This is a genomic window from Hymenobacter glaciei, from assembly GCF_039539585.1.
Lineage (GTDB): Bacteria > Bacteroidota > Bacteroidia > Cytophagales > Hymenobacteraceae > Hymenobacter > Hymenobacter glaciei.
Genome location: NZ_BAABDK010000016.1, coordinates 170,527 through 284,781, shown reverse-complemented (window position 1 = coordinate 284,781; position 114,255 = coordinate 170,527). Strand labels below are relative to the sequence as shown.

Genomic DNA, 114,255 nt, shown 5'->3' with positions numbered 1-114,255 from the left:
CGAGCCTTCCTTCCTGGCCGAAACCTTCCCGACGCTGCTGCCCCTGCGCGGGGCCCTCAACTTCGTGGCGCTGGCCGCCATGCTGCTGATAGGCTGGGGGCTGGGCTACCGGGGCCCCGAACTGCTGCTGCTCGGGGCCGTGGGCGCGGCCCTGCTGCTGGCCCAGTACGGGCAGTTTCTGCGCGGCACCCTGCAAGCCCATCAGAAGTTTAATACCGATGCCGTGCTTTCGGTGGTCGAGAAGTTTCTGCTGCTCGGGGCCGTGCTGGTGCTGCTGCCGCTGGGCATCACGCTGCCGCGCTACGTGGGCGCCAGGCTGGGGGCAGCGGCCTTCACCACGGTGCTCACCTACGGGCTGATGACACGGTTTTTTGGCCGCATCCGCTACCACTGGCAAGGGCCGGTGGCCCGCACCGCCCTGCGCGCCAGCCTCCCGTTTGCCTTCATGACGCTGCTGTACGGTGTCAATGAACGCATCGACATGGTGATGCTCGAGCGCCTGGCCTCGCCCACCGAGGCGGGCTATTACGCCGGGGCCTACCGCTGGGTCGATGCCGTAATGATGTACGCCTGGACGGTGCTGCCGCTGTTTTTTGCCCGGTTTGCCAGCGTGCCGCGCGATGCCGGCGCCCAGCGCGAGCTGCTGCGCTTCGGGCAGCGCATCGTCAGCCTGCCGCTGCTGTTTGTGGTGGCCTTCATCCTGTTCTGCGGCGAGGTGGTGTTCTGGCAGTTCAAGCACAGCAGCCCGGCCGAAGTGGCCCGTATGACGCTCTGCCTGAAAATTCTGTTCGTGAACGTGCTGGTGCACGCCTTCTTTGCCATCTACAGCACCCTGCTCACCAGCACCACCCACGAGCGCGCCGTGAGCTGGCTGGTAGCACTCAGCATCGCCCTCAACATTGGCCTGAACCTGATTTTTCTGCCCAAATTCGGAGCCATAGCGGCTTCGATTGATACGCTGGTTTGTGCGGCGGCTGTATCGGTGGGCTACCTGGTGCTGGTGGCGCGGCGCACTGCCGTGGGCATCCCGACGGGGCTGCTGGCCCGGCTGCTGCTGGCGTTTGGGCTGCTGTGCGGTGCGTGGTTCGGCCTGCAATACGCCCTGCACCTGAGCTGGTGGCTGGAAGCCGGCATCATGGCCGTGGTTTTTGGGCTGATTGTGCTGGGCACGGGCCTGATACAGCGCAGCGAAATTGCGCAGTTGAAGCCGGGAGCGGGAATTAAAGGTTGAGAATGCCTTAAAACTGCAGCTGCCTCTTTGCCTGCCATCGTGCGCTGTGCAGTAGTAATTATGGGTGGTCAGGTCTGCGGCGTTGCAGCCATGAGGCGTTCGGCCATGGCCTTTAAGTCAACGTCTTCAACAAACCCGTTGGCAACCGTGAGTACGCCGAACAGGTAGCGCTTTAGCTCGGCCTCGTCCGGCTGAGGGACACGCAGGGCTGCCTGCACCAGGTGCAGCGATAAGTCGGCCAGAATGAATTGCTTGCGTTGTTGCGCGTCAGATGCCGCAAGGGCTGAAGCTTCGGCTATGGCGTGGGCTTCTTTAACCAGGCGAAGGATGGAGTCTTCCATGTGCAGAGAATGATTTGGGTAACCGCTGGGGCGCCGCGAAGTTCGGTAAGGCCCGGCGGAGTCAGCCCCGTAGTGGCGCGGCGCTACTTTTGCCGCTGCCGCAAGTGCCGATACGGCCCAAACAGTTAAGGTGGCGTGCAGGATGCCTGATGAGCCGCTGTTTTCGCTTTTAACTTCGCGAAGAGTACAACTAAACCCATGCACGTCGCCGTCAACACCCGTTTCCTGCTGCCCGGCGGGCACCTCGAAGGCATTGGGCGTTTCACCTTCGAAACGCTGCGGCACCTGGTGGCCCAGCACCCGGAAGTTACGTTTCACTTCCTCTTCGACCGGGGCTATGACGCGCGCTACATATTCGGGCCCAATGTGGTGCCGCACGTGCTGGGGCCCCCGGCGCGCCACCCGTTTCTTTACGTGGCCTGGTTTGAGGGCGCAGTGGCTTTGTGGCTGGCCCGGCACCGGCCGGCCGCCTTCCTCAGCCCCGACGGTTTCACTACGCTCAGCACCAGCGTGCCCCGCGTAACGGTGCTACACGACCTGGCCTTCGAGCACTTTCCGCTTGATGTGGACTTGCTTACCCGCAAGTATTACCACTTTTTTACGCCCCGCTTTGCCCGCGCCTCGGCGCAGCTCGTGGCCGTGTCGGAGGCTACCAAAGCCGACATTGTGCAGACTTACGGCATCGCGCCCGCCAAAATCAGCGTGGCCTACAACGCGCCGGCCGACTGGTTTCGCCCGCTGCCCGAGGCCGCGCAGGCCGAGGTTCGCCAGCGGTTCAGCCAGGGCCAGCCGTATTTTCTGTTCGTGGGAGCCCTGCAGCCGCGCAAGAACCTGGCAAACCTGCTGCGGGCCTTCGACCGGTTCAAAGCTGCCGCCGGCCCCGGCGCGGCCCCGGCGCAATTGCTCATTGTAGGCCGCAAGGCCTGGAAAGCCGGCCCTATCCTGGATGCCTACCAGCAAATGCACCACCAAACCGCCGTGCATTTCACCGGCCGTGTGGCTGATGAGGAGCTGGCTGGCCTCTATGCGGCGGCCCTGGCCACGGTGTACGTGCCGTATTTCGAAGGCTTTGGCATTCCCATTGTCGAGGCGCAGGCCAGCGGTTGCCCGGTGCTCACAAGCAGCGTCAGCTCGATGCCTGAGGTGGCCGGGTCCGGTGGCGCGCTGCTCGCCGACCCACTCGACGTGGCCAGCATTACCGCCGGCCTTGCGCGCCTCTGGCAGGAGCCCGCGCTGCGGCCGCAGCTAGTGGCCCGGGGCTATGAGAACCTAAGCCGCTTTTCGTGGGCCTGTAGCGCCGAGGTACTCTGGCAGGCGCTGCGCAAGGCAACGGGGGAGTAGGCAGGGGCGAGGCTGGCGGGAAAAGGCCGGCGATTCACTCGCCTTTTCCCGCCAACGTGCAATTCTTCGCTATCGGCTTACTCTAGGCCGAGTCCGAACAAAGTATACATCTACTATACACGCTCCCCCGCGTCAGGTAGTAGCCGGGGGCCAGGTAAAATGCAATCAGGCCCCAGATGCGCCAGCACCGCCTTGGCGTCTGGCTGCCCCGCGAATAGAATGCCGGCATGCACCCGCCGTGCTCCGGCCCGCGAATGCCTGCTGGGGCACGGCGAACTGTTTCTACTTACTCGATTCCTGATTTCCCGCCCCGGCCGTACTTTTGCGGCATGGCCCGTCAGCATCCCTACAACTTCGCCCACGTGCTGCTCCCGCAGTTGGCCTGGCGCCGGCCGGTGGCGGTGCGCCGCGAGCTGACCGACCCTTTCCTGGCCCGCGAGCTGTTGCTCTACGTCTGGGACAAAGCTGCTGAAAACGTAGCTGCCGTCGACCGCGTGCCAGCTAAAGGCCTGCGCCTCAGCTGGCACGAAGTAGCTGGTCGCGCCACGGCCTTGTTGCACCTGCCTGCCCCGCAGGCCACCATGGAGGCCCATTTTTCGGCCCTGGTGTATGAGGAAGACGAGGAACCAGCCGAAAATGAAGTCGAGGAAACGCGCCCCCGTTACTTCACCCTAGAGGCCGCACTAGGGCTTAGCGGCCCTGCTGGCACGCCCACCGTGGTAAGCGAGTGGGCCGGCGACGTGCGCCGCCAGCTCGGCCGCGGCCCCGCCGGTGGCCGCCCCGCTACCGCCGAGGCTTTCCTCGAAGCCCTGGCGGCTGTGCTGGGCCCGCGCCCCACTACCCCCCACGTGCCCGTTATGCGCATTGTGCGCTCCTGATGCCCATGCGTGCCCGGCTCGACGCGGCCCTGCTCACCCGGCCGCCCCGCCTGCTGCACACCCTGCTGCGCGGCTGCGAGTGGACGGCCCCCGCCGCCACACCCAGCGGCCAGCCGGTTGTGTATCTCACGTTTGATGATGGCCCTGTGCCGGATGAAACGCCCTGGGTACTGGCGCAACTGGCCGAATTTCAGGCCAAGGCTACCTTCTTCTGCGTGGGTGAAAACCTGGCCCGCTACCCCGAAATCGCCCGTGCTGCCCTGGCTGCCGGCCATCGCCTCGGCAACCATACGCACCAGCATCGCAGTGCCTGGGCCACGCCCCGCGCGGCTTACCTGGAAGACATCGCCGTATGCCAGTCGCACATCAGCGAGCTATTGAATATGGGAACTGAAATGCCTGCTGCTATCTCGCTTCCCCTGTTCCGCCCGCCCTATGGCCGCCTCACGTGGCCGCTGCTGCCGCTGCTGCAAGCCGATTTTCGCGTCATCATGTGGTCGGTGCTCACGCGCGACTACGACCCCGCCCTGCACCCCGAAGACTGCCTGCGCTTTGCCCTGCAAGCCGTGCGGGCCGGCGACGTGGTGGTGTTTCACGACAGCCGTAAGGCCGGGCCCCGGCTGCGCTACGTGCTGCCACGCCTGCTGGCCCACCTGGCCGCGCAGGGTTTCGCCTTTGCCACCCTATGAGTTCGCTGCTGAACGTATTGCTGGGGTACCTGGTGCTGTGGCTGCTGGGCATGGCCTACACGGCGTGGCGCTTTGCCAGCCGGCGCGGGGCCGCTACGCCCGGCCCGCTGCCCACGCCACTGCCGCGCGTGAGCATCCTCATCGCCGCCCGCGACGAAGCCGCCGCCCTGCCGCGCTGCTTGGCCAGCCTGCGCGCCCTCGATTACCCGGCCGAATTGCTGGAAATTCTGGTGGGGGACGACGGCAGCACCGACGGCACAGCCGCCGTGGCCGAAGCGGCTATGCGCGGCTTTGCGGGGCATTTTCAGGTCATTCCCATCGTCGATACGCTGGGGCAGGCGCGGGGCAAGGCTAACGTGTTAGCGCACCTCACGCGGCGGGCCACCACCGATTATTTCTTCATTACCGATGCCGACATTAGCCTGCCCACCTCCTGGCTGACCGGGCTGTTGGCCCACGCCGGCCCGGGCGTGGGCACGGTCACGGGCATCACGGCGGTGCGCGGGCCGCAGTTGTTTCATCAGCTGCAGGGCCTCGACTGGCTGCTCTCGCTGAGCATGGTGCAGGTGGTGAGCGACCTAGGCCGGCCCGTAACGGCCATGGGCAACAACATGCTCGTGACCCGCGCCGCCTACGAGGCCACCGGCGGCTACGAGGCGCTGCCCTTTTCCGTAACCGAGGATTTTGCCCTGTTCCAGGCCGTGCTGGCGTCAGGCTTTGGCTTTCGACAGGTTTTCCAGGCTGATATCTGTGCCGACTCGTTGCCCATGCCTACCTGGGCGGCCCTGCTGCGGCAACGGCAGCGCTGGCTGCGCGGCGTGGCCGGCTTGCCCCTACGGCTACGGCTCGAGTTGCTGTTTTTCAGCGGCTTCTGGCCGGCTCTAACGGGCTTGGCCTGGGCGGGCGGCATTGGGCTGGCGCTCGGTGTGTGGGCCGCAAAAATGCTGGCGCAGGGCTTGCTGGCGCATTTTGCGCATCGCCGGGCCGGGCTGCGACTGCGTTGGGCACTGCTCCCCCTGTTCGAAGGCTACACCCTGGCCCTGACGGCTGCCATTGCCTTCTTCCAGCTATTCGGCGGGGCCGTGGTGTGGAAGGGGCGGCGCTACGATTAGGCTGCGCGAATGGCCATAAGCCTGTCCTTCCGACGCAGAAGGAATCTGAGTGAAGCTGGCGAAGCGATATGGGCAGAGTCCTTCTGCGTCGGAATGACAGCCCTTTAACAATAGCTGCGACGGCGACCAATTTGGCACGCGCGCCCGACCTTTGCCTACGCTATTCTCTCTTTGCTATGCACATTACCGACTCACACGCTCACCTCTACTCCGAACAGTTTCGGCCCGACCGCCTCGATGCCCTGCAGCGCGCTCAGGAGGCCGGCGTGCGCACCATCGTGATGCCCAACATCGACCACAGCAGCATCGATGCGATGCTGGAGCTCGAAGCCGCAGCCCCCGAAACCTGCTTTGCCATGATGGGCCTGCACCCGTGTTCGGTCGCGCGCGGTTTCGAGCAGCAGCTGTACGAGGTTGAAACTTGGCTCGACCGTCGTCCTTTCGCCGCCATAGGCGAAGCCGGGCTCGACTTACATTGGGATAAAACCCTGCTGGCCGAACAACAGGAGGCCTTGAAAATCCAGTTGGAGTTGGCTAAAAAGCACCAGTTGCCCATCGTGCTGCACACCCGCGAGGCCTTCGCCGAAACCGTGGCGCTGGTCGAAGCTGCCCAGGATGGCACCCTGCGCGGCGTGTTTCACTGCTTCTCCGGCACGCCCGAGGAGGCCGCTCAGGTTGTCGGGCTGGGGTTTATGCTGGGCATTGGTGGGGTGGCGACCTTCAAGAACGGCGGCGCCGACAAGGTGCTGCCCGGCATTGGGCTGGAGCATTTGCTGCTCGAAACCGATTGCCCTTATCTCGCGCCGGTACCCCACCGGGGCAAGCGCAACGAGCCCGCCTACCTGCCGCTGGTGCTGCGCCGGGTGGCGTCGTTGCTGGGCCGGCCCGAGGCCGAAGTAGCCGAAGCCACCACCCGCAACGCGGCCGCTTTGTTCAACCTGTAGCCTGCCTGCACAACAAAAGCCCCGCCCGGGCTGCCGTCGTTGAATGACGGTGGCCCGGGCGGGGCTTTTTAATGGACAATAGAATCAGGCCAAAGGGGGGGGCGTTACCCCAACCAGCTTAGTATATGGCGTTAATTCAGCCACACATCGGCTACGCTCTCAAAGCGGTGGACGGCGAAAGCGCCGTAGGGCCGCTCGGCGTAGAAGCCGAGTACGTGCACCTGCGGCAGGCCGGTGCGCACGTGCGGCAATACGCGCACAGCGTACACCTGGCCCGCCTCGGGCCAGTCGCCAACGTAGTCGGCTGGACGTTGCGCGTTGTTCACGCAACGGGCAAATTGCTGCACAGGCAGCGGCGTAGGGAGCTTCACGTTTGACATACCCAAAGATAATTTATGAGGAGTAAAACTAAAAATTTTGGTAGAAATATTTTTTAGTCATTTGCAAAGAATAGTGCCCCATTTTGCGCAGAATGACGTGAGTATTCCATGAACGTAGTCGATGTACGACTGCGGTAGTAATATGGATTGCCAAGACCGGCAGGAAACAATAAGCTAAATTAATTAGTAAATAGCATCCCGCTTTCTTTTTATAGACGCGCGGCTTGCCCAATGCTTGCATCACTCCACGATTTTATTTCGGCTTCCTGCCTCCCTACTCGCGAGATGCCCTTGTTCGGTTGCCCCATCCCGGCGGGCTTCCCCTCGCCGGCCGACGACCACGTCGACCCGTCGTTTGACCTCACCCGCTTCCTGTTTCGCAACCCGGCCTCCACATTTCTGGCGCGCGTTAGCGGCGACTCGATGACCGGAGCGGGCATTCACCCCGGCGATTTGGTGGCCGTGGACCGGGCCCTGCGGGCGGTGCACGGCAGCATTGTGGTGGCCGTAGTCGAAGGCGAGCACACCATCAAGCGCCTGCAGCTGCGGGCTGGCGAGCCCTGGCTGGTGGCCGAAAACAGCCGCTACCCGCCGCTGCCGGTGAGCCCCGAAGCGGGGCTGGTGGTGTGGGGAGTCGTTACGCACGTAATTCATTCGCTGAGCGCTGGGCCGGTTTTCGGGGTGAAATAACCTACTGGTCGAACTCGGTCTTCGTCCTGGCTGCCCGCACAGGCCAAGCCGGCTTCTGCTGCTAAAGATGCCTGCCCGCTGGTGATGGGTACTGCTCCAATCGGTGAATCCCCGGCGAACCTCGCTGAACGAGTCTTTTTAACCTGCTATATTCAGATGTACGCTCTGGTCGACTGCAATAATTTTTACGTTTCCTGCGAGCGGGTTTTCGCCCCACGCCTCGAAGGCCGGCCCGTGGTGGTGCTCAGTAACAACGACGGCTGCCTGATTTCGCGCTCCGACGAAGCCAAAGCCCTGGGCTTTGCCATGGGCGAGCCCTTCCACCTGGCCCGGCCGCTACTAGCCCAGCACGGCGTGCAGGTGTTCTCGTCGAACTATGGCCTGTACGGCGACATGAGCCGGCGCGTAGTGCAGGTACTGAGCGGCTTTGCGGCTGGGGTGGAGGTGTATTCCATCGACGAGGCTTTTCTGGATTTTGGCGGCATGCACCTGCTCGCGCCCGACCTGCTGGCTTACGGGGCCAAGGTGAAAGCACGGGTGCGGCGGCAAACCGGTATTCCGACCTGCGTAGGCATCGCGCCCACCAAAACGCTGGCCAAGCTGGCCAACCGGCTGGCTCGCAGGCAATGTGGCAGCGGCGTGGTGTTGCTCGATACCGCTGCCCGCTGGCAAGCCGCCCTGGCCCAAGCCCCGGTGGAAAGCATCTGGGGCGTGGGCCGGCGCTACGCCCGCAAGCTGCAGGAAATGAACATTACCACCGGCGCAGCCCTGGCCGCCCTACCCGAGGCCTGGTTGCGCCGCCACCTGGGTGGTGTGGTGGGCCAGCGCCTGTGGCGCGAGCTGCACGGCCAGCCCTGCCTCGACTGGAACCCGGCTGAATGGGACGATGACGGGGAGCCTCTGCCGGCCAGTGGGGCCGCCCGCCACAGCGCAACCTGTACCCGCTCCTTTGGCCGGCCCCAGCACGAGCCCGCCGCGCTGGCCGAAGCCGTGGCTACCTTCGCCGCCAAAGCCGCCGAAAAGCTGCGTCGCCACGGCCTGGGTGCCCATTTGGTCACGGTCATCCTCGGCACTGACAAATACGCGGCCACCGGCGGGCCCAGCACCCACACGGCCGTGGTGAGCTTGCCGGCTGCTACCGCCGACACCGCCTGCCTCACGCAGGCGGCCTTGCAGGGGCTGGCCCGGCTACGGCAGCCGGGCATGGCTTACCACCGCGCCGGTGTGCTGCTGAGCGGCTTGGAGCGGCCCGGCGCGGTTCAGCTTGGCTTGTTCGAGACTGTCGCCGCGCCCGCACCGCAACGCGAGCAGCTTATGGCTACGCTCGACCAGCTCAACCGCCGGTTTGGCAAGACCGTAGTGCGGCTGGCAGCCGCTGGTGCGAGCCGGCAGTCACCCACTTGGGCCGGCCGCGCGGCGCACCGGTCGCCGCTCTACACCACCAGTTGGGAAGGGCTGTGGCAGTTACGCTAATAGTTGCTGCTACCGCACTTCCACGGGCCGGCTCGATACTGAATCAGTACCCTGCATTTTCAACAGATACAGCCCCGGCGCCAGCCCCGTTAGGCTAATGGTCGCTGTCGTGCCGCTAGCCACCTGCCGCCGCACCAGCTGCCCCAGCGTGTTGCGCACCTGAATTTCCCGCAGGCCAAAATCAGCCGGTACTTCCACCCGCAGCAGACCGGTGGTTGGGTTGGGGTAAGCACTGAACCCCGCCAGCTGCGCCGATGCCCGCGTGGGCAACACCGTAGCGTAGAGCTGCGCCGCCGCATCAGAAGATGCCTGTAGTTGGGCCAGGGTAGGGGCCGCCAGCACCGCGAAGGCCACGGTGGCCGAGTCGCCGGGGGCCAGGCGGGCCAGCCGGGTGCCCAGCACCTGCATCACGTCGGAGCCGTTGGGGAGGCCGGCGGTGCGCTGGGCGCGGGCGGTGCCGCTGCTCAGGGTCCGGAATTTTTCGGCCGGCGAGAACCCATCAGCCAAGCGCACGGGGCTGCCAGCGGGCGCGGCCCCATCGATGGAATACACGGCTGGCGCACCGCCACGCAGCAGCCGCAGGCCCGCGTAGGTGCCCGGCGCGGGCGTGGCCGGCAATTGGCCCAGTGCATAAGAATACGCCAGGGTACGGGCGCTGTCATAAGCTGCTGCGTTGTGGGCGGCACCGTCGGGCGTGGGCAGGTCCCAGTCGGTGAAAATGCCGGCGTACAGGGGTTTGAGGGTGTCGGCAGTGAGGTTTTTGAGCGAGTATTCGAGCACCACAAAGTCGCGGCGGCCGGGCGTGGCCCAGGCGTAGGCCCGCTGGCGCACGGCTACGCCCACACTGCGCGCCGCAGCCCCGGCCGCCGGAATCGAGTCTTGGAACGCAATGCGGGCTTCTTGGTCGGCGCGGGGGCCGGGCTGCTGGCGGGTGGCCTGGCGCAGGCTGAAAAACGACTGCCGCATCTGGCCGCGGGTGCTGCGCAGGCGGTCGGATACGCGGGTGGGCGTGGTGGCCAGCATCAGGCCGCCTTCGCTGAGCAGGTTGCCGCTGCCCCGGTAGCTCAGGCCCGCGCCCACGGTACCGAAGATGTTGTCGTAGCCCAGGTTGCCGCGGCTGGTCAGGGTCAGGCGCAGGTCGTTGGCGTCGAGCACCACATAATCGGGGTTCAAAATAACATCCACGTACTGGTCGAGCTGGAAGCCGCCCGCCGCGGTGAGGCGGTAGCGCAGAGTAGCCTTTGCATTCAGCGGAATGCCGCTGGCCGCTACAGTCAGTCGGAAGGGCGCAGTCGCGTTGTCGGCCCGCCCCAGCGTGGCCAGGCTGCCCACCGCAAAGCTGCCCGCCGTCACCGCGAGGTAGGGCGAGAGCGAGGTGAGCGTGACGGTGAGGCCCGTCACCGGGGCCAGTAGATTCTGGACGCTGGCCGTCAGGTTAATGGTTTCGCCCGGGGCGTAGGCGGCGCGGGCTGGGGCGAAGGTGCTGCTCACCACCCGGGCCTCGGTGAGGTTGGCGCGGGTAAGGGCAGCCAGCACGTCGAGGCGGCCGGTGCCAAGGCGCCCGACCCAGGCAGCGTTGGCGGGCAACTGGTCGGTTGGTGAAGTGGTCTGACGCAGGCGGGCTGCTACCTGGTCGGAGGTATAGGTGGGAAACTGCCGGCGCACCAGGGCCGCGGCGCCCGCCACCAGTGGCGCGGCAAAGGAGGTGCCGCCCACGGCCGTGTAGTCGTTGTCGGCCGGGCCGCCGCCGTTGGCCAGGTGGTAGCCGTAGCAGGTGAGAATGCTGACGCCGGGCGCCGTGAGGTCGACGCGGTGGCTGAAGGTGGCACTGCCCACTTTGGTGTCGGTGTTGTCGACGCCCGACACGGAAACGACGTGCTGGTAGCTGGCGGGGTAGAAATCGAGGTCGGCGTTGGTGTTGCCGGCGGCGCCTATCAGTACGGCGTCGCGGTTCACGGCGGCGTAGGTCATGGCGTCCTGCTCGAACTGCGAGTAACCGCCCGGCCCGCCCCAGCTCATGTTGATGACCTGGCAGCCGTGGTCGGCCGCATACACCACCGCCTCAACGCCGGCGAAAGTGCCGGTGGGCGTGTTGGGGTAAATGTTCAGCGGCAGAAACCGGCACTTGTTGCCCAGCCCGGCAATGCCCTGGCCGTTGTCGACGCGGGCCGACGACACCCCCGCTACCAGCGTGCCGTGCACAATGGCAACATCGTAGCCCGGGTCGTTGTCGTTATTCGCTACATCCCAGCCCGTGAAGTTGTCGATGTAGCCGTCGCGGTCGTCGTCAAGGCCATTGATGGGGTCGGCGTAGTTGTGCTTAATCTGGGGGGCCAACTCGACGTGGGTAAGCCGGAATCCGCCGTCGGTGATGCCGATAACGATGCTGCTATCGCCGCGTGTGATGTCCCAGGCGCGGTAGGCCTTAATCTGCTTCAGGTAGTATTGGCTGACCGTGAGGCTGGTAAGCGTAGAGTCGGCGAACGGGTCGTTGGGCTGGTACTGGGGCTGGCGGATGTAGAGCGGCTCGACGTACTCGACCGCGCCGGTAGCCAGCAGCACCGCGCGCGCCTTACTCAGGGCCGCGGTCGTCCGAAACTGAAAGATGCCGCGCAAATCCACGCTGCCGGGCCGCTCGGCGCTCGGCGCTGCTGCGTGCGGGAATTTTTGGTTGAGCGCGCCGGCTGCCAGCGTGTGCAGGGCTGTTTCAAGCACCGCCGGCGACTGGCCGGGGCGCAGCTTCAGCACCAGCTGGCCGGGGATGGTCGGCGGCGTGGACTGGGCATGCAGCTGGGCCGTCAGTCCAATTAAAAACAGGTATAGGAATGCGCGTAACGTGTTTTTCATCAGGCAGAATAACCGGTGAAAGGGGATAAGTAAAGCTACTACATTACATAGGGCAGCAGGGTTCGAACTGCGGGTAGGGAAGGCTTCGTCAGAACGTCGTGCAGAGCGCAGCGAAGCATCTCGCGTGTAGTGGTAAACCAATCGTGACCACAGCATCGATTAGCTTCCCGAGGCAAGATGCTTCGCTGCGCTCTGCATGACGTTCTTAAATGACCGTTCTGACTTACCCCCCTAACTCCAACTTCCCCGCCCGCATCTGGCGGGCTGCCGTAACTTGCGGGGCGGCCCGGCGGCCGCACCAAAGTCTTCCCTAAATCAACCCGACCCACCCCCGATGATTAACAAGCACCAGGCTACCCTCGACGCCGCCGTGCAGGCCCTGCACGGGCGCACGTTCTACGCCGCTTTCCCCGAAAACCCCTCGCCCGAAATCTACGGGGCCGATGCCGACGCGCAGGGCCGCGAGAAGTTTGCCGCCATGCGCGGCCAGCACTTCACCGAGCTGCAGCAGGGCGAACCCCAGGGCTGGGCCGGCCAGGAAGAGTCGCCCTACGAGCAAAAGTCGCTCGATATCAAATACCCGTACTTTGCGCCTGACACGCTGGTTGCCAACGCCCAGGGCGCTTTTGGCGAGTGGCGCAAGCTGAAGCCGGCCCTGCGCGCGGCCCTGCTCACGGAGGCACTCGAGGGCATGAAAAACCGCTTCTTCGAGATTGCCTACGCCACCATGCACACCACGGGGCAGGCCTACATGATGTCGTTTCAGGCCAGCGGCCCGCACGCCGCCGACCGCGCCCTGGAGGCCATCGCCGCCGGCTACGAGGAGCAAACCCGCTTTCCCGAAGAAACCCGTTGGGAGAAGCCCATGGGCAAGTACAGCATCACCCTCAACAAAACCTGGCGCGCCGTGCCCAAAGGCTTGGCCTTGGTCATCGGCTGCTCCACGTTCCCAACCTGGAACACGGTGCCCGGCATGTTTGCCTCGCTCGTAACCGGCAACCCCACCATCATCAAGCCCCACCCCAAAGCGGTGCTGCCCATTGCTATTGTGGTGGCCGAAGTACAGAAGGTGCTGGCTGATAATGGCTTCAACCCGTGCATCTGCCAGTTGGCCGTGGATGCCGACGACCGCCTCATCACCAAGGAGCTGGCCGAAAACCCCGCCATCAAGCTCATCGACTACACCGGCGGCTCGGCTTTCGGCGAATACATCGAGGGGCTGAAGGGCAAAACCGTTTTCACCGAGAAAACCGGCGTCAACAGCATCATCCTCGACAGCTGCGAGGACCTCGACAAAGTGGCCCAGAACCTGGCCTTTTCCGTGAGCCTGTACTCGGGCCAGATGTGCACGGCCCCGCAAAACTTTTTCATCCCGGCTGCCGGCGTGCAAGTAGCCGGCGCGCTGGTGCCCTACGAAGACGTGGTGCAGAAGCTCTCGGCCGCCGTAACGGGCCTGGCCACCAACCCCAAAGCTGGCCCCCACGTGTTCGGCGCCATCCAGAGTGAAATCACGCACGACCGCGTGAAGCAGTTGGCCTTCGACGGCGGCCGCAGCATTCTGGCCCACGGCACCGTCGACAACCCGGTGTTCCAGAACGCGCGCACCTGCTCGCCGAGCATTCACGAAATTGGCTCCGAGAAAGTAGAGCAGTTTAGCCAGGAGCTGTTCGGCCCGATTATGCTGGTTATCAAGACCAAAGATACCCAAGAAAGCATCCACCTGGCGGCGCAGCTGGCCCGCGAGCACGGCGCTATTTCGTGCGGCGCCTACACCACCGACTCCGCCATTAAGGAGCAGATTATGGACGAGATGAGCCTGGCCGGCACGCCCGTTAGCTTCAACCTCACCGGCGGCATCTACGTGAACCAGAACGCCGGCTTCTCCGACTTCCACGTGACGGGCGGCAACCCGGCCGGCAACGCCAGCTTCACCAACCCCGAGTTTGTTATCAAACGCTTCACCTGGGTTGGCTTCCGCGAGCCGGTGGCTTAATCAGAGAACAATAGATCATTGTTTATTAAAACAAAACCGCCGCTTCGAGAGAAGCGGCGGTTTTGTTTTAATGCCCTTTGCCGAACCGGTAGTGCTTGTTAGCCTTAGCGGTTTTAAATTTCTCCAGACTGTGGGGGTTCAGGTCGATAACCGGGCGAATGTTCTCGCGGCGGAACTGGGCTTTGTTGTTTTTGCCCGCGCCGGCTCCCGATTCATGTTTGAAGGCGCGTTTGAGGTTGCCTTTGGGACGGTTCTGTGCCGTGGCTACGCCCGCGGTGCTCAGGCTGAAAGCAAAAAGGAGGAGAAGAGAAAGCTTATTCATGATAATAGGAGTCTAAAAAGCGGAAGAGGGATAATACCAAGCCACTAGCTGGCTGTTAGCTCCTTGTACTGCAGTTTTGCCGGAAAGGATGCTGGCCGAAGCTTGAAAACCACCCTGTTTCAAAACTGTGCCAGAATGTTACTGCTTAGCAAAAGACTGGGGCAAGCCCAACTCGCGCGCCAGCGGAGCAGCCCCCGATTGCCAGAGAGCGGCCAGCACGGCGTTGGCGGTGTCGGCCAATTCGAGGTGGTAGTCTTCGTGCAGCCTGGCGGTTTGTTTCAAGGCTTCGTGGGTGCGCTTGGCCAGGTGTTGGAGCAGGGGCTGGGTGGGGCCGTGCAGCCGGGCCGTGGTAGCGGGCTGGTGCTGGAACACGTTGTGCAGCAGGCGCCAGCTCAGCTCGATTTCGCCAAATACGTCGCCCGTGATTTTGGTGTGGTAGGCCAGCCGGGCCTGCAGCTGCCGCAGAATCACGAGCAGGTCGTTGGGGGTGGGGTGGAACCCCCGCACCGGGTCGTCGACCTGGGTGCGCAGGGTGGCGCGCCGGGTTTCGAGGGCTTCAGGGCCTTCGAGCAGCCGAAATGCGAGCTGCTCGGTGAGGACGGCATCCTGGGCCACGAGGCGGGTGAGGAGCTGGTCTTTTTCTTTCGGGGGCAGGTCGAGCAGGGCGCGGCGCAGGTCGGGCGAGAGGGCTGGCATAATGGGGAACGGGCGCGGCCGAATGGTTGGCGTCGGGTGGCGCGGTTCGTTTTCGAAGGTAGCAGCCGGTCCGATTACGCCCTACCAATTAATTGTGAAGCATAGAAGAGTTTAATTTCTTATATTTAAGACGAGCAGTCATCATTATTCCGAATTCGTCATGCTTTCCCTCGGCCGATACCTGCGCAGCAGCTGCTTCGGCCTGGCTTTAGTGGCGAGTAGCTGCCGCACGGCGGGCGGGCCGACGGTTCAGGCGGCGCAGTCGGTCGTTGGGTTGCCTGCGGTTTCGACCATGCACCCCGGGCCGCCCACCGTGGCCCAGCTGCTACGGGCCAGGTTCGACTCTGTAACCCCGGGTCAGTCGGCCCGCAGTGGACAAAACCACCGGGCGGCAGCGGTGCAGGCATTTTACAAACCGGTTGCAATTCCGGCCTGGCTGGTGGGCGATAGCCTGAGCCACCCGGCCCAGGAAGTGCTGGCGCTACTGGCCCGGGCCTGGGTTTATGGCCTGCAACCGGCCGACTACGGCGTTGCCAGCCTGTTGAGCCTCCGCGATTCGCTGGCCATGCCCGCGCCGGCCACGGCCCGCCAGCTGCAGCTGGTCCGCTACGAAGTGTCCCTGACCGATGCCGTGCTGGCCTTCGCGCACGACCTGAAGCACGGCCGCCGGCACCGCGTGCGGCAGCCGGCCGAGGCCGCGGCCCAACTCCGCGCCGCTTTGGCCGGTGGTGCACTGTCGGCGACGCTGCTGGCTAGCCAGCCGGCTAACCCCGAGTATCGCCAGCTGCAGCTGGCGCTGGCGCAGTGGCTGGCCCAGGCGCCCGGCCCGCCCGATTCGGTGGTGGCCCACCACCGCCTGCGCTTCGAGCGCATTGCCCTGAACCTGGAACGCTGGCGCGCCGAACCCATCGCCGAGTCTGAATACCTGCTGGTAAACATCCCCGCTTTCGAGCTGCTAGTAATGGGACACGACACCGTGAAACGCCGCGCCCGGGTGATTGTGGGCAAGCCCGCCACGCCCACGCCCACGCTGCGTAGCCGCATCAAGTACTTCACCCTGGCCCCGGTCTGGAACGTGCCGTACTCCATTGCCAGCCAGGAAATGCTGCCCCGCCTGCAGGACGACCCCAGCTTCCTGGCCGCCAGCGACCTGGCCGTGTATGACGGCCGCCACCAGCGCCGCAATCCCCGGACCATAGCCTGGAGTGAGGTGACGGAGCAGACGTTCAAGTATACCATTCAGCAGGACGCGGGGCCGCGCAACGTGCTGGGCAACGTTGTCTTTCACTTTCCCAACCCCTACCTCGTGTACCTGCACGACACGCCCGAGCGCTACCTGTTCGCCCAGGCCAACCGCGCCCTCAGCCACGGCTGCATTCGGGTGGAACGCCCGCGCGAGCTGGCGGCCTGGCTGCTGCGCCGCGAGGGTAACCCCACGCCGCTGCCCACGGCCGCCCAGGCCCGCCAAAGCCCGCCGCAGGAAGTGCTGCTGCGCCGGCCGCTGCCCATTTTTATTCGGTACGCTACCGTCACAGCAGAAAATGGGCACCTGCGCTTCTTCCGGGATATTTACGGGCAGGACCAGGTGCTACGCGAGGCGTTGTATTGCCCGAAGTAGCGCGACTACAAAGTCCGCATTACCGGCTTATGTGCCAGTGGACGACGAGTGTTTAGCAGAAACATGAGTGTCAGTGGGGCTAGCGGCATCTGTCTCGCGCCAAGCTTATCTATTCTGCTTTACGAAAAACTAGGTGTCTATCGGAAGGTTAGTGGCTTGCAAACTAGGCGATTGGTGTCGGAAGCGAAATAGCTGGTGTATGCATAAAATGTAATCGGCGGATGGTTGATATCAATAAAATATTGCTGAAGCCTATATCGATTTGCTAAGTCCAAGACATTAATCAAGGATGAGTAACGGGCGTTTGGGGTAAAGTAAATCCGAAGTCCGCCACTTCCCCAATTGGGGTGTTTTCCAACGCTATGAAGTAGGGTTCGGAACTGGCGAATGGCTAAAGAATCGGCTTGCTGACTTTGACCAATTGTCAGAGTAGACCACTGGCGGAAATGAGGAAGCAGGGAATAGCGAAACTCTTTTTTTAGTATTCGAATTGTTTTATAATCCAAGCAATGCTCTTCACGGTCTATTGTTGGCCAAATCAAATCTGAAACCGGCCGTGGTGGCAGTCGTAAATCAATCCAACTGCGCTGCTTCAACCGCTCCTGCCACGGGCGTAGCGCCAAACACCCCAGCAGCAGCAGCCCCGCCAGCGCCAGCAGGCCCGGTGGAAGCAACAGGCGGCGACGGTGGCGGCGGGGCAGGTGGAAGTGCATGGCAGCGGCGCAGTATGAAATATGGTGCTCAACGGTTGGAACTGGCCAGAAAGTACGCGGCCAGGCAACAATTCACGTATGGCACTGGTCTGTCTCGTTCCGAGCTTGTTTTTTACATGATACCAATTCGTTCCCGGCCACAATGGTGGTACTGGCTGCCCGCGCTGCTGACTCTAACTATTGTTGCCCGCGCCCAAACGCCCACCGATACCACCCGCACCGTGGCCCTGCCCGCCGCTACCGTCACCGGCTACGGGCAGCAGCTGCCGCTGCGCCGCACGGCGGCGGCCGTGGGCGTGCTCGATGCCCGCGTGATTGAGCAGTTCAGCCCCGCTGCTCTCACCCAGGCCGTGAACACGCTGCCCGGCGTGCGGCTGGAGGAGCGCGCCACGGCCAGTTACCGCCTCAGCATTCGGGGCAGCACGCTGCGCTCGCCGTTTGGGGTGCGCAACGTGAAGGTGTACTACAACGGCCTGCCGTTCACCGACGCGGGCGGCAGTACACCCCTCAATTTGCTCGACCCCGCCATTATTGGTCGGCTCGAAGTGCTGAAAGGCCCCGCCGGCAGCGTGTACGGGGCGGGCACCGGCGGCGTGGCCCGGTTCGAAACGCCAACCGTGGCTGCTGGCACCAGCCGGGTGGCCGTGGGGGCCACGGTGGGCAGCTATGGCCTGCGCCGCAGCACCATCGCGGCCGAAACGGGCAGCGCTACCACCAGCGTGCGCGCCCAATACGCCCACCAAAGCCTCGACGGCTACCGCCAGCAAAGCGCCCTGCAGCGCAACGTGCTGGCCCTCGACGTGCGCACCACGGCCTCGCCCAACACCACGCTGGCCGCGCACCTGCTCTACGCCGACATCAGCTACCAGCTGCCTGGCGGGCTCACCCGGGCACAGTTCGCCGCCGACCCGCGGCAGGCGCGGCCCGGCACGGCCGCCGCGCCCGGCACTGTGGCCCAGCAAGCCTACTACGCCTCGCGCACCGGGCTGCTGGGCCTCACCCACGAGTACCGTTTCAGCGACCGGCTCGACCTGCAAACCACGCTCTACGGCAGCGGCTCGGCCCTGCGTACCCCGTTTCTGGTCGATTACCAGTTGGGCACGGCCGTGGGCGGGGGCGGGCGCACGGCGCTGCGCTGGCGCACAGCCCTGGCCGGCCGCCCGCTGCGGCTGCAGGGCGGCGGCGAGTTTCAGGGCAGCCTGGCTAATGGCCGCAGCTACCTGAATGTGGGCGGCAAACCCGGCGCGCTGCGCTACGACGACGACATCACCACCAGCACCGGCTTCGTGTTTGCGCAGGCCGACTATGAGCTGCCGGCCGGCCTGCTCTTAACCGCTGCTGCCAGCTACAACCGCCTGCGCTACGGCATCGTGCGCAGCAGCGCGGCCGCCACCAACCCCACCGGCTACCAGTTCGCCCGCAACTTTCGGCCGGTGGTGTCGCCCCGCGTGGCGCTGCTGAAGGAATTTGCCCCGGCCCTGGCCGCTTACGCCAGCATAAGCACCGGTTTTTCGCCGCCCACGGTAGAAGAAATCCGCCCCTCCGACGGCAGCCTGAACGCCGACCTGCAGGCCGAGCGCGGCACCAGTTACGAGGTGGGCGCCCGCGGGCAGCTGTTTGGCGACCGGCTGAACTACGACGTGAGCGTGTTCGATTTGGAGCTGCGCGAAACCATCGTCAGCAGCAGCACGGCGCAGGGCATTGTGGTGTTTCGCAACACCGGCCGCACCCACCAGCGCGGCCTCGAAGCGGCTCTGAGCGGGTGGCTGTGGCACGAGATGGCAGTGGTGCCCAATGCGCCCGACAACGTGCAGATGACCGGGCGGGGCCTGCGCGCCTGGGCCAGTTACGCCTACAACGACTTCCGGTTCGGCAGCTACGCGAGCAGCGGGGTCGACTTCAGCGGCAACCGTCTCACGGGCACCACGCCCCACACGCTCAGCGCGGGGCTCGATTTCAGCGAGCGGCTCGGCTTTTACCTCAGCCCCAGCTTGAGCCACCAGGCCCGGGTTGTGCTCAACGATGCCAATACCGAGGAAGCGGCCGGTTACTGGGTGTTGGGGGCGCGGGGCGGCTGGCGGCGCACGCTGGCCGGGCATCTCGAAGCCAACATCTACGCTGGCATCGACAATGCCCTTGACCGCCGCTACAGCCTCGGCAACGACCTCAACGCCTTTGGCGGGCGTTACTTTCAGCCCGCCCCGGGGCGGGCCTGGTACGGCGGCGCGCAGCTGGGCTGGCGCTTCTAGCTTGCTGCTGATTGCACAAAAAAAGAGCCGGCTGCTTACGCGACCGGCTCTTTCACACTGCCCGAAAGCAGGACTGCAACCTTAGTGTAGCAGGTTCAGGCGAATGGTTTGCGTGCCGGTGGCGGTTACCAACCGGGCCACGTACACGCCTTCCTGTAGGCCCTCGCCCACAGCAAAGCGGTAGCGCACGCCACCCTGGGCCTCGCCGCTGCTCACGCGGGCTACTTCACTGCCTTTCAGGTCGTACACCGTCAGGGAGTACTTCGCCGTTTCGGGCAAGGCAAACGACAGCGACGTGGCCGATGTGAAGGGGTTCGGGAAGGCGGCCAACGCGCCGGCTTCGGCCATGCTGCTTTCCTCAGCCAGCGACTGGCCAATGCCCGAAGCCAGGCTGGTGCTGCTCGTGCGGGCCGGGCAAACCGGCGTGCGCGAAGGGTCGAAAATGCGGCAGTTGTCGAACAGCTCGTTGATGCCGGCTACCGCGCAGTTGATGTCGCTGAGGCTGGGGTTGCCGCCGCCATTGGCGTAGGGAACGCAGCCCAAGGCCTTATTGGCGAGGGCCAGCAGGCTGCCCACCGTGGCCGTGCCACTGCCGTAGTCGAGGTTGCCGAGCACGGAGGCCGGAATGGAACGGGAAATGCCGGTGTAATCGCGCGAGTCGGGCGACGAGCAGTTGATTGTGGCGTAGGAGGTCATCGTCGCGCTCAGAGGTACGCCGGTCAGGGTGTTGTCGAGGCGCAGGTTCAGGGCCAGGGCCAGCGTCTGGCCCACGAGCACGTTGTTGAAGCGGCCGTTGCGCAAGAAACCGGAAGGGAACGAGGCAGCGCAGCCACTGGCATTGCCCAGCGTGCTGGGGAAAGCGGCTGCCGAGCCGCCGGCCGGCATCTTAGCAATGATGCATTGGGCCGTGGCCGTGCGGGCCTGGCTGGCGGCGGCGCTGGTGCCGCCGGTGTAGCTGTAAGTGAGGCTGCGGCCGGGGGCTCCCAGCACCAGGTTGGTGGCCGTGAACATGTCCGCAATCAATTCCAGGCGGCGCTTCGTGGGCTCTTTGCAGATAACGCCGTTGCTGTTGCCGTAGCCTCCCTGCGTGAGGGTGCAATGCTGGGCGCCGCAGTTGGCAGCCAGCAAGGTGGTCGAACTCGTAGCCGTGCAGCCACGCGCATCAGTTACCGTCACCGTGTAGGAGCCGGCCCCCAGCCCGGTAGCCGTGGCCGTGGTTTGTCCGCCGGGGCTCCAGGAGTAGGAGTAGGGGGCGGTGCCGCCACTAACCGAGGTGGTTGCCGTGCCATCGGCGCCGGCGCAGGTAGGGTTGGTGTTGCTGGTGCCGGCGCGCAGGGCGTTGGGCTGCGTCAGGGTGGTCGAGGTGCTGGCCGTGCAGCCGCGGGCGTCGGTCACGGTAACCGAATAGGTGCCGGCCGGAATACCACTCAAATCCTGGGTAGTGGCCCCGTTGGACCAGTAGTACGTGTACGGCGACGTGCCGCCGCTCACCGTTAGGTCGATGCCCCCGGTGCTGGCATTGCAGCACGACGGGCTGGTGAGCATGGTGCGCAGTGCCAGCGTAGCCGGCTGCGTTACCGTACCCGAAGCCGTGGCCGTGCAACCCGACGCATCGGTGATTGTGACGGTATAGGTACCGGCGGGCACATTGCTCAAATCCTGCGTAGTCGCTCCATTCGACCACGAGTAGGTATAGGGAGCTGTGCCGCCGCTTACCGTGAGGTCGACGCGGCCACTGCTGGTTGCGCAGCACGTAGCGGCTGTGGTGCTGATGCTGGGCCGCATGGCCGTAGCACCACCCACCGTGGCCGAGCAGCTGGCCGAACAGCCGTTGACATCGGTCACAGTTACCGAGTAAGTGCCCGGAGCCACACCCGTCAGGTTTTGCGTTGTTGCGCCGTTCGACCAGAGGAAGAAGAACGGAGCCGTGCCACCGCTCACGGCCAGCGTTACGCTGCCCGTAGCGCCGCCCACGCACGAGGCGGCGGTCGGGGTTGCCGTGGCCCGAAGCTGGGTGGGCGCGCCCACCGTGGCAGAGGCCGTAGCCGTGCAGCCATTGGCATCGGTTACCGTTACAGAGTAGCTGCCGGCAGCCACACCATTCAGGTCCTGGGTGGTAGCGCCGTTCGACCACAGATACGAAAGCGGAGCCGTACCGCCACTCGCCGTCAGGTCTACGCTGCCCGTGCCGCCGGCGCAGCGCGCGCCTATGGCCAGGGCGCTGGCCACTACTTGCGTGGGGCGGCCCACAGCGGCCCCGCTGGTTGCGGTGCAGCCGTGGGCATCCGTCACAGTCACCGAGTAGGTGCCGGGAGCTAGGCCGCTTAGGTCTTGCGTCGTGGCACCATTCGACCACAGGTAGCTATAGGGCGATGTACCCCCGGCCACGGTCAGGTTAACGGAGCCATTGGTGGCGTCGTAGCAGGTTGTGTTGGTTGCCAGCGCGGAAGCCTGCAACTGGGTAGGCGCGCCCACGGTAGCTGAAGCCGAAGCAGAACAGCCGTTGGCATCGGTCACGGTCACTGAATAAGTGCCGGCGCCGACAGCGCTCAGGTTCTGTGTGGTAGCGCCGTTCGACCAGGCAAACGTGAAGGGCGAAGTACCGCCGCTAACCGTGAGAGCTACGCTGCCGGTGCCACTGGCACAGCGCGCGCCAGTTGCTTGGGCACTGGCCAGCAACTGGGTGGGCCGGCCCACGGTGCCACCGCAGGTGGTGGTGCAGCCGTTGGCATCAGTCACCGTCACGGTATAGGTGCCAGCGAGCAGGGCAACCAGGTCCTGTGTGGTAGCGCCGTTCGACCAGAGGTATGTATAGGGAGCCGTGCCGCCGCTCACTGTCAGGTCGACGGAGCCGTTGGTGGCATCGTAGCAGGTCGCGTCCATCACCCGCGAAGTAGCCCGGAGTTGAGCAGGCTCGCCCACCGTGGCGCTGGCCGTGGCCGAGCAGCCGTTCGCATCGGTGACCGTAACGGAGTAGGTGCCGGCAACCACGCCGCTCAAATCCTGGGTGGTCGCTCCATTTGACCATAGGTAAGTGAGCGGGGCCGTGCCACCACTGGCAGCAAGGTCAATACTGCCCATGCCGCCGGCGCACCGCGCGCCAGTTGCTTGGGCGCTGGCCAGCAACTGCACGGGCCGGCCCACGGTGGCGCCGCAGGTAGCCGTGCAGCCGTTGGCATCCGTCACGGTTACCGTGTAGGTACCGGGGGCCAGGCCGCTTAGGTTTTGCGTCGTGGCCCCGTTCGACCAGCGGAAAGAGAGCGGAGCAGTGCCGCCACTCACGGCCAGCGTCACGGTACCGTTGTTGGCATCGTAGCAGGTCGCGTCGGTTTTGCTGGCCAGAGCGGTAATCTGGGTCGATTCGGTTACGGTAGCTGAGCCATTGGCCGTGCAGCCGTTGGCATCGGTTACGGTCACGGTGTAGGTGCCGCCAGCCACGCCATTCAGCGTGGGGGTAGTGGCGCCATTCGACCACAAATAAGTGTACGGAGCGGTACCGCCGCTCACGGCCGCGCCTGCGCCTCCCGTGCTGCCACCAAAACAGCTGGGGCGCGGGCTGGTGACGTTCAGGCGCAGCGCCGCGGGCTCCAGAATGGTCGCGCCGGCGGTGCTGGTGCAGCCACTGGCATCCGTCACGGTTACCGTGTAGGGTCCAGCTATCAGGCCGCTCAGGTTTTGCGTGGTGGCCCCGTTCGACCAGCGGAACGAGTAGGGGCTGGCCCCGCCGCTCACGCTTAAGGTAATGGCCCCGGTGGCGCTGCCGCCGCAGGTCACGTCGGTGCGGGCAGCGGTGGCCAGCATGCTCACGGCCGCCGGCACAGTGGCCGAAGCAGTGCCCGTGCAGCCGTTCACGTCGGTGATGGTGAGGGTGTAGGTGCCAGCAGGCACCCCGCTTAGGTTTTGGGTAGTAGCCCCGTTCGACCACAAGAACGTGTAGGGTGCCGTGCCGCCCCCAAATTTCTGCAAGGTTACACTCCCCGTTGCATCGCCGCTGCACCGCACCCCCGTCACCAGGATGTAAGGGACCTCAATGCGCAGGTATTCGGAAACTGTGGCGAAGCATCGCGCCGTCGCGCCCGTGGCATCGGTTACGACCACGCTATAGTAGCCCGGGCCTAGGCCGCTGAGGTTGGCCGTAGTGGCTCCATTCGACCACTGGTAGGTAAATGGAGCGGTGCCCCCCATAACCGTCGTGGTAATCGTCCCGTCGTTGCCCCGGCACGTGGGGTTGGTGTGCGTGCTGCTAACCTGAAGCGTCGCCGCCGGTGCCCAGCGAGCCCCCGTGAGGTAGCCAAACAGCGGAGCCGGCTCCATGCCAGTTGCCCAGGAGGGCACCGGAGCGGCAAAAGCGGTGCCAGCCGCCAGTAGCCCAGCCAGCAGCAGACCCAGGGCGCGCACCAGCAGGGTGCGGGTGCGCAGGGCAAGCGGCCCCCAACAGGGCCGTGTCGGAAATGATGTAGTTGTTGTCATTGCAGAAAAGGTGTAGGAGGTGAAACAGGTGAAGGCACTAGCAGCGCAAGCCCAAATGCTAAGGCCCTTCGGGCGGGTGAATGCGGTTTTTAAGCTTCATTAAAGTAAGTATTTAATTGGATTATTTATAAAGTTAATAAATAAATTTATTATTGCAATATTTATTATGTTTTTTCCAATGAATGTAAATGGTGGTAATTATGTGCTGCTTTAATCAAATGGGGGCGCGCTTTGCCAACGAAGCGCCAGAAAAGGGCACAAAAAAAGACTTCCACCCCGCGGGATGGAAGTCTAAAAATCGGTTTGCCGAGCCGGTGCGCTTAGCTGTGCTCTTCGGGCAAGGTGAAGGCGCGGTCGCTGGGGTTAGTTAGCTCGCGGGGCAGGTTCTCGTCGGAAGCTGGGGCGGGGCCCGGGTTGGTCATCGACTGCGTGTCGGACCGGAGGGAATCGTCCATCTCGTCGGATTTCTCCTGGCCTGAGGCGTTGTTGTCGTCGAGCTGCTGGCCGTAGGTAGCGGCGTTGAGCATAGGGGTCGAAGCGCCGTCTTCGGTGTTGGCTTGCTCGTCGAAGGTATTGGGGTTGTCGGGGGACATTGGGAGGGGTGCTGGGTGAAAGATATGTGACCGGAGGCCGTTACCTACTCGTCTTTAGCAGGGTAGTTAGCGTCGGCAGATTCGTCGCGGGTGTTGTGGGTGCCGCCACCGGCATAACGGGGGTCGTCGGCAGCCCAGGCGGCCTGCTGCGTTTCGTCGTCCTTACCCTGGGCGTTGCGCACCGCGGCCGGGTTCTGGTTCTGCTCGACGTGGCCGGGCTGGTCCTCCGGGTTATCGGGAGAGTTCTGGGCTTCGGCCTCGCGGTCGTTAAACTCCGAAAACTCGTCGGGATTGTCGTTGGCACCGCTGCGGCCGGGGCCTGCGTTGGTGGGGGCGTTGCCAGCGGCGTGCCCGAACTCGCCGTAGTTGGGGCTGGAAGCCGATACAGCGGGGTCGTTGGGATTGGGACGGGTGGTAGCGGCGCGCTCCTGCTGGTCGCTGGAAAGGGGGGCGTTAGCAGGCGAAAGGGGGGATGTGGGCGTATCCATGCGGGGAAGAATGAAGTAAAAACTAAAAAACCAGGCGGGCCGTGCCCGGCTGGGTATATCCCTGTACGCAAATTGGCGGCGGCCGTTCATTTTTGCGTATAGCCCACAGTTGTTACCCTTCAGCACCCTTGCTCATGTCTATTCAGCACGACAGTACTAACCAGGAATTTACTACCACTCAGGACGGCCACCCCGCCGAGCTGGCCTACACCAGGCCCAGCGACGACGTTGTCGACTTCACCCACACCTTTGTTGATGAAGCCCTGCGCGGCCGGGGCCTGGCCGACGAGCTGGCCCGCGCCGGCCTGGACTTCGCCCGCAAGCACCAGCTCAAGGTGAAGACCAGCTGCACCTTCATGGCGAGCTTCGTGAAGAAGCACCAAGCCGAGTACGCCGATATTCTGGCCTAACCTCCGGCTCTCTCATCGAGAAGGCCGGTATGTCGCGCGGCCAACGGTAGTCGTCTTTCCGAAAAGCGACCATCGGGGCAATGGGACAAGCCGGTTTTTTTACATAAAAAGCCCCGACACTGTGCAGTGTCGGGGCTTTTTATGTCGCAGCGGTTCTGCATAAAGAGCAAGGATGGCCGTATTGTGCTCCCCTTGCTAACGCCAAAGCCAGTGGGCTACTACTACCGCACTACCACGCGGCCGGTGTACTCGGCCTCGGCGGTCTGCACGCGCACGGCGTAGATGCCGGCCGAAAGGCCGCGCAGGTCTACCGCTACGGTTTCGGCGCCGCCAAGCTGGGCGGTGCGCTGGCGCACGGGCCGGCCCAGCATATCGAGCACCTGCACGGTGGTCGTGCGGGCAGTGGCCACGCCGGGCAGGCGTACCTGCACGGTTTCGGAAGCCGGGTTGGGGTAAATTTCGAGGGTGTTGCGCAGAACTGTAGCGGCGCGGCTGGCCAGCGCCACGAAGCAACCGGCACTGGTGTAGCTGCCCACGCCGGCGTAGTTATCTACGCCGTTGCCGGTCCAGGTAGCGGAGCCGTACGGTCCGTTCCAGCGGCCACCCTGGGTGGTGTTGGGCAGGCGCACCATGGTGTTGTTCAGGGTCGAGCCGCCTCCGGCTACCGTCCACGAGGTGGGCTGCTGGCCAATCACGCCAATCACATCAAGCGTATCGGTGCCATCAAAAAGCGCGATGGCGTCGTCACCGTTAAAGAAGGCCACGCTGTTCTGCACATCGGTCTGGGCCGCTACGCCGGGGTCGGTCACGCCGGTGTTCGCCACTACGTACACGTCGCCGGGGGCAATGATGCCCGCCAGCGCCAGGGTGGCAGTAGCAGTAGTAGCGCCGTTGGAATACAGCACCACGCGCTTGCCGGCCAGCGGCATGGGGGCCGACGTGGGGTTGTAGATTTCAACCACTTTGGTGTTGCCCGTAGCCGACTCGGCGTACTGCGTGAAATAGGGCTTGGTGCAGGGGGAGCCGGCCGGAGCCGCATCGTCGTTCACGATGGTGAGAACGTGCGTGCTGGGCGGGCCGAAGACAACAGGTACGGGCGCGACTGGGCCGAATACCAAGCGTACTGTTTCGCTGGGTTCGTAGGTTGCATCGCCGTTCACGGTCACAGTCACCGGCTGCGTCATAGGGCCGCCGCTGAAGAAGGAGACGCTAGTTGTATTAAGTGTGTAGTCGCTGGGGCTGTTCGCCGTGCTGTTCGCCGCATCCACGTTGATTTGCGCTACCATAGTCGGTGGTACCGGCCCGCCCGAGAGCGTGACGTTTACGGTGTAGGTGCGGGTGCCGGTATTACCCTCCTGGATGGTCCCACTAGCCGAGGCAAAGCTTAGGGTTAACGGTTGCCCGTCCTCGTTGGTAATGGTGAGGGTGTGCGTGCTGGCGCTGCCCACGCTGTTGCCGGTGCTGGGGTTGGTCAGGGTCAGTACCACGGTTTCGTCGGCTTCGGGCTGGGTATCGCCGGTCACGGTCAGGGTCACGGTTTGCGAGGTGCTGCCGGCCGGGAAGGTTACGGTAGTGGGCGACACGAAGGTGAAGTCGGTGCCGCTGGTGGCCGTCGAACTGGCCGCGTCCAAGCTTACCTGCACGGTAGTGGCCGTAGTAGCAGCTGGCGACAGGTTCACTGTGAAGGTGTAGGTGGTAGTGCCGCTGTTGCCTTCGATAATGCTGCCGGTGCCAGCCGCGAAGCTGAACGTAGGGCCGGCCGGAGCCAAGCCGTACGCCTGAGCTACCAGCTCGGGGTACTCGATGTAGGGGTTGTAGTTGCCCTGGCTGGCGGCCGCGCGGCGGTTGCGCTCCCGCTCGCGGGCATCGACCGGGTCGGCCAGGTGCCAGGCGTAGAGGGTAGCCAGCGGGGCGAGGGAAGTGATGCTTTGGTGGCCGGTGGCAATGAGTTCCGGCTGGGTGTCGTGCATGGTGTAGAAGTAGAACGCCGTGCGGGCCACGTTGCCCTTGTGGTCTTCGCGGGGTTCAAACACCGAAGAAGTGGCCTCGCTGTACTCGTCGATGTTGGCGGCCGGTATGGTGCTCTGGGAGGTGGTGTTCCGCATCCAGATGGTGGTAGACGCGTCGGGAATGTCGATGAAGGGGTTGTTGCCCCGGTTCGAGTTCCACTGAATGTAGGTGGGGTAGAGGTGGTGCATGTCGGACACCATGCGCGCCGCTTGGGTGAACCACGACTGCGGAATGGTGTGCTCGCAGTTGATGTTGGCCGCCGACGAGGTGCTCGAGCTGTTGAAGTCGAGCGGAACCGGCGTGTTATAGCCCGAGTACACGCACGTCACCGAGTTGTTGTAGTTGTCGGCGTAGTTATACATTTTGGCCCGGGCTGCGGAGTAGGAGAGCACCGTGCGCTTGCCGTCGTACCAATTGGTGCGCAGCCAGTCGCGCAGGCCCTGGCCTTGCAGGTTGGCAGGTGGGGCGGCCGGCACTGCCGGGAACACCTGGGCGCGCAGCGCGACCGGCGACAAGGCCAGCACTAGCAGCAGCTTCGAGAAAACGTGCTTCATAAAAATGGAAAAATTTAGAATAAGGAACTTGAAAACGTAGGAGGTTGAATGAGCAGGCCAGAACGCCGCCGGCTATTAAGCCAGGCCGTAGGGGAAGCAACAAATATAAGCAGATAGCCGCATGCTGCAGGCTGCCGGCCCCTTACGAAATCAAACAGGCTTCGGGTGTACTTTCGTGCGCTTCAAGTCCCCCATCATCACCGCCCCATCCATGGCTGATATCACCACCACCGAACTGCGCCAGCGCCTGCAAGCCGGCGAAACCCCTCACCTCATCGATGTGCGCGAGCCCTGGGAGCACGAGGAAGGCTGCATTCCCACCGCTCAGAACATACCCCTCAGCTCCGTACCCGACAAGCTCGACGACCTCGACAGCTGGAAGGAGCAGGAAATCATCGTGCATTGTAAAAGCGGCAGCCGCTCGGGCCAGGCCAAAGCCTTCCTCACCCAGCAGGGTTTCACCAACGTGCGCAACCTGCTCGGCGGCTTCACCGAGTATTCGGCCGGCGGTAACTAGCCGCGCCACTTCGGTATGTCAGTTTACAAGAACGTCCTGTTGCGCGCAACAGGACGTTCTTCTTTTGCTGCTGTTCCAGTATTAAGCTGCCGGGCCGGGGCTATGGCGGGAAACGGCCAACATCGTTGGGTACAGCAGGAGCAGCCAGGCCTGGCGCCCCGCTGGGGTGTAGTCATAATCTGAGAAATTTTCCCTGAGGCTTGGAGGAAGTTTGAAAAACAGGCCAGAAGCAAAGTAGCGCCATCACGAAGGGTTGCGCCCTGGCGCCGGGCAGCCGCGGCCGGCCATTCTGCGTACGCCTGCTACTCCCTCGCCTTGTTTATGCCCGTTGCCATGCCCCAGCCCGAACCTCTCGCCGAACTGCGCGCCGCCCTGGCTGCCGATGCCACTCCCGAAGCCCGCCTGCAAACCGCCCTCGACCTGGTGGGCCCGCACCTGCGCGCCGACCGCTGCTTCCTCTACGTGCGCAACCCGACCCAAGCCCGCGGCCGCATTGCCCTGGTGTGGCGCCTCGATGAGGCCGTGCCCGACCCGCGCCACCCCTGGCAGGACGACGCCGGCGACCTGCCGAAGGAAGACCCACTCTTCCGGGCTGCGCTCGCCTGCCGCCCTTCTGTTTTTGTCGATGACGTGACCGAGGCCGGCCCCGAGGTGCTCAACCAGGAGTTCGAGCGCCGCACCTTCGGTCACCGGGCGCTGGTACACGCGCACATCACCGAAAACGGCCAGCTCTGGGGCATTCTGCAGCCCTGTGTGTTTGGCCACCCGCGCCACTGGACGGCTGCCGAACGTGCGTACCTGGATGGTGCCGTGAACCTGCTGCTGCCCGTAGTGCAGGCGTACATGGATGGCCGGGATGTTACCTAGCCGCTGTTATTGCGCAGCCAGCACCAGCCGCCCATCGGCGGCGTAGGCCAGCTCGCCGCGGTCTACCAGCTCGCGCACCGCGGCCGTCACGGCTGCCGCCTGCGCGGGCGGAAACGCGGCCAGCAGCTCGCGCGGCGTGGGCGTGGTTTGGTGCACCTGTTGCAGCAGGGGCTCGCGCAGCGAAACCGCTTGTGCAGCTGCTTGGGCGGCTTTTTTATCGGTCAGGCAAACATCGCACACTCCGCAGCGGGCCAGGTCGGCCTCATCAAAATACGTGAGCAGCAATATCTGGCGGCAGCGGGAGCCGCCCAGGTACTGGCCCACGGCGTGGGTTTTGGCGCGGGCCAGGTCGCGGGCGGCCGTCATCTTCACCTGGTCGAGGGGCAGCTTGGGCGCATCGAAGCGCGGCGTGGTAAACATGGCCTGCGGGGCTTCCTGCTTGGGCTGGTAGTGCAGAATGCCCGCCGTGTGCAGGTAGCGCAGCTGCTGGCGCACTTCCACCACGCTGCGGCGCAGGTGAGTGGCCAGCGAGTTCTCCGAAATCGTCTGGAAATCAACAAACAGTTCACCGCCGTGCAGCCGCAGCAGGGCTTTTATCAGTTGGTCGTGCTGGGCATTGGCCACCTGGAAGGCGTATAAATCCTGATGGCTCATGATGAGGTGCACCCGCGCCGGCTGGTTCACCGCTTCGTTCAGCTGCACGAAGCCTTCGCGCTGCAGAATTTTTAACGAATTATGGGCATCTACGGCCTTGATGCGGTAGGTTTCGGCAAACTGCTGCAGGTCGAAATCGAACGCCGCCAGCTCGCCGCCTCCTACTGCCGTGCTCGAGTAGTTGGCCAGCGCCTGGTACACGCGCTTCACCGTATCCAGGGGCGGAAACGACTGGCTGCTGCGGCGGCGCAGCTCGTCGGCATCGGCTGGGCCGGCCAGCAGCACAGCAAAAGCATACTGCCCGTCGCGGCCGGCGCGGCCTGCCTCTTGGTAGTAGGCCTCCAGGGTGTCGGGCGCATCGAGGTGGGCCACGAGGCGCACGTCGGGCTTGTCGATGCCCATGCCGAAGGCGTTGGTGGCCACAATCAGGCGCACTTTGTCGGCAATCCAGTCCTGCTGCACTTTGGTGCGTTTGTCGGCTGGCAGGCCCGCGTGGTAGGCCGCCGCGGCAAACCGGTGCTGCTGCAAAAAGGCGGCCGTGTCCTCCGTTTGGCGGCGGGTGCGGGCGTACACGATGCCCGTTTTATTGGGCCCCACGCCGCGCACCACCTCCAGCAGCCGGCGCAGCTTGTCCTCGGTGTGCAGCACCGAGTACGAGAGCTTGGGCCGGGCAAAGCTCTGCCGAAACACGCCCGCGCCCGGCCCAAATTTCAGCTTCTCCACGATGTCGGCCTGCACCTGCGCCGTAGCCGTGGCCGTGAGGGCAATAACCGGCGTGCCGGGCGGCAGCTTGTCGCGCAGCTCAGCAATGCGCAGGTAAGGCGGCCGGAAATCGTAGCCCCACTGCGAGAGGCAGTGCGCCTCATCTACGGCCAGCAGGCCCACGTTCATCTTGGCTGCCCGCACCTGGAACAGCTCCGTGAGCAGCCGCTCGGGACTCACGTATAAAAACTTCACGCTGCGGCCGTACACGCAGTTATCCAGCGCGTGGTCGATTTCCTGGTGGCTCATGCCCGCGTAAATGGCCTCGGCTTTCAGCCCGCGCTTGCGCAGGTTGTCCACTTGGTCCTTCATCAAGGCAATGAGCGGCGACACCACAATGCAGATGCCTGGCCGCGCCAGCGCCGGCACCTGGAAGCAGATGCTCTTGCCGCCGCCGGTGGGCAGCAGCGCCAGGGTATCGTGCCCGCGCAGGACTGAATCGATGATTTCCGCCTGCCCCGGCCGAAAAGCCGTGTGCCCCCAATGCTCCTTCAGCAGGGCCAGGGGGGAGGCTTCGGTATGGGAGGAGGACATGGGGCGAAGTTACGGCCAGCCGTCAGTAGCTGATGGATGCTTGCCGAACTGCCTTTATGTTGCTGTAGAAAATGGTTCTGGAGCTGGGAGTAGCTTTCGGCACGAGTTTGCGAAACTCATCTCATTGCAGCATTTCGTAAACTTAGAATGGTAAACGAGTTTCTTAAACGCGATATGGGCAGTAGGGCGGCTTCGCTAAGCTGATAGGCCCTATGGGCAGCGGTTCAGAGAAAGGAGGATAGCTGCAGACCTTAGTGGCCCGCGTCGAAGCCCAGAACCCCCCTAAGCTGCTGGGCCTAGAAAAATCCAGGATTTCGGTTGATTACTTTTCTCAACGTGATGTGGTAGAGCTTGGCACGAGTTGAATCGAATCGCACTCTTGCCCCTAGATGGTTTCTTCCATAGCTCTCCTTCCAATAAGTCACGGTCAGGTGGTGCGCCAAGCCAAACTCGCGTTTGGGTAGCAAAAACCGAAAATGGCCCCTGGCATCCGTACTATCCCGAACGCCCCTCATCTTCACCCACGCCCCGGCTTTGGGGATACCCAGCCAGTTCCTTACCACCCCCTGAATCAGAAACAAGCTGTCGGGAATGGTGGCGTGTGTGGGCTTGGTAGCCGTAGCCCCTGGCTTCGCACCTTGGGCCCGCGCCTTCATCCCCAACACCGACCACAGCAGCAACCCCATCGTCACCGCCCACCGCCGCCACCCGGTTAGGGGCTGCGCCGCCGCTAGTAGGGGCCGGCCCACTTGGTCTTCCCGAAACAGGCCGCATCTGCGTTCCGGGCTATACTGGCTCAGGAAGGCGACTACTTCCCCATCACTCATGCAGGTAAAGTCGACGACCTGCGTTTGGCAGCTGGCGCAGTGCCGGCCCACGTCAGTGGGGGCCATTGCATCCCAACTTTCGGCGCAGGTAACAGGCTGGGGGATGGTGGTAGAGAGCATAGCGTAAAGGTATCGGGCGGTGCCTTGGCGTTTGCTTTACAGGATTCTTGTTGCAAAAGAGATTTTCCCGGCACTACTTCCCGTTCACGCAAAACGGTGGCAAGGTAAACGCGCGCTGTTCAGAATTGGAGGGTAAAATGGTAGACCCTGCGTCGTTCCCGAACGTCGAAAGCGCTGCCAACCAACTAGAAATCGGATGTGCGGTGCTTGGCGCCTTCCTGCGGCGGGAAGATGGTCAGCGCTAAGCGGAAGATTAACTGGTCATCCCAAGCTTAGGCGCTTTACTCACCCCCTGCAGGGTGGTACGTACCAACCGAGCAAGCACGGCCAAACGCTTACGGCTGCAGGAAGAAGGCTCAAACCTTTCCAAGCCCGTTCGGCTTTTGCTCAGGCGCCGCGTGAGTGCTGCAGCGTTAGTACTTTAGCTACTGTTCGAACAGTACCCCCATTGGTGGGCACCCGCCTTTTCCCTTTACGATTCCCTATGCGTTCCACTCCGGCCGGGCGGTCGACCCCCTCCACTGCTGACCTCCAGGCCCTGCTGGACGTTTCCCTCACCGCGCTGGCTCTTTTGCGCCCCCGCTACGGCGCCGACGGGGCCGCCGTCACGGACTTTGCCTGCGCGTACCTTAACCCCGCCGGCCGGCAGTTCTTGGGGCAGCCAGCGCAGGCGGAGCAGTCCGAAGAAACCTTACTGACGCTCTTCCCCAACGCCCGCGAAAATGGCCTGTTGGCTTTCTGTGCCCGTGTGTTTGCCACCGGCGTAGCCGACCACTTCGAGGTGAGCTACACGGCTGACGAGCTGGACCACTCCTTCCGCGTGGCCGCCCGGCGCCAGGGCAAGCAGCTGGCGGCCAGTTTCACCGACCTCACCAGCACCCCGTGTGCCGCCGTGGAAACCGCTCTGCGCGCCAGCCAGGCCGCCGAAACCGTGGCCCGGGCCGACGCCCAGCGGCAGCGCGCCACCCTGGCCCGCTACCTGGGCCGGACGCACGCCGCTATTTGCGTGCTGCGTGGCCCGGCGCACGCCTTCGAATACTCTAACCCCACGTTCGAGCAGCTCTTTTCGGGCCGCCGGCTGCCGCTCGGCAGCCCGCTGGCCGAGGTCTTTCCCGCCACCCTCGCGCAGGCGGTGGTGCCCGCGCTCGACGGGGTGTACGCGAGCGGCAACTCCTTTTTTGGGGTCGAGCAGGCCCTGACCCTCGCCGTCGGGACCGAACCAGCCTCCCGGCACTACTTCACCTTTTCCTTCGATGCCTACGAAGAGGACGGCCGCACGGCGGGCGTGTCCATCTTCGCCTACAACGTCACGGAGGAAGTGGAAGCCCGCCAGCACACCGAGGCGCTCCAGGCCGAGGTGCTGGCCGCCGCCCGGCAGCAGCTGCACGAGCGCGACACCTTCCACGAAGTGTTCGAGCAAACGCCGGCGCTGGTGGCCCTGCTGCGTCAGCCCGGCCACCGGTTCGAATACGTGAACCCGGCCTACCAGGCCTTGTTTCCGGGCCGGGCGCTCGTGGGCCACGACCTGGCGAAGGCCGTCCCTGAACTCCAGGCGCAGGGCTTTGTCGACCTGCTCGACCGCGTGTACCAAACCGGCGAAACCTACTTCGGCGCCGAAATGCCCTTTGTGGCGGCCCCGGCCAAAGGCGCGCCCGAACATGTGGAGTACTTCAATTTTACCTACCAGGCCTTCCGCGAAGCCGACCACGTCGCCGGCGTTTCCGTCTTCGCCTTCAACGTGACCCCGCAGGTGCTGGCCCGGCAGCAGCAGCAGCAGGCCAGCCAGGCTCTGAGCGAAAGCAACCGCCTGCTCACGGCCACCAACGACGACCTGGACACGTTCATCTACACGGCCTCGCACGACCTCAAAACCCCCATCACCAACCTCGAAGGGCTGCTGCACGCCCTGCAGGAAGAACTGCCGGCCGCGCTGCTGCACGCCCCCGGCGTGGCCCCGCTGCTCGAGCGGATGCAGCAGGCCGTGGACCGCTTCCAGCTGACCATTGCCCAGCTCACGGACCTGACCAAACTGCAGCGGGCCGGTGCCCAGCCCGCCGAGACGGTGGACCTGGCCACCCTCGTCGACGACATCCGCCTCGACCTGACCCAGCAGCTCAGCGCGAGCGCCGCCCACCTGGAGGTGGACGTGGCCAGCTGCCCGCGGGTGTCCTTCGCGCCGAAGAACCTGCGCAGCATCGTGTACAACCTGCTCAGCAATGCCCTCAAGTACCGCGACCCTGCCCGCCCCGCCCAGGTGCGACTGCGCTGCCGCAGCACCGAAGACGGGCCGGTGGTGCTCGACGTGCGCGACAACGGCCTCGGCCTGACCGATGGCCAGCAGGGCCAGCTCTTTGGCCTGTTCCATCGCCTGCACGACCACGTGGAGGGCTCTGGCATCGGCCTGTACATGGTCAAGCGCATCGTGGAAAACGCGGGTGGCACCATCACCGTGCAGAGCACAGCGGGCGTCGGGACCACTTTCACCATCACGCTCCCCCCGACGGCCGTTGGGCCCTTGACGCCCGCACTTCCCTTGTGATTACAGGCGCCCGTTAGTCGTTGTCCTTGCTATGAGGCGCATTTCTGCTATCTGGCCACCTGCTAATGGATTAGGCCCCATTCCAACAAGGGGACGACTAGTCTGCTAACCACGGCTATAAGTGTTTACTGAAACGGTACGAAGGTAAACGAGCGCCGTTTGGTGAAATGGCGTTTGACGACCGACTCGCATTACCTGGTAAAGGACAAGTCCACTCTGGTATAAGGGGCCCCAGGTAATCGTACCTCCGACCGCAAGGTTAAATGCTGCCCGGTGAGCCGGAAGATGCGCACAGGTCCAGACTCGATTCCCGGGTAAGGAACCACGAGCAGGGTATTGCCCTGGCGGGTATAGGAACGAGTCACGGTGTACAGGCTGTCGCCTGGAAACGATTGGTCCCGCATTGCGTGGTGATAAACCAAGTCGGTAGTGGTAACGTCTAGCGAGCGGTAAGACGCTTGCGGCGGCCGGTGGGTAATCCTTTCCACGACAGTGCCGTTCGGCAGAAAAATGGTTTGGTCCTGTTGCTTGAACCGCCACTTCCCAACCAATGGGGCTTCTGGCGGAACAGTTTGACACGCGGAGAAGGCCAACAAGAGCAACGGAAGGCAGTACCGATAATTCATTCTACAAGCATAAGCCTTGCTACGTGAACATGCATGCCCGCCCTTGCGCGTATCATCAAAATGTATCTTGCGGTTCACCAAAACGGTAGTGCCGTAAACACACTTCGTTTGGTAAAGGAGCAAATAATTATACACGGTGAGTACCACGCTAAGGCAGGCGATACGTGACCTTCTTTCCTTCTGTGCGGTACGCCAGTGTCTTCGTTTCTGCTTCCAAGGTGAGTTCTGGCCCCAAGTCCCCGGAGTCGAGCACTTGCACGGTGGCCGTGTACGCAGCGAATCGGGGACCCAGTAGCTGGTCAACGTGTTCTGCCGGTTGGGGGCGCTAGCGGGCCGGTAGGCCCCGAGCAGGGGCCGCGCGGCGGCCAGCAACCGGTGGCTATGGGGCATCGGGGAAGCTTAGCGCGATGCGTCCAGTTCGTCGTAGGTCACGGGTGCGTCATCGGCCATGCTGCCATCGTCCAGGGTGTGGCGGCGCTCAATGATGATGCGGCTAGAGGTAGCCCAGCGGGCCGTAACCGGCGCCCAGGCAGTGGGCTCGCGCTGCCAGAGCAGGCGCGGGCCAGCGGCGTCTATCTGCACCAGAGACAGCACGTTGGGCTGGTCGCCGCCGCCCAGGCCGGGACTGGTGAGGAATACGAAGCGGCCATCGGGCGAAGCCACGGCTTCGCCGGTTAGCTCGACGCTGCGGCCGGTGCGCTGGTCCACCAACACGATGCCGTTTTCCTCCCAATACACCGCCTGTACCACCCACTGGTGCGCGGCGGCCAGGTTGCCCCAGTATATAAATTTCACGCCATTGCCGTTTTGCAGGGTAAACTCGGCTTCGGGCGTGGACGACAGCTTGACCGCGTTGCCCTGCGCGGGCTGCAACAGCAAATCGAGGCCCTCGCGACGTACCAGGCCCTGGGAAGCAGACAGGGGTTCCGCATCTGGGTCATTGGTAAATTTTGGTAAGGTACTGGTGGGCAGCTGGTTGAAGGCATCCGCTGTAGTAGGAAGCAGCTGGACCACCCGGCCGCCGGGCAGGTGCAGGGTATCGGCCGGGCTGTGGGACGTCGGGCTGGCGGCGGTGGCAGCACTTGGCTTGGGGGCGGGCACCGAAGCCGCTGGCGGGGCTGCTTGTGAAGCCGCTGTCGGGGCCGCTGGCTCGGTGGCAGGTGCATCGGGGCGGCAGGCGGCGCTGGCCAGTAGCAGCAGCACCGCGAGGTGGGACGGGTTCTTCATAAGTCCGACGAAAAAGCGGCTTTGGGGTAAACTAGAGGAGTGAAAAGCAGCTGCTAAGAAAGGTGTCTCTGTTTAGAAAAACGGGAGGTAGTTAAACATGATTTAGTTTGGTGAAAGTAAGCCTTCGCCATTGTGAGGGGTTCTGCTAGCTTTGCAGCATGCGTCTTTTCTCGTCCTTGTTGCTCGCTGCGGGTTGCGCAGCTTCTTTGGCGGCCTGTAGCCCCAAACTGGTTCCCCTCACCTCCGACATGGCCTCGGCGGCCTTGCCGGCTGGCACGCCCTACGCGCTGCTGCACTTCTACCGGCCCGGGAAGATGACCGGCTTCCTGATTGGGTACGACGTGCACGTGGGCGATTCGGTGGGCTACCGCGCCCGCAACGGGAGCCAGGGCGCGGTGCGCCGCCACGTGCCCGGCCCGGTGACGGTGTGGGCCAAAACCGAAGCCCGCGAAGAAATCGTGCTCGACGTGCAGCCCGGCCGGGAGTACTACGTGCGGTGCAGCATTGGCATGGGCGCCCTCGTGGGACGGCCGCACCTACAGCAGGTCAGTGTCGTACAGGGGCGCAAGGAAAGCGGGGCAATCGCCGGGGCAACCCCGTAGTTGCGGGGTGGATAAGAAACCCAGCCGTTCAGAAACAGGAGCGTTCAAGGAGTGCTTATGTGTACGGTTCACTTTGTAAGAAGCTATTTGGATGGGACTTGACATTGTGCTGGGCGCCAATAATCAGGCGGAATTGGATGCTGGCGACTACAACCCCAGTGAGCATCATCTTAGCCGTACCTTCTGCAACTTCATGACGCGCCGAAATGACCTAGCGGAAGGGGAAGAGCCGGAACTGGACCAAATTGGTCGACTCACCGGCGTTGATATCTCGCCGCTCTATGAGATGGAAAGCTATACGCTGCCGGAAGAGTTGAGTAACCTGCTCGACTACGCCGAGGATGAAGAGGAGCAACAGGAAATAATGGCCCGGACCGCGGCCGCCAACGCCGCAGTTAGGGGCAATATTGATAAGGTCGTCGCCGTGGTACAAGGCTTGCTGACTCGCGTAGCAACGATTCAGGACTTGCCCAGCTTGTTGCAGTCCGACGAATTCGATACGCTCCGCAGCGCTGCCTACTTCGCTTCCTTTTCTTCGCCCCGCATGGATGCCTACGAGAACACCTTTAGCCAGGACCTGCGCAATTTGATGCGCTTCTTGGATTACGCCAAAAGCAAGGGAAGCGAAACCGTGTTCTTTGTCTACGGCTGAGAAATTCTGCGCAAAGGATTCGAATCGAAAAAGGGGAATACAAGCGAAGGCTAGGATTGCCCAAAAAGAAAAACACGAACCGTCAGGACAACAGAAAACGCAGCAGCGAGCCGGTTCCAAAGCGGGTGTTTTCTCACAAGCAGGCTAGAAGTCGTTGCCCGCTTTGGTTTTGGCTTGCATGGCCTTGTCAAGACTGGCAATCCAAACCTTTACTTCGTTGTCGGCCATGTTGCGGGTGGCGTTCCAAGCCCGGCGCATCATGCCCCCGCCCATGGCGACTTGACCCTTCCTTATGCGTTCTGCACAATCAGAAAGCACACAGCCGTAGCGATAACATAAAGCAATGCGGCTATGCCATAAATCCGGGCCGCTTGTGGCGCATCTTGCCGGTAGGAGTGCAGCCATAAGCTCAGGTTAATCAGCGCACTGACGCACAGGGACACAAACCCGTAAACGAAATAACCCAGCCCGTCCAGAAACGGCCCGGTGTGTGGCTGGTCGAGCAACCAATACGTCACGCCGAGGTTCAGCAGCAGAACCAGATTCAGGAAAAAGGCCGTGCGGGGCGAACAAAAGGTCATTGGCTGAAATAATCGAATAGGGCAAAACGACCCTGGGCCCTGGGTGTTAATTCGGCTGGGCAAGATAGAGAGAAGTGCAGCGAAGCGGCGATTTCTTAGGGTGACATGGGGCGCCCGGGGCCGCCGCGGGCCCGGGTGGCTATCTTTGTGCCCATGCCCCTCTCCTTGCCCGCCGACCCAACCCGCATCCGCTTGTCATCCACCGTGGAGGTGAACTACTGGTGCCAAACCCTGAACTGCACCGAAACCCGCCTGCGCAACGCCGTGCTCGCCGTCGGGCCCCTGGTGGCCGACGTGCGCGCGTACTTCGCCCGTTAACGACCGCAGAGTCAAGGCGAATAGCGCTTCCGCTGGGTTTGCTTCAATTCCTACCCGTAAGCCGGGCCACGCAGCCTGACCCGCTACGTTGCTTTTGCTACCAGCTGCTGCCCGAGCCGCCGCCGCCCGAGGAGCCGCCACTGCTGCTGCTAGACGACGAGCTGCCGGAGGAAGAGCTGCTCGACGAGGAGCTAGTCGACTTGCTGTCAATGATGTACTTCTTCTTTGGGGTTTCGTGCTGGCAGTGCCCGCAACAGGAATATTCCCAGCCCCAGCCGGTCGACGAGGTGGTGGGGGCGAGCTCCACTGTTGGCGCCTGGGCTTTCAGGGTCTGGTACTTGCATTGCGGGCAGCGCTTCACCTCGCTGCCCAGGTTCTTGAAATCGATGGTGAGCGTATGGCTGCACTGCAGGCACTGGAAAACGTCGTAATCAATGGACTTCGCCTTTTCCTCGGCCACCTTGCCGGGCTCCAGAAAAGCATCGTCCTGCTTCTCGCCGAGGCGGTGCATCGCGCCCGAGCAAATAGGGCAGGCGTAGGGCGCGGCGCGCAGCTGGTGCATCCGGCGCTTGTTCCACAGCCAGTAAAAGAGCATGCCCACCGGAAAAAAGAGTGCCCGGAAGAACGTTTCCAGAGAGCTGTGGCGCTGGTCCAGGTACGCGTACTGCTCCTGCCGGCTCGTGGTGGCAGGCAGCGCATCGTAGTGCTGGTTGAGCTGCAGCACCGTCCAGTGCAGATACCCCAGGGGAAGCAGGTAGCTCAGGGCAATGATGGAATACAGGGAGGTATTGTCGGCAATGCTGGGGTTCAGCAGGTTCCCTGTGCCTACCAGGCACACCGGCAACAAGCCGAGCAACAGGAATTTAAACGAACGATGGTCGGTGGGCGAGAGCCCGATGGCCAGCAGGAACAGCATGAAGGAGCTCATCGCGAAGAAAGACCCCATCCCTATCCATCTGTCATGGGCCGTCAAGGCTGCCTTGGCCGGCGCAACGGCACTGCCTTCGGTGGCCTGTATGCTGGCAGCAGCATTCAGCAACGAATCCAGCTTGGCGGCACTGTCGGAACCGGCCAGGCGTGCGCGGAGGGCACTCACGCCGCTGGTTACGGCCTCGTCGTAGCGGTTGGCTTTCAGAAGCGGCAGCATCACCCGCTGCTGAATGCGGAAGCAGATGATGTCGGGCAAATCGGCTTCGAGCCCGTAGCCGGTTTCAAACTCGACGCGGCGCTGGTCGAGCACCAGCAGCAGCAGCAAGCCGTTGTCCTTTGCTTTTTCGCCAATTTTCCAGCGGTCGAATAGGGCAGTCGCCATCGTTTTGGGCACGGCATCGCCAATGCTTTTGGCCACGGCCACGTCGATGTGGACCCGGCCTGACTGGTCGAGGGCCCGCAGCTGCGCGTTTAGCAGCTGCACCGTGGCGGGCCGCAGCACGCTGTCGGGGTCGCTGACGTAGGATTCGCCCAGGGTCTTGGGGTCGGGAATAGCCTCCAACGGGTCGTTGACCTCGGCACTACACCCCATCATGAACAGCAACAGGCAACCCCACACGGAACGATAGAAACGAGACATCAGGGCTTAATTAAGCAACGGAATTCACCCGCGGTCTGCCGGCCACCAGAAGCGAACCGGCACGCGAAGTAAATTCTTTGGGGAAGAATTTGAATATAGCCGTGCAAAGGTGGGGGCTATTTATTGGAAGAAGCGGTGCGTTGGATTTACTGCGGTGGAAATCGTGCATCTACCCTTGCCGGATTTTCAATTCCTCCCTATTTCTTCTGCGCGCGTGAGCTGTCAACGCTGACGGCCGTAGTCGACTGCCTGTTCCTGGCCCACGGGCAAATGCCAGTAAACCAGACAGCAGTTGCCGGCTGTTGCCATTCCACTACCACCGCCTCACCTCACCAGCGCGCCAAACCGGGTGCCCAAGACGTGGCGAGGCGGAAAACCCGGGTGCCGCGTCGTTACTTGCCGTTGCCGTTGCCGTTGCCGTTGCCAGTGCATCCGTGCAGTTCACCGGTTGCAGCCTTGGACTTATAGGGCGCTAGTAGGGTCAATTCGTGCTGCACAACGGCTTGCCATTTGTACACGGGAGGCAGGGACGGGTCGGCCCACGCTTCCTGGTCGAAGGCAGCATTAAGTTCTTCTCGCTCCTGTAAAAGGCACTTAATTTCCTTGCTTAATTCCGGAGCCCAGGCGTTACAGCCGCTGCGCATGCACTGGGCAATTCTATAGCGGATTTTACGCGCAAACAACTCCGCAATATCAAAATGCAATTGCTCGTGGGCAAGCAGGGTTTGGTTGTTGCTCAAGGAAGAATCGCGCACCCAGGAACCCATTTTAATGAAATAGCACGCTACTGAAAAAGTAGGACGACGTTGTTCATCCTCATCGATAATCACATTTATTACGGTTTCTGTATGGGCCCCTGCTCGTGTGTCAGCTGTAAGGTTATGCGGCGCTTGAAAATCGGTCCACCGCAATTTTCCGCCTTCCTGCCAGTAAACGAGTCCAGGATTAACAACTGGTGTCTGCATCGTTTGGGCGTAACTGGCATGCCCCAATACCAGCCCCAGCAGGACAGTCCTCCACATTGAGGAGCAAAAAAACCGATAATTCCAAGAAAAGTAATACATATTCCGCGGTGGTCTTCAGTCGAAGAGCATCAAGCTCACTCACCTACAAAGCTATTCCGTTCCTGCAAAGAGCCTAAGCAAAAAATCGCGCAAACAAGCTGAAGAGTAGCTTGCGCCGGATTCCTTAAGGGACTCTTTAATCGCCTACCGCCGATGCGCCGCCGGCATTTATCGATAACCTGATACCCTCAGTCGTTGGCATTGAAATCACCATTACCCGGTTGGAAGGCACATGGAAAGCCAGCCAAAACCAACCCGAAGGCAACCGAGCCGGGGTAGTTGCCGGCTTAGCGGCCAGGCAGTGCCCTCACGACCTGGGTATGGCCGACTTAGTATCAGCGAGTGCGCACTGATGCGTTAGTTATTTTCGGAGGCTCTCCAGGTACTGGTTGTACTGTGCCACCAAGCGTGGCGTGTCGCGAAAGCGGCAATGCTCGTCTCCGCGGGCTACCGCCTGGGCCAGGGCGGGACAATCGGCGAAATAGGCGCTCAGTTGCTCAGCAAACTTGCCGCGTCGCACCTTCAAAACAGTGCCTTGGCGCCGCAGGTACCAGTGGGTATTGATGTAGGATGCACCGCCGACCAGCATCCCAGCCCCGGGCACGGGGATGGGAACAGGCACAGACTGGGGCTCGGCGTAGGTGAACAGCTCCACTGGTCCGCGAAGCACCCGCAAGGCCAGCACGTCGATGCTTTCGTCGTCGACGAACAGATTCTCGTAGTAGCGGCCGTGCACGCGCATGGTGTGCACCTGAATAATGTTCAGGCTGTAGCGCTTGGGATGGGGTTGGCGGCCAGGCGGGGTTTCGAAGTAGTCGATGGCGCGTTCGTAGCCGTTGCGGGTGGCAGGTAAGTAAGCCTGGATTTTGGTGCTGTCAGTCGCAGTGAACGCCCCAAGGTAAAAGGTATCGGTAAACTTGCCATACCCCCCCTTCACGTAGCCGGCCGTGTCGGCTGCGGCCGGCAGGACTTGGCCAAGAGCGGGCAAACTAAACCACAGCAAGCAGGCCGTGCAGCGCGCCAAAATCATAGTAAAGTGGGTTGGTGAACCTTAAAGGTAGCGAGCACCGCACCTACTGCCGCAACACCGAGCCGGGCATAAACGGGGAGGTAGTAGTGGCATCGCCGTGCCAGGGTAATGGCAAAAGGAATATGGCACGGAAGGTTTGCGCTGCGCCGGGCTGCACCGGACTGGTTAGCAGCATCACCAGTACCGGGCAGCCCGCGGTGACGGTCAAGTTTACCCATTGCAAGCGGTAGTGTTTCCGCCGCTTACCTCCGGGGCTACGGCCTTACCCTAACCAAGCTGTCTATTTAGGCTCAGGACGGGGAGTGAGCACTACCGACTCGGGGGCCACCGTGATTTCCTGCAGGCGCTGGGCAACTGCTGGGGTCATGGTTTCCTGAAAGCGCCCCTTTAAGTGCTGGGCCATGAACTTCTCGGCAGCGGCCCACATCGCCAGGTTGTTCACGGGGCGGGCAAAGCCGTGGCCTTCGTCGGGGGCAAGCAGGTACTGCACGGGGTGGTGGCGGTCGCGCAGGGCCACCACAATCTGGTCGGCTTCGGCCTTGTTCACGCGCGGGTCGTTAGCGCCCTGCACCACCATCAGCGGCGTGGTGATGCGATTTACCGCATTCAGCGGCGACTGGCGCACAAGCTGGGCCCGCCCGGCCGCTGTGCCGGGGTCCCCCACGCGGGCGAAACGCAGCATGCGCCCGGCTACCCAGTAAGCCGGCGTGGAGGCCAGAAAGGTCAGCAGATTGGAGGGAGCGACAATGGCCACAGCTGCAGCATATACGTTGGGGGTGAACGCGACACCGGCCAGCGTGGCATAGCCGCCGTACGAGCCACCCAGGATGCCCACCCGCTTGGGGTCGGCAATGCCTTGGGCCACGAGGTACTTCACGCCCCAGGTCAGGTCGTCCTGCATTTTCTGGCCCCACTCGTTGTTGCCAGCCGTCACAAACCGCTTACCGAAGCCGGTGCTGGCGCGGAAATTAGGCGAAAGCACCGCATAGCCGCGATTGGCCCAGAATTGGTGCACATTGTTAAAGCCGTAGGTATCCCGGTCCCAGGGGCCGCCGTGCGGCAGGATGATGACGGGCAGGTTTTTCGCGTTCACGCCGGCAGGCAAAGTCAAATACGCCTGAATTTCCAGCCCGTCCGACGAAGGGTAGCGCACGCTGTGCATGTCGGCGAGCATGGCGGGCTGAAGTGCGGGCCACTGTTCAAAAAGCTTGGTGCATTGCTGGCTCTCGCGGTCGAAAAGGAAATAGACGTTGGGTTGGGTGGCCGCGTTGGCCGACAGCAGCCACAGCCGCTCATCGGCGGTGTTGGAAATGGGCGTCCAGTCGAGCCCGTCGAGTTGGGCGCTGGCAGTTCGGAAGGATGCTTCAAACGCCGGATTCTTCCACACGCGGCGCATCCGGTCGTCTTCAAACGTGATGAACAGCGGCTCATGGGTGCGGGCCGAAAGGCGCAGGTTGTCGACGTCGACTCGGTGCAGCGGGTCGCGCTGGTAGGCCGACTCCTGGCCCGTGGCGGGGTCCAACAGCACAATTTCGGTCAGGTCGCGCGCCGCGCCCTTGTTGGTGAGAAGGTACACCCGACGATTATCCTGGGTAAAGCCCGCCACCCGGCTTTTTTCGGTAATGGCGGTTTTGTAGCACGGCACAGGCTTGTCGCCATCCAGCCGCAGCCATTCGGTGCTGCCGTCGGGGTTCTGGCGCGCGGCCAGCCGCAGCCGGTCCGTCCAATCAAAGGTCCAGTCTTCTAGGCGGTCGGTGTTGCGACGCACCAGCGTTTTCTCCCCAGTGGCCAGGTTCAGCTTGTAGAGGTCGTGCCAGGCTTTGTCGCGGTCGTTGAGGCCAATGTATAGGGCATTGGGGTCGGAGAGGGGCGCATGAATAATCTGGACCCGCACACCGGCCAGCCCGGTTAAGTCGCGGGCAGTTGGTACGAGTTGCCCAGCCGCGAGGGGCTCGGCCGGATTAACGGCATAAATGTTAAAGTTCTCGTCTCCCCCTTTGTCCTGGCTGTAGAGCAGGAGTTTGCCGTCCCGGCTCCAGAAGTAGGTGCCAATGGGGCGGGCCTGGTCGTTGGTCATAGGGCGGGCCTTGTCAAATGGCTCGGTCAGGCCCTTTACCCAGATGTTGCGCGTGCCATTAAAGGGCTTGAAGAAGGAGAGGTACTTGCCATCGGGCGAGAGCTGCGCACCGGAGATTTCAGGGTCGCCAAATAGAATTTCCCGGTCAATAAGCGCGGGAGCTTGGGCAAAACCAGCGGGCGGAGCCGAGCAGAACAACCAGAGCCCGAGAATTAACAAACGAAGATTTACACGCATGCAGGAGACCTAAGAGCGGGCCAAGATATATATCAATTGCAATTTCTCGCCCTCTTGCGTAGGTCGTGGTCGTGGCTCTTTTTACCCTTCAGGCAGTACTGCGCTCATTGCCACGAGAAGCAGGTGCAGAAGCCGTTTTATCTAAACAAAGCCAGATTGAAGCGGCACGATTGAGCCAATAAAAAAGCCCGGCACCTTGCGGCGCCGGGCTGGCAGAAGTAAGAAGAACAAATAGTTAAGCAGCTGCTTTTTCACCGTTCTCACGGTCGTCGATGGCTTTGCGCAGCTTGGCGATGGCCTGAATGGCACGCTCCTCATCAAGACGGTTGATGTTGAGCAACATCTTGGTCTTTTCCGGACGGGTAATGACCGGGTGGTTCAGCAGACGGATGATTTCCTCCTTCTGCGAAGCCGTAGCGTACTGCACCGGCGCGGCGGGCGTTTCGGCGGCTACAGCAGGAACCTCGGCGGGTACCACCTGCATGGCAGGCACGGGCTGAGCCACAGCGGCTACAGCGGGCACTTGTGCAATGGGAGCAGACTTGTTGGTGTCGTAGTCCATTTCCTCAGCCGGCGTGGGCTCGTAACCAGCGGCGCGGATAATCCAGGCCAGGATGTTGCGGTAGGCTTTGCCAACGGCACGGGTCTGCGCCATGCTCATGATGGCAAACTCCTGGTAGAATTTCTTGCCGCTCTCCTTGTTCGAGCACACGGCAAAGCCTGCACCCACCGTCACGCCATGACGGATGTCGAACAGCGTCACCTTGGCCTGGTATTTCAGTTCTTCGGGGCTGCCTACGTTGATGACGTGCTCCACGATGGGCACGATGCCCAGCCGCGAGCCGGCGTACTGCCAGCCTTCCACGTTCACAAACTCTTTGCCCTGTACGGTCGTGCTAAGTTTGTTGTCTTTAATGAACTTGGCGAGGTCCTTCGCCAAATCCAGCGTTTCGTCGGAGCGGGAAATGTCGAAACTCTCGACTTTAGCCTTCTTGGTTACTTCCTTGGTGGTTTTAGTGGCCTCGTTCATGGCGATTGTTGTTTTTAATGTGTCCAACTGATGTTCGTGTGTATAACCTAAAGGTAGAAAGAAACGTGCCAGAATTGCCAAAAATATTGGTAAATTTTTAGTCTGTTAATCAGCGTGTTGTGGGGATGCTTTAGAATATGCTTCACTAATCTTATTAGGTGCGAGGCAAAGCGCCAGCCAGCGGGGCTGGAATTGTAAATTTCAGCACGGGATTATTCTTCTCAACAACCTGATTCCGGTAGCAACTCAACCCTACGCCACATTTTTTGGTTGCAGAAACTACCTTTTGCCACCGCGCGCTGAGTACCCTACACAACCGCTCGTAGCAGCCGGCCAAACCGTCCCACCCCGTTCTGCCATCTTGCTGCTTCACTGGCGAGCCGGTAAGCGGCCCTGGCAATTGGTGCCAACTGCTACGGTCGTCTCTACCAGCTGCCGCAGCTTTTTCTCTCCTGTTCAGACAGCTTCCGCCGGGCCACTACGAGGGGGCTGGCCCGGCCTTAGCCCAACCTCCACAGCCCTTTTGCGGCCAGCGGCACCGGCCGCTCCATAAGCAAGGCGCTAACAAACAGCGTTAAATTAAAACGTCGTGCCGAGCGTAGCCAAGGCATCTCGCGTGGGATGGTAATTCAATCGTGAAATCGATTCTGATTGATTACTGCTGCCCGCAGGATGCCTCGGCTGCGCTCGGCACGACGTTTTTTTACTTGCTGCTACGAAAAGCTTATCCGCCTTCCAGAATGTGGCCGTCGCGCATCACAATCTTGCGGTCGGCCATTTCGGCCAGCTGGTCGTTGTGCGTCACGATGACGAAAGTCTGCCCCAGCTCTTTGCGTAGCAGGAAGAAAATCTGGTGCAGCTCCTGAGCGTTTTTGGTGTCGAGGTTGCCGCTGGGCTCGTCGGCGAAGATGATTTCGGGCGAGTTGATGAGCGAGCGGGCCACCGACACGCGCTGCTGCTCGCCGCCGCTCATTTCGCTGGGCTTGTGCTCGGCGCGGTGCTCCATGTTCATCATGGCCAGCAGCTCGCGGGCCCGTACGCGCACTTCGCGTTCGGTGCGGCCGGCCAGGTAGGCCGGCAGGCACACGTTTTCGAGGGCCGTGAACTCGGGCAACAGGTTGTGAAACTGGAAAATGAATCCGATGTGCCGGTTGCGGAACCGGGCCAAATCGTTGCGCCCCAGCGAGCTCACCGATTCGCCGTCGAACAGGATGTCGCCCGAATCGGGCGAATCGAGCGTGCCCAGAATGTGCAGCAGGGTGCTTTTGCCCGCCCCTGAGGAGCCGACAATGCTGACGATTTCCGATTTCTCAATCGTCAAATCGATACCCTTGAGCACGTTCAGGGAATTGTAGCTCTTATGAATGTTGATAGCTTGCAGCAACGGCGGGCAGCGATAATCGTGAGAAATGCGGTAGTAGCAAAGCTACGCACAAACCCGAACCGTACGCAGCCGCTCACTATACGCAATTTCGGCCGGCGCGTACTTTGCACCATGCCCGCTACAGAATTTTCTTTTAATATGACGCCTCCCTCCCTTCCGGTGCAGCGCTGGTGGCCCTGGGCGCTGGCGGCTGTGCTGCCCTTGCTGCTTTTTTTCTGGTTTCGGACCCGCCACGCCGATGCCCCCGCCGATGCAGCCCGCGAAGCCCTGGCCCTGGCCAAGGCGCCTTCGCCATTCGGCGCGGCCCTGGCTCGGCGAAGTCCGGGAGCTGTAGCCGCCGACAGCACCCGCCAATGCGGCGTGAGCTGGGTGGGTGGCGACTCCATTAAGGTCGAAATGCTGGCTCCTCTAACGAAGAACCACGTTACCTGGATGGCCCAAATGCCCTTTGGCTGGCAGGCCAGTGCTACCGAACCAGCTATTCGCACCAGCTATGGGCGGCCCAGCGGGCGTTTTGGGTTGTGGGGCGAAAGCGACGCCGGCCTGACCTATACCGCCCGGCTCGCGAAGTCCAAGGGCATCCGCACACTGCTAAAGCCGCACTTGTGGGTGCGCGGCCGCAGCTCCTGGCCCGGCGATATCAACATGAGCAGCGCGGCCGACTGGGATACGTGGTTCGCTAACTATGCCCCGTTTATTCTGCACTACGCCGCGCTGGCCGAGGCCGAGCATTTCGCAGGATTGTGTATTGGCACCGAGCTGCAGCACGCCACCGAGCCGGCCCACGAAAAGGCCTGGCGCAGCCTTATCAAGCAAATTCGGCGGGTATACCACGGCCCGTTGACCTACGCCGCCAACTGGAGCGGCGAGTACGAGCAGATTAAGTTCTGGGACGCGCTCGACTACGTGGGTATTCAGGCCTATTTTCCGCTCAGCACCCAGCCCAGCCCGCCTCTCGATTCGCTGCTACGCGGCTGGCAGCCCCATTTGCAGAAACTGGCCCGGTGGCAGAAGAAAATCAGAAAGCCGGTGGTCTTCACCGAAGTGGGCTATAAAACAACCCCCGACGCGGCCGCTAAGCCCTGGGAGTGGCCCGAGCGCATGGCGGCCGTCGCGCCCGCCGACGAGGCCACCCAGGCCCGCTGCTACGAAGCGCTTTTCCGGGCCTGCTGGGGCCAGCCGTGGCTCAAAGGCATGTTTATCTGGAAGTGGTACCCGAGCCTGCAGGCCGACGGCCCAGCCCGCCGCCACGCCGATTTCACGCCCCAACACAAACCCGCCGAGGCCGTGCTGGCGCGCTGGTACGGGCAGTAGCCCGCAGTTAACGCGGCGTGCTAGTAAACCCGGCGCGCTGCCGTACTTTCGTGCCACCAAACCGCGAGGTAGCGTAGCTAAAAACCACCCCTTACACGTTTTTATGAACATTCACGAATATCAGGGCAAAGAAATCCTGAAAAAATACGGCGTCCGCGTGCAGGAAGGCATTACCGCCGATACCCCTGAGGAGGCCGTGGCCGCCGCCGAAAAACTGACCGCCGAAACCGGTACCAGCTGGTACGTCATCAAGGCGCAGATTCACGCCGGTGGCCGTGGCAAAGGGGGTGGCGTGAAGCTCGCCAAAAACCTGGAGCAGGTGAAGGAAATTGCCGGCAACATCCTCGGCATGCAGCTCGTCACCAAGCAAACCACTGCCGAAGGCCGACTGGTGAACAAAATTCTGGTGGCACAGGACGTGTACTACCCCGGCGCTTCGGAGCCGAAGGAGTACTACATGAGCGTGCTGCTGGACCGCGCGTTGGGTAAAAACGTCATCATCTACACCACCGAGGGTGGTATGGATATCGAGGAAGTAGCCGAGGCGCACCCCGAGAAAATTCACCGCGAGCACGTGGACCCCGCCGTGGGCCTGCAGGGCTTCCAGGCCCGCAAAATTGCCTTCAACCTGGGGTTGGAAGGCGAGGCGCAAAAGGAGATGGTGAAGTTTGTGACGGCCCTCTACAAGGCCTACGACGAAACCGATTCGGCGATGTTCGAAATCAACCCCGTGCTGAAAACGTCGGACAACAAAATCCTGGCCGTGGACGCCAAGGTGACGCTGGACGAAAATGCCCTGTACCGCCACAAGGATTTCGTGGCCCTGCGCGACTTCAACGAGGAAGACCCTTTGGAAGTAGAAGCGAGCCAGAACAACCTGAACTACGTGAAGCTCGACGGCAACGTGGGCTGCATGGTGAATGGCGCGGGGCTGGCCATGGCCACCATGGACATCATCAAGCTGAGCGGCGGCGAGCCGGCCAACTTCCTCGACGTAGGGGGTGGAGCCAACGCCCAGACCGTAGAAGCTGGTTTCCGCATCATCCTGAAGGACCCGAACGTGAAAGCCATCCTGATTAACATCTTCGGCGGCATCGTGCGGTGCGACCGGGTGGCGAACGGTGTGGTGGAAGCTTACAAAAAAATTGGGGACATCCGCGTGCCCATCATCGTGCGCCTACAAGGCACCAACGCTGAAGAAGGCGCCCGCATCATCGACGAAAGCGGCCTGAAAGTGTTTTCGGCCACGTTGCTGAAAGATGCCGCTGCCCGCGTGAAAGAAGTGCTGGCGACTGCCTAAGGTCGGTTAAAAGCTAGAAAGGCCCGTCTGGTGAACCAGACGGGCCTTTTTTATGCCAGAGCGGGGCGGCTATTTGCTGTCGGCCAGCGCGGGCACGGCTTCGCCTTTCACACGCAGCTCGACTTCCATGTTGCCGCGGGTGCCCACCGAATAAGGGCAAATCTGGTGGGCCTGGCGCACCATGTCGAGGGTTTTGGCTTGGTCAAAGGACTTGAGGTCAACATCAAGTACGGCACTCAGGCCGTAGGCTTCGCCTTCCTGAAACAACGTGACGGAGCACTGCACCGTGGTTTCGGGGTCGAGCCGGTCACCGCCTTTCTGGGCGATAACGAGCAGGGCCTGCTGGAAGCACGAGGCATAGCCGGCGGCAAACAACTCTTCGGGGTTGGTGGCGTTTTTCTTACCGCCCAAGCCTTCGGGTACCGACATGTCGAGGTCGATGATGCCGGTGGCGGAGCGCACGTGGCCGCTGCGGCCACCAACGGCCGACGCATCGGCGGTATACAGGTTCTTTTTCATGAAGGAGGTGGAAATGGAGGTGAAAGAATGCAGAGTACTGGCCGGCTAAACCTGCTTTGCGGGGCGAAGGTTATGGCCGAGCTTAGCGCGGAGGGCAGAAAAGTGGCCCGGTAATTTGGTCCCCCTGGCTTTTGCGGCTACTTTTGCAGTCCTATCCAGACCTGGCCGCGTCGTACAACGGATAGTATGAGAGTTTCCGAAGCTCTTGATTTAGGTTCGATTCCTAACGCGGCCACTGAAAACCCCCTTTACGGCTTGTAGAGGGGGTTTTTGTTTACTGGGGCACATGCGTCGGTAAATCCGGCAGCCGGGCCGAGAGCCGAGCGAACTAGCCGAGTACTTTTACCGCCATGATGGTAAAATGTATCATGACGTTACTGGCTGGTGGGTTGCTGCTGGCTGCCGGCACGGTGCGGGCCCAGACAACGGAGTTGGTCGACTGGGTAAACCCGTTGATAGGGACTGATTCCAAGCCCAGCCTCTCGAATGGCAACACGTACCCGGATATTTCCCGGCCCTGGGGCATGAACTCCTGGACGCCGCAAACCGGCAAAATGGGTGACGGCTGGCAGTACAGCTACGGAGCCGACAAAATCCGGGGCTTCAAGCAAACGCACCAGCCCTCGCCCTGGATGAACGACTACGGGCAGTTCGTGCTCATGCCCCTCACCGGCAAGCTGCGGTTTGAAGAGGACGACCGCGCCAGCTGGTTTTCGCACAAGGCCGAAACCGCCACGCCCTACTACTACCGCGTGTATTTGGCCGACCACGACGTGACCACCGAGTTGGTCCCCACCGAGCGGGCGGCGCGCTTCCGCTTCACCTTCCCGCGCACCGACAGCGCCTATGTGGTGCTCGATGCTCTCGACAAAGGTTCGTTTATTAAGCTGCTGCCTGCCGAAAACAAGATTATCGGCTACACCACCAAAAACCGGGGCGGCGTGCCGGCCAACTTCCGCAACTACTTCGTAGTGCAGTTTGACCGGCCTTTTGCCAACACCCATGTCTTCAAAGACAAGGTGCTGGATGCCGTCGCGCTGGAAGCCACGGCCGCCCATGTAGGCGCGGTGGTGGGCTTCAAAACCCAAAAAGGCGAGCAGGTGCAGTGCCGCGTGGCTTCGTCGTTCATCAGCGCCGAGCAGGCCGAGCTGAACCTGCGCGAAATAGGGGATGATGACTTCGAAACCGTGAAGCAGAAGGGCCGCGCAGCCTGGAATGCGGCGCTGGGCCGGGTGCAGGCCGAGGGTGGCTCCGATGCGCAGATGCGCACGTTCTACTCGTGCCTGTACCGCTCGCTGCTGTTCCCACGCAAGTTTTATGAGGTGGATGCGGCCGGGCAGCCGGTGCACTACAGCCCGTACAACGGCGAGGTGAAACCCGGTTTTATGTACACCGACACGGGTTTCTGGGACACCTTTCGGGCGCTGTTCCCCTTCCTGAACCTAGTGTACCCCGATGTGAACGCCGAGATTCAGCAGGGCCTGGCCAATGCTTACCGCGAAAGCGGCTGGCTGCCCGAATGGGGCAGTCCCGGCCTGCGCAACGTGATGGTGGGCAACAACTCGGCCTCGGTAGTGGCCGATGCCTACCTGAAAGGCGTGCGCGGGGCCGACATGCAAACGCTGTACGAAGCCCTGACCCATGGCGCCAACAATGCCGGCCCGCTCACGGCCGTGGGCCGCGCCGGCGTCGACTACTACAACAAGCTAGGCTACGTGCCCTATGATGTCAAAATCAACGAAAACGCAGCCCGCACGCTCGAATACGCCTACGATGACTTTGCCATTGCGCAGCTGGGCCGGGCGCTGGGCCGGCCAGCCAAAGAAGTAGCGCTGTACGAAAAGCGCAGCCAGAATTACCGCAACCTCTTCGACCCCAAAGTGGGGCTGATGCGCGGGCGCAATCAGAACGGCACGTTCCAAACGCCTTTCAATCCCTTCAAATGGGGCGATGCTTTTACGGAGGGCAACAGCTGGCACTACACCTGGTCGGTGTTTCACGACGTGCAGGGCTTGATGAATCTGATGGGCGGCAAAAAGCCCTTCTTGGCCACATTGGACACGGTTTTTCGGCTGCCGCCCACCTTCGATGACTCGTACTACGGCGAGGTCATCCACGAAATCAAGGAGATGCAGATTGCCGACATGGGCCAGTACGCCCACGGCAACCAGCCGGTGCAGCACATGCCCTACCTGTATGCCTACGCTGGCCAGCCCTGGAAAACGCAATACTGGGTACGCGAGGTGCTGAACCGCCTCTACAAGCCCACTCCCGACGGTTACTGCGGCGACGAGGACAATGGCCAGACCTCGGCCTGGTACGTATTTTCGGCGCTGGGCTTTTACCCCGTGTGCCCGGCCAGCGACCAGTACGTACTGGGTGCGCCGCTCTTTCCCAAAGTCACCCTAAACCTGCCCAACGGCAAGGCAGTGGTGCTGAATGCGCTGCAAAACTCGGCTGCCAACCGCTACGTGGGCGCGTTGCGCCTCAACGGCCAGGCTTACGACCATAATTGGCTTAGCCACTCGGCACTGGTGCAGGGTGCGGCGCTGGATTTCGAGATGGTGCCTGCGCCGAATACCGTACGGGGGACGGCTCCGGCCGATGCACCGTTCTCGATGTCGAAGCCGCGACGCTGAGGCAATGCGAAGTGTATTAGTGTCATAATAGTGAGAGTGTTGAGTAAACAATAAACCAAATGGTGCTGTTTAACCGTATAGCTCGACCATACAGACTCACTCACCCCATTCTTAATCTGATGAATACGAAAACAATCTTCACCGCCCTCGCCCTGACCGTAGCCTGCTCGGCCACCTCGTTTGCGCAGGATACGAAAACCAAAAACGATTCCGAGAAGACCAAAACGAAAGCCGACGGCATGACCACCAAAACCAAAATGGCGGACGACGGCAAAATGAAAGTGAAAGGCAAGTCGGACACCGGCGATAAAATGAAGGCCAAAACCCAGCCCCGCAAAGGCGACATGAACGGCATGGCCGGTACGGGCAAAGGCGTGATGGTAGGCGGCGCCATGATGACCGCCGACAAAGACATCGTAGACAACGCCGTGGGCAGTTCGGACCACACCACCCTGGTAGCGGCCGTAAAGGCAGCTGGCTTGGTAGAAACGCTGAAAAGCGCTGGTCCCTTCACCGTATTCGCGCCCACCAACGCTGCTTTCGATAAGCTCCCCGCTGGTACCGTGAACTCGCTGGTAACGCCCGAAATGAAGCCCACGCTCACCAAAATCCTTACCTACCACGTAGTGCCCGGCCGCCTGATGGCCGCGGACCTCAAAGATGGTCAGGTGCTGACCACCGTGCAAGGCGAAACGCTGACCGTGATGAAGAAAGGCAACAGCGTAATGCTGAAGGACGCCAAAGGCGGCATGAGCACCGTTACCATCCCCAACGTGGTATCGAGCAACGGCATCACCCACGTGGTTGACACCATTTTGATGCCGGCCAACTAAGCTTCACCCGAAGTTTAAATAGATAAGAAAAAGGCCTGCCGGATTTTCCGGCGGGCCTTTTTGCGTTTAGTAAATGGGTTGTGGCGCGTTGGTTCACTCCAGCAGCAGCCGTTGGGATACGGTGCGGCCATCGGCCAGGGTGAAGCGCACGAGGTACACGCCCGGCGGCAGTGTGGGCAGCGCCAGCAGGGGCTGGCCAGCTTCGGCGGCAGGCTGCAGCCAGACCACGCGGCCCACGGCATCGAGCACGGCAGCACGGGCAAAGGCGGGGCCGGCAACCCGCACGGGGCCGTGCGCAGGATTGGGGTAGATGGCGAAAGCAGCGGCTTCGGCTGCCGAAGTGGTGGCCGTAGCCACGTTGTTCGTCATCACGGGGCGCATCATCAGAGCACCGCGCTGGACCGCGCCGGATGGTTGAAAATTAGCCGTGTCCCACACGCTGGCGTTGTCGCGGCGGAAGAAGTGGCGGGCCGGAAAGGTGCTGTTCAAATCGAGCCCGTAGTGCAGGGTGCGGCCGGTACTGGGCTGCGAGAAGCCCACATAAAAGCTGCCCGACACCGGCACTGGCTGGTCGAAATCAAACTGAAAATACTGCCAGCCAGCGGGGTAGGCGGCCGGCATCGTGTACGTCTTCGAGGCCAGGACTTTGTTTTCGTCGGGCAGTCCGTTTTTATCGCCCCACACGCTGATGGTAACCTGACGGCTGGCAGCATCCGAAGCCGTGAATACCGGTACCAGGCGCAGGCCGCGCACAAAATCGGGCTGGTTCAAATCGAAGCGGTAGGCAAAGGCCGACTGCGGGCCGTTGGGGTAGGGCAGCAGGTTGGTGATGTTCTCGGCCGTACCATCGTCGTAGGCGTAGTAGTTGTTCAGCTCCACATCGCGGAATATGGTGTCGTTGGCCAACGTCCGCGGAATGGTTTCGCGCGAGTTCAGGGCCAGCGTATAACGGAAGCGCTTGGGCGTGGCCGACACGGGCAGCGGCTGGGTGGCCGCCGAGCCGGTAATGGGCGACTGGCGCGAGTTGCCGGCTACCAGCGTCGAGGTTTGCAGCCAGGGGCCGAGGTTAGTGCCCGTGGTCAGGTCGCGCACGGTGCCCAGCACATCGACGGAGAGGGGCGATGCCGTACCACTCAGGTTGCTCACGTTCACGCCCAGGCGTGGGTTCAGCTCGCTGGTGGGGGGGCTGGCGGCGTTGTACTGCCACACCGGCATAGACGTGAAGCGCCGCAGCGGGCTGCGCAGCCCGCCCGTGGGCAGGCCGCCGGCCAGGCCCGCACCGGTGGCCACATCGGTGTAGGTAGTATCCGTGAGGCCCCGGGTGCGTCCGCGGTCCAGCAGCACGTAGTCCACGCTGAAGTTGTCGCTGTTGTCGGAGGCGTTGCCGCTGGCCACGAACATAAACTGGAAGTTGCCGTGCAGGTACTTGGCCTGGTTCAGGTCGATTACCTGCTGGCGGAAGCCGGTGCGCTGGCGCACGGCGTTATAAAACCATTTGCTCTCCCAAGCGCCGGTGTTGGTTTTCACAAACAGCTCGAGGCGCACCGGGTTGCTGGGCGTCCCCGAACCGGGCACGCTCGCCACGCTGCCCGCCTGCCAGGCAAAGCTGAGGTACACCTGGTCGTTGAGGCCCAGGTTAGCCAGGTTGACAGGCTGCGACGTGAGCGAGTCGAGGACGCCATTGGGGCTCGTAATCAGGCCGCTGTAGCTTTGGCCGTTGGTCCGCAGGCCGTCGAGGGTAGCCGCGCCGCGCGTGGGCGGCAGCGGAGCCAGCCGGTTGCTTACGAATGCGCCACCGCTGGGCAGCCAATTCCGCGGGTCGGGGTTTCCCTCGCGCGGCGTGGTGAAATCGTCAAAAAACGGCAGGTTCAGAGCAGCGGTGCGGTACTGGGCCTTGAGCGTGGCGCTGGGCACGTAGCCAGCCCGGCCCGGGTCGGCCTGGAGCGGGCCCGAGGGCACCACCTGCCCCAGTGCGGGAGCAGCCGCGAGTTGCAACAGGCATAGCAGTGGCGAGCACAGCAGCAGCAAACGGGGCAGCCGGCTGCGCAGCAAGCGGAAAGGTGTCAGCATAAGGGCGAAGGTTTGGGAGCTAACGACGGGGGCAGGGTAAAAAGTGCAAGTGGCGCGCGGCCTGTGCCACGCGCCACTTGCGGCGTAGTACGCAGCCTTTGCTGCGTGTGTAGAGGAGGTGCGACGAAACGCAGCAAAGGCTGCGTACTACGGCTTTGGGTAACGGCGCCGAATTACCTGGCAATCCAGATATCCACCAGCTGGCCCATGCGGATGGTGGCATCGGGGCCGGCGGCGGGACGCTGGCGCACTACGGTGCCGGGCGTTTGACCCTGCTCGGCAGGCTGCTCAAATACTTCTCCCTTTTGCAGGCCCTGGCCCACGAGCAGCGTAATGGCTTCATCCTCGGGCATGTCGATGAGTCGGGGCACGGCAAACGTCTGATTGCCCTGGCCGTCGCCCACCACGAGGTCCACTTTCGTGCCTTTGGCGATGGGCGCGCCGGGCGCGATTTCCTTGCCGTTCACCAACTGCTTCAGCACCGCGCCCGAGGCCAGGTCGGGCACCATTTGCAGCTGGCCCACCACCAGGTCGTAGCTTTTGAGAATGAGCATGGCGTTTTTCGAAGAGCCGTCGGTGAGCTTGGGCATTTTAATCACCGGCGGGTTCTTCATGCTCACCTGCAGGTAAATTTTGCGGCCTTCCTTCACCTTTTCGCCCGGGGCGGGGTCCTGCACCAGCACCGTGAAGGGAGGGATGTTGGGGCTGTAGCTCGAGTCGTCGACGAAGTAGTTCAGGTTGCGCTCATCGAGGTATTTCTCCAGGTCGGCTACGTTCATGCCCGTCACCTTGGGCACCGTAATGGTTTCGCCGTGGTGAGTGCTCATGGGCAAATACACGTAGAAAAAGCCCAGCACGAGCAGCAGGCCCGCCACGGCGATGAGCACCAGGTGCTTCACAACGTCGAGCGGGGTATTGGAGGTAAGGAAAGCCATTGAATGGGTAACGTGGGTATTGAAGTTGGGAGTCCAAAGAACGTCATAATCGAACGTCATGCAGAGCGTAGCGAAGCATCTTGCGTGCCACCACTACTCATTGCCATGCAAACAGTTGAATCAGTGACTACGGGCAAGATGCTTCGCTGCGCTCTGCATGACGTTCGTTTGTGATGTTCTAGCTGGCAGGTATAGTCTTTTCCGCCCGCGCCTTGCCGAACTCCAGAATCCGGTCGATGAACTCATAAGGCGTGTAGCCGGCCAGCGCCGTCTGGTGGAAGATACAGGTGGCCGGCGTCATGCCCGGCAGCGAGTTTACCTCGATGATGAGCACCTCCACTTCGCCTTCCTGGCGCACGCGCACGAAGGCGTCGATGCGGGCGTAGCCCTGAATGTCGAGGACTTCGGCCACGCGGCGCAGCACAGCTTTCACTTCGTTCGAAATGCGCTGGCGCTCCACAGCATCCACGTCGTAGCGGGCGGGCGTGATGTTCTGCCCTTCGCCGGCCAAGAATTTCTCCTCCAGGCTCAGCACCTCGCCGGTGGCCAAGGCCTCGCTGGCCTCAAACACTTCAATGTCAAGCTGCCCGTCTTCGTCGTAGGAAGTCAGCAGGCCGCCCGTGATTTCAAGGAAATGCGCGGCTCCGTCGCGGCTGATGAGCGTCTCCACCAGGAAGGCATCCTTGCGCGGAAACTCCTCTTTAAAGCCCAGGTTCAGCACCTCGGCTGGCTTGGGCATCAGCTCTTCTTCCGTCCGGAAAATCAGCTGGGTGAAAGCTTCCAGCTCCGCACGGTTCTTGATTTTCTTCACTGCCGAAGAGCAGCCGTCGTCGGCGGGCTTGGCGATGAAAGGGTAGGGGAACTGCGTTTCGAGCGAGCGGTAGAAGACTTCGGCATCAGCCTGCCACTCCAGCTTAGCAGCCATGCGGTGCTCGGCTACCAGTAGGCCGGTATCGCGCAGGCGCTTGTTGGTTTCGAACTTATTGATGGTGACGCTGCTGCTGGCCACGCCCGAGCCGTTGTAGGGTAGGCCAAGCTTTTCCAGCTCAACCTGTAGCGCGCCGTCCTCGCCGGGCCGGCCGTGCAGGGCGATGAACACCTCATCGGCCAGGCCCGCTAAGTCTTCGAACGAGATGCGGCGCGGCTGGGCCAGCGCCTGCCCCGCGTAGGTGCTGGTAATGGCGCTGGATTCCTGCCGAATACGGGCCAGGATGGGGTGCGGCGCCTCGCCAGCTTCGGCGTGCTCAATCTTCTCGCGGATGTCGTCGGCGTTGTCCTTCAGCATCACGTTCACAGGCAGCACGTAGAGCCGGTGCTCCTGCGCCGAGCCCGTGAGGAACACCGGCACCGGCGCGTACTTGGCCGACGAGCTCAGCTTCTCGAAGATGTTGCGCCCGCTTTCCACCGAAATGTGGCGCTCCGATGAGTAGCCTCCCATAATCACGGCCACGCGAATGCGTTCGGTGGTTTCGTGCTGGCGGCTGGCCACAGCCGTATCGAGCTGCTGCAACAACGTCCCCAGTTTCACCGGGCGCAGGCCGGCGCGTCGGCGGGCTGCCAGCGAGGTGCGAATCAGGTACGTAAGGAACTGGCTCGGATTGAGCCCGATTTCGGCCGCTTGGTGGAAGAAGAACGAGGCCGGCAGCATGCCCGAAGTCGTGTTCGGGTCGTTCAAAAACAGCTTGCCATCGTGGCCCACAAAACCATCCAGACGCGCATACACCTGGAAGCCGAACGTGCGGAACATCTCCTCGCAGGCTTCGCGGATTTCCTGAATTTTCTCCTCCGGCAAGTCGATGGGCGTGACTTTGCGGGCCAGGCCGGGCAGGTACTTCGAGCGGTAGTCGAACATCTCCTCGCCCTTCACAATCTCGGTGGGAGGCAGGGCCAGCGGCAGGCCGTTGGGGTCTTCCACCACAATGCAGCTGAACTCCCGGCCAGCCACAAAGCTTTCCACCAGCACCTGCGTTTCGCCGTCCACATTGGTCAGGCGCACTTGCTCGGCGGTTTCCAGCCGCTCGCTGAGGGCGAAGAGCAGGGTTTCGGGGTGGTAGATGGTTGTTAGTTGTTGGTTGTCGGTTGGCAGGCTAGAGCCACTGCTAACAACTGACAACGGATAACTATCAACTACAACCGGCAGGCCAATGCCTTCGCGGATGTCAGTCAGGTGCTGCACCCAGGCCAGCTTGTCCTGCTCACCCAGGCGCTGCCAGTCGGCGCGGGTGAGGGTTTTGCGGAACAGGCTGCGCTCGATGGCGGCTTCAAACTTGGCGAGGTTGTCGGTCTTCAGGATGCTAACGCCGATGCTGGAGCCCTGGCGGGGCGCTTTCAGCACCAGCGGTAGGCCCAGCTCTTTCACCAGATAAGCCAGCGTGGCGGCGTGGTCGGTGCGGTCCCACTCTTCGGCCGTGATGACGCGGAAATCGGGCGTGGGCCGGCCCAGGGCCTTGAGCAGGTTTTTCTGCGCGATTTTATCAATACCAAACGCCGAAGGCAGGATGCCGGAACCCGAGTACGGGATGCCCAGCCACTCCAACATGCCCTGAATGGCGCCGTCCTCGCCGCCGGGGCCGTGCAGGGCCAGAAACGCGAAGTCCATGAGCAAAGGCAGCTCCTGCACTTGTACCTCGCGCCCCACCTTGGCAATGGCTTCGAACCGCTCGTCGTGGGTCAGCTTGCCCAAGCTTTCGATGTACACCTGCAAATGGTGCAGCGAAGGCGGCTGCGAGCTCACGGGCGGGTAGAAGTCGCGAATGGTGCCTTTATAGATAAACTGCCAGTCGAGCAGAATAAACTGCCCGAGGCTGTCGACAAAAATGGGGACCGGCTGAAACAGCGCCTTGTCCAGGTTATCAAACACGGTGCGGCCGCCGGCGAAAGAAATTTCCCGCTCGCGCGAAGTGCCTCCGAAAAAAATACCGATTTTCATAAGTGCAGCAAAGGTAAGAACCCGTAGCGCGGACTTTTAGTCCGCGCCCGAACATCCTGCGCGCCGGCTAAAATTCCGGGCGCTATCGAGCCCTATCGCAGGCTTTCCCATTCCCACGCCGCCCCTGGCTCACTTCAGCAGAAACTCGCTGTTGTGCAGCACCGGCATGTCGGTGGTGCTCAAACTGTAGCTGAAGCCTTTCTGCAGCGCGAACGAGCCCGTCTGTCCTTGCGCGTTCAGGGCAATAAAAGCCACCTGAATGTCCTTGGCCTTGGCTCCTTTAATGGCGGCAATGCGCGCCACGGCCTCGCGGCAGGCGGCCTGGGGCGAGCGGCCCTGGCGCATCAGCTCCACCACGGTGTGGGCCCCGGCCATGCGAATAACGTCTTCGCCCTGGCCGGTAGCCGCCGCAGCGCCCACGGTGGGGTCCACGAACAGGCCCGCGCCGATGATGGGCGAGTCGCCCACCCGCCCGCGCATCTTGAAACCCATGCCGCTGGTGGTGCAGCTGCCGCTAAGCCGGCCCTGCGCGTCGATGGCCAGCATGGCAATGGTGTCGTGGTTCTGCGGGCCGCCCACTGGGCCGGTGGGGCGACTTTTGCTGTTTTCAATGTTGATGACGGGTTGGTACTGGCTGGTTTTAAGCCACTCCTTGTAGGCCCGCTCGGCATCGGCGCTCAGCTGGGCCGGCTCCAGCGCAAAGCCTTGGGCCACGGCAAATTGCTGGGCTCCCGCGCCCACCAGCATCACGTGCGGGGTGCGCTCCATCAGGCGCCGCGCCACGCTCACAGGGTGCCGAATGCGTTCGAGCGCCGCCACGCTGCCGCAGTTGTACTGGTCGTCCATGATGCAGGCATCGAGCGTCACGATGCCGTCGCGGTCGGGGTTGCCGCCCAGGCCCACGCAGCAGCTTTGCTCGGCCTCGGTCACCATCACGCCGGCCTCCACGGCATCGAGGGCGTAGCCGCCGGGGCCCAGAATTTTCCAGGCGCCGCGGTTGGCATTCAGGCCCGCGTCCCAAGTCGAAATCACCACGGGGCGGCCTTTGGCCGGGGCAGGAGGGAGGGCGGCGGCGGCCAGCGGCCCGGCAGCCAATCCCGCCAGGCCAGCGGCCGAAGCATGCAAAAAAATCCGGCGAGACGGCATAGCAGCACGAAAAAGGTCCGGCACAAGATACACGCGGCCGCCAACTCCCCCGTACTTTCGCCCATTCTTCGGCTTGCCGTGGGCTCCGGCTGCAGCCTCCAGTACTTCCGCACTTCACTTACTTCTCACTAACCTATTAAAATGAACACCCTCGACACCTACAACTTCGCCGGCAAGCGCGCCGTGATGCGCGTCGACTTCAACGTGCCCCTCGACAAGGACCTGCGCATCACCGACGACACCCGCATCCGCATGGCCACCCGCTCGGTGATGAAAATCCTAAACGATGGCGGCTCGGTGGTGCTGCTCTCGCACCTGGGCCGGCCCAAGGGCGGTTTCGAACAGAAGTATTCGCTCGAGGCCCTCGTGCAGCGCCTTTCGCAGGAGTACGGCCGTGCGGTGCAGTTTGGTGGCGATGTGCTCGGGGCCGAAGCTTCCCAGCAAGCGGCGGCCCTGCAGTCCGGTGAAGTGCTGCTGCTCGACAACGTGCGCTTCTATAAGGAAGAGGAAGCCGGCGACGCGGCCTTCGCCGCCAAGCTGGCCACGCTGGGCAACGTGTACGTGAACGATGCTTTCGGCACCGCCCACCGCGCCCACGCCTCCACGGCGGTAATGGCCAGCTCGTTTGCCCCGCAGGACCGCGTGGGCGGCTACCTGCTCCAGTCCGAAGTCGACAATGCCAAAAAGGTGCTGGAGAATGCCGAGCGCCCCTTCACCGCCATTATGGGCGGCGCCAAGATTTCGGACAAGATTCTCATCATCGAGAAGCTGCTCGACAAGGTCGATAACCTGCTCATTGGTGGCGGCATGGCCTACACCTTCGCGGTGGCCGAAAATGGCCACGTGGGCAGTTCGCTGCTCGAAGCCGACAAGGTGGACCTGGCCCGCCAGCTCATTCAGAAAGCCAAAGACAAGGGCGTGAACCTGGTGCTGCCCGGCGACTCTCTCATCGCCGACAAGTTTGCCAACGACGCCAACGTGGACGTGGCCAGCAACCACCACATCCCTGACGGCTGGATGGGCCTCGACCTGGGCCCCGACTCGCGCGAGGCTTTTGCCGCCATCATCCGCCAGAGCAAAACCATTCTGTGGAACGGCCCCATGGGCGTGTTCGAGATGAGCAACTTTTCGCTCGGCACTGAGTTCGTGGCCCGCGCCATTGCCGAGGCTACGGCCGGCGGCGCCTACTCCCTCATCGGCGGCGGCGACTCGGCCGCAGCCGTCCAGCAGCTGGGCTTCGGCGAGCAGGTGAGCTACATCAGCACCGGCGGAGGCGCACTGCTGGAGTACATGGAAGGCAAGGAGTTGCCCGGCGTGACGGCGCTGGGGTAGTCAGGGCTATTCTATTGCACAAAAAAGTCCGCGCCCTGAAGCCCGGACTTTTTTGTGCAATAGAATAGTGTTCCCAACTTGAGAAAAACCTAGTGCCTCATTCTAACAGACACATTATTAGACATTTTATATTTCCTATTTATAGACTTGGCAATAAATTTTGCTAACCAATTAAAAATTAATGCGGTAATAACGCCGAATAAGCGCAAAATCCAGATTAATCTGCAATATTTGACACACCTTCAACGAGCTCAATTGCATTAATTGTTTCTACCCACTCAGCAGAGCCATTGTCTTTTCGGTGACTGTTACCGATTTGTAAAGCCGCCAATTTTCGGCCGCATTACTGTTAACCAGCATTTACGGGTTTTCTGCGCCGTGCCCTCCAAATCGGAGGGCTAAGGGGCTGTACGTCTCCTTTTCGGCTTTGACATGGTGTCACGGCTATTTTTTACCCTCCTCTTTTTTCTGTTTATGGACGAGTACATTGGCATCGTTAAACTGTTTGCGGGCACTTTTGCGCCCCGGGGCTGGGCTTTCTGCGATGGCAGCCTATTGCCGATTGCGCAGAACGCGGCACTCTTCTCCATCGTCGGCACCACTTACGGCGGCAATGGCCAAACCACGTTTGCGCTGCCTGACCTGCGCGGCCGCGTAGCCGTTGGGGCCGGCAGTGGCCCTAGCCAGCAGCCAACGCAAGCGGGCGAAATGGCCGGCTCGGCCAGCATCACGCTCACGACGGCCCAACTGCCGGCCCATAATCACCCGTCGCAAGTTTCGAGCGATAAAGCCTCGACTAATGCCCCCGCTGGCAATGTGCCAGCTACAGCCAACGGCAATACCCCCGATGAAACGGCCGTAACGGTAAACGCTTATGCTGCAGCTAACAACCTGGTTGCTGGCAGCCCGAATGCCATTGGCCAGACGGGCAACAACCAGCCGGTTAGCGTGATGCAGCCTTATACGGGCATGAACTACATCATCTGCCTCGAGGGCATTTTCCCTTCGCGCAACTAGTTGGCATTCTTAACCTGCCAATAGCCAAAGGCGGCATCATTCCAGCCAACCGTAGGGTAGCTGGTGTGGTGCCGCTTCGCTGGCTTTACTGCGGACCAGAACAAGTGTGCGCCACCTGATTCACGCTCACGCTTTGGTTTTCTTGCCAGCGCTCATGCTCCGCCGACTACTAACGTGTTGACGGTGTTTTTGTTGTCTTATCGGACTCCTCTATTGCCCTGCCGTAATGCGGCCTACCGCTTCCACCCAGTATGCCGCGGGGTTTCGGTGCCAACAGTAGGCCGCATTGCCCCAGGCCAAAGGTTGAGCCGGCTGCTAATACCCCGACATTCCTGCCTATTTTTACCCAACGGCTTTTCACTGTTTAATCCTCGGTCATAGCATTTTCCACTCCGCTTTTTAGCCTACAACCCTATGAATAAAATATTACTTACTCCAGTAGGCACGCGCCCTTGGTTGGCGCTCCTGCTGCTCTGGGCGCTGAGCATGGTGCCCCGCAGCGGGCAGGCCCAGGTGTACTACACCCTGAACGACGGGTCGCCTACTACCTTGACCGACCAGTTGCGCAGTGTTGCCGCTGCTGGCACGGGGGACGCCCTTATCAAGGACAACTTTGTGCAAACGGCCGGCCCGCTGGTGCTCGACGCGGCCAACAACCGCCTGCTGGTGGCCGACACGCGGGTGAGCCAGGCCTCGACGAGCCTGACCAACACCAAGATTGTGGCCGTGAGCCTGGCCGCCGGCAACGCCGTGACCACGCTCATTACCCCGGCTTACATCACCAACTCTACTTCTACGGTGGTGAGTGGGCTCGATATCGACCGGACCAACAACTACCTCTACTACACCCTGAACGACGGGTCGCCTACCACGTTGACCGACCAGCTGCGCCGCGTCAACCTCGACGGCACCAACGACATTCTCATCAAGGACAACTTTGTGCAAACGGCCGGCCCGCTGGTGCTCGACGCGGCCAACAACCGCGTGCTGGTGGCCGACACGCGGGTGAGCCAGGCCTCGACGAGCCTGACCAACACCAAGATTGTGGCCGTGAGCCTGGCCGCCGGCAATGCCGTGACCACGCTCATTACCCCGGCCTACATCACCAACTCCATTTCTACAGTCGTGGGCGACCTGGCTATCGACCGGACCAACAACTACCTCTACTACACCCTGAACGACGGGTCGCCTACCACCTTGACCGACCAGCTGCGCCGCGTCAACCTCGACGGCACCAACGACATTCTCATCAAGGACAACTTTGTGCAAACGGCCGGGCCGCTGGTGCTCGACGCGGCCAACAACCGCGTGCTGGTGGCCGACACGCGGGTGAGCCAGGCTTCGACCAGCCTGACCAACACCAAGATTGTGGCCGTGAGCCTGGCCGCCGGCAACGCCGTGACCACGCTCATTACCCCGGCCTACATCACCAACTCCACTTCTACAGTCGTGGCTGGGTTGGCGGTGTTGGAAGCCACAGCAGCTACTGTAACGACGGCTGCCGCCACCAGCATTACCTCAACCAGCGCGGTGCTGGGCGGCAACGTGACGGCCGACGGCGGCGCGACAGTGAGCGACCGGGGTGTAGTCTACAGCACCACCAACACTACTCCTGCCATCGGTGGCAGCGGCGTGACGCAGAACAGCAACGGCACGGGTTCGGGCACGTTCTTGGAAACCATCTCGGGACTGACGCCGGGCACTACGTACTACGTGCGGGCCTATGCCATCAACAGCGCCGGCACCAGCTACGGCGGCAGTGTGGTGAGCTTCACGACCCTAGCCCTGCCCACGGTAACCACGGCCCTGGCCAGCAGCATTACCACTTCCAGCGCCGTGCTGGGCGGCAACGTGACAGCCGATGGCGGCGCGACGATAACCGACCGGGGCGTAGTATACAGCATCACCAACACAACCCCAACCACGGCCGATACCAAGGCGGCCAACGGCTCGGGTGTGGGCTCGTTCGCGGCCACCATTTCGTCCCTGACGCCCGGCACGACCTACTACGTGCGGGCCTACGCTACCAACTCAGCCGGCACCGGCTACGGCAGCGTGGTCAGCTTCACGACCACACCCAACGCGCCAGTGGTGAACACGCCGGCCAACGGCAGCCTTGTGAACACGACCACGCCGACCTACATGGGTACGGCCTTGGCTGGCAGCACGGTGACGGTGTACGTGGACGGGAGCAGCATCGGCACGACCACGGCCACGGGCGGCAGCTTCAGCCTGTCCCAGCCCACGGCCCTCTCGCAGGGCTCGCATACGGTGTACGCCACGGCCCAGGCCAGCGGCTCGGCCGTGAGCGCCAACTCGGCATCCAACACGTTCACCGTCGATACAATGCGCCCTATAACGACCATCACGAGCACGACGGGCGCCAGCGGCAGCACGAGCAGCAATGCCACGTTTGCCTACACGGTGACCTTCAGCGAAGCGGTGACCGGCTTTGTGGCCGGCGACGTGAGCGTTACGAACGGTGCCATCTCGGGCTTCGCGGGTTCGGGCACCACTTACACGTTCAACGTGACGCCGGCGGCCAATGGCGCGGTGACGGTGAACGTGCCGGCCAACGTGGCCAGTGATGCGGCCGGCAACTTGAACACCGCCGCCACCCAGTACAGCATCACCTACGCTGCCCCGAACGCGACAGTAGTTTCGGTGACGGGCCTGACGCCCTCGCCCACGGCTACGGCCACGGTGAATTACCAGGTCACCTTCTCGGCCTCGGTGACGGGGGTAACGACCAGCAATTTCAGCCTGACTACGACCGGCATCAGTGGGGCCTCCGTGGCCAGCGTGAGCGGCTCGGGCACGACCTACACGGTAACCGTGAACACGGGCACCGGCGACGGTACCCTGCGCCTGAACGTGGCCAACGCCACGGGCATCTCGCCTACGGTGACGAACACGCCCTTTACCAGCGGCACCATGTACACCATTACCAAGAGCTTCGCGGCCAGCCCCACCCTCAGTGTGCAGGGCACGGGCAGTCCGTCGGGCAGTCCCGATGTGACGGCCTTTCTGGATGTGGTGCAAGTGCTCAGCGGCGGCTCGCCGGTTGCCAACGCCCTGCAAAACCCCAGCTTCGAAACCCACAACCCGCTGGCCAACGGCAACTACGGCTACAACCCCACGGGGGGCAGCTGGACGTTTAATTCCCTCTCGGGCATTGCCGAGGCCGGCAGCGCCTTCACCCCGATTACGCCCGTTCCCAATGGTATTGCTGTGGCCTTTGTGCAAAGCAACGCGGGCAGCAATGGTCAGCTCCAGCAGAACCTGGCCCTGCCCACGGGCAGCAGCTACCAGGTGAGCTTCCAGGCCGCGCAGCGCAACTGCTGCTCTGCCACACTGGACCAGGGACTGAATGTGTTTCTCAACGGGGTGTTCATCGGCACTATTCAGCCGCCTAACAACAACCTGTACAGTACGTTCACCTCGGCTACGTTTGCCGTAACGGCTCCGGCTCTGATAGCAACCATCGCCTCGGCGACGGCGGCCAACGGCGGCAGCACCGGCACTTCGCCAATTGCTTACACCGTGACCTTCTCGCAAAGCGTGGGCACCAGCTTCACGGCTTCGGATGTGAGCGTGACCAACGGTGCCATCTCGGGCTTCGCGGGTTCGGGCACGACCTACACGTTCAACGTGACGCCGGCCGCTAATGGCGCGGTGACGGTGAACGTGGCCGCCAACGTGGCCCAGGATGCCAACAACACGGGCAACACCGCCGCCACCCCGTACAGTATCACCTACACCCAGCCGGTGACGGCGGCGCCGGTGGTGACCGCGCCGGCCAATGGCAGCTTGCTGAATACGACCACGCCGAACTACGCGGGCACGGCCGTGGCCGGTAGCACCGTGACGGTGTACGTAGATGGCACGTCCATCGGCACGACCACGGCCGACGCCAGCGGCAACTTCACCCTGGCCCAGCCCACGGGCCTGGCGCAGGGCAGCCACACGGTGTACGCCACGGCCCAGAGCGCGGGCTCGGCCGTGAGCGCCAACAGCCCGACCAACACCTTCACGGTGGACTCGGTACGCCCTGCAGTTGACATCACCAGTTCGACGGCGACCAATGGCAGCACGAGCAGCAATGCCACGTTTGCCTATACGGTGACCTTCACGGAGCCCGTGTCGGGCTTTGTGGCCGGCGACGTGAGCGTAGGCAACGGCACGCTGACGGGCTTCACGGCCGTCTCGGGCACGACCTACACGTTTAACGTGACGCCCACGGCCAACGGCGCGGTGACGGTGAACGTGCCCGCCAACGTGGCCCAGGACGCCGCCGCCAACTTCAACACCGCCGCCACCCAGTACAGCATCACTTACCAGCCCACCACGACCTCGTGGACGGGCTTGGTGAGCACCGACTGGTTTACGGCCGGCAACTGGAGCGCTGGGGTACCGACTTCAACTGTTGACGCCATCGTCCCGGCTTCGGCCCCCCGCATGCCCAGTATCACGGCCAGCACGGCTACAACGAAGGCGCTCACCCTGGACGCGGGCAGCACGCTCACCCAAACCGGTGGCACGCTCGACGTGCGCGCGGACCTGACCAACAACGGCACCATCAGCGCGCCGGGCGGCACGGTGGCGCTGGGGGCTACTGCGCTGGCCAGCGTGCTGGGCAGCAGCAACACCCGCTTCTGGAACCTGACGGTAGGGGCCAGCGGGGCGCAACTGAGCACCTCGGCCAGCACGTCGGTGCAGCGCCTGTTCACGCTCAACGGTGCCCTGACGACCAACGGCAACCCCCTCATGCTGGAGTCGAACGCCACGAACACCGCGCTGGTGGTGAACACCAGCACCGCCAACGTCATCGTCGGCAACGTGACGGTGCAGCGCTACATCGCGCCGGACCTGAACGCCGGCCTGGGCTACCGCCACTACTCGGCACCGGTGAGCACCGCCACCGTGGGTAGCCTGGCCATCCCCGGCAGCTTTACACCCGTGGTGAACGGAGCCTACAACACGTCGGCCACGCCGAAGGCCGAAACGCCGTTCCCCACAGTATATTTCTATGACCAGGCCCGCCTGGCCACGGCCACCAACAACCTGGCTCCCTTTGACAAGGGCTGGACCTCGCCCACTTCGCTGGGCGACCCGCTGACGGTGGGCAAAGGGTACACCGTGAACGTTGCCGCTAACCAGACGCTGAGCGTGACCGGCCCGCAGAACAACGGCACCGTGACGCAAACCCTGAGCCGCAACAGCGGCGCGACGGCCTTTGACGCCGGCTGGCAGTTGGTGGGCAACCCCTATCCAAGCCCGCTGGACTACTCGCTGATACCCCCGGTTGACCGCATCGGTCTCGACGCGGCTATCTATGTGTTCGAGAGCAGCAGCCAGTACAACGGCACCTACCGGAGCTATGTCAACGGCGTGGGCGGCAACCCGGTTCTGGCCCAGGGCCAGGGTTTCTTTACCCGGGTATCCAATGGCCAGACCAGCGGCAACCTGACGCTGCGCAACAGCCAGCGCGTGACGGCTTACCAAAACCCGGTGTACCACCGCACGGCCGAAACCCGGCCGCTGGTGCAGCTCGACCTGCACTCGGCCACGGGCACCGACCCGGTGTACGTGTACTTTGAGAACGGTGCTACGGCCGGCATTGACCGCGAGTTTGACGCCGTGAAGCTGCCCAATAGCACCGGCCTGAACGTGTCGGCTGAAACCAGCGCCCAGCGCCTGGCCGTGAACGGCCTGCCCACGCTGGGCACGGCCCCGGTAACGGTGCCCCTGACGGTGGGCGTGCCCGCGGCGGGTTCGTACCGCTTCGACGCGGCGCAGCTCCTGAACCTGAGCACCACGCCGGTGTACCTGCGCGACCTACAGACCGGCGCGGTGGTCGACCTGGCGCGTCAGCCCAGCTACAGCTTTGTGGTGAGCAACGCCTCGGCCCTGGTTAGTGGCCGCTTCGAGCTGGTGTTCTCGCCGCAGGCTCCGCTGGCCACGGTGCCGGCCGCGCTGGCCGCCCAGGTGGGTGTGTACCCGAACCCGGCCACGACCACGGCGTTCGTGGAGCTGCCGGCCGCCTTGGGCCGCGTAGCAGTAGCTGCTGAGCTGGTAGATGGCCTGGGCCGCACGGTGCGCACCCAGTCGCTGCCCGCTCAGGGCGCGGCTGCGCACCGCCTCGACCTGGCTAACCTGGCCACCGGCGTCTACACCCTGCACTTGAACACCAGTGCCGGCGTAGTCGTGAAAAAGCTGGTGGTGCAATAAGCTCCCCGGCACATGCGTAACCGGCCCCCGGTCCTTTAGTGGACCGGGGGCCGGTTTGTTTGGGGGCTATTTGTTACATCGCAGGCAAAAAACCGGAGGCATGTAACAAACGTTGTTACACGCCTCGGTTTTTTTGCCTGCGATGTAACAAATAGTCCCTTATTCAGCAGCACGCTATACCAATACCTTGGTTAGGATTACCGATTGACGTGGCAGGCCTGAAGTAAAACGCCCCGACCGCACAGGGGCTTGTCCTTACCCAAAACGGCGGTCGTTGCTCCGGTCCGACCGCCCTAGGCGGTCCGACCGGTTGTTGGCGGGGCAAAATAGGCGGTCCGACCGGACCGGTCAAGTGCCGCCAGCAGGCAGGCAAAGCGTTTTGGGTAAGGACAAGCCGCACAGGGGCAGGGCTTTCTTTGGTGATTGACGGGATAAACTCACGGGCGTACTTTTGTCGCTATGCCCCAAAATATTGAGCTGCCTTCACGTAGTATTTCCTTTCGTCCCGATTTGAAGGTGATGGTGGTGCGCTGGCACACCCACGCCCAACTGGAAGTGGTGCAGGCCGACTACGGCCACATGCTCGACGCCGCCGTTGAAGCGGGCGTTTATGACTGGCTGCTGGATGTGCGGCGGCGCGACAAAGTCACGGCCGAACTAAGTGGATGGGTTAGCCAGGTGTTTTACCCGGCGGCCACGCAGCGCGTGGCGCCGCACCGAATTCGCATGGCTGTGCTCAATTCGCCGGCCCTCACCGAAGCCTACGTGTCCGACCCCGACCAGAAAAAGTACGTGGCCTATGCGCTGGACCCTGCCCGGCCGTACGACATCGGTTTGTTCGACGACGAGGGCGCGGCCATGCGCTGGCTCAACCCGGCAGTGGCCAGCTAAGCCAGCGCGGGCGGGTTACTTCGCCGCTTTTTCGAGCAGGCTAAAGAGTTCGAGTGTATCCATTCCTACGCGCCCTGCCCGGCGGGGTTCCGAATGTTCAGCTATTGCCGTGGAGCAGGTAATCGGTCTGATGGAAGCTGTAGCTCACCGACAAGACCAGGCAGCAGCGGAAAATACTGCGGCGACTACCCCGGGTAGCCGTTGAGGATGCGGTAGCAGTGCATCAACCGCGGGCTGCTCTGGGTGTCGCAGGGCGTGATGCCCATGAAGCAGCTGCCCATGTCGCAGACCTGGCCCGCGCGGGGTGCCAACAGCCTCGCCGCCAGTCCCAGAAACAGGACGAACTATTTCATGCCTGGCAAGAAGAAAATTCAGTGGCCAGGGCCGGCCGGTGGCTTAGTTGGCATAAATGTGACCCACCGAGAACATGCCGGCCGCGATGTTGTCGGCAATTTTCACGGCTGGGAGGCCGCCCATCACGTTGTAGGTATCGGCGAACTTGATGGTGCTGGTGCCGGTGAACATCTTGTTGATGTCGGCATACAGGTGAATTTCGGGCGAGTGGTCGGGGCGCACCCGCATGGGCGAGTTGGCCGCCGGGAAAGGCACTGTCACCGTCCGGATGGTATTGGTAGTGGAGTGCTTATAGCCCGCAATGTGGAAGGTGAGGCCGGTCGACGGCGACTTCGACGAATACCCGGTCAGGCTCAGGTTGATGAACTCGTCCACGCCGTTCATGGTCCAGAGCATGCCGCTGTTGGCGTTTAGCGCTTCCTCGGTGAAGTTGCCGGCCTTGGTGCGGGCACTGTCTACGCCCACTATGAAACTGATGGCCGTGTAGTCGCCCACCGGAATCCCGTTCATCTCTAGGTCCTGGGTAGTGGGCTTGGATTGGTCGACCAGGTAATACGCCCGAGGCAGCGTGTACGCCGAGTTGTCGGCCTTCAGCAACTTCACGTTGGATACGTAATACTTGAAGGTGCTAACCCTGAAGTCGTCGCTGTTGGCATTGCTGTAAGCGCCTGAGCCCAGCACCAGCGAGCTGAATATGGGGCCATTACCGCCTGGCACAAACGTGCCGTTGTCGAGGTGCAAGGTAAATTTTCCGGTGGCAGAAGCCTCGGGTTCGTCTTTTTTGCAGCCGGTGAGGACAGCGGTATTGAGAGCCAGCAGGGTAGCGGCGAGGGTTGAAACCAGAGAGCGGTTCATCGGAAAGTGAAAAAGCAGTTGGGAAGTGAAAAACCGTGCGTGGACGCGCACCAACCAGCGCCGGCTACAATGCCCCGGAACCGGCCAGAGCTATTCAGGCATCGGTAGTGCCAAATGCTGCCCCAAGAATCAGCCCAATAGCAGGGGCGGGCGGCACACGCCCCGGGTACGTCCGGCTATGCAGCGCGCCACTAAAATAAGCCAGCTATCGCGACATACCAGCAGCAAACAGTTAAGTAAATGTAGGCCGGGCTGTCGCGTAGTGCCCCAACGCTGCTGGCTGGGAGTGCGGTTCTTTCCTGCAAAAGTTTGCTGGTGGAAGAAGCGGAGGAACTGGCGAATACCGGGCGCGCCGGTTGCATCAAGGCCTAAAGCCTGGGCGCCGGTATTGGCGGCTGCCGGGTAAGCCGACTACATGCGAACATTGACTTATCTTTAGCTCCCGTACCACACGTCTTAATCCTTTCTTTCTCATTTATGATTCAACCATTACGCTTGGGGTTGCTGAGCATGCTACCCTTGCTGGCTGCCGGTTCGGCACTGGCCCAAACAGCGCCCGCCGACGGCGCTCCCCAACTCATTCGTCTGGCCGGCAAGCCGGGCGCGGCCCTGCCGGGTACGACCCTGCGCCAGCTACCCACCGACAGCCGCCAGCTATTGCGCGAGACGCTGGGCCTGCGCCCCAGCGATGACCTGCGCCCGTTGCGCACCGAAACCGACGAGCGCGGCGAGCTGCACGAGCGGTTTCAGCAGTATTTTAAGGGGGTGAAGGTGGAGCACGGCCAGTACACCGTGCACCGGGCGGCCGGGGTGCTCAGCGGCGAGTTCAAGCCCGTGCCCGCTGCCCTCAGCACCAAGCCGGCCCTGAATGAGGCGGCCGCCCTGCGCGCGGCGCTGGCCACGGTAGGCGCCCGCCGCTACATGTGGGACGATGCCGCGGCCGAAGCCGGCCTGCGCCGCATCAGCCAGGATGCCAAGGCCACCTACCGCCCCAGCGGCGAGCTGGTGGTGGTGGCCGACTACCGCCAGAACGGGGCCACCGGCCCGCTGGTGCTGGCCTGGAAATTCAACATCTACGCCGAAGAGCCCCTGAGCCGCGCCTACGTGTACGTAGACGCCCAGAGTGGCGCGGTGGTGTTGCAGGATGCCATCATCAAGCACGCCCACGGGCCGGTGGAGGCACTGCCTGCCACCGCCCGACCCGTGGCCCGGCCCGCTGCGCCGCGTGGGGTGACCACTTCGGCCACGGCCACGTTTGCCACGCGCTACATGGGCACGCGCACGGCCCTCACCGACTTGTTTAACGGCAGCTACCGCCTGCGCGACTACACCCGCGCCGCCGGCATCGAAACCTATAACCTGCGCACGGGCACCAACCAAGGCACCGCCGTTGACTTCACCGACGCCGACAACAACTGGACGACGGCTGAATTCAACAACACCGCCAAAGACAATGCGGCGCTCGATGCCCACTTCGGCTCGCAGTCGACCTACGACTACTGGATGAGCACGCACGGCCGCAACTCCATCAACGGCAGCGGCGGTAAGTTCATCAACTACGTGCACGTGCGCGTGGGCTTCGACAATGCGTTCTGGGATGGTGCGGCCATGAACTACGGCGACGGCAATACCCAGTTCCGGCCGCTAACGGCCCTCGACGTGTGCGGCCACGAAACCGGCCACGGCATCTGCCAGGCCACCGCCAACCTGGTGTACCAGAACGAGTCGGGCGCGCTGAACGAGGGTTTCTCCGACATCTGGGGCGCCGCCGTGGAATACTCGGTGGACCCCACCAAGCAAACCTGGGTGGTGGGCGAAGACATTAGCCTGAACTCGGGGGGCCTGCGCTCGATGAGCGACCCGCTGAGCACGGGCGTGCTTTCGCCCTGCCCGGCCAACTACCGGGGCCGCCGCTGGAACTTCGGAACGACCGATAACGGCGGCGTGCACACCAACTCGGGCGTGCTCAACCACTGGTTCTACATCCTGAGCGTGGGCAAAACCGGTACCAACGAGCAGCAGCAGGCCTACGCCGTCACGGGCATCGGCATCGACAAAGCGGCGCGCATTGCTTACCGCGCCGAGCGCCTCTACCTCACGGCCAACTCCGACTACCGCTCGGCGCGCATGTTCACCATTCAGGCAGCCACCGACCTGTATGGCGCGGCCTCGCCCGAAGTAGTGGCCGTCACCGATGCCTGGTTTGCCGTGGGCCTGGGCACGAGCAGCGCCGCCGCCGCCGGTACGCAGGCCCAGTGCCTGCCCGACGATGCCGCCGTGCTCACGGCCTCGGCTTCGGCCGTCAGCCTGTGCGCCGGCGAAACCCTGAACCTGACGGCGACTGCCGCCTACCCAACCACGCGCCGCCTGCGCTCTTTCACGAGTGTGGCCCTGCCCGATGCGTCCACCGCCTACACGGCCGTGCCGGTATTCAGCACCACCGTTGTGAGCGGAACCACTTTGCAGCACGGCCTCGAAACGCTCTACCGCAGCAGCTTCGCCGATTTGCAGGGGGTGCGCGTGCGCCTCAGCCACGCCCAACCCGGCGATGTGGCCCTGCGGCTGGCCGTGCGCAACAGCAGCGGCGTAACCACTTACGTGAGCCTGGCCACGGCGCTGCCCGCGGCCGGCAGCACGGCTGCGGCCAATACCCTCGACCTGACCTTTGCCGATAATGCCTCGGCGACCCTGCCCGCCACGATGAGCGGCAGCACCCTGGCCGGCACTTTCCGCCCCGCCACCGCCCTGGGCAGCATTACACCCGGCACCCTGGTTTCCATTAGCCTGGAAGCCCAGGACGGCGTCGCTGGCAACACCGGCACCATTACGAGCGTGGAGCTGCTGTTTCGCCGGCTGGCTACCGACGTGCCCTCGGTGCGTTGGATTGGGCCCGGCCTGGATGTTACCGGCGCCACGGCCAGCACCCAGCCCGCCGGCCCGGCGGCTGGCGGCACGGCCGTATACCGCTACACGGTGCTGGCCTCCGACCCCTTCTTCGGCTGCACCAGCCTGCAAACCGTGGACGTGAACGTGAGCCAGCCGCTGCTGAAAGCGGATGCCCTGCAAGCCGACCTGTGCGCCGGCCGTGGCCAGGCCTTTGGCCCAATTAGCCTGCGCGTAACCGCCGACGACAGCATTGCGGGCCAGACCTACCGCTGGACCGGCCCCAACGGCTATGCCGCCACTGGCAAACGCCGCAGCACCACCTCGAGCATCGGCGGCCTGCTGCGCTACACCGTGAGCACGAGCACCCCGGGCTCGAACTGCGCCAACCAACAGCAGGTAGCCGTGCTGGCCCGCCGCCCCGTGGCCGCCGCCCCGGCTGGTCTCGACTCGGTGGCCTGCGCCGGTGGCAACATCCGCCTGCGCAGCCGCCCGTTCGAGAACCAGCTGGTGGGACCCTACCAGTTCTCGGGCAGTGCCGCCATTCCTGACTTCAGCGCCGTTGGCGTGCGCATTCCGCTCGTGGTGCCCGGCACCACGGAGGGCTTCTTCGACCTTCGCGGCATTCGCGTGAGTCTCAACCACACCTACGTGGGCGACCTTACCCTTTACATTATCGCTCCCGATGGTACCCGCGTGCTGCTGAGCAGGCAGAACGGCGCCACCGGCCAGGGCCACCAGAACACGCTGTTCGTGGATTCGGTAGGTGCCCGGGTGTTGAGCAACGGCGCCTCTCCCTTCGCGGGGAGCTGGCAGGTGGACGACGCCAACGGCTTTGCCAAGCTGCGCAACACGCCCATGGCCGGCACCTGGAACCTGTTTGTGGTAGATGGCGGCCCGGCCGACGTGGGCACCGTGACCTCCTGGGGCATCGTTACGCGCAGTAACAACACCATTTGGAGCGGGCCCAATGGCCTGACGGCTACCGGCGACAACGTGCTGGCTGCCCTGCCTGCCACGGCGGGTCACTACCGCTATATTGGCACCACCACGGTGCCCGGCGGCTGCACCTTCCGCGATACCGTGGATGTGCGCGTGGCGCCCGGCTCGGAGTGGCGCCGCCGCCAGAGCACCGACCTGGCCCTGGCCGCCAACTGGACCTGCCTGCCCACCGCTACCACCGACGCCGAAGTACGCGGGGCCGCCAACGCCCAGCCCCTGCTGAGCACCGGCTTGGTGCAGGTGCGCAACCTCACGCTGCGCGCCGGCACTGCCCTGGCCCTCGACGGCGGTACCCTGGAAGTGTACGGCACCCTCACCCTCGAAAGCGGAGCCTCTATCAGCGGTACCGATGGTACCCTGAGCCTGCGCGGCGCGGCGGTGGTGCTGAATGCGCCCAGCTCAACCGCCTTGCGTATTCCCCGCCTGCTGGTGAACCTGCCCGCCGCTGCCGATACTGCCCGTTTGGCCCAGATGCTGTTCGTGACCAAAGCCCTGACGTTGCAGCGCGGTATCCTGAAAACCCAGGCCTCGTCCCTGGCACTGATGACGGGAGGCACCATTGCTGAAACGGCCGATGCCTACGTTTCGGGCCGCGTCATGACTTCCGGGTTGGTTAGTGCCAGCACTTCGCAGGACTTTGGCGGCCTTGGCATGTCGCTGAGCCAGACCTCATCGAACTTAGATGTGAGCGTGATACGCGTAACCGACCAGGCCATCGGTCGCACCCCGGCCCGTACCAGCATTCGCCGCTATTATGAAGTTGCTTACCCGGCCAACATCGTCGTTACGGCGACGGTGCGCCAGAGCTACCGCGATGCAGAGCTGAACAATCTGGCCGAAGCCGACCTGCAGCCCTACCGCGCCGGTACGCTGGCCGGCCCCTGGTTGCCCCAGGCCCGCACGCTCCAGAACACCAGCCTGAACTACGTGGAGAGCACGGGCAGCATCCAGGGCATCTGGACCCTGAGCACGCCCACGGCCATGCTGCCAACCCGCAATGCGGCTACTAGCTTCTCGGTGCAGGCCGCCCCGGTGCCGTTTGGCGCTTCGGGCTTCTCGTTGTCGGTGCAGGCCCTGCGCCCGGAGCGTGCCGCCTCAGTGGCCGTCTACGACCTCATGGGCCGCCTGCTGGTGCAGCGTCCGCTCACCATTGCAGCGGGCCTCAATACGGTGGCTTTGCCCGAAGCTGGCCGTTTAGCAGCTGGCGTGTACCTGGTGCGCGTAGTGCTTAACGGTGAAGCGCAGACGTTACGGGTAACCAAAGAGTAGGCAGCCCCTAACCAGTTGTTTTAGATAAAGAAAGCCCTGACCAGTAATTGGTCAGGGCTTTCTTTATGAGGAAGCTTTTTTGGGAATTTAATGAAGCTCAGCATGACGCTCTGTTGACTTCAAACCTAGACGGCTAATTCAAATACGGCGACTCCAGCTCCTGGCCCATGCTGTTCATGGTATCGGGGCGGCGGCCGGTGAGGCGCATGCTCAGGGCCTGCGCCTCGCGGATGCTCAGCACGTCGAGCTCGCGCAGCCAGGCCACCCGGCGTAGCTGCGGCTCGATGAAGCCCAGTGGGTTTACCTGGCCGTATTCGTCGCGCAGGTAGGTTTTGGTGCGGCGCTCCAGCTCGGCTACCAGCGCCCGGAACTGGCGCCGCTGCCAGGGCCGCCCGGCCAGTGTGATGACCAGGTGCGCCGTTTGCAGCCGGAAGGTGCTCCATTGCTGTTCGAAGCGCAGGTAGCTGGCCAACAGGTTCAGCCCCAGCACCAGCAACCAGGTGTAAAGCGCGGTGCCAGCCTCGCCGGTGGTCAGCCAATGCCGACAGGGCTCGTAGCCCAGAAAGGCCAGCAGCAGGCCCGTGAGCAGCAATTGATTCACCGGAATGCGGGAGCTGATGTCGGATTTTACCGGCAGAATCTCTTCGTAAGGGACTTCGGTTTCTAGCGTGGCCACGCCCTGGGGGTTTCGCTTGCACACGTACAGGCTCTCGGCCCGCAATGCCACGGTGGTAGTCCCTTGAAAAAGCTGTTTTTGGGTGAAAATCATTTGGGGAGATGAGAACAAGAGAGGGTAGAAGAAAACAGGGAGGAACTATGCTGGAAAGTAAGGCAGCTCAACCTCTCGGCTGTCATCCTGAGCATGCGAACCGAAGGTCGGCGTAGCCAAGGACCTTATCGCGTTTGTGCCGAATAAATTACTGCAAACAGTTCCGGCGTGGTAAGGTCCTTAGCTACGCCGACCTTCGGTTCGCAAGCTCAAGATGACAGCCGAAATAGTGCCGTCAACTTACTCAAACTGCTATGCAAACGGGCTTGGCGCGAAGCAAAGAACAAAAATAGCCAGCATCAGCCAGCCCAGCATCTGGCGGCCGGCGCTCAGGGGCCGCTCGTCGGGCGCGGCGGGGTGGTAGATGCCGGTGAGCCGCCCCAGCAGCAGCCCAAATACCAGCCAGCCGGGATTCCCAAGCAGGCCCGGCCAGTAGCTAGCCGCGGCCACTTGCACCGCCCAGATGCCCGCCGCCAGCAGCAGGCCCTGTCGCGGCCGGGGCAACACCCGCCAGAATATCAGGGCCAGGTAGCCGGCGTAGACCGGCGCCCCGTAGGCCCAGGTCTGCCAGTCATCACGCACCGAAAAAAGCCCCAGGCCAGCATAAAAAATAAAGCCGGTGAACAGCCAGGGCATGAGGCGGTTGGAACGCACCGGCCCCAGCAGGCCGTAGAGAATATGGCCGCCATCGAGCTGGCCCATGGGCAACAGGTTCAGGGCCGTGAAAAACAGGCTGAGCACCCCGGCCACCAGCACCGGATAGTGCAGCAGCTCGTTGGGGTGCGGCACCCGGGCTGGGTCGGCCAGCAACGCTTCGAGGCCGCGGTAGAGCAGGGGGCGGGCCAGGGTGAGGGCTTCGGCACCGGGCGGGTACACGTGCCGGGCATAGTCGGCGCCGTAGCGGGCGTAGTCCGGGTGAATGGCAAACAGATAGTCGAGCGGCGGCAGGTGCGTGAAGCCATACACCAGCACGCCCACCGCCACCACAAACCCCGCCAGCGGCCCCGCCAGCCCAATATCGAAAAACTCGCGCCGCGAAAAAATCCGCTCCCGAATTCGAATGACCGCTCCAAACGTGCCCAGCCCCATCGGAAAGGGGATGTAGTAGGGCAACGACGTGCGCACCCGGTTGGCCCGGGCCACGAAGTAGTGCCCAAACTCGTGCACCGTGAGCACTCCCAGAAACAGCAGGGCAAACGTCAGCCCCCGGGCCCATTCGCCCGCCATGGGCGCCGGTGGGAAATACCAGAAACCCAGCGGCAGCAAGTCGACCGTGCCCCGCGTGAGCACTACTCCGGCCAGAGTGGTCGTGAGTACCGTGAGTACAAACAGCCCGAGATGCACCGCCGCCGTACGCCCAGCCGAAGGTTCGGGCCGCTCGTACCGCCGAAACAGGCGCCGCGCATTGGCTTCCGCTTTTGCTGCTGGCTCGGGGCTTGCTACATCGGCCGGGAGTCCGGCAAAATCAGGTTCAGGACTGGGCAGGGGCGTATTCTTGGGGAAAGGCACGGAGGGCTTCGGGCAGGGCAGTGGTGAGGGTGAGGGGCGGGGCCAGGTGCAACACCCGCAGCCCCAGTTGCCGGGCCGTGGCCACGTGCTGCGGGCTGTCTTCGATGAACAACACGTCTTCGGGCTGCCAGTTCATTTCGCGCAGCACGTGCCGGAAAATTTCCTCGCCGGGCTTGCGCAGGCCCACTTCCTGCGAGTAAAACACGCGGTCGAGCACGTCGGCAATGCCGTGGGCAAAGCCATACTCTCCGGCCAGTCGCCGGTTGATTTCGGCGATGTGCAGGGCGTTAGTGTTGGAGAGCAGCGCCGTTTGGTGGCCCTGCCGGCGCAGCTCGGCCACCAGGGCCAGGCGGTCGGCCGGCACGCCCAGCAGCATGGCGTGCCAGGCCGCGTCGAGGTCGGCATCGGAAGCGTCGAGGGCGTAGGCTGCGCGCAGCCCGGCCCGGAACTCGGCCGGCGAGAGGTGGCCGGTTTCAAACTTATCGAACAGCTCGGCCTGGCTGGCTTGGGTAAACTCGATGGTGCTCTCCGCGCGGCTCAGGCGGCGCATGGCGGCGGGGGTGGCGGCGTAGTCGATGTCGATGAGGACCCCGCCAAAATCAAACAATAAATGAGGAAGCATGCTGCGGCTTTGGTTTTGCAGGGGCGAAGGTCGTACTTTTGTGCCGTTGGAGGGCCGGCAACGGCCAGGGTTGAGGTGAAAGATGACTGCCTCCAGCACCGGGCCTATAGCTCAATCGGTTAGAGCAGCTGACTCATAATCAGCAGGTCACTGGTTCGATTCCAGTTGGGCCCACAAAAACCGCCTTCCTGCATTAGGGAGGCGGTTTTTTATTTCTGGACCACAAATTTGGCTACATTAAGGAATAGGTGTGCTAAAGGATGCTGTTTTGTAGCGCCGTCGCCATTAGTCGGAACTTTGTTATAGCGGCCTATTACTTTGCACAGTGCCCTTCTACCAATTTAATCGGCTTTCATGCATCCCAAAACACAACCAAACCCAAAATCGAAAGCTGGAGTCCTACGACTTAACCGCATTGTTTGGGGCCTGATGGCGGTTGGCTTCATCTATTCTGTCCTAAATAAGAATGGTTCTTCCCGTGGCATAGAGGGAGTCATGCTGTTGGTCATCGCGGGCGCGATAGGAGCAGGCGCCAATGCTGTGTTCAGCCTATGGAAACTATCCCAGGGCAACCGCTATCAAGCTGTGATGTACTTCCTGGCGATGGTTCTCTTGGCGGCGGTGACTGCATGGTTATGGCCCTTGTTGAATGACATGCGCAAAATCGGTGGATGAGTAGTGAATGGTGACACTCCACCCCTTCACTCTTCTTGCCGGCGAGGTGCAACCGGCCTTCGTTTACCGCGAAGGCACTTACATCGCCTGGGGGTGGGATGACTTGCACCAGGCGGTGATGCTCTACCAATTGCCCGATGGCCTGTTCGTCGAGCTCAACTACGACGTGGATAAAAACGAAGTCTCGCACCTGTTCGCCTTCGAAGCAGGCAGCGAGTAGGACCTGCTGGCCGACTACGCCATGTTCGTGAAACTGCCAGACTGGATGCCGGAAGCAGATTGAGTTTTTATTATATGCTTTTGCACAACGCTCCAGTTTTTGGACGCTAGTCCTTAAACCAGAGCGCATCTGGATATGAAACGCGGATTATGATGCTCTGGATGAATGGCGTAAGGTAAGAAAGAGCTTGTGGCATAGCAATGGCAGGGGCAAAGGAATCCCCATGGCGTCTGGTTATGCGGGCTGCAAAAAATGGCAGGGTGAAATGGCCAAGTATTCCTGTTAATAATAGGTTAAGTTTAAGTACCCTATATTTTTATGAAGGACGCCCTAATACCTGGCGTTTATCACACCCGCCATTCTCATGTATTATCTCCTTTATCGCAGCCAAGCAACGGAGGCTCTTAATGCCGCGCAACTGACGTGTTTGTTGGAGCAGGCCCGCGAGTTTAATCTGCGCCATAACTTGACCGGGTTGCTGCTCTATACGACCGACCACCAGTTTCTGCAGGTGTTCGAGGGGGACAAACAAGCCGTGCGCACCGCGTATTACGAGAGCATCGTCCACGACTCCCGCCACCACGACTGCTTCGTGCTCAGCGAAGGACTGTGGAGACACGGCAGCTTCCCGGATTGGAGCATGGCCTTTCTAACGCCAGAACACGAGGTCCTACCAAGGAAGCCCGGGTTATTGGCAATTAGCCAACTGCACCGCGTGCTTTCTGTGGTGGCCCGAGCCCACCCCGGGTTAAGCCAACTGTTGCTCAATTTTGTGGAGCGGTACGAGCCTATTTCCTAGCCATGTACTGCACATGTGCAGCGAAGCAAATAATGTAGACCATGTCGGGACGGCTCAGCGATGGCCGTTGCGTGCCTTAATGGTGCCCTGGGGAAAAGAGATGCCGGCGTTTGACTACCATTTTGACCTGAGCAACATTGTGCACTTTGAAGACGACAGCCGCTACTGATGTGGTCTAGGCAAGCCGCACAGAAGCAGGACGTAGATTTCTTCTGTATTGGCAACAAAATCAAGCGGGACGTCGCCCGACAAACGGCGTAAATACGACAAGGCATTCAAGGCCGAGGCCCTGCGCCTGGCCAGCGAGAGCCGCAGCACGCAGGCGGCGGCCCGGCAGTTGGGCAGCAGCCCCAAGCTGCTCTACCGATGGCAGCAGGCGCAGCTCGTGGCCGAGGTGGGCAGCGAGGACGTGGCCCGTGACCCGGAGGTGCGCGCCCTGCGGGCCCGCCTCAAGCGGGCGGAGTAGGAGCTCGACATTTTAAAAAAAGCCTTGGTCATCTTCGGCCAGCCGACCCGGTGAGCACTTATCAGCACATTGCCCAACGCCGGGCCCAGGTGCCCGTGCGCCAGCTCTGCCAGGTGCTGCGCGTGGCCCCGGCCGCCTATTATGCCTGGCAGCGCCGGCAGGGGCCTGCGGTTGAGCTGACCTGGCAAGTGGCAGTGCGCGAAGCGTTTGCGTACCACCGCCAGTGCTATGGCACGCGGCGATTGCGCGCCGAAGTGCAGGCCCAAGGCCATGCAGTGGGCCGCTGGCGCATCCGCCGCGTGCTGAAGGCCCACGGCCTGCGGGCCCTCCGGGTACGATCCAGCAGCCCCGCTCGTTTGTGCCCCGCACCACCGATTCGGACCCGGCCGTGCGCGCCGCGCCCAACCGCTTGCTCGGCCAGCCCGCCCCGACCGCCCCCAACCGGGTGTGGGTGGGCGACATCACCTACCTGCCCCGCCAGGGCGGCGGCTGGTTGTACCTGGCCGTGTGGCTCGACCGCTGCTCGCGCAAAATCGTCGGCTGGGACGTGCGCGACACGATGCCCGAGGACTTGGTCAGCGAAGCCTTGCGCCGCGCCCTGGCCGTACGTCGGCCCCCGGCCGGGCTCGTCGTGCACTCCGACCAGGGCAGTCAGTGCGCCGCCACCCGCTTCAAGTACTTGCTCGCGCAAAACCAGGCCCTGCAAAGCATGAGCCGGCGCGGTCGTACCCGGTAGGGCAATTGCTACGACAACGCCCATGCCGAATCCTTTTGGAGCCGCTTCAAGGCCGAGTTGCTCGACGGCGGAAGCTTTCCAGGACAGGAAGAAGCCAAGCTCGAAATCAGCCACTACGTCGCTTATTACAACGCCGAACGCTGCCACTCGGCCCTCGGCTACCACTCGCCCAACCACTTCGAAACCCATCTTCAAACCACGTCCCAGTTGTGTCCGGCTTAGCTAGACCACCTTACTTAGCTAGACCACCTCAGTATGATTAACTATCCATTCGCTGAAACCCCGTTGTTTCACTCTATCTTTCCGAACGGCCTGTGACTCTCTTTGCATCTCTTTCCATATTTTCCGATGTACCATCTCATATATCGCAGCCAGGCCACAGCGACTCTTGATGATGACCAGCTGACCAGTATACTGGAACGGTCGCGTGTGTTCAATCAAGCCCACGGGTTGTCAGGGTTGTTGCTCTACACCCCCGACCGACAGTTTCTGCAGGTGCTGGAAGGGGAAAAAGACGTGGTCCGCGCCTTGTATTACGAACACATCGTCGCCGACACGCGCCACGAAGACTGCTACGTGCTCAACGAAGGGCCATGGCCTTTTCGCGGCTTTCCGAACTGGCAAATGGGCTTTGTGACGCACCAATTCATCGATGTGTCGACGAACCCGGGGTATGTAGAAATTAGTCGCTTACAGCACGTGCTTTCCTTGTTAGCCGAGGCCCATCCCGGCCTAAGCGAGTTCTTACAAATTTTTGTAGAGCGGTACAAGCGGATTCACTAGCCATTCCGCTGCTCGGTCGCGTTGAAGCAAGCAGTCACGACCACGTCGGAACGACTCAGCGATGGCCGTTGCGTGCCTTAATGGTGCCCCGGGGGAAATAGATGCCGGCGTTTGACTACCGCTTTGACCTGAGCAATATTGTGCACTTTGAAAACGGCAGCCGCTACTACGAAGTGCTGTGGCGGGGCCAGCTGGTGGGTGAGAACGGTCGGCGGCACCACATCGATGCGTACTGATTGGGCGGCGATACGTGGGGTTGCTACTGCCGTGACCAGTTGCGGAGCATCGGGCAGTATCCGCTCTAAGGCCATAGCTCGTCGGGATATTCAGTCGTTGCTGCTTGCTCAGCTGGGTGAGCAGGCAACAGGTGGCAGGCCCTGAGTCCGCCCTCCATTGCCACGTATAATATGCAGGGCAAAGGGGGCTTAATCGGTACGGGGCTTGGTCAGCGGGTGCGGCTGGCTGGTGGGGAGGGGCTTTTGCTGCCGAGGATGCGTCCGATTTTGGTAGGATTCACGAACGGTACCGAGCCGTGGGTCCGTGCCGCTGTAGTATCTACTGTCACCACGGTCTCGGCCGGCGCGGGATGGTCGCCGGAAATGGGTTGGTCGTTCACGGCGGGCGAACTGTTGCAGGCGCCAAGCGCGCCGCCCACGGCGAACAGCAGGGCAAAAGGGAAATACTTCATAACTGGATAAGAGGTGTGCCCTTTCAACGAGAGCGGTGGAAGAACAGCCGGCAGCCGGCTCCACTCAGCAGCACCTGCTTTGTACGCCAACTGACTTTGCCCCAAGAAGCTCAACCCCGCTACGTCCTACTTGTTCCGCTGACGACGGCCGACAACGTGTGGTGTTTGAGATGTAATGCATTGCCTGGGCCGGCGATAGATACACTACTTCAGCCACTTATTTTCCTTAGTCATGCTTTTCGTCCCCTACGCGCCTCCCGCCGACCCCCGCAACCAGACACCACTGCAGCGCAAGCGCGCCAACCGCCTCGCCCTGGTTGTTTTTACCATGTCGCTGATGGCGGGGCTGCTGGTAAAGTACCTGGGTTAATGCCCGGCCCATGTCAATTTTAGGATACAAAAAAGCCCCTGTATGCATTACAGGGGCTTTTTTGTATTTGTGCTCGCACCGCCTGGCGACAGGCTAAGGTCGGCCGGGACAGCATAATCCTTAGTTAAGCCACATGCGCTCCAGAAACTCGAAACGGTGCGGGGCAAACGCGTTGAAGTACGGCGCCTCTCCCTCGAACCCCAATATGTGCACCAGTTCCAGCCCTTCGGTCCGGCTCTCGACTACCCGCACCGGGTAGGCCTGGCCTACCACGGGCCAGTCGCCCACGTGGTTGGCCGGGCGGTTGTCGGCGTCAATGCAAATGGCATAATCCAGATAGGGGGCGGCCGAAGTGGCTTCGGCAAAGGTGTGGTTAGCTACTTCCATAATCTAAAGGTATAAAAGCGAATTAAGAGTTAGAATAATAGGGCCCGAACGGCACGGGATTTCGAGCTTATCTAGTCAGCTTTATCAAAAATCCCAACCATGCGTGGGGCGGTTTGGTGCAATTTTCGGGTGGTATTTCCAGTCGGCGGGCCTCGAAATATTCTTCAGCTATGAGAAGAAGCTACAGCGCTCGGGCAGGGCTAATCGAGGCGCCGCAGGCCCAGTACGCCAACAATTATCAGGCTGGTATAGAACACACTCATCCACGAAAACGGCTGTTTCAGGTAGAGTGAATCCACCAGCTTGATGCCGACCACGGCCAGCGCCATCCAGGCCGAGTAGGCGGTGGCGGTGGGAATGTCGCGCATGGCCAGCGACAGCAGCCACACGTTGGCCAGCCCGAAGCCCACGTAGGCTAGCAGCGGCAGCACCGGCAGCAGCAGCGCCGGCTGCCCCAGGCTGTGGGCCCAGGCTATTTCCTTGATGCGCTGCATGCTCAGCGCTTTGAGGCTATACGTCCAGCAAACTTCCATGAAGGAAGCCAAAAACAGCGAAAACCAGGGATTAATCAACGGGAAGAAGTGGCAGCAGTGGGGGTGTGAGAAGGAGCGGAGGTCGCCGGGGTTGCGCCAAAATTACCGCCCGGGCGCTGCGCCGGAATGGTAACCGTGTGCGTTTCGGGCACCGGCCAGCCATGCAGGGGCTTTAGGGTGGGCACACGGTCGGTGAGCTTGGTGAGCAGGCGCCCCCGGATGCCGTGGTAGGACCGGAATAGCCGGGAGCGGCGGGCCAGCTCTTCCTCATCGAACCGGGCCACGGAAAACACGTGCTGGCTGAAGTAGTCTTTGGGGAAAGCGTAGGGCAGGCCCCATTTCAGCGGTTTGTGGTCGGGGCGGTAGGCAGTGCCGAACATCCAGTCCCAGAAGGCAAATTTGGTCGAGAAGTTGGCGTAAAATACCTCCTCATGGTCGGCGTGGTGCCAGAGGTGCATCTCGGGGCCGTTGATGAAATATTGCAGGCGGCCCGAGCGCACGTCGATGTTGCAGTGAATCCAGATGCCCCACACGGCGTCGATGCAAGCCTTGATGGGCACCACCATGGGGTCGGCTCCGAGCAGCACAATGGGCGCAAACTCAATGGTCTGGTTGATGATGATTTCCAGGGCGTGCGAGCGGGAGCCGGCCAGCCAGTCGACCTGCTTGCCCGAGTGGTGCGCCTCGTGGGTGCGCCAGAACAGCGGGCTGCTGTGCTGAAACCGATGAAACCAGTAGATGTAGAAGTCGTGCGTGACCACGAAAAACAGCACCTGCACCCAAATGGGCCAACCCGTTACAAAATGCAGCTTCGAAAACCCAAAGTGCTGGTCGAGCGGCTGAATGATGTAATCGAAAATGATGATTTTCAGGGCGAAGCTCTGCACGAAGGTGTAGAGCACGAGGTCGGTCCAGAAGCCCTCGCGGAAAAACGGCAGCCCCTTGCGGTAGGGGATAACGCGCTCCAGCGTAATCACGATGGCCACCCAAATCAGCAGAATGGCCGTGGTGATGAGTTCGACGTGATGCATGGGTTGGGAAAGAATTTTGCCTGTCATCCTGAGCGCAGCGAAGGACCTTATCACGTTAGCTCAAGCCGCTCGAACGTGATAAGGTCCTTCGCTGCGCTCAGGATGACAAACGATTAAAACGTCAGTTTAACCGCAAAGAGCTACTCCTGGTTCGGCGTCAGCTCGCGGCGCAGGCGGGCGCGGGGCTCCAGCTCGGAGTCGTACACGCGCTTCACGCCATCGCCGAGGCCTTCCTCCACATCGCGGATGTCGCGCACGAGCTTGGCCATGCCACCGGGCTCCACCGAAGCAGCATGGTCGGAACCCCACATGGCGCGGTCCAGCGTGAAATGCCGCTCCACGAAGCTAGCGCCTATGGTTACGGCGGCTACGGTAGTGGCCAGGCCGGTTTCGTGGCCCGAATAGCCAATGGGTGTGTCGGGGAACATGCCTTGCAGCACCGGCACCATGCGCAGGTTGAGCTCGGCGGGCGGGCAGGGGTACGACGAAGTAGAGTGCGCAATCATCAGCTTATCCAAGCCCACCCACTTCACGGCCTGGTTAATCTCGTCGATGGTGCTCATGCCGGTGCTCAGCATCAGGGGGCGGCCGGTGGCGCGCACGCGGTCGAGCAGGGGTTTGTCGGTGAGCGAGGCCGAGGCCATTTTGTACATCACGGGCGCAAACTGCTCCATGAAATCAACCGACGGCTCATCCCAGCACGAGGCAAACCAGTCGATGCCCAGGGCGCGGCAGTAGTCGTCGATGGCCGTGTATTCGGCCTGGCCAAACTCGGTTTTGCGCTTGTAGTCGATGTAGCTCATGCGGCCCCAGGGGGTGTCGCGCTGCTTTTCCCATTGGTCTTTGGGCACGCACAGCTCGGGGGTGCGCTTCTGAAATTTCACGGCATCGCAACCGGCCTTGGCGGCTTCGGAAATGAGCTGCTTGGCCAGGTCAAGCGAGCCGTTGTGGTTGATGCCAATTTCGGCAATGATGTAGGCCGGGTGGCCCGCGCCAATGAATCGGTTTTTACGAATTTCAACAGCTTGCATAAGGTGTGTTGGGTTTTAGTTGTCAGTTGCTCGTTGTCAGCTGTCAGGTCATTCAATTGTCGTTTCAATGGGGAAACTGACAACTAATAACGAGCAACTGACAACTAATTAGATAGCCGTCCAGCCGCCGTCCACGACCAAATTGGCTCCGGTCATATAAGCTGAGGCATCGGAGGCCAGGAAAACGACCGCGCCCTGGTAGTCGGTAGGGGTAGCCATGCGGCCCAGCGGCGTTTTGGCGCTGTATTGCTTGATGAAAAACTCGTCTTGGCTGTTTTCGACGCCGCCGGGCGAGAGTGTGTTCACGCGCACCCCGGCCTGGCCCCAGTAAGCGGCCAGGTAGCGGGTGAAATTGATTACCGCGCCCTTGGTCATGGGGTAGGAGGGGGATTTGTAGAAGGTTTGCTCGCCGGCTTCGTTGCGGTAGATGCTTTGGTCGGGCCCCACAATGCCGTAGGTGCTGGCCACGTTGATGATACTGCCGTGGCCCTGCTGCGCCATCGGGGTGCCGAATACCTGCGCCGCCAGAAATACGCCCGTTACGTTCACCTCCAGTACTTTTTGGAAGGTGGCGAGCGGGAAGTTTTCGAACTTGCTCAGGTCAGCGGCCAGCGCGGGGTTCTCAAACATGTCGTTGATAGCGGCATTGTTCACGAGCACATCAATGTGGCCAAAGCGGGCCAAAACCAGGTCGCGCGCGGCGGCCAGCGACTCGGGATTGGTCACATCGACGGCAACCGACAGGTGGGGGCCGCCTCCCAACCCGAAGGCCACGGCAGCAGCGGCTTCGGCACTCAGGTCGGCCACCACGACGTTGGCTCCGGCCTTGGCCAACGCAGCGCAGTGCTTCTGGCCAATGAGCCCGCAGGCGCCGGTGACAATGGCGGTTTTGCCCGTTAAATCGAAAAGGTCCATGGGGCTTACTTGGCTTTAACCGGCGCGGCGTTGGTCACCTTGCGGAACACGGCTTCCACCGGCTCGCCCAGCAGGCGGGTGGCCACGTCACCAGCGTCGATAGCAGCCTTTAGCAGGGGCAGCACCTCGCGGTAGGCAGCCAGGGTGTGGGCCACGTCGGCGTCGGTGTGCGAGAAGCACATGTTGTGGAACCCCCCCCACATGATGCCGCGCTTGAACAACTCCTGCTGCATAAAGGCTTTTATCTCCATGCCGTTGCCGGCCGAGGGGTCGAAGGTGACAATCGTGCGACAGTCGTACCCGTAGCACTTGGTATAGCTGGTCAGGCCCAGCTCGGCGGCAATTTCGTTGTAGCCGTCCTTGAGCTTCTTGCCCTGCTCGGCGAGGCGGGCGGGCACATTCTGCTCGCGCATTTCGCTGATGGTGGCCACGGCGGCGGCCAGGCTCAGCGCCTCCCCCCCAAAAGTAGTGAAGAAGAACACCTCCTGCTCGAACAGCTGCATTACGTCGCGCCGGCCGGTGAGCAGGGCGATGGGCATGCCGTTGGCAAACGCCTTGGAATACACTGCCAAATCGGGCGTGATGCCGAAGTACTCCTGCGCGCCCCCCACGGCGATGCGGAACCCGGTCCACATCTCATCGAAGATGAGCAGCGTGCCGTTTTCTTTGCACAGGCGTGCTACTTCCTGCAGGAAGTTATCCTTGGGTGCATCGAAAATAAACGGCTCCAGAATCACGCAGGCCACGTTTTCATCCAGCAGCGCCTTCAGCGAGTCGAGGTTGTTGTACTCGAACGCGGCAACCAGGTCCTTGCTCTCCTGCGGGATGCCCTTGTCGCGGCTGGTGGTGCCGATGTACCAGTCGTGCCAGCCGTGGTAGCCGCAGCACAGCACGTTGTCGCGCCCCGTGAAGGCTCGCGACACGCGCACCGCCGCCGAGCACACGTCTGCCCCGGTTTTGCTGATGCGGATGCTTTCGGCGTTGGGAATGATTTCGTGAATCAGCTCCGAAAGCTCCACTTCCAGCTCGTGCATCATCGAGAAGGTGATGCCGTCTTCGAGCTGGGCTTTGATGGCATTGTCGACGCGCTCGTAGGCATAGCCCAGCGAAATGGGGCCGATGCCCATCTGAAAATCGATGTACTCGTTGCCATCCACGTCCCAGATGTGCGAGCCTTTGGCGCGCTTCACATACTTGGGGCTCACACCTTTGGTGTACTGGCCGGGGCCCTTTGCCAGAGTCTGGGTCACCGGCGTCATGATTTTCTGGGCGCGGGCGTACAGCTCGTCCGACTTGGTGATGTCGGGGTAGTTTTCGTTGAAGGAAACGGTGTTGGGCATGGCTATTTTGTCATCCTGAGCGTAGCGAAGGACCTTATCACGTCCGCGCTACAATGATTTGTAAATCTGACGAAAGCAGCCGTGATAAGATGCTTCCTTCGTCAGCATGACAGACGGTTGGACTACTCCGCGAACTCGTTTTCGAGCACCGCCGGGCCTTCGGCAATGACCGCGCCCGACTCGCCCAGGTACTCCGTGATGCGGCGGGCAATGTGGTGACCGGTGAAGCCTTCGTACTCCAGCACGGCACTGAGGCGGCCGGGGCGGTACCACCGCTCCTCCAGGGCCAAGGGCAATACGCGGGCGGTGAGCTGGTTGCGCAGCAGCACTTCGGCCAGAATCGAGAAGAGGCCGCCAGTGATGAAATGGTCCTCCACCGTCACGATAAGGGAGCTGCGGCGCACCACGTTCAGCAGCGCCGCCTCGTCAATCGGCTTGAGACTGCGCAGGTTGATGAGGCCGACGGATTTGCCCTGGGCCTGCAGCAGCTCGCGGGCCACCAGCGTTTGCTCGAAAAGCATGCCGTAGGTGAGGATAGTGATGTCAGTGCCTTCGGCCACGATTTCAGCCTTGCCCATTTCAAACGGCGCGTGCTCGTAGGTGGCGGGGCGGGTGTTGATGCGCACGTAGGCTGGCGCGGGCGAGGCCCAGATGGCGGGCAGCATGGCCAGCATGTCTTGTTCATCGGCAGGCGCGAAGACGGTCATACCGGGGATGCCGCGCATCAAACTCACGTCCTCAATGGCCTGGTGGGTGGGGCCGTTGCCGTCGGAGAGGAAGCCGGGCACGAAGCCGCTCAGTTTCACCGGCAGCTGGCCGATGCCTACGTCGGTGCGGATGAACTCGAAGGCCCGCAGCGTGAGGAAAGTGGCCAGGGCGTGCACCACCGGCACGCGGCCACGCAGGGCCAGCCCGGCCGCCGCGCCAATGAGCGTCTGTTCGGTAATACCAGTATCGATGAAGCGCGGGCCGAGCACGGCCGGCAGGTTGCGGATGAGGGCGCGGTTTTCGGCCGTCATCACCACCAGGCGCTCATCGGCGAGGGCGGTTTCTTTGATTAGCTCTTCGTAGGTCATAGTAGGACGCAGCCTTTGCTGCGTTTTTTCGAACGAATAATAAGGCGATGTATGCAGCTGGTGCGACGCAGCAAAGGCTGCGTCCTACCTTACCGTCAGCGTTTCGCTGGTCAGTGTGGTGGCCTCCTGGCTGTGCAGCTCGCGCAGCAACTCCTGCACTTCATCGGCCGAGAAATTGCAGAACCAGCGGTCGGCCCGGGCTTCGATGCTGGGCAGGCCGCGGCCGCGCACCGTGTCGCAGATGATGACCGAGGGCTTGGTATCGGAGAAGGGCAGGGCCGCGAAGGCTTCTTCCAACTGCTTGAAATCGTGGCCGTCGATGCGGCGCACTTCGCAGCCGAAAGCCTCAAACTTGGGTGCCATCGGCTCCAGCGGAATCAGGTCTTCGGTGGCCACGTTGGCCTGGAAGTGGTTGCGGTCGACCACCAAAGTCAGGTTGTTGACCTTGTGGGCGCTGGCTACCAGCAAGCTTTCCCACACGGTGCCTTCGTTCAACTCACCGTCGCCGGTGATGACGATGACCTTGTTGTCCTGGCCGCGCATGCGGCAGTCCAGGGCCACACCCAGGGCCACGCTGGGCAGGTGGCCGAGCGAGCCGGAGTGGAACTCCACGCCCGGCACGTTGCGGTTGGGGTGCCAGTAAATGTGGTCGTCGGTGGTGAGGTGTTGGTCGAGGCGGGCTTTCTCGATGAAGCCCAACTCGACGAAGGTGCCATAGAGCGCGGGCACGTCGTGGCCCTTGCTAAGGAAAAGGTAATCGCGCGTCGGGTCCGTCAGGTTGTCGGGACGCACGTTCAGGAAATCGGAATACAGGTACACCAGCAGGTCGGCGCAACTCAGCGAGGCCCCGGTGAAGCAGCCGCCGTCGGTGCTCAGGCGCACGATGTGCTCGCGCACATTCAGGGCCATTTTCTCTAGTTTCTGTTGTTGCTCAGGAGTCATAAGTAGGGTGCGGGGCTTGTCCCCGCCCGCCGTTGAACGGTATTAATTAGGAAGAAAGCCCGGTAAAGCGGGCGGGGGCGAGCCCCGCCCCTACAAAGTTCTGGTTTGCGACGAATCCACGGTTTTGAGTTCGTCGAGGTGGTTGCGGTACCAATTCACGCCGGCATACTGGGCATTCAGCTGGGCGATATCGGGGCGCTTTTCGAGCAGGGCAATAATGTCCGGCAGGCCAAAGGTCGGCTTTGTAGCGTAGAGCGCATCGTAAACGGCCTTTATAAAATTGTAGTCTTCGGGATAGTCAATGGTCCAGCGGTGGCTCATGGAGTAGTCGAGGCCAGCGTCCCATTCCACGTTGCCGAGCCGGAAACGGGTGGGGTTTTCCCAGAAAAACGGGGTGGTGTGCTCGCGCTCCAGCGGGCGCTTCGCCTCGCGCCAGGCCGTTTCCAGCGCTTCGATGGGCATTACTTCTACGTCGTTGCCGTCGGGGAAAGTGGCGGGGTGCAAGTTGCTCACGAAGTCGTAGCGGTCGGCGAAGTGCAGGTAGTAACCCACCACTTCGTCAATCACGGCCGGGTCGATGAGCGGGCAGTCGGACGGGATTTTCAACACCACGTCGGCGCCGTAGTGGCGGGCAGCCTGGTAGTGGCGGTCGAGCAAATCCAGCGCGTTTCCGCGGAAGCACCCGAGGCCGTGGGTGGCGCACAGCTCCGCGATGGCATCATCGGCGGCGTCGGTGGTGGTGGCTACTACTACCGTGCCGGCCAGGTGGGCGCGCTGCACCCGCTCCACCATGCGCACCAGCAGGGGCTGGCCGGCCAGCGGCAGCAGCACCTTGCCTGGCAGGCGCGAGGAGCCCATGCGGGCCTGCACAACGGTCAGAATCTTGGGAACGGACATGAAAAAAGGAAGGAATCGATAAGGCGTAGTCGGCCAGCAGCAGGAAATACGCTAAAATCTGGCAGGAAGAAAGCCGGTTAATTGGTAAGCCATTGGCAAATACATTCTTAAAATAATGCCGCCAACGGTTAGCGCTGCTCCGGAGATGCCTCCGGTTCCGCTACGGTTGCAAAGGCCTCCGCGTCGTACTGCTTTAAAAACGCGGGCCCGCTGCCATCAAACCGGCTGAAGCCCCGGCAAATGGCCGCAATGCGCCGGGCCGAGGTGCCGCCGTTCTGCCAGGGCAGCTTGCGGCGCAGGTCATCTACGTCGAAATAGGAGTGCACCGGTTTGCCCAGCGCCAGGCCCACGTACACCACGGTCGAGTATTGGGTGATGAGCTCCACGCAGTTGGCAATCATGTCGTCGGTGTTGCCTTCGGTGAAAATCATGGTGCCGGGCGGGGCGTGCTCCTTGATTTCGTCCACGGCGCGGGGCAGGGTTTCGTTGGGATGCAACTTGAAGGCCAGCGGCCGGCCGTTGGCAATGCGGACGCACTCCCGGATGAACTTGGGCCGGTTTTCGGGGGTGTATGTTTCGCGCAGGTCGGAGGTGGCCACCAGCACGTAGCCGTGGTGTGGGAAGTCGTTGTGGCGCACCTGCTCGATGTTGTCGAAGTTGGGAATGCCGGTCACGATGAGCTTCTCGCGGTCGACGCCCACGTGGTTGAAGTGCTCCTTGTAGCCTTCCGAGGCCACGCAGTAAATGTCGCAGCAGTTGGCCAAGCCATTGAGGGCGGTACCAATGGCTAAGCTGGGCGCCCAGTGCAGCTTGCGGATGAGGCGCGACCACCAATTCAGCGGGTCGGTCATGCCCTCCTGCACGAAAACGGTTTTGGTGGCGCGCACCAGCGGCCAGGGCGCAATGATGTCGGAGCAGCACACCACCAGGTCGTACGTGTTGCCGAAATGCCGGGCCTCGAAATCGTTTTTCAGGCCGTGGGCAGCCAGGTATTTATCGGCCTTCGCCTTGATAGGGCCCGTGACGACGGTGGGGTTCAGCCCGCCCGACCAGCACAAAAACTTGTAGAAAGGACGCAGGTGGCCATCGTAATAAATCTGGCTGAAATACGGCTCAAACTCGTCGTCCAGCAGCTGCGCAATCTGGTGCATCTGCGTGGTCTGGTTGGGCGAGCCGATGAGAAAAAGAACCTTTTTTCGGGACATGCAGAGAGAGCTTAGTAAACGGCCACGGCAGTGGCTGGACGGCCCACAACCGCTTGGTGCCGCCGCAGGTTTGCGCAAAGCGGGCCGTTTGGCGTAAAACCGTCCTGGCGGCAATGTACGGACGAAAAAAAAGGCTGCGGAATTGCCAAGTGCTCCTACGTAATTACCGCACCTAAAATACGTATTAAAGCAGTACGGTCCCTGAGCATCAGCTACGTATAGGCAGTGCTTGGCCACTGGGCATATCCGCTCTCCGGCCGCTGGCTCTTCTACCGCTCGCTACCATGATTTTAAGCTCTCTAGCCGACGCCGACGGCAGCCGTTGCACCCTGAGCCAGGAACCCGAGGGTTGGCTGCGCGCCACCTGGCGCGGCTTTATCGACACGGAAGAAGCCCTGCGCGGCGCCGACAATTACCTGCGCACCCTGCAGGGCCTACAAAATTCTTGTCTGCTGAACGACAACGTGGAGCTGCTGGGACCGTGGTTTGACTCCATCGAGTGGCTGGAGCGCATTTGGGTGCCCCAGGCCACGGCCATGGGCCTGCGCTACGTGGCGCATGTAGTGCAGGCCGACTCGCTGTCCGATATCCTTACGGTGCACTTCAACCAGGGCACCGCCGGCGCGCTCGAGCTTCAGATTTTCCAGCAGGTACTCGAGGCTGAGAAGTGGTTGCGCAGCTGCCAGCGGCAGCTGGCCGTAGCTGAACGATAGCCGCCGCGTCGCTAATTTTGGGGTTGCCATGAACGACCCGGAAATCCGCGCCCTGCTTTACCCACAACTGCTGGGCGGCGTGCGCATTGATGAGCTGCCCACCGGTACCACACGGGCCGACGTGGTACACATCACCGAGCAGTTCATGCACGGCTACGAGGTGAAGGGCGACGGCGACACGCTGCAGCGCGTGGCCAACCAGCTTCGCTGCTACGGCGAGGTGTATGACTTTGTGACCTTCATCGTGACGGAGAAGCACTTAGCCAAACTGTTGCCGTTGCTGCCCGAGTGGGTGGGCGTGCTGGTGGCTTCGGCCGAGGAATTGCGGCCGCACCGCGCCGCCACCTACAACGCCACCGTGGCGCTGGCCCCATTGGCAAAGCTGATTTTGCTGGAAGAAGTGAAGCAATTCCTGCTGGCCCGGGGCCTGGCGGGGGCCAGCACGCTGCGGAGCCGGGAAATCGGCCAGTTTCTACGCACGACCAGCACGGTACCGCTCTCCAGCCTGGCCCAGTACGTGCGCGACCGCCTTATAGCCCGCCTGCCCGAGCGCCTGCTGATGCGGGCCGAGCGTAAAGCCGAGCGGGAGCGGTTGCCACCCCGGCGCAAAAACGCCCGGCCCAAAGCCAAAAAGAAGAAGCCCGCCGGCCGCAAAAAAGCCAGTGCTGCCTAGCAGCCTGAAGCAACTGGGCGGCACTGGCGGCTGCATTGGAAGGGTAGCTATTTCTTCTTTAAAGCGGCAGCTACAGCTTGGTTGAGTAGGGGCTCCATCACCCGGTAGCCGGTAAGGTTGGGATGCACGCCGTCTTCCCCGTAGACTTTTTTCAGGCCGTTCTGGTCGTCTTTCAGGGCGGTGTGCAGGTCGTAGTACACGAGGTGCTGCTGGGCCGCATAGGCTTTGAGGCGCTGGTTGAGCGCTAGAATCTTCGGGGCCGGGTTCAGGCCCTTGCGCCACCAGAAATCGGTGCTCGGGGCCACCGCACCCAGCACCACCCGGATGCCGTGCGCCTTGGCCAGTTCGCACATGCTCATGATGTTGTTCAGGGTGGTTTGCGGGTTGTAGGGACCGTTGTTTTCGGCCACGTCGTTGGTGCCCACCAGCAGCACCACCACGGCCGGGTGCAGGTCAATTACATCGGGCCGGAAGCGCAGCACCGTTTGCCCGGTGGCCTGGCCACTGATGCCCCGGCCCACATACTCATAAGTCTTGCCCCGGAAAAAGGCCGAGTCCTCCTTCACCCAGCCCTCGGTGATGGAGTTGCCGATGATGACCACGCGGGGCCGCCCGGGCTGGGGCGCAGGCAGCCGCTGGTTGGCGGCGGCGTACTTCTGTAGGTTGGGCCAATCGTTATGAAACTGGGATTCCTGGCGCTGGCGGTTGGCTTCGTCGGCTGCTTTTTTGGCGGCGTCTGGGTCGGCAGGTTGCTGGGCCCGGGCCGCCGTGCTCATCAGCAGGCCGGCCACCAACGTCACGGCGCGCAGGGACTTGATGGAATCAGGATTACGCATTATCGGGAAAGCTAAGGAAAACAGCCCGCTATTCAAACGGCAGCAGCTTCTAGTACATGCGCCCCTTGCGCCCGGCCTGCGGAAGCACTGAACCAGTTCAGGCTGAGGAGGAGCAGAAGGAGGGTGGGGAAGCGCATGAGGCAACGGGGAAGCTATACAAAAAGCCATGCTGAGCGCAGCGAAGCATTTCGCTTGCAGCCACTATTCCGGTTGATAGGAATTAGAATACTGGTGGCGGGCAAGATGCTTCGCTGCGCTCTGCATGACGTTCTCGTTATTCTAGCAGCCGTTTTAATTCACTACCAGTGTCATAATGGAGTGGGCGGCTGCTGTGGTTTTGGTGCCCTGGCCGCGCATCCAAAGCTGGAAATCCTGGGGCTTGTCGGTCTGGTTCATCACCACCACGGCCACGCTGCCATCGGGGTTGCGGTAGGCGGTGGTTTGCAGGGCGTCGCGGTTGGAAGCCGCGCTGATGCGCTTGGCGCCGGGGCGGATGAACTTCGAGAAGTGGCCGATGTAATAATAGGCGCTGGTGTAAATCAGCTTGCCGGACTTGGTGTCGGCGATGATGGGGGCGAAGCAAAAGTTGCCGACGTGGTTGGGGCCGCCGGTTTCGTCTAGCAGCACGTTCCAGTCGGTCCAGCCCACGGTGCCGGCGTTGAAGTCGCCAATCATCGAGTTGCCGTACTTCTCGCCCAGGCTCCAGTCGTTGACTTTCGCCAGGTCGAAATTCTCCTTGCAGCCTTCCGTGAAAATCAGGTTGGTGTTCGGGAAAGCCTCTTTCACGCGCTTCTCGTTGTCGAACAGCATGCTGCTGCCGGTCCAGGTTTCGTACCAGTGGTAGCCGATGCCCCACACGTATTTGGCGGCTTCGGGGTCGTCGAGCACGGTGCTGGCCCGCTGAAACATCAAGTCGCGGTTGTGGTCCCAGGCAATGAGCTTCTTGCCGCCCAGCCCGCCCTTGGCCAGCGTGGGTCCGAGGTAGCCTTTGATGAAATCCCGTTCCTCTTCGCCGGTGAAGATGCACGACTCCCACTTTTGGGTGGCCATGGGCTCGTTCTGCACCGAGAGGCCCCAGATGGGGATGCCTTTCTGCTCGTACGTCTTGATAAACTTCACGTAGTAGTCGGCCCAGGCCTGGCGGTACTGGGGCAGCAGCTTACCGCCGTGCAGCATCTCGCCGTTGGTTTTCATCCAGCCGGGCGGGCTCCAGGGGCTCACAAACAGCGTGAGCTTGCCGCCGGCGGCTGCCATTATTTGCTTGATGAAGGGAATGCGGAACTGCTCATCGTGCTGCACGCTAAAGGTTTTCAGCGCCTCGTCCTTATCGGCCACGTAGGTGTAGCTGCCACTCGAAAAGTCGGAGCTGTGAATGGAAGTGCGGCCCAGCGTGTAGCCGATGCCTCCGCTGGGGCTGTAGTAGGCCTTGAGAAACTCCTGCTGCTGGGGTTTAGGTAGCTTAGCGAAGGTTTCGGCCGAGGCATCGGTGAGCGCCCCGCCGATGCCCAGCATGGTCTGGAACGAGTGGCCGGGGTCGACGAACACGCACACCTGGGTTTCGAGCGGCTGCGCGGCCGGCGCAAATTTCAGGCTTTCGCCCGCGGCCAGGCGCTTATCGGTGCCCGCCACGGTGGCGTACACGCGGGCCGTTTTGCTGGCGGCCGAATATGCGGGGCCGCCGGCGTTGGCGGCCACCGCCGGTTTGGCAGCCGGTTTGGCCGGCCCCGGCTTTTGGGCGGCGGCACTGCCGAAGCCCAGCGTGGCGAGGAACAGGAGGGATGGAAATTTAGGAGACATGAAGAGCCGACTGGCAGGGTAAAAAAGGTTATTGCTTGCTGATTTTAAATTCGGAATGGAAGCTGGAACCAGCCAAGCGAACGAAGTACAGCCCGCTTTTCAGGGCTGACACATCGAGCGTGTGCTGGTCGCCGGCGGCTGCTACGGTTTGGGCCAGCACCAGGCGGCCGGCGGCATCGAGCACGGTTACCCGGTGGGCGGTGGTGCCGGCCGGCAACTCGTAGGTGAGGGCGTCGGCCACCGGGTTGGGGTAAAAGCCTACGGCCGTCGCCTGCGCGGTGCCGCTGGCCAGGGCCGTGCGGCCTACCCCCTGGTCGCTGAAGTACCAGCGCTGGTTGTCGCCGCCGCCGTAGGTCCACTGCTGGGCCGCCGCGCCGTTGGCCAAGGAGTTGCCTTGCACGTCGAGGGCCTTGCCGCTGTACTGGTTGATGAGGCGGTAGCTGCCGTCGCCGTTGGGAATGGGCTGCCAGTACTGGCTGCTGGTCGAGAGCCAGTCCCACTGGTGAGTGAGGGCCCCGTCGGCCGTCGAAGGCCCGGCCACGTCCAGCGACTTGTTGCTGTTCAGGTTCACGATGCGCACGTAGCCGTTGCCCACGTCGTAGAGCTTCCACTTCTGGCTGGCCGCGCCCACCCAGTTCCACTGCTGGGCTCGGCCGCCGTTGGCCAGCGAGTTGGCGGATATTTCGAGGGCTTTGCCGCTGCTCTTGGCGCTGATTTCGTAGATGCGCCCCAGGGCTGGCCCGTTGTAGGCCGGGGCCCCGTTGTAGCTGCCCCCGCCGGGGTAGTTCACGATGCCGTTCTGGTTGGGCGCGACGGCGTTGACTGCCGAGTTGGGGACGCAGTTGGCAAACAGGATGTTGCTCAGCACCTGGTTCAGCCCGGCCGGCCCGTCCACGATAAAGGGCGAGTTGATGTGCATGAGCGCGGGGTTGTTGCCGTTCTCAAAGCGCTTGTACGTCCAGTGGCACCAGCCAATGCGCACCGAGTTCAGGGCCACGGCCGCGTCGTGCATCCAGGCATCGGTGTTTTCGCCGGTTTCGCCCACCCAAATGGGCACGTCGTTGTCGGTGCGAAACCGCGTGAGGTTGCCAATGGTGCGCAGGCTGTTGACGTTGTTGGGGTCGGTCGAGTTCACGTTGTTGTCGAGCGGATAAGTGGCCCCGCTGTAGCGGTGCGAGTTGTACACCAGGTTGGCCGTGTTGGTGAAGGTGCGCTTCTCCATGTAGTTGTAGTCGTTGCCAAAGCCGTTGCCTTCTAGTAGCAGCAGGTGGTTGTCGCCCTGGGCCCGCACTGTGTTTATCAGCCGCTGCAGCACGTCGTGAATCTGCGGGTTGCTGGGCACGTTGTTGGGCTCGTTGATGAGGTCGTACATGGCCACGCGGGCGTCGTTCTTGTAGCGGGCCGCGATGGTGGCCCACAGCCGGTTCGTCATGTCCTGGTGCACGGGCTTGTTCCAGAAGTCGAGTGGCTGCAGGGCGTCGGCAATGTTCACGTCGGTGCCCTGCGAGCCCGGGGCGGCGTGCAGGTCCAGAATCACGTACATCTTGTTGGCCTGGGCCCAGCTCAGCACGTTGTCAATCATGCGGTATGCTTCCATGTTGGCCGGGTCCGTAAACAGCTGGTTGGCGTTGTACCAGTTCGTGAGCGAGCTCACGTAGCTGGCGTAGCTGACGGTGCCGTGCAGCACGTTGTTGCGTACGGCGCGCTGGGCCGGCGTCAGGAACAGGTCGTAGTGCAGCGGCAGCCGGATGCAGTTGAACCCCTTCGAGGCCAGGTAGTCAATATCGGCTTTGGTAATGAAGTTGTTGCGGTAGTTCTGGTAGAACGTCTCCACGTCGGTGTCGCTCATGTTCGCGGCGTAGAGGGTTTGCTTTACCGTGCCCTGGGTTTGCTTGCCGTTGATGCCGCCCCAGCCGGGCTTGATGATGTAGCCCTCCTGCACGGCCCAGCCGCCGAGGTTCACGCCGTTTAGCAGTACTTCTTGGTTGCTGGCGTTCAGAATTTTAGGTCCGGTGGCGTGCAGAAAGCTCTGCGCGTGGGCCGCGGGCTGGCCCACAAATACGAGGAGCAGGCTCAGCAGCGCCAGCAGGCGGCGGGGAGCACGGGAGCGGAAACGATTGGGGCGGTTCATGCGGTGGGTTTTGAAATGGGCTGAAAAAGGACAAAGGCGAAAACGGTGGCGTCGCCCGCCAACCAGGCGGGGCAGACGAGGTGAGAAACAAGGTCCCCCTCCGGCAAACGAGGGCCACCGGCTATTCCTCGCCCATCATTGCGCGACGAGCGCGCCATAGCGAAGCGATGAAGTATGAACTTTCCTCGTCACGAAATGCCATCCGAAAATTGGCTGGCGGTTGTAGAGACGCGACCCATCGCGTCTCGGCGTTCGCGCCATTTGGGAATCGTGCAGTTATTGTGCAGCCGTCGTTCAACGCCGAGACGCGATGGGTCGCGTCTCTACACCGTGCGCGCAAATTCGCGTCGAGTAGAAGTGTTCAGGCAACAATAATCGCCATGCTGCGCTGCGTGACGTGCGTTTGCTCGTCTGCTTTTGAATGATTACTTGCATCATAAGCAGTCGATTACTGCTTGTTGATGTTGAATTCGGAATGGAAACTCGCGCCCGCGATTCGGACGACGTAGAGGCCGCTTTTTAGCCCGGAAATATCCACGGTATGCTGCCCGGCGGTGGCTTCGCAGGTCTGGGTCAGCACCTCGCGGCCGGTGGTGTCCACCACGGTCAGGCGGTGGGTTTTCACGCCGCTGGGCACCTCGTACGTCAGGGCGTTGAGGACGGGGTTGGGATAAAAGCCGACCGGCGCAGCCTTCGCTTTGCCGCTCGCCAGGGCCGTGCTGCCCACCACGCCAAACAGGAACTTCTCGGAAGCCGAAACCGCCGTTCGGGAGCAGCTCATGGCCTGGGTGCCGTTTTCGGATGACACGTAGCCGCCGGTGCTGCCGCGCAGCGAAATGGTGCCGTCGGGGTTGATAATCCAGTCGAACTGCTCGGTGGCCCCGGCCGTGGAGCGCGTGCAGGTCATCGCCTGGGTGCCGTTTTCCGACGACACGTACTGGTTTGTGACGCTGTTGCGCAGCGCCACTTTGCCGCTGCCGCTGGCTTCCACCGCAAACTGCTCCCAGGCTCCATACGCCGCCCGACTGCAGGTCATGGCCTGGTAGCCGCCCTCGCTCGATACGAACTTGTGGTTGCTCCCTTGCAGCCAGACCACGCGGTTGAGCGGCGCCACGGTGAGGCCCTGGTAGCTGCCGCCGTCGGGGTAGTTCACGATGCTGTTCTGGTTGGGGGCCAGGGCCGCGAGCGCGGTGTTGGGCACGGCGTTAGCAAACAGGATGTTGGTGAGCACCTGCGGCAGCCCGGCCGGCCCGTCCACGATGTAGGGTGGCGGAATGTGCATGAGCGCGGCGTTGTTGCCGCCATCGAAGCGCTTGTACGTCCAGTGGCACCAGCCGATGCTCACCGAATTGAGGTTGACGGCCGCGTCGTGCATCCAGGTGTCGGTGTTTTCGCCGGTTTCGCCCACCCAGATGGGCACGTTCCAGGTGGTGCGGAAGCGGGTGAGGTTGCCGATGGTGCGCAGGCTGTTGACGTTGTTGGGGTCGGTGCTGCCTACGTTGTTGTCCATCAGGTAGCCGGTGCCGCTGTAGCGGTGCGAGTTGTACACCAGGTTGGCCTGGTTGGTGAAGGTGTTTTTGGTGAGCTGGTTGAAATCGTTGCCAAAGCCGTTGCCTTCGAGCAGCAGCAGGTGGTTGTCGCCCTGGGCCCGCACGGCGTTGATGAGCCGTTCGGACAGGTCGTGAATCAGCTGGTTGCTGGGCACGCGGTTGGGCTCGTTTATCAGGTCGTACATGGCCACGCGGGCATCGTTCTTGTAGCGGGCGGCCAGCTTTTCCCACAGCCGCACCGTGATGTCCTGGTACACGGGCTGGTTCCACAAGTCCAGCGGCTGCAGGGCGTCGGCGATGTTCACGTCGGTGCCCTGCGAGCCGGGGGCGGCGTGCAGGTCGAACACCACGTACATGTTGTTGGCGGCGCACCAGGTCAGCACGTTGTCTATCAAGCGCAGAGCCTCCATGTTGGCCGGGTCCGTGAACAGCTGGTTGGCGGTATACCAGCTGCTGAGCGAGCTCACGTAACTGGCATACGTGGTGGTGCCGTGCAGCACGTTGTTGCGCACCGCACGTTGGGCCGGTGTCAGAAACAGGTCGTAGTGCAGCGGCAGGCGGATGCAGTTGAACCCCTTCGAGGCCAGAAAATCAATATCGGCTTTAGTGATGAAGTTGTTGCGGTAGCTCTGGTAAAAGGCCTCCACATCGGCGTCGCTCATGCCGGCCGCGTACAGCGTCTGCTTCACCGTGCCCTGGGTTTGCTTGCCGTTCACACCGCCCCAGCCCGGCTTGATGATGTAGCCTTCCTGCAAATGCCAACCGCCGAGGTTCACGCCGTTCAGCAGCACTTCCTGGTTGGCGGCGTTCACGATTTTGGGCCCGGCCGCGTGCAGAAAGCTCTGCGCCTGGGCCAGGATGGTTTGGTTCAACAGCAAGGCCAGAGCCAGCCAGTACCCGCAGGCGCGGGTGTTCCAACTAGTTGGCAGTAGGCAAAACAGCAAGCGGCGGCGCATAAGCAGCGGGGCTAAAATGGCGAAAGCAGCAACAGCCCAAGCAGCATCTCCATCAATGGCCGAGCCCGACAAATGTAGCCGCTACGCCTGCGCAAACGAGGCAAAAAAGCCGCTATTAGGCATGCCATAGGCCTTTTTGAGTTGTGCTCATACACTTAAGGCACACGATTGGTCGCGCCAAATTGGCCGCACGTTTATCCCGCGTGCCTAAGCTTGGCCGCCCCTATGCGTTAAAAAACAATTGAAAAATCCAGGCTTTCGCCTGGTACGGGCACTGGACTACCACACGTAGGTGCCGGCCGAGCCGCCGGCCAGCGCCGTGACCACGGTTTTGCCCTTGTATTCGATGTTGAATTGCGTCGGGGAGTTGCTGGTGTTCAGCACCAGCAGTACCTTTTTGCCGGCCGGGGTGCGGAAGGCCACGTTGGGCAGGGTGGCAGGCGAGTTGGTGTCGACGCGCACCGAGCCGGGGCGCACAAACTTGCTGGCGTGGGCCACCGTGTAGTAGGCCGGGTTGCGCGTCACGCTGCTGCCCGACACCGTAACCGCGCCTAGGCAGTCGTTGCAGCCGCCGTTTGTGTGCGGACCGTAGCCGGCGTCGTTGGCCAGGTTCCATTCGATTACGTTTTTGGCCCAGTTGCGCGTAGCCCCGATTTCGAGCTCGCGCACGTGGCCAGGGAAGTCGGTGATGAGGTTGCCGGGCGCCTACGTCCAGAACTCGGTGAAGTATACGCCTTTGCTGGGGTAGGCATTGTGCACCTGCGTCAGCGCGTCCGCCAGCGGCCCGCCGTAGTTGTGGAAGGCCGAGCCCTCGGCATAGGCCCGGGCCGTTGCGTCGCCAAGAACCGCCAGCGGGAAGTCGGTGCGGTCGGGGTTGTGGTCATAGGCAATGATTTTGGTGCGGATGCCCGCCGCGGCGAAGGCCGGCCCCACGTTGTTTTTGATGAAGTTGGTCTGCTGAGCTGCATCCATCAGCATACTCGGCTCGTTGCCGCCGTATAAGGGCTCATTCTGCAGCGTCACGGCGTCGATGGTTATGCCCTCGGCGGCCATTTGCTGAATGTATTTCACGAAGTAGCGCGCGTAGGCGTCGTAGTACTGGGGCAGCAAGGTGCCGCCTTTCGAAGAGTTGTTGCTCTTCATCCAGGAAGGGGCCGTCCAGGGCGAGCCCATGATTTTAATGTTGGGATTGATGGCCAGAATCTGCTTCAGCACCGGAATCAGGTCGGTGCGGTCGGGGGCCAGGCTGAACTGCGCCAGGCTCACGTCGCCGGGCACGTCATCATAGGTAAACACGTGGTCGCTGAGGTCGGAAGCCCCGATGCTCAGGCGCAGGTAGCTCACACCCAGCCAGGTGCTGTCGGTGGCAAATAGCTCACGCAGCAGGTCGGCCCGGCTGCTGGCGCTCATGCGGTTTATGACCGTGGCGCTGCCCCCGGTGAGGGCGTAGCCAAAGCCGTCCATCGTCTGGTAGGTACGGGCGGTGTCGAGGGTAATGGTGGAGTACGGGTTGGAGGTGGTGCCGAAGTTCAGCACGTTTTTCTGCTTGGCAAACAAGGCCGTCCGGTCGGTATTCGTGAGCCAGAAGGCTACCTGCGAAGGGCCGGTGGGCGTCACGACCACTGGCGGGGTGGGGTCGGGGGTATCGCCGCCTTTCTTGCCACAGCCGGCACCGGTCAGTAGTGCGGCCGATAAACACAAGTAAATGAACGAGTTATAATTCATGGCAGAATAGTAAGGGCACTAAAAAAACCGGTGGCCCAACTCAACAGCTGTGCCACCGGTTCACATTCAGGTTATTCCACCACCACGCGGCGGCTGGTGAGCTGGCTGCCCACCTGCAGTTTCACGAGGTAGCTGCCAACGGCCAGCTTCTGCAGCGGGGCCAGTTCGGCGGTGTGCAGGCCGGCGCCCTGGTCGGCGTTGAGCAGGTTCAGCACGCGCTGGCCCAGGGCGTTGTACACGTCCACGCTCACGGGCTGGGTGCCGCTGGCAATGGTGTAGCTCAGCCGGCTGGCGCTGGTGAGGGGGTTGGGGTAAGTAGTAGCGGCCAGGGCATCGGCCGTAGCGGCGCGGTTGCCCAGCACGCCCTGGCCCACGCGGTACGAGTAGAACTGGTTGCCGGGGATGGCGGTGAAGTCCGGGTCGATGCCGAGGGCCGTCGTCCGGCCCACAATCATCGGCAGCACATCGGCGTTGAAGCTTTTGAAGTCGTCGATGTAGGCCACCAAGGTTCTGAAGTCGCTGCCCGCGGCCGCGCCGCCCAGGTAGGACAGCGGTATCTCAATTTCCCAGCCCGTGCTGGTGTTAGCCGCCACGCTGCCCGTCGGGCCACTGGTCTTGTAGGCCGACTTTACCATAGCGGGGTCGTTGGCGTCCACGGTCACGCTGCCATCTTTTTTGCCCGCGCCCATGCCAATCTCAGGGTAGCCATTCTTGGTGGGGTCTGGGTTATTCACAATGGCGGGCACGGTATAGTCTACCCGGCTCAGATAGATAGCGCCGGGCTGGTCTCCCAGGGGCGAGGTGGTGCAGCGGAAGGCATAATCGGTCTCCATGTCGAGGGTCGGACGCTGGCGCAGCGACTCCCGGCCATCATTTCCGGTATTGTTGCTGCCGGGCAGCTTGGTGCGCGCCGCGATGCCGGTTTTGTTAGGCGCATCCAGGAAAAGCAGCAACGAATTGTAGCCGTATTCCTGGGGTATAGACGTAGGAACCGGGGAAATCTCGGCCGAGGCAACGACCATGATGTTCAGGGTGGTGGCCGTGGTGCCCATGTAGAGCGCCTTCAGGCCGCGGTCGGTGATGTTGTGCGCACCGGTGTAGGTGCCCACAAGCTGGTATTTGCCGGTGCCCGTGCCGACTTCGGCCGTCGACAGCGTGCCGTCGACCGTGAATTGAGCCTGCGCTCCAAGGGAACTGAGTGCCAACGCGGCGATGGCGGAAAGAGTAAAGTGATTTTTCATGGGAATTTGAAAAAAGAAAAAAGTGGGAATGGGAAAAAAGTGGGAGTTTGAAAAAGGGGGTGATTAGCAATCAGGGGTTGACAATCAGTATCTAACGGGCCTCTTTATTCTAAAGTTAGGCGTTTTTAAATTTCTGCAGCACCGACTATTTTACCACTTAATGTTAACCGTTAGAAATCACCAGGTATAGGTGCCTACTGCTCCAGCTGGCAGCATGGCCGCCACCTGACGACCGCCCTGCCGGATGTTGAAAGCCTGCGTGGCAGTGCCGTCGTTCAACACCACCAGCACGCGCTGGCCGGTTGGCGTGCGAAAGGCGACGTTGGGCAACTTATCAGGCAGCGTGGAGGCGATGCGCACCGAGCTGGGCCGCACAAACTTGCTGGCGTGGGCGATGATGTAGTAGGCTTCGTTGCGCGTGACCGTGTTGCCAGCCAGGGTGATGGCGCCCAGGCACTCGGTGCAGCCGCCGGGCGTGTGCGGGTTCTGCTGCGGGTCGGCGGCCAGGTTCCACTCCAGCACAGTGCGGGCCCAGTTGCGGGTAGCGCCAATTATCAGGGTTTTGGTGTGCCAGCGCAGGTTTTCATCAAACTTGCTCTTCGAACCCACCCACTGCTCGGTGAAGTATACATTCTTCTCCGGGTGCGCGTCGTGCACCTTGCTCAGCGCCTCGATGGGGCCGGCGTAGAGGTGGAAAGCCGAGCCGTCGACGTAGAAGGCAGCTGTCTCGTCGTTCAGCACCGTGAGCGGGTATTCGGGTTTGTCGGCGTTGTGGTCGTAGCAGATGATTTTGGTGTCGAGCTTGGCCTGCCGGAAAGCCGGGCCCAGGCTTTTGCCAATGAACGCGGCCTGCTCCCCGGCTGGCATCAGCAGGCTAGGGTTGTTGCCGGGGTGCAGCGGCTCGTTCTGCACCGTAATAGCATCAATGCGCACGCCGGCAGCCTTCATGCCTTCAATGTATCTCACGAAATACCGGGCGTAGGCGTCGTAGAACTCCGGCTTCAGGCTGCCGCCTTTCGACTCGCCATTGGTTTTCATCCAGGTCGGCGGCGACCACGGCGAGCCAAGGATTTTCAGCTTTGGGTTGATGGCCAAAATCTCTTTCAGCACCGGCAGCAAGTGCGGTTGGTCGGGCGCGAGGCTGAAATGGGCCAGCGTGGGGTCGGTTTGTCCGGCGGGCAGGTCGTCGTAGCTGAACACCCGGTCGTCGAGGTCCGAGGCGCCGATGCTCAGGCGCAGGTAGCTCACGCCAATATTGCGCCCGTCGGTTCCGAACAGCTCACGTAGCAGTTTGGCGCGCTCGGCGGGAGCCATCTGGTGCAGCAGTTGGGCACTGCCGCCCGTGAGGCAGTAGCCGAAGCCGTCGATGGTCTGGTAGGTTTTGGCCTCGTCGATTTCGATGGTCGGGTTGGCATTGGTGCCGGTCGCAAACTGCAGCGCACCCGCCTGGAACTGAAACAGCACCGTCTTATCGGCCGTGGTCAGCCAGTAGCTCACGCCCACACTCTTAGCCGCGCCTGGCTTGGACGCGCGCTGAGCCCGCACCCCAAGCGGGGCCGCAGCTAGCAGCATCAGCAGCAAGCCAGAAGCAAGGAAAAAACGGTGGGGTTTCAGGAGCATGAAGAAAACAAAAGCAACTTCTCAGAGAACGATGTAGAGACGCGACCCTTCGCGTCTCGGCGTTGAACGATGCTTGACAAACGATGCTGAATGGGGCATTCCCGGAGACGCGATGCGTCGCGTCTCTACATCGTTCTGGGCGGTCTTACGCCGCTACTTGGCGCACGTGGCCGCGCATGCCGTACCACACAATGTAGGCGTAGCACAGCACCGGCAGCGCCAGCGCCAGGCGCAACGAGCTGGCATCAGCCACCAGCCCGAACAGGGGAGGAATAACCGCACCGCCCACAATGGCCACGTTCAGCAGCCCGGAAGCTTCTTCGGTATGGCGGCCCAGGCCGGCCACGGCCAACGTAAAAATGGTGGAGAACATGATGGAGTTCATTAGGCCCACGGCCAATAGGCTCCACATAGCCATTTCGCCGGTAGTGCTAATTGAAATAATAACCAGCACAATGGCGCCAATGCCAGTCAAAGCCAAGAGTCGGCCCGGACGTATTCTATTCAGTAGAATTGCCCCGACGAATCGGCCTGCCATTGCTCCACCACCGTAAAAAGCTATTTTTTTGCCTGCCAGCTTGGGGGCCATGTTCATGACGTCGGACTGGCCTAAATAGCTCACAATGTGTGAGCCAATAGCTACTTCGGCCCCTACGTAAGCAAAAATACCTATCATGCCCAGCACTAAGTGGCGGTAGTTCCAAGCGCGGCGGCTGCCGTCGTCGGCAGGGTCGGGGGTGTGCGTTATAATTGGTAGCTTAATCAAGCTGAGCACACCGCTGATAAGAATAAGCACGCCCCCAATGCAGAGATAGGGCATCTGAACTGCCCGCACGTCGATGGCATCAGCCGCGCGGGCGGCGTCAAGGTCGGGCAGGTGTGAGAGGATAAGGGCTGCGCCAACCAAAGGAGCCACCGTTGTTCCTACAGAATTGAATGCCTGTGTTAAGCTGAGCCGAGATGGCGCCGATTCAGGCGGCCCCAATACTGCTACATAGGGATTGGCAGCAACTTGCAGCAGCACGATGCCGGTTGCCAGCACAAACAAAGCACCAAGAAACAAGCCATAGGAGTGACTATCGGCTGCTGGATAAAACAGAAAGCAGCCAACTGCAGCTATTAGAAAACCCAGCAGCATGCTGCCTTTGTATCCCAAGCGACTCACAACTTTGCCCGCTGGAATGCCCATTACGAAGTAGGCTCCGAAAAAGCAGAAATTAATCAAACCCGCTTTCGCATAACTAAGCTGGAAGATGGCTTTAAAGTACGGTATCAGAATATCGTTCAGGCAGGTGATGAAGCCGAACGAGAAGAACAGCACCGTAAGGGCCGAGAGGGCCGGGGCATAGCGCGGCGCGGTGGCGCCGGCCGGCAGAGCCGTCGAGGTAACAACTGGCGCGAAAGCGGGAGCAGCCATAAGAGGAAGGTGGGTGGGATGGAAAATGAAATAGAAAGACTGAACGTTAGGTCATCATACCGCGCGCTGCAACTTCACCACCTTGGAGCGGTTTCGGAGTAAGTATACCGTCCGAACGATGTAGGGGCGGAGAAGGCCACTGGTTGCACCGGGCAAATGTAGCCTTCACCCGCCCCGTAAAAAGGCAGAAAAAACGTTCTCAAACCATTCCAAAAGCCTTTGGCGGCAACTTTTGTACACTTACGGCACACGCGGAAGCTGGCCAAACGGGCCAAGCGGCTTGCCGCATGCGCGTGGCCAATTGGCTCTGCCCAACTTAAAAAACACGCAAAAAACTGCTAAGGCTCGGCCCCGCCGGCGCCCACCCGGCTGAGGAAGGGGCAAGGCCGAGAGAATTAACATCTGGGAAACAGGCAAAATCTGCTTGAGATGGGTATCCTGCTCCTAACTTAGCCCGAAATGGCCATCGCCCACTGCGAGTGCGGCCGGCCGACGCCGGAATGCGGGCCGGGAATGGGGTGGCGGCTCGCTGCCCACGAGGCAGGTAGCCGACCTTTTTTCACGTTAATTTTTCTGCAAGATGCAAACCCGCCGGGCTTCCCTGACCGATTTGGCCACGGCACTTCAGCTTTCGCCCTCCACGGTGTCGCGCGCGCTGGCCAACCATAAAGATGTGAGCGAGGCGACCAAGGTGCGCGTGCGCCAGCTGGCCGCCGAGCTGCATTACCAGCCCAACCAGCTGGCCGCTTCCCTGCGCCGGGGCCGCACCCACACCATTGGGGTGCTGGTGCCGCACATCACCGGCCACTTTTTTCCGCAGGTGCTCGACGGCATTGCCGCCGAGGCCAGCAAGGCCGGGTTCAGTGTGATGATTTTCCAATCCAATGAAAATGCGGCCCAGGAAAAGAAGAATATCGAGCTGCTGATGAATTCACAGGTAGAGGGCATTCTGGTGTCGCTGGCCAACACGACCACCGATTTCAGCCACTTCGAGCTGGCCCGGCAACACAACGTACCGCTGGTGTTTTTCGACCGCGTGCTCGACAATTTTCGGGGCGACAACGTGAGTGCCGTGATTCTCGACGACTACCAGGGCGCTTACCAGGTGGTGTCGCACCTCATCGAGCAGGGCTGCACCCGCATTGCCCACCTCACCGGCCCGCGCCAGCTCAACATCCACCGCAACCGCCACCAGGGCTACCGCGACGCCCTCACCGCCCATGGCCTCGACATCAACGAGGACTACATCGCGCAGTGCGAAATGAGCCAGCAGGGCGGCGCCCGGGCCATTGCCGAAATGCTGAAACTACCCCAGCGCCCCGACGCCGTGTTTGGCTCCAACGACCTGGCGGCGGCCGGCGCCATGCAGGTTATCAAGGCCCACGGGCTGCGCGTGCCGCACGACGTGGCGGTGGCGGGCTTCAGCAACGAGGCCTTCGCCACCCTCACCGAGCCCAACCTCACGTCGGTGGACCAGGGCTGCGAAACCATGGGCATTTCGGCCGTGCGCCTGCTCCAGAAAATCCTCAACCCCAACCCCGACCGCCTGGCCCAGCCCCGCAACGTGCTGCTCAAGCCAAAGCTAATTGTGCGGGAGTCGTCGCAGCGCCGCTAGTCCAAACATAAAAAGAGCGGCTGCCCACCCGGGCAGCCGCTCTTTTTATATAATGCTGTTTGATATTCTGGGTGAAGCAGGGGCCGGGTCGTACCGGGTAAACCCAGACCCAAACCTGGATAACGCAAAAAGTCCCGGCCGTTTGCACGACCGGGACTTAGCTGTAGAGAGAGGATTCGAACCTCTAATTGTACTAGCGAGATAGGCTAGCGCGTCTGCCAGTTCCGCCACCCCACATGGTTTGGTAATTCAAACATACCCAATTAATTGGCAATAAGCAAATATTTAATAAGATTATATTTGTGTTAACATTTGCTTAACGTACATAATTAGGGCATCAAGCGACTTGGCTAAAAATCTAAAAACCCGCTCTGCTGGCTGGAATCACATCTTCGGTTGCCCGGCCCACCACAATTCTCTCCGTCTGAATAAAGAGCCAAGTTAATGCCCAAAAAATGTGAAAACAAAACTGCGCCAGCCGGTGCCTCTGAAAAAAGTGCGTCGACACTAGCAATTGTTCGTCAGTGAATGTCAAGAGGATAGCTGCGCAAAGGTTAGCGCTAACGGGTGTTTGGGTGGCCGGCGCGCGAGGTAGGCCGGTATCTTTGCGGGCCGGCCCGACGCCGTTTTTTACCCGTGACTCCTGCTGCATTCCGCAAGATTATTCACCTCGACATGGACGCGTTCTACGCTTCGGTGGAGCAGCGCGACGCGCCCGAGCTGCGGGGCCGGCCGGTGGCGGTGGGCGGGGCCCGCGAGCGCGGCGTGGTAGCGGCGGCCAGCTACGAGGCCCGGCAGTATGGCGTGCGCTCGGCCATGCCTTCGGCTACGGCGCTGCGCAAGTGCCCCGAACTGGTGTTCGTGCCGCCGCGCTTTGCCGTGTACAAGGAAGTGTCGCGGCAGATTCACGCCATTTTTGCCGAGTACACGCCGCTCATCGAGCCGCTCTCGCTCGATGAGGCCTACCTCGACGTAACCGAGAACCTGCCGGGCATCGAATCAGCCACCCAGATTGCGCGCGAAATCAGAGCTAAAATATTGGTCGAAACCGGCCTGACGGCTTCGGCGGGTATTTCCTACAATAAGTTTCTGGCCAAGTTGGCTTCCGATTACCGCAAGCCCAACGGGCAGTTTGTGGTGCGCCCCGGCCAGGGGCTGGCCTTTGTAGAAGGGCTGGCAGTGGGCCAGTTTCACGGCATTGGGCCAGTGACGGCGGCACGCATGAACCAGCTGGGCGTGTTCACGGGAGCCGATTTGCGGGCCCAGCCGGTGGAGCTGCTCACCCGGCACTTTGGCAAAGCCGGGCGCTACTACCACGCCATTGCCCACGCCGAAGACCACCGGCCCGTGGTGCCCGACCGCGTGCGCAAGTCTGTGGGCTCGGAAAATACCTTCGCCCAGGACCTGCACGAGCTGCCCGAGCTGCTGGCGGCCCTGCCGCCGCTGCTGGCCGACGTGTGGGCCTACTGCGAACGCACCGGCGCGCGGGGCCGCACCGTCACGCTCAAAGTCAAGTTTGCTGATTTTCAGCAAATCACGCGCAGCCGCAGCGGCGTAGGGCCCGTGCCCAATGCCGCCACGCTGGCCCGCTTCAGCCACGAACTGGTGGAAGGCCTGCTGCCCTTGCCCAAAGGCGTGCGTTTGCTGGGCATCACGCTCTCGAACCTGGAAGCCGGTACCGAAGGAGCCGGCCAGCAGCTGAAGCTGGCGTTGTAAGGATGCATGGCGTCTTTTTTTGTGCGGGGGCGTATTGTTCAGTACGCAGCACCGGAGGGCATTACCCCGGGGTACCGGCTCCCGATGAGTGCTCTTACGGCAGCTTCCCGCTTTAAAACATTACTTGCCATCTTCTCACGTGTCCCTTTTAGCATGATTTTGCCTTTGCCTGTCGAAGCCAAGCCGCTGCCAAGTTCGCGGGGGCTGTGGCTGGTTTTGTTAAGCGCGGGCATGGTTGCTCTGGGGTTGGCTTTTGAAGTGGTGCGCGCCGGTAATTTGCCCTGGGATGCGCCCATCCTTGATTACTGGCACCGCCACTCCACCCCCACACTCGATAGGGTCGCCGTCTTCCTGACCGTTGTGGGCAATACCGGGCCGATGGTGAGCCTCGGAGTGCTGGTGTGGCTGGGGTTGCTACTGCTGCGACAAGTCCGGCCGGCGTGGGTGTTTTTCGCGGCGGTGGGCGGGTCGATGGTGCTCACCCAGATTATTAAACGGCTGGTGGCGCGGCCCCGGCCGGCCCTGTGGGCCAGCATCCGGCCCGAGCATACGTTCAGCTTCCCCAGCGGGCACGCCATGGATACGGCGGCAATTGCGGCAGCGCTGGTGTTCTTGGTGTGGGGCAGCCGCCGTTGCGGCTGGGTATTGTGGCTGGCACCGCTGTTCTCCTTAGCCGTGGGCTGGGCGCGCCTGTACCTGGGCGTACACAACCCATCGGATGTGCTGGCGGGTTGGGCAGCGGCTGTGGCTTGGGTAGCAGTGGTGCAATTAGCGGCGCGGCCCAAACGGGCCTTGGCCAGCTGAAACAGCCGGGTGCCTCGCTGCCCCGGGCCCGCTACTGGCCGCGGCGCTACGCTCGCTCAGGCGCTTCGGCCTCGTACCAGATGCAGGGCACGCCTTCTACCAAAAAACGCGGCCCCTGGCGCATGCCAATTTTGGCCAGAATGCGACGCGACGCCACGTTGTGCCAGTCGGCGTAGGCGCAGATGCGCGGCAGGCGCAAGGTTTCAAACCCGTATTCGAGCCAGGCGCGGGCCGTCTCGAAACCGTAGCCCTGGCTCCAGAAACGCGGAATGAAGCGGTAGCCCAGGTCGTAGAAGTTGGTTTCGCCATTGATGGGGCCGGCGACCAGCTTCAGCCCAGCCCAGCCCATGAATTCGCCGGTTTCGCGCAACACCACGGCCCAACGGCCAATGCCGTTTTCTTCGTACTGCTTCCGAATGTATTCGATGAGGGCCGTGCTCTGGGCCGGCTCACTCACCATTTGCCCACCAATGCCGCCCAGGTAGCGGTGCACGGCCGGGTCGGAGTCGAGTTCGAACATGCCGGCCGTATCATCGGCAGTAAGCGGGCGAAAGTGCAGGCGAGCGGAATCGAAGGGTTGCATAGAAGAGGAGCACGAGCTTCAGCCGGTGCCGGATACGAACGACGCACCAGCAGCCGAGGCTGCAAGGTGCTACAAAATTACCGCGTCAGAACCGACCCTGGTGCTGGCCATGGTTGCAAGGTGTTTCGGCTGCAATGGCTTGCGGCGGTTGCACTATGCTAACTAAGAAATAAGCTGTCATAAGGTATCCTGCTGGGGAATAGCTGATTTTCATGACACTTGGTGCCCAGGCCTGTACACGCCTATGGCTTTTATCATCGGTCCGGAGCTAAGTATTCCCAACGATTTTTTCGCTTTATCTGTCAGTAAAGTATGCCCCGCGTATCGCTCACCCGGTACCGATTGCACCAGTGCTATGCGCCGCCCAAACGGGTTGGAGCCTGGCGGGCCATCCTCGGCCCACTGGGCGAATGATGGCGCAGAAAGGAGCATTAGCGAAGCCAGTGCCCCGATGGAAACGCGCAAAAAAAACATTCATAAACAATCTGTCGGAGGGAGGTAGCAAGTTACAGCCAGGGCCTACAAGGCCAGCAGCGAAACGTTGCGGTGCAGGAAGCCGCCATTAATGATGTGTACATGTATTCTCAAGAAATAAAGAATACATGTACAGAACCTGAAGTAGGGTTGTACAACTATTTTCAAAAAATAGAAAACAGTTGTACAGGTTTCTACGGGTCGGTTCGCTAACTTCTCACCGCAAACCCACATTGGGACAAATTCCCGTTGCGGGATGATATATTATATCTTTGCTATATGACGCCCAAGTCGCCCGCCTCCCCATACGCCGCCGTTTTTATTGATTTTGAGAACGTTTACTATTTTCTTAAAAATCACTTTCACGACCCACCCGACCTCAACGACATTTGTCTGGACATCGTCCGGAGCCTGCGCGAAAAGCTCAGCGCCACAGGCCTCGACAGCCTCATCAGCTACGCCTACGCCGACTTCGAGCGCCTGGCCACTGCCCCGCAGGGCGCCCTGTACCTGATGGGGGTGAGCACCCGCAACGTGCTGGGCACCGACCACAAAAATGCCGCCGACATGCAGCTCTGCATCGACGCGCTGGAGGTGATGTACACCCGCCCCGACATCGGCACCTTCGTGC

At 62.0% G+C, this 114,255-nt stretch carries 92 protein-coding genes, 3 tRNA genes and 2 pseudogenes (2 of these 97 cut by a window edge); 45 read left to right on the top strand and 52 right to left on the bottom strand.

The genetic code is table 11. The features are described from left to right. Positions 1-1,231, top strand: the 3' portion of a protein-coding gene (locus tag ABD837_RS10135; RefSeq protein WP_345053995.1) for an oligosaccharide flippase family protein. 206 nt of this gene lie to the left of the window's left edge; the window shows 1,231 of its 1,437 coding nt (coding positions 207-1,437); its start codon lies beyond the left edge, outside the window; it ends in the stop codon at positions 1,229-1,231. Positions 1,232-1,299: 68 nt separating this feature from the next. Here ABD837_RS10135 and ABD837_RS10130 read toward each other — a convergent pair whose 3' ends face one another. Continuing rightward, positions 1,300-1,572 (bottom strand): hypothetical protein, encoded by a 273-nt coding sequence (locus ABD837_RS10130; RefSeq protein WP_345053657.1) that lies wholly within the window; start codon positions 1,570-1,572, stop codon positions 1,300-1,302. A gap of 198 nt (positions 1,573-1,770) precedes the next feature. Between ABD837_RS10130 and ABD837_RS10125 the strand changes: the two genes are divergently transcribed. From ABD837_RS10125 to ABD837_RS10105, 5 genes are all read left to right on the top strand, one after another. Further along, a complete protein-coding gene (locus ABD837_RS10125) occupies positions 1,771-2,913 on the top strand; it encodes a glycosyltransferase family 4 protein (protein ID WP_345053654.1) in 1,143 nt (380 codons plus the stop codon). A gap of 329 nt (positions 2,914-3,242) precedes the next feature. Then, complete coding sequence (locus ABD837_RS10120) at positions 3,243-3,791, top strand: hypothetical protein (protein ID WP_345053652.1); 549 nt, start codon at positions 3,243-3,245, stop codon at positions 3,789-3,791. Further along, a complete protein-coding gene (locus ABD837_RS10115; protein ID WP_345053649.1) occupies positions 3,791-4,480 on the top strand; it encodes a polysaccharide deacetylase family protein in 690 nt (229 codons plus the stop codon). Before ABD837_RS10120 ends, ABD837_RS10115 begins: the two co-directional genes overlap by 1 nt. After that, on the top strand, positions 4,477-5,592 hold the full coding sequence (locus tag ABD837_RS10110; RefSeq protein WP_345053647.1) for a glycosyltransferase: 1,116 nt from the start codon (positions 4,477-4,479) through the stop codon (positions 5,590-5,592). The genes ABD837_RS10115 and ABD837_RS10110 overlap by 4 nt, the downstream gene beginning before the upstream one ends. Positions 5,593-5,768: 176 nt before the next feature. Continuing rightward, positions 5,769-6,536 carry a TatD family hydrolase gene (locus ABD837_RS10105; RefSeq protein ID WP_345053645.1) on the top strand — a complete coding sequence of 256 codons (768 nt, stop codon included), beginning with the start codon at positions 5,769-5,771 and terminating at the stop codon, positions 6,534-6,536. A 131-nt stretch (positions 6,537-6,667) separates the two neighbouring features. Here ABD837_RS10105 and ABD837_RS10100 read toward each other — a convergent pair whose 3' ends face one another. Next, positions 6,668-6,916 (bottom strand): hypothetical protein, encoded by a 249-nt coding sequence (locus ABD837_RS10100; RefSeq protein WP_345053642.1) that lies wholly within the window; start codon positions 6,914-6,916, stop codon positions 6,668-6,670. Between the two features lie 231 nt (positions 6,917-7,147). Between ABD837_RS10100 and ABD837_RS10095 the strand changes: the two genes are divergently transcribed. Beyond that, positions 7,148-7,606: a LexA family protein gene (locus ABD837_RS10095; protein ID WP_345053640.1), complete on the top strand. Its 459-nt coding sequence runs from the start codon at positions 7,148-7,150 to the stop codon at positions 7,604-7,606. Between the two features lie 156 nt (positions 7,607-7,762). Continuing rightward, positions 7,763-9,079: a Y-family DNA polymerase gene (locus ABD837_RS10090; RefSeq protein WP_345053637.1), complete on the top strand. Its 1,317-nt coding sequence runs from the start codon at positions 7,763-7,765 to the stop codon at positions 9,077-9,079. 9 nt (positions 9,080-9,088) lie between these two features. Here ABD837_RS10090 and ABD837_RS10085 read toward each other — a convergent pair whose 3' ends face one another. Then, on the bottom strand, positions 9,089-11,926 hold the full coding sequence (locus ABD837_RS10085) for a S8 family peptidase (protein WP_345053634.1): 2,838 nt from the start codon (positions 11,924-11,926) through the stop codon (positions 9,089-9,091). A gap of 334 nt (positions 11,927-12,260) precedes the next feature. Between ABD837_RS10085 and paaN the strand changes: the two genes are divergently transcribed. Further along, positions 12,261-13,919, top strand: a complete 1,659-nt coding sequence (paaN, locus tag ABD837_RS10080; protein WP_345053632.1) for a phenylacetic acid degradation protein PaaN — start codon at positions 12,261-12,263, stop codon at positions 13,917-13,919. A gap of 67 nt (positions 13,920-13,986) precedes the next feature. Here paaN and ABD837_RS10075 read toward each other — a convergent pair whose 3' ends face one another. Both ABD837_RS10075 and ABD837_RS10070 read right to left on the bottom strand, forming a co-directional pair. Continuing rightward, positions 13,987-14,241 (bottom strand): hypothetical protein, encoded by a 255-nt coding sequence (locus tag ABD837_RS10075; RefSeq protein WP_345053630.1) that lies wholly within the window; start codon positions 14,239-14,241, stop codon positions 13,987-13,989. A gap of 138 nt (positions 14,242-14,379) precedes the next feature. Next, a complete protein-coding gene (locus ABD837_RS10070) occupies positions 14,380-14,937 on the bottom strand; it encodes a hypothetical protein (RefSeq protein ID WP_345053628.1) in 558 nt (185 codons plus the stop codon). Positions 14,938-15,097: 160 nt separating this feature from the next. On the opposite strand from ABD837_RS10070, the gene ABD837_RS10065 reads away from it, so the two are divergent. Beyond that, positions 15,098-16,555: a L,D-transpeptidase family protein gene (locus ABD837_RS10065; protein ID WP_345053625.1), complete on the top strand. Its 1,458-nt coding sequence runs from the start codon at positions 15,098-15,100 to the stop codon at positions 16,553-16,555. Positions 16,556-16,692: 137 nt separating this feature from the next. Here ABD837_RS10065 and ABD837_RS10060 read toward each other — a convergent pair whose 3' ends face one another. Further along, entirely contained in the window at positions 16,693-17,268 is a 576-nt protein-coding gene (locus ABD837_RS10060; RefSeq protein ID WP_345053623.1) for a hypothetical protein, read from the bottom strand. 116 nt (positions 17,269-17,384) lie between these two features. Here ABD837_RS10060 and ABD837_RS10055 point away from each other — a divergent pair, with 116 nt between their 5' ends. Next, positions 17,385-19,517: a TonB-dependent receptor family protein gene (locus tag ABD837_RS10055; protein ID WP_345053621.1), complete on the top strand. Its 2,133-nt coding sequence runs from the start codon at positions 17,385-17,387 to the stop codon at positions 19,515-19,517. Positions 19,518-19,598: 81 nt separating this feature from the next. On the opposite strand, the gene ABD837_RS10050 is transcribed toward ABD837_RS10055, so the two are convergent. The 3 genes from ABD837_RS10050 to ABD837_RS10040 form a co-directional block, all read right to left on the bottom strand. Continuing rightward, complete coding sequence (locus ABD837_RS10050) at positions 19,599-23,987, bottom strand: T9SS type A sorting domain-containing protein (protein ID WP_345053618.1); 4,389 nt, start codon at positions 23,985-23,987, stop codon at positions 19,599-19,601. Between the two features lie 320 nt (positions 23,988-24,307). Next, the gene (locus ABD837_RS10045; protein WP_345053616.1) at positions 24,308-24,580 is read right to left on the bottom strand and encodes a hypothetical protein; all 273 of its coding nucleotides are present in this window, start codon (positions 24,578-24,580) and stop codon (positions 24,308-24,310) included. Positions 24,581-24,624: 44 nt separating this feature from the next. After that, entirely contained in the window at positions 24,625-25,068 is a 444-nt protein-coding gene (locus tag ABD837_RS10040; RefSeq protein WP_345053614.1) for a hypothetical protein, read from the bottom strand. 134 nt (positions 25,069-25,202) lie between these two features. On the opposite strand from ABD837_RS10040, the gene ABD837_RS10035 reads away from it, so the two are divergent. Beyond that, positions 25,203-25,478, top strand: coding sequence for a GNAT family N-acetyltransferase (locus ABD837_RS10035; protein WP_345053611.1), 276 nt, complete (start codon positions 25,203-25,205; stop codon positions 25,476-25,478). A 221-nt stretch (positions 25,479-25,699) separates the two neighbouring features. Here the strand turns inward: ABD837_RS10035 and ABD837_RS10030 are convergent, their stop codons facing one another. Further along, positions 25,700-28,042, bottom strand: a complete 2,343-nt coding sequence (locus tag ABD837_RS10030; protein WP_345053609.1) for an endonuclease — start codon at positions 28,040-28,042, stop codon at positions 25,700-25,702. 211 nt (positions 28,043-28,253) lie between these two features. On the opposite strand from ABD837_RS10030, the gene ABD837_RS10025 reads away from it, so the two are divergent. Both ABD837_RS10025 and ABD837_RS10020 read left to right on the top strand, forming a co-directional pair. After that, complete coding sequence (locus ABD837_RS10025) at positions 28,254-28,559, top strand: rhodanese-like domain-containing protein (RefSeq protein WP_345053607.1); 306 nt, start codon at positions 28,254-28,256, stop codon at positions 28,557-28,559. Between the two features lie 321 nt (positions 28,560-28,880). Next, positions 28,881-29,426, top strand: a complete 546-nt coding sequence (locus ABD837_RS10020) for a GAF domain-containing protein (protein WP_345053604.1) — start codon at positions 28,881-28,883, stop codon at positions 29,424-29,426. Between the two features lie 6 nt (positions 29,427-29,432). On the opposite strand, the gene ABD837_RS10015 is transcribed toward ABD837_RS10020, so the two are convergent. Together ABD837_RS10015 and ABD837_RS10010 are read right to left on the bottom strand one after the other, a co-directional pair. Next, entirely contained in the window at positions 29,433-31,376 is a 1,944-nt protein-coding gene (locus ABD837_RS10015; RefSeq protein ID WP_345053602.1) for a RecQ family ATP-dependent DNA helicase, read from the bottom strand. 296 nt (positions 31,377-31,672) lie between these two features. Further along, complete coding sequence (locus ABD837_RS10010; RefSeq protein ID WP_345053600.1) at positions 31,673-32,323, bottom strand: hypothetical protein; 651 nt, start codon at positions 32,321-32,323, stop codon at positions 31,673-31,675. A gap of 484 nt (positions 32,324-32,807) precedes the next feature. Here ABD837_RS10010 and ABD837_RS10005 point away from each other — a divergent pair, with 484 nt between their 5' ends. Beyond that, on the top strand, positions 32,808-34,862 hold the full coding sequence (locus ABD837_RS10005) for a sensor histidine kinase (RefSeq protein WP_345053598.1): 2,055 nt from the start codon (positions 32,808-32,810) through the stop codon (positions 34,860-34,862). A 1,025-nt stretch (positions 34,863-35,887) separates the two neighbouring features. Here ABD837_RS10005 and ABD837_RS10000 read toward each other — a convergent pair. Next, positions 35,888-36,715: a hypothetical protein gene (locus ABD837_RS10000; RefSeq protein ID WP_345053595.1), complete on the bottom strand. Its 828-nt coding sequence runs from the start codon at positions 36,713-36,715 to the stop codon at positions 35,888-35,890. Between the two features lie 158 nt (positions 36,716-36,873). On the opposite strand from ABD837_RS10000, the gene ABD837_RS09995 reads away from it, so the two are divergent. Both ABD837_RS09995 and ABD837_RS09990 read left to right on the top strand, forming a co-directional pair. Next, positions 36,874-37,317, top strand: a complete 444-nt coding sequence (locus ABD837_RS09995; RefSeq protein WP_345053593.1) for a hypothetical protein — start codon at positions 36,874-36,876, stop codon at positions 37,315-37,317. Positions 37,318-37,408: 91 nt separating this feature from the next. Next, positions 37,409-37,969: a hypothetical protein gene (locus ABD837_RS09990; RefSeq protein WP_345053592.1), complete on the top strand. Its 561-nt coding sequence runs from the start codon at positions 37,409-37,411 to the stop codon at positions 37,967-37,969. A 290-nt stretch (positions 37,970-38,259) separates the two neighbouring features. Here the strand turns inward: ABD837_RS09990 and ABD837_RS09985 are convergent, their stop codons facing one another. Next, positions 38,260-38,550 carry a hypothetical protein gene (locus tag ABD837_RS09985; RefSeq protein ID WP_345053590.1) on the bottom strand — a complete coding sequence of 97 codons (291 nt, stop codon included), beginning with the start codon at positions 38,548-38,550 and terminating at the stop codon, positions 38,260-38,262. Between the two features lie 153 nt (positions 38,551-38,703). Here ABD837_RS09985 and ABD837_RS09980 point away from each other — a divergent pair, with 153 nt between their 5' ends. Continuing rightward, complete coding sequence (locus ABD837_RS09980; protein WP_345053589.1) at positions 38,704-38,868, top strand: DUF3606 domain-containing protein; 165 nt, start codon at positions 38,704-38,706, stop codon at positions 38,866-38,868. A gap of 97 nt (positions 38,869-38,965) precedes the next feature. On the opposite strand, the gene ABD837_RS09975 is transcribed toward ABD837_RS09980, so the two are convergent. The 7 genes from ABD837_RS09975 to ABD837_RS09945 form a co-directional block, all read right to left on the bottom strand. Further along, a complete protein-coding gene (locus ABD837_RS09975) occupies positions 38,966-40,438 on the bottom strand; it encodes a TPM domain-containing protein (RefSeq protein ID WP_345053588.1) in 1,473 nt (490 codons plus the stop codon). A 392-nt stretch (positions 40,439-40,830) separates the two neighbouring features. After that, positions 40,831-41,502 carry a DUF922 domain-containing protein gene (locus ABD837_RS09970; protein WP_345053585.1) on the bottom strand — a complete coding sequence of 224 codons (672 nt, stop codon included), beginning with the start codon at positions 41,500-41,502 and terminating at the stop codon, positions 40,831-40,833. Positions 41,503-41,863: 361 nt separating this feature from the next. Beyond that, positions 41,864-42,532, bottom strand: coding sequence for a hypothetical protein (locus tag ABD837_RS09965; protein ID WP_345053582.1), 669 nt, complete (start codon positions 42,530-42,532; stop codon positions 41,864-41,866). Between the two features lie 43 nt (positions 42,533-42,575). Beyond that, positions 42,576-42,740, bottom strand: a complete 165-nt coding sequence (locus ABD837_RS09960; RefSeq protein ID WP_345053580.1) for a hypothetical protein — start codon at positions 42,738-42,740, stop codon at positions 42,576-42,578. A 72-nt stretch (positions 42,741-42,812) separates the two neighbouring features. After that, positions 42,813-44,846: a S9 family peptidase gene (locus ABD837_RS09955; RefSeq protein WP_345053579.1), complete on the bottom strand. Its 2,034-nt coding sequence runs from the start codon at positions 44,844-44,846 to the stop codon at positions 42,813-42,815. Between the two features lie 235 nt (positions 44,847-45,081). Beyond that, a complete protein-coding gene (locus ABD837_RS09950) occupies positions 45,082-45,876 on the bottom strand; it encodes a hypothetical protein (protein WP_345053577.1) in 795 nt (264 codons plus the stop codon). Between the two features lie 724 nt (positions 45,877-46,600). Then, positions 46,601-47,260 (bottom strand): ABC transporter ATP-binding protein, encoded by a 660-nt coding sequence (locus tag ABD837_RS09945; RefSeq protein ID WP_345053575.1) that lies wholly within the window; start codon positions 47,258-47,260, stop codon positions 46,601-46,603. A 138-nt stretch (positions 47,261-47,398) separates the two neighbouring features. Here ABD837_RS09945 and ABD837_RS09940 point away from each other — a divergent pair, with 138 nt between their 5' ends. Then, positions 47,399-48,574: a glycoside hydrolase family 113 gene (locus tag ABD837_RS09940; RefSeq protein WP_345053572.1), complete on the top strand. Its 1,176-nt coding sequence runs from the start codon at positions 47,399-47,401 to the stop codon at positions 48,572-48,574. Between the two features lie 103 nt (positions 48,575-48,677). Further along, positions 48,678-49,874, top strand: a complete 1,197-nt coding sequence (gene sucC / locus ABD837_RS09935) for an ADP-forming succinate--CoA ligase subunit beta (protein ID WP_345053570.1) — start codon at positions 48,678-48,680, stop codon at positions 49,872-49,874. Positions 49,875-49,943: 69 nt separating this feature from the next. Here the strand turns inward: sucC and ABD837_RS09930 are convergent, their stop codons facing one another. Beyond that, positions 49,944-50,393, bottom strand: coding sequence for an organic hydroperoxide resistance protein (locus ABD837_RS09930; RefSeq protein WP_345053566.1), 450 nt, complete (start codon positions 50,391-50,393; stop codon positions 49,944-49,946). Positions 50,394-50,556: 163 nt separating this feature from the next. On the opposite strand from ABD837_RS09930, the gene ABD837_RS09925 reads away from it, so the two are divergent. From ABD837_RS09925 to ABD837_RS09915, 3 genes are all read left to right on the top strand, one after another. After that, a tRNA-Arg gene (locus tag ABD837_RS09925) sits at positions 50,557-50,628 on the top strand. Positions 50,629-50,743: 115 nt separating this feature from the next. Continuing rightward, the gene (locus ABD837_RS09920) at positions 50,744-53,032 is read left to right on the top strand and encodes a GH92 family glycosyl hydrolase (RefSeq protein WP_425554326.1); all 2,289 of its coding nucleotides are present in this window, start codon (positions 50,744-50,746) and stop codon (positions 53,030-53,032) included. Positions 53,033-53,343: 311 nt separating this feature from the next. Beyond that, complete coding sequence (locus tag ABD837_RS09915; RefSeq protein WP_425554333.1) at positions 53,344-53,865, top strand: fasciclin domain-containing protein; 522 nt, start codon at positions 53,344-53,346, stop codon at positions 53,863-53,865. 93 nt (positions 53,866-53,958) lie between these two features. On the opposite strand, the gene ABD837_RS09910 is transcribed toward ABD837_RS09915, so the two are convergent. The 4 genes from ABD837_RS09910 to ABD837_RS09895 form a co-directional block, all read right to left on the bottom strand. Beyond that, on the bottom strand, positions 53,959-55,935 hold the full coding sequence (locus ABD837_RS09910; protein WP_345053564.1) for a T9SS type A sorting domain-containing protein: 1,977 nt from the start codon (positions 55,933-55,935) through the stop codon (positions 53,959-53,961). Positions 55,936-56,108: 173 nt separating this feature from the next. Further along, positions 56,109-56,870, bottom strand: coding sequence for a PASTA domain-containing protein (locus tag ABD837_RS09905; protein WP_345053561.1), 762 nt, complete (start codon positions 56,868-56,870; stop codon positions 56,109-56,111). Between the two features lie 178 nt (positions 56,871-57,048). Continuing rightward, positions 57,049-59,799 carry a D-alanine--D-alanine ligase family protein gene (locus tag ABD837_RS09900; protein WP_345053559.1) on the bottom strand — a complete coding sequence of 917 codons (2,751 nt, stop codon included), beginning with the start codon at positions 59,797-59,799 and terminating at the stop codon, positions 57,049-57,051. 129 nt (positions 59,800-59,928) lie between these two features. Then, positions 59,929-60,945, bottom strand: coding sequence for a glycosylasparaginase (locus ABD837_RS09895; protein ID WP_345053555.1), 1,017 nt, complete (start codon positions 60,943-60,945; stop codon positions 59,929-59,931). 141 nt (positions 60,946-61,086) lie between these two features. Here ABD837_RS09895 and ABD837_RS09890 point away from each other — a divergent pair, with 141 nt between their 5' ends. From ABD837_RS09890 to ABD837_RS09875, 4 genes are all read left to right on the top strand, one after another. Further along, complete coding sequence (locus ABD837_RS09890) at positions 61,087-62,277, top strand: phosphoglycerate kinase (protein ID WP_345053553.1); 1,191 nt, start codon at positions 61,087-61,089, stop codon at positions 62,275-62,277. Between the two features lie 474 nt (positions 62,278-62,751). Continuing rightward, the gene (locus ABD837_RS09885; protein WP_345053550.1) at positions 62,752-63,294 is read left to right on the top strand and encodes a phage tail protein; all 543 of its coding nucleotides are present in this window, start codon (positions 62,752-62,754) and stop codon (positions 63,292-63,294) included. A gap of 414 nt (positions 63,295-63,708) precedes the next feature. Further along, on the top strand, positions 63,709-69,525 hold the full coding sequence (locus ABD837_RS09880; protein ID WP_345053548.1) for an Ig-like domain-containing protein: 5,817 nt from the start codon (positions 63,709-63,711) through the stop codon (positions 69,523-69,525). 459 nt (positions 69,526-69,984) lie between these two features. Beyond that, positions 69,985-70,416 (top strand): hypothetical protein, encoded by a 432-nt coding sequence (locus ABD837_RS09875; RefSeq protein ID WP_345053546.1) that lies wholly within the window; start codon positions 69,985-69,987, stop codon positions 70,414-70,416. A gap of 396 nt (positions 70,417-70,812) precedes the next feature. On the opposite strand, the gene ABD837_RS09870 is transcribed toward ABD837_RS09875, so the two are convergent. Then, positions 70,813-71,625: an MbnP family protein gene (locus ABD837_RS09870; protein ID WP_345053544.1), complete on the bottom strand. Its 813-nt coding sequence runs from the start codon at positions 71,623-71,625 to the stop codon at positions 70,813-70,815. Between the two features lie 477 nt (positions 71,626-72,102). Between ABD837_RS09870 and ABD837_RS09865 the strand changes: the two genes are divergently transcribed. After that, complete coding sequence (locus tag ABD837_RS09865) at positions 72,103-76,779, top strand: M4 family metallopeptidase (RefSeq protein WP_345053542.1); 4,677 nt, start codon at positions 72,103-72,105, stop codon at positions 76,777-76,779. Between the two features lie 133 nt (positions 76,780-76,912). On the opposite strand, the gene ABD837_RS09860 is transcribed toward ABD837_RS09865, so the two are convergent. The 3 genes from ABD837_RS09860 to ABD837_RS09850 form a co-directional block, all read right to left on the bottom strand. Then, a complete protein-coding gene (locus tag ABD837_RS09860) occupies positions 76,913-77,548 on the bottom strand; it encodes a hypothetical protein (protein ID WP_345053539.1) in 636 nt (211 codons plus the stop codon). 252 nt (positions 77,549-77,800) lie between these two features. Further along, entirely contained in the window at positions 77,801-79,057 is a 1,257-nt protein-coding gene (locus ABD837_RS09855) for a site-2 protease family protein (protein WP_345053536.1), read from the bottom strand. Next, positions 79,020-79,679, bottom strand: coding sequence for an HAD family hydrolase (locus tag ABD837_RS09850; RefSeq protein ID WP_345053534.1), 660 nt, complete (start codon positions 79,677-79,679; stop codon positions 79,020-79,022). The genes ABD837_RS09855 and ABD837_RS09850 overlap by 38 nt, the downstream gene beginning before the upstream one ends. Before the next feature lie 100 nt (positions 79,680-79,779). On the opposite strand from ABD837_RS09850, the gene ABD837_RS09845 reads away from it, so the two are divergent. From ABD837_RS09845 to ABD837_RS09805, 10 genes and pseudogenes are all read left to right on the top strand, one after another. Beyond that, positions 79,780-79,853 (top strand) — tRNA-Ile (locus tag ABD837_RS09845). 180 nt (positions 79,854-80,033) lie between these two features. Continuing rightward, complete coding sequence (locus tag ABD837_RS09840) at positions 80,034-80,354, top strand: hypothetical protein (RefSeq protein ID WP_345053532.1); 321 nt, start codon at positions 80,034-80,036, stop codon at positions 80,352-80,354. A gap of 7 nt (positions 80,355-80,361) precedes the next feature. After that, positions 80,362-80,574, top strand: coding sequence for a hypothetical protein (locus tag ABD837_RS09835; protein WP_345053530.1), 213 nt, complete (start codon positions 80,362-80,364; stop codon positions 80,572-80,574). Between the two features lie 364 nt (positions 80,575-80,938). Next, the gene (locus ABD837_RS09830) at positions 80,939-81,373 is read left to right on the top strand and encodes a BLUF domain-containing protein (protein WP_345053527.1); all 435 of its coding nucleotides are present in this window, start codon (positions 80,939-80,941) and stop codon (positions 81,371-81,373) included. Positions 81,374-81,590: 217 nt separating this feature from the next. Further along, positions 81,591-81,839, top strand: a complete 249-nt coding sequence (locus ABD837_RS09825) for a transposase (protein ID WP_345053526.1) — start codon at positions 81,591-81,593, stop codon at positions 81,837-81,839. Between the two features lie 50 nt (positions 81,840-81,889). Further along, positions 81,890-82,165, top strand: a pseudogene (locus tag ABD837_RS24975) (IS3 family transposase); the annotation flags it as partial. A gap of 32 nt (positions 82,166-82,197) precedes the next feature. Continuing rightward, on the top strand, positions 82,198-82,575 hold the full coding sequence (locus ABD837_RS09820) for a DDE-type integrase/transposase/recombinase (protein ID WP_345053523.1): 378 nt from the start codon (positions 82,198-82,200) through the stop codon (positions 82,573-82,575). Between the two features lie 12 nt (positions 82,576-82,587). Next, positions 82,588-82,797, top strand: a pseudogene (locus ABD837_RS09815) (integrase core domain-containing protein); the annotation flags it as partial. Positions 82,798-82,923: 126 nt separating this feature from the next. Next, positions 82,924-83,358, top strand: coding sequence for a BLUF domain-containing protein (locus ABD837_RS09810; protein ID WP_345053521.1), 435 nt, complete (start codon positions 82,924-82,926; stop codon positions 83,356-83,358). A 101-nt stretch (positions 83,359-83,459) separates the two neighbouring features. Continuing rightward, entirely contained in the window at positions 83,460-83,594 is a 135-nt protein-coding gene (locus ABD837_RS09805; RefSeq protein WP_345053518.1) for a hypothetical protein, read from the top strand. A 209-nt stretch (positions 83,595-83,803) separates the two neighbouring features. Here ABD837_RS09805 and ABD837_RS09800 read toward each other — a convergent pair whose 3' ends face one another. After that, a complete protein-coding gene (locus ABD837_RS09800) occupies positions 83,804-84,046 on the bottom strand; it encodes a hypothetical protein (RefSeq protein ID WP_345053516.1) in 243 nt (80 codons plus the stop codon). 232 nt (positions 84,047-84,278) lie between these two features. Here ABD837_RS09800 and ABD837_RS09795 point away from each other — a divergent pair, with 232 nt between their 5' ends. Then, positions 84,279-84,416, top strand: a complete 138-nt coding sequence (locus ABD837_RS09795; RefSeq protein WP_345053514.1) for a hypothetical protein — start codon at positions 84,279-84,281, stop codon at positions 84,414-84,416. 120 nt (positions 84,417-84,536) lie between these two features. Here the strand turns inward: ABD837_RS09795 and ABD837_RS09790 are convergent, their stop codons facing one another. From ABD837_RS09790 to ABD837_RS09745, 10 genes are all read right to left on the bottom strand, one after another. Beyond that, the gene (locus ABD837_RS09790) at positions 84,537-84,803 is read right to left on the bottom strand and encodes a hypothetical protein (RefSeq protein WP_345053511.1); all 267 of its coding nucleotides are present in this window, start codon (positions 84,801-84,803) and stop codon (positions 84,537-84,539) included. A 200-nt stretch (positions 84,804-85,003) separates the two neighbouring features. Beyond that, complete coding sequence (locus tag ABD837_RS09785) at positions 85,004-85,375, bottom strand: DMT family transporter (RefSeq protein WP_345053509.1); 372 nt, start codon at positions 85,373-85,375, stop codon at positions 85,004-85,006. Beyond that, positions 85,372-86,367: a sterol desaturase family protein gene (locus tag ABD837_RS09780; RefSeq protein WP_345053506.1), complete on the bottom strand. Its 996-nt coding sequence runs from the start codon at positions 86,365-86,367 to the stop codon at positions 85,372-85,374. Before ABD837_RS09780 ends, ABD837_RS09785 begins: the two co-directional genes overlap by 4 nt. A gap of 140 nt (positions 86,368-86,507) precedes the next feature. Next, positions 86,508-87,398, bottom strand: coding sequence for an N-acetylneuraminate synthase family protein (locus ABD837_RS09775; RefSeq protein WP_345053504.1), 891 nt, complete (start codon positions 87,396-87,398; stop codon positions 86,508-86,510). Between the two features lie 108 nt (positions 87,399-87,506). Next, positions 87,507-88,313, bottom strand: coding sequence for an SDR family oxidoreductase (locus tag ABD837_RS09770; RefSeq protein ID WP_345053501.1), 807 nt, complete (start codon positions 88,311-88,313; stop codon positions 87,507-87,509). Positions 88,314-88,318: 5 nt separating this feature from the next. After that, complete coding sequence (locus ABD837_RS09765; protein WP_345053498.1) at positions 88,319-89,653, bottom strand: aminotransferase class III-fold pyridoxal phosphate-dependent enzyme; 1,335 nt, start codon at positions 89,651-89,653, stop codon at positions 88,319-88,321. Between the two features lie 122 nt (positions 89,654-89,775). Next, positions 89,776-90,729: a transketolase family protein gene (locus ABD837_RS09760; RefSeq protein ID WP_345053495.1), complete on the bottom strand. Its 954-nt coding sequence runs from the start codon at positions 90,727-90,729 to the stop codon at positions 89,776-89,778. An 84-nt stretch (positions 90,730-90,813) separates the two neighbouring features. Then, entirely contained in the window at positions 90,814-91,671 is an 858-nt protein-coding gene (locus tag ABD837_RS09755; protein ID WP_345053492.1) for a transketolase, read from the bottom strand. A gap of 90 nt (positions 91,672-91,761) precedes the next feature. Then, on the bottom strand, positions 91,762-92,568 hold the full coding sequence (locus ABD837_RS09750) for a cytidylyltransferase domain-containing protein (protein WP_345053490.1): 807 nt from the start codon (positions 92,566-92,568) through the stop codon (positions 91,762-91,764). A gap of 128 nt (positions 92,569-92,696) precedes the next feature. After that, positions 92,697-93,773 carry a glycosyltransferase family protein gene (locus tag ABD837_RS09745; protein WP_345053487.1) on the bottom strand — a complete coding sequence of 359 codons (1,077 nt, stop codon included), beginning with the start codon at positions 93,771-93,773 and terminating at the stop codon, positions 92,697-92,699. A 284-nt stretch (positions 93,774-94,057) separates the two neighbouring features. Here ABD837_RS09745 and ABD837_RS09740 point away from each other — a divergent pair, with 284 nt between their 5' ends. Continuing rightward, the gene (locus ABD837_RS09740) at positions 94,058-94,486 is read left to right on the top strand and encodes a hypothetical protein (protein ID WP_345053485.1); all 429 of its coding nucleotides are present in this window, start codon (positions 94,058-94,060) and stop codon (positions 94,484-94,486) included. A gap of 28 nt (positions 94,487-94,514) precedes the next feature. After that, positions 94,515-95,159, top strand: a complete 645-nt coding sequence (locus ABD837_RS09735; protein WP_345053482.1) for a sce7726 family protein — start codon at positions 94,515-94,517, stop codon at positions 95,157-95,159. A gap of 47 nt (positions 95,160-95,206) precedes the next feature. Here the strand turns inward: ABD837_RS09735 and ABD837_RS09730 are convergent, their stop codons facing one another. The 9 genes from ABD837_RS09730 to ABD837_RS09690 all read right to left on the bottom strand — a co-directional run bounded on the left by ABD837_RS09730 (position 95,207) and on the right by ABD837_RS09690 (position 108,432). Beyond that, positions 95,207-95,995: a GDSL-type esterase/lipase family protein gene (locus tag ABD837_RS09730; protein ID WP_345053480.1), complete on the bottom strand. Its 789-nt coding sequence runs from the start codon at positions 95,993-95,995 to the stop codon at positions 95,207-95,209. 291 nt (positions 95,996-96,286) lie between these two features. Beyond that, a complete protein-coding gene (locus tag ABD837_RS09725) occupies positions 96,287-97,792 on the bottom strand; it encodes a glycoside hydrolase family 30 protein (RefSeq protein WP_345053478.1) in 1,506 nt (501 codons plus the stop codon). Between the two features lie 28 nt (positions 97,793-97,820). Continuing rightward, a complete protein-coding gene (locus ABD837_RS09720) occupies positions 97,821-99,923 on the bottom strand; it encodes an RICIN domain-containing protein (protein WP_345053476.1) in 2,103 nt (700 codons plus the stop codon). Between the two features lie 448 nt (positions 99,924-100,371). After that, the gene (locus ABD837_RS09715) at positions 100,372-102,429 is read right to left on the bottom strand and encodes a cellulase family glycosylhydrolase (protein ID WP_345053474.1); all 2,058 of its coding nucleotides are present in this window, start codon (positions 102,427-102,429) and stop codon (positions 100,372-100,374) included. A 279-nt stretch (positions 102,430-102,708) separates the two neighbouring features. Next, complete coding sequence (locus ABD837_RS09710) at positions 102,709-103,098, bottom strand: glycoside hydrolase family 30 beta sandwich domain-containing protein (RefSeq protein ID WP_345053472.1); 390 nt, start codon at positions 103,096-103,098, stop codon at positions 102,709-102,711. 36 nt (positions 103,099-103,134) lie between these two features. Further along, positions 103,135-104,154, bottom strand: coding sequence for a glycoside hydrolase family 30 protein (locus tag ABD837_RS09705; RefSeq protein WP_345053470.1), 1,020 nt, complete (start codon positions 104,152-104,154; stop codon positions 103,135-103,137). Positions 104,155-104,225: 71 nt separating this feature from the next. Then, the gene (locus tag ABD837_RS09700; protein WP_345053467.1) at positions 104,226-105,395 is read right to left on the bottom strand and encodes a T9SS type A sorting domain-containing protein; all 1,170 of its coding nucleotides are present in this window, start codon (positions 105,393-105,395) and stop codon (positions 104,226-104,228) included. Between the two features lie 177 nt (positions 105,396-105,572). Further along, on the bottom strand, positions 105,573-107,015 hold the full coding sequence (locus ABD837_RS09695) for a glycoside hydrolase family 30 protein (protein WP_345053465.1): 1,443 nt from the start codon (positions 107,013-107,015) through the stop codon (positions 105,573-105,575). A gap of 145 nt (positions 107,016-107,160) precedes the next feature. Then, the gene (locus ABD837_RS09690) at positions 107,161-108,432 is read right to left on the bottom strand and encodes a sugar MFS transporter (protein ID WP_345053462.1); all 1,272 of its coding nucleotides are present in this window, start codon (positions 108,430-108,432) and stop codon (positions 107,161-107,163) included. Between the two features lie 580 nt (positions 108,433-109,012). Here ABD837_RS09690 and ABD837_RS09685 point away from each other — a divergent pair. Continuing rightward, the gene (locus tag ABD837_RS09685; RefSeq protein WP_345053458.1) at positions 109,013-110,047 is read left to right on the top strand and encodes a LacI family DNA-binding transcriptional regulator; all 1,035 of its coding nucleotides are present in this window, start codon (positions 109,013-109,015) and stop codon (positions 110,045-110,047) included. A 161-nt stretch (positions 110,048-110,208) separates the two neighbouring features. Here ABD837_RS09685 and ABD837_RS09680 read toward each other — a convergent pair. After that, positions 110,209-110,284: transfer RNA gene (locus ABD837_RS09680), tRNA-Asp, on the bottom strand. A 399-nt stretch (positions 110,285-110,683) separates the two neighbouring features. Between ABD837_RS09680 and dinB the strand changes: the two genes are divergently transcribed. Further along, positions 110,684-111,763: a DNA polymerase IV gene (gene dinB, locus ABD837_RS09675; protein ID WP_345053456.1), complete on the top strand. Its 1,080-nt coding sequence runs from the start codon at positions 110,684-110,686 to the stop codon at positions 111,761-111,763. A gap of 153 nt (positions 111,764-111,916) precedes the next feature. Then, a complete protein-coding gene (locus ABD837_RS09670; protein WP_345053453.1) occupies positions 111,917-112,567 on the top strand; it encodes a phosphatase PAP2 family protein in 651 nt (216 codons plus the stop codon). Between the two features lie 46 nt (positions 112,568-112,613). On the opposite strand, the gene ABD837_RS09665 is transcribed toward ABD837_RS09670, so the two are convergent. Then, positions 112,614-113,150: a GNAT family N-acetyltransferase gene (locus ABD837_RS09665; protein WP_345053450.1), complete on the bottom strand. Its 537-nt coding sequence runs from the start codon at positions 113,148-113,150 to the stop codon at positions 112,614-112,616. Between the two features lie 753 nt (positions 113,151-113,903). On the opposite strand from ABD837_RS09665, the gene ABD837_RS09660 reads away from it, so the two are divergent. Further along, on the top strand, positions 113,904-114,255 hold the start of the coding sequence (locus ABD837_RS09660) for an NYN domain-containing protein (RefSeq protein WP_345053447.1). Its footprint extends 746 nt past the window's final position; only the first 352 of its 1,098 coding nucleotides appear in the window; its start codon is at positions 113,904-113,906; its stop codon lies off the right edge, out of view.

What these genes read in the sequence shown, in the direction of transcription:
- ABD837_RS10130 (WP_345053657.1), bottom strand. Translation starts at nt 1,572, where the DNA reads ATGGAAGACTCCATCCTTCGCCTGGTTAAAGAAGCCCACGCCATAGCC.
- ABD837_RS10125 (WP_345053654.1), top strand. Translation starts at nt 1,771, where the DNA reads ATGCACGTCGCCGTCAACACCCGTTTCCTGCTGCCCGGCGGGCACCTC.
- ABD837_RS10120 (WP_345053652.1), top strand. Translation starts at nt 3,243, where the DNA reads ATGGCCCGTCAGCATCCCTACAACTTCGCCCACGTGCTGCTCCCGCAG.
- ABD837_RS10115 (WP_345053649.1), top strand. Translation starts at nt 3,791, where the DNA reads ATGCCCATGCGTGCCCGGCTCGACGCGGCCCTGCTCACCCGGCCGCCC.
- ABD837_RS10110 (WP_345053647.1), top strand. Translation starts at nt 4,477, where the DNA reads ATGAGTTCGCTGCTGAACGTATTGCTGGGGTACCTGGTGCTGTGGCTG.
- ABD837_RS10105 (WP_345053645.1), top strand. Translation starts at nt 5,769, where the DNA reads ATGCACATTACCGACTCACACGCTCACCTCTACTCCGAACAGTTTCGG.
- ABD837_RS10100 (WP_345053642.1), bottom strand. Translation starts at nt 6,916, where the DNA reads ATGTCAAACGTGAAGCTCCCTACGCCGCTGCCTGTGCAGCAATTTGCC.
- ABD837_RS10095 (WP_345053640.1), top strand. Translation starts at nt 7,148, where the DNA reads ATGCTTGCATCACTCCACGATTTTATTTCGGCTTCCTGCCTCCCTACT.
- ABD837_RS10090 (WP_345053637.1), top strand. Translation starts at nt 7,763, where the DNA reads ATGTACGCTCTGGTCGACTGCAATAATTTTTACGTTTCCTGCGAGCGG.
- ABD837_RS10085 (WP_345053634.1), bottom strand. Translation starts at nt 11,926, where the DNA reads ATGAAAAACACGTTACGCGCATTCCTATACCTGTTTTTAATTGGACTG.
- paaN (WP_345053632.1), top strand. Translation starts at nt 12,261, where the DNA reads ATGATTAACAAGCACCAGGCTACCCTCGACGCCGCCGTGCAGGCCCTG.
- ABD837_RS10075 (WP_345053630.1), bottom strand. Translation starts at nt 14,241, where the DNA reads ATGAATAAGCTTTCTCTTCTCCTCCTTTTTGCTTTCAGCCTGAGCACC.
- ABD837_RS10070 (WP_345053628.1), bottom strand. Translation starts at nt 14,937, where the DNA reads ATGCCAGCCCTCTCGCCCGACCTGCGCCGCGCCCTGCTCGACCTGCCC.
- ABD837_RS10065 (WP_345053625.1), top strand. Translation starts at nt 15,098, where the DNA reads ATGCTTTCCCTCGGCCGATACCTGCGCAGCAGCTGCTTCGGCCTGGCT.
- ABD837_RS10060 (WP_345053623.1), bottom strand. Translation starts at nt 17,268, where the DNA reads ATGCACTTCCACCTGCCCCGCCGCCACCGTCGCCGCCTGTTGCTTCCA.
- ABD837_RS10055 (WP_345053621.1), top strand. Translation starts at nt 17,385, where the DNA reads ATGATACCAATTCGTTCCCGGCCACAATGGTGGTACTGGCTGCCCGCG.
- ABD837_RS10050 (WP_345053618.1), bottom strand. Translation starts at nt 23,987, where the DNA reads ATGACAACAACTACATCATTTCCGACACGGCCCTGTTGGGGGCCGCTT.
- ABD837_RS10045 (WP_345053616.1), bottom strand. Translation starts at nt 24,580, where the DNA reads ATGTCCCCCGACAACCCCAATACCTTCGACGAGCAAGCCAACACCGAA.
- ABD837_RS10040 (WP_345053614.1), bottom strand. Translation starts at nt 25,068, where the DNA reads ATGGATACGCCCACATCCCCCCTTTCGCCTGCTAACGCCCCCCTTTCC.
- ABD837_RS10035 (WP_345053611.1), top strand. Translation starts at nt 25,203, where the DNA reads ATGTCTATTCAGCACGACAGTACTAACCAGGAATTTACTACCACTCAG.
- ABD837_RS10030 (WP_345053609.1), bottom strand. Translation starts at nt 28,042, where the DNA reads ATGAAGCACGTTTTCTCGAAGCTGCTGCTAGTGCTGGCCTTGTCGCCG.
- ABD837_RS10025 (WP_345053607.1), top strand. Translation starts at nt 28,254, where the DNA reads ATGGCTGATATCACCACCACCGAACTGCGCCAGCGCCTGCAAGCCGGC.
- ABD837_RS10020 (WP_345053604.1), top strand. Translation starts at nt 28,881, where the DNA reads ATGCCCGTTGCCATGCCCCAGCCCGAACCTCTCGCCGAACTGCGCGCC.
- ABD837_RS10015 (WP_345053602.1), bottom strand. Translation starts at nt 31,376, where the DNA reads ATGTCCTCCTCCCATACCGAAGCCTCCCCCCTGGCCCTGCTGAAGGAG.
- ABD837_RS10010 (WP_345053600.1), bottom strand. Translation starts at nt 32,323, where the DNA reads ATGCTCTCTACCACCATCCCCCAGCCTGTTACCTGCGCCGAAAGTTGG.
- ABD837_RS10005 (WP_345053598.1), top strand. Translation starts at nt 32,808, where the DNA reads ATGCGTTCCACTCCGGCCGGGCGGTCGACCCCCTCCACTGCTGACCTC.
- ABD837_RS10000 (WP_345053595.1), bottom strand. Translation starts at nt 36,715, where the DNA reads ATGAAGAACCCGTCCCACCTCGCGGTGCTGCTGCTACTGGCCAGCGCC.
- ABD837_RS09995 (WP_345053593.1), top strand. Translation starts at nt 36,874, where the DNA reads ATGCGTCTTTTCTCGTCCTTGTTGCTCGCTGCGGGTTGCGCAGCTTCT.
- ABD837_RS09990 (WP_345053592.1), top strand. Translation starts at nt 37,409, where the DNA reads ATGGGACTTGACATTGTGCTGGGCGCCAATAATCAGGCGGAATTGGAT.
- ABD837_RS09985 (WP_345053590.1), bottom strand. Translation starts at nt 38,550, where the DNA reads ATGACCTTTTGTTCGCCCCGCACGGCCTTTTTCCTGAATCTGGTTCTG.
- ABD837_RS09980 (WP_345053589.1), top strand. Translation starts at nt 38,704, where the DNA reads ATGCCCCTCTCCTTGCCCGCCGACCCAACCCGCATCCGCTTGTCATCC.
- ABD837_RS09975 (WP_345053588.1), bottom strand. Translation starts at nt 40,438, where the DNA reads ATGTCTCGTTTCTATCGTTCCGTGTGGGGTTGCCTGTTGCTGTTCATG.
- ABD837_RS09970 (WP_345053585.1), bottom strand. Translation starts at nt 41,502, where the DNA reads ATGTATTACTTTTCTTGGAATTATCGGTTTTTTTGCTCCTCAATGTGG.
- ABD837_RS09965 (WP_345053582.1), bottom strand. Translation starts at nt 42,532, where the DNA reads ATGATTTTGGCGCGCTGCACGGCCTGCTTGCTGTGGTTTAGTTTGCCC.
- ABD837_RS09955 (WP_345053579.1), bottom strand. Translation starts at nt 44,846, where the DNA reads ATGCGTGTAAATCTTCGTTTGTTAATTCTCGGGCTCTGGTTGTTCTGC.
- ABD837_RS09950 (WP_345053577.1), bottom strand. Translation starts at nt 45,876, where the DNA reads ATGAACGAGGCCACTAAAACCACCAAGGAAGTAACCAAGAAGGCTAAA.
- ABD837_RS09940 (WP_345053572.1), top strand. Translation starts at nt 47,399, where the DNA reads ATGACGCCTCCCTCCCTTCCGGTGCAGCGCTGGTGGCCCTGGGCGCTG.
- sucC (WP_345053570.1), top strand. Translation starts at nt 48,678, where the DNA reads ATGAACATTCACGAATATCAGGGCAAAGAAATCCTGAAAAAATACGGC.
- ABD837_RS09930 (WP_345053566.1), bottom strand. Translation starts at nt 50,393, where the DNA reads ATGAAAAAGAACCTGTATACCGCCGATGCGTCGGCCGTTGGTGGCCGC.
- ABD837_RS09920 (WP_425554326.1), top strand. Translation starts at nt 50,744, where the DNA reads ATGATGGTAAAATGTATCATGACGTTACTGGCTGGTGGGTTGCTGCTG.
- ABD837_RS09915 (WP_425554333.1), top strand. Translation starts at nt 53,344, where the DNA reads ATGAAGGCCAAAACCCAGCCCCGCAAAGGCGACATGAACGGCATGGCC.
- ABD837_RS09910 (WP_345053564.1), bottom strand. Translation starts at nt 55,935, where the DNA reads ATGCTGACACCTTTCCGCTTGCTGCGCAGCCGGCTGCCCCGTTTGCTG.
- ABD837_RS09905 (WP_345053561.1), bottom strand. Translation starts at nt 56,870, where the DNA reads ATGGCTTTCCTTACCTCCAATACCCCGCTCGACGTTGTGAAGCACCTG.
- ABD837_RS09900 (WP_345053559.1), bottom strand. Translation starts at nt 59,799, where the DNA reads ATGAAAATCGGTATTTTTTTCGGAGGCACTTCGCGCGAGCGGGAAATT.
- ABD837_RS09895 (WP_345053555.1), bottom strand. Translation starts at nt 60,945, where the DNA reads ATGCCGTCTCGCCGGATTTTTTTGCATGCTTCGGCCGCTGGCCTGGCG.
- ABD837_RS09890 (WP_345053553.1), top strand. Translation starts at nt 61,087, where the DNA reads ATGAACACCCTCGACACCTACAACTTCGCCGGCAAGCGCGCCGTGATG.
- ABD837_RS09885 (WP_345053550.1), top strand. Translation starts at nt 62,752, where the DNA reads ATGGACGAGTACATTGGCATCGTTAAACTGTTTGCGGGCACTTTTGCG.
- ABD837_RS09880 (WP_345053548.1), top strand. Translation starts at nt 63,709, where the DNA reads ATGAATAAAATATTACTTACTCCAGTAGGCACGCGCCCTTGGTTGGCG.
- ABD837_RS09875 (WP_345053546.1), top strand. Translation starts at nt 69,985, where the DNA reads ATGCCCCAAAATATTGAGCTGCCTTCACGTAGTATTTCCTTTCGTCCC.
- ABD837_RS09870 (WP_345053544.1), bottom strand. Translation starts at nt 71,625, where the DNA reads ATGAACCGCTCTCTGGTTTCAACCCTCGCCGCTACCCTGCTGGCTCTC.
- ABD837_RS09865 (WP_345053542.1), top strand. Translation starts at nt 72,103, where the DNA reads ATGATTCAACCATTACGCTTGGGGTTGCTGAGCATGCTACCCTTGCTG.
- ABD837_RS09860 (WP_345053539.1), bottom strand. Translation starts at nt 77,548, where the DNA reads ATGATTTTCACCCAAAAACAGCTTTTTCAAGGGACTACCACCGTGGCA.
- ABD837_RS09850 (WP_345053534.1), bottom strand. Translation starts at nt 79,679, where the DNA reads ATGCTTCCTCATTTATTGTTTGATTTTGGCGGGGTCCTCATCGACATC.
- ABD837_RS09840 (WP_345053532.1), top strand. Translation starts at nt 80,034, where the DNA reads ATGCATCCCAAAACACAACCAAACCCAAAATCGAAAGCTGGAGTCCTA.
- ABD837_RS09835 (WP_345053530.1), top strand. Translation starts at nt 80,362, where the DNA reads ATGGTGACACTCCACCCCTTCACTCTTCTTGCCGGCGAGGTGCAACCG.
- ABD837_RS09830 (WP_345053527.1), top strand. Translation starts at nt 80,939, where the DNA reads ATGTATTATCTCCTTTATCGCAGCCAAGCAACGGAGGCTCTTAATGCC.
- ABD837_RS09810 (WP_345053521.1), top strand. Translation starts at nt 82,924, where the DNA reads ATGTACCATCTCATATATCGCAGCCAGGCCACAGCGACTCTTGATGAT.
- ABD837_RS09805 (WP_345053518.1), top strand. Translation starts at nt 83,460, where the DNA reads ATGCCGGCGTTTGACTACCGCTTTGACCTGAGCAATATTGTGCACTTT.
- ABD837_RS09800 (WP_345053516.1), bottom strand. Translation starts at nt 84,046, where the DNA reads ATGAAGTATTTCCCTTTTGCCCTGCTGTTCGCCGTGGGCGGCGCGCTT.
- ABD837_RS09795 (WP_345053514.1), top strand. Translation starts at nt 84,279, where the DNA reads ATGCTTTTCGTCCCCTACGCGCCTCCCGCCGACCCCCGCAACCAGACA.
- ABD837_RS09790 (WP_345053511.1), bottom strand. Translation starts at nt 84,803, where the DNA reads ATGGAAGTAGCTAACCACACCTTTGCCGAAGCCACTTCGGCCGCCCCC.
- ABD837_RS09780 (WP_345053506.1), bottom strand. Translation starts at nt 86,367, where the DNA reads ATGCATCACGTCGAACTCATCACCACGGCCATTCTGCTGATTTGGGTG.
- ABD837_RS09775 (WP_345053504.1), bottom strand. Translation starts at nt 87,398, where the DNA reads ATGCAAGCTGTTGAAATTCGTAAAAACCGATTCATTGGCGCGGGCCAC.
- ABD837_RS09770 (WP_345053501.1), bottom strand. Translation starts at nt 88,313, where the DNA reads ATGGACCTTTTCGATTTAACGGGCAAAACCGCCATTGTCACCGGCGCC.
- ABD837_RS09765 (WP_345053498.1), bottom strand. Translation starts at nt 89,653, where the DNA reads ATGCCCAACACCGTTTCCTTCAACGAAAACTACCCCGACATCACCAAG.
- ABD837_RS09760 (WP_345053495.1), bottom strand. Translation starts at nt 90,729, where the DNA reads ATGACCTACGAAGAGCTAATCAAAGAAACCGCCCTCGCCGATGAGCGC.
- ABD837_RS09755 (WP_345053492.1), bottom strand. Translation starts at nt 91,671, where the DNA reads ATGACTCCTGAGCAACAACAGAAACTAGAGAAAATGGCCCTGAATGTG.
- ABD837_RS09750 (WP_345053490.1), bottom strand. Translation starts at nt 92,568, where the DNA reads ATGTCCGTTCCCAAGATTCTGACCGTTGTGCAGGCCCGCATGGGCTCC.
- ABD837_RS09745 (WP_345053487.1), bottom strand. Translation starts at nt 93,773, where the DNA reads ATGTCCCGAAAAAAGGTTCTTTTTCTCATCGGCTCGCCCAACCAGACC.
- ABD837_RS09740 (WP_345053485.1), top strand. Translation starts at nt 94,058, where the DNA reads ATGATTTTAAGCTCTCTAGCCGACGCCGACGGCAGCCGTTGCACCCTG.
- ABD837_RS09735 (WP_345053482.1), top strand. Translation starts at nt 94,515, where the DNA reads ATGAACGACCCGGAAATCCGCGCCCTGCTTTACCCACAACTGCTGGGC.
- ABD837_RS09730 (WP_345053480.1), bottom strand. Translation starts at nt 95,995, where the DNA reads ATGCGTAATCCTGATTCCATCAAGTCCCTGCGCGCCGTGACGTTGGTG.
- ABD837_RS09725 (WP_345053478.1), bottom strand. Translation starts at nt 97,792, where the DNA reads ATGTCTCCTAAATTTCCATCCCTCCTGTTCCTCGCCACGCTGGGCTTC.
- ABD837_RS09720 (WP_345053476.1), bottom strand. Translation starts at nt 99,923, where the DNA reads ATGAACCGCCCCAATCGTTTCCGCTCCCGTGCTCCCCGCCGCCTGCTG.
- ABD837_RS09715 (WP_345053474.1), bottom strand. Translation starts at nt 102,429, where the DNA reads ATGCGCCGCCGCTTGCTGTTTTGCCTACTGCCAACTAGTTGGAACACC.
- ABD837_RS09705 (WP_345053470.1), bottom strand. Translation starts at nt 104,154, where the DNA reads ATGAATTATAACTCGTTCATTTACTTGTGTTTATCGGCCGCACTACTG.
- ABD837_RS09700 (WP_345053467.1), bottom strand. Translation starts at nt 105,395, where the DNA reads ATGAAAAATCACTTTACTCTTTCCGCCATCGCCGCGTTGGCACTCAGT.
- ABD837_RS09695 (WP_345053465.1), bottom strand. Translation starts at nt 107,015, where the DNA reads ATGCTCCTGAAACCCCACCGTTTTTTCCTTGCTTCTGGCTTGCTGCTG.
- ABD837_RS09690 (WP_345053462.1), bottom strand. Translation starts at nt 108,432, where the DNA reads ATGGCTGCTCCCGCTTTCGCGCCAGTTGTTACCTCGACGGCTCTGCCG.
- ABD837_RS09685 (WP_345053458.1), top strand. Translation starts at nt 109,013, where the DNA reads ATGCAAACCCGCCGGGCTTCCCTGACCGATTTGGCCACGGCACTTCAG.
- ABD837_RS09670 (WP_345053453.1), top strand. Translation starts at nt 111,917, where the DNA reads ATGATTTTGCCTTTGCCTGTCGAAGCCAAGCCGCTGCCAAGTTCGCGG.
- ABD837_RS09665 (WP_345053450.1), bottom strand. Translation starts at nt 113,150, where the DNA reads ATGCAACCCTTCGATTCCGCTCGCCTGCACTTTCGCCCGCTTACTGCC.